77 protein-coding genes and 1 riboswitch (2 of these 78 only partly in view) are annotated in these 115343 nt (G+C 69.9%); of the genes, 40 read left to right on the forward strand and 37 right to left on the reverse strand.

What is annotated here, in order from left to right:
• Window positions 1-245: the 3' portion of a hypothetical protein gene (locus DSM112329_RS23520; protein ID WP_354698995.1), read on the forward strand. Its footprint begins 226 nt before the window's first position; only the last 245 of its 471 coding nucleotides appear in the window; its start codon lies off the left edge, out of view; the stop codon is at window positions 243-245.
• 94 nt (window positions 246-339) lie between these two features.
• Here the strand turns inward: DSM112329_RS23520 and DSM112329_RS23525 are convergent, their stop codons facing one another.
• The 4 genes from DSM112329_RS23525 to DSM112329_RS23540 all read right to left on the reverse strand — a co-directional run bounded on the left by DSM112329_RS23525 (window position 340) and on the right by DSM112329_RS23540 (window position 7969).
• Window positions 340-1092, reverse strand: coding sequence for a glutathione S-transferase N-terminal domain-containing protein (locus DSM112329_RS23525; protein ID WP_354698996.1), 753 nt, complete (start codon window positions 1090-1092; stop codon window positions 340-342).
• 42 nt (window positions 1093-1134) lie between these two features.
• Window positions 1135-5238 carry a hypothetical protein gene (locus DSM112329_RS23530; RefSeq protein ID WP_354698997.1) on the reverse strand — a complete coding sequence of 1368 codons (4104 nt, stop codon included), beginning with the start codon at window positions 5236-5238 and terminating at the stop codon, window positions 1135-1137.
• A gap of 61 nt (window positions 5239-5299) precedes the next feature.
• Window positions 5300-6388: a glycosyltransferase family 2 protein gene (locus tag DSM112329_RS23535; protein ID WP_354698998.1), complete on the reverse strand. Its 1089-nt coding sequence runs from the start codon at window positions 6386-6388 to the stop codon at window positions 5300-5302.
• Between the two features lie 12 nt (window positions 6389-6400).
• Entirely contained in the window at window positions 6401-7969 is a 1569-nt protein-coding gene (locus tag DSM112329_RS23540; RefSeq protein WP_354698999.1) for a hypothetical protein, read from the reverse strand.
• Between the two features lie 189 nt (window positions 7970-8158).
• Here DSM112329_RS23540 and DSM112329_RS23545 point away from each other — a divergent pair, with 189 nt between their 5' ends.
• Window positions 8159-8821 (forward strand): DUF6629 family protein, encoded by a 663-nt coding sequence (locus tag DSM112329_RS23545; RefSeq protein ID WP_354699000.1) that lies wholly within the window; start codon window positions 8159-8161, stop codon window positions 8819-8821.
• Here the strand turns inward: DSM112329_RS23545 and DSM112329_RS23550 are convergent.
• Genes DSM112329_RS23550 through DSM112329_RS23565 form a run of 4 tightly spaced genes read right to left on the reverse strand, consistent with a single transcriptional unit; the run spans window position 8818 to window position 14040 of the window.
• Window positions 8818-9366 (reverse strand): dihydrofolate reductase family protein, encoded by a 549-nt coding sequence (locus tag DSM112329_RS23550; protein WP_354699001.1) that lies wholly within the window; start codon window positions 9364-9366, stop codon window positions 8818-8820. The genes DSM112329_RS23545 and DSM112329_RS23550 overlap by 4 nt on opposite strands.
• Window positions 9367-9376: 10 nt before the next feature.
• Entirely contained in the window at window positions 9377-11725 is a 2349-nt protein-coding gene (locus tag DSM112329_RS23555; protein ID WP_354699002.1) for a molybdopterin oxidoreductase family protein, read from the reverse strand.
• Between the two features lie 9 nt (window positions 11726-11734).
• Window positions 11735-12598 (reverse strand): hypothetical protein, encoded by an 864-nt coding sequence (locus DSM112329_RS23560; RefSeq protein WP_354699003.1) that lies wholly within the window; start codon window positions 12596-12598, stop codon window positions 11735-11737.
• A gap of 35 nt (window positions 12599-12633) precedes the next feature.
• Window positions 12634-14040, reverse strand: a complete 1407-nt coding sequence (locus DSM112329_RS23565; RefSeq protein WP_354699004.1) for a hypothetical protein — start codon at window positions 14038-14040, stop codon at window positions 12634-12636.
• Window positions 14041-14179: 139 nt separating this feature from the next.
• On the opposite strand from DSM112329_RS23565, the gene DSM112329_RS23570 reads away from it, so the two are divergent.
• Entirely contained in the window at window positions 14180-16138 is a 1959-nt protein-coding gene (locus DSM112329_RS23570) for a GMC family oxidoreductase N-terminal domain-containing protein (protein WP_354699005.1), read from the forward strand.
• A 42-nt stretch (window positions 16139-16180) separates the two neighbouring features.
• The gene (locus tag DSM112329_RS23575; RefSeq protein WP_354699006.1) at window positions 16181-16561 is read left to right on the forward strand and encodes a hypothetical protein; all 381 of its coding nucleotides are present in this window, start codon (window positions 16181-16183) and stop codon (window positions 16559-16561) included.
• A gap of 4 nt (window positions 16562-16565) precedes the next feature.
• Here the strand turns inward: DSM112329_RS23575 and DSM112329_RS23580 are convergent, their stop codons facing one another.
• The 3 genes from DSM112329_RS23580 to DSM112329_RS23590 all read right to left on the reverse strand — a co-directional run bounded on the left by DSM112329_RS23580 (window position 16566) and on the right by DSM112329_RS23590 (window position 20497).
• Window positions 16566-19151, reverse strand: a complete 2586-nt coding sequence (locus DSM112329_RS23580) for an MMPL family transporter (RefSeq protein WP_354699007.1) — start codon at window positions 19149-19151, stop codon at window positions 16566-16568.
• Window positions 19152-19202: 51 nt separating this feature from the next.
• Window positions 19203-19799: a TetR/AcrR family transcriptional regulator gene (locus DSM112329_RS23585; RefSeq protein ID WP_354699008.1), complete on the reverse strand. Its 597-nt coding sequence runs from the start codon at window positions 19797-19799 to the stop codon at window positions 19203-19205.
• Between the two features lie 125 nt (window positions 19800-19924).
• The gene (locus tag DSM112329_RS23590) at window positions 19925-20497 is read right to left on the reverse strand and encodes a collagen-like protein (RefSeq protein WP_354699009.1); all 573 of its coding nucleotides are present in this window, start codon (window positions 20495-20497) and stop codon (window positions 19925-19927) included.
• A gap of 216 nt (window positions 20498-20713) precedes the next feature.
• On the opposite strand from DSM112329_RS23590, the gene DSM112329_RS23595 reads away from it, so the two are divergent.
• The 5 genes from DSM112329_RS23595 (at window position 20714) to DSM112329_RS23615 (ending at window position 25812) form a co-directional block, all read left to right on the forward strand.
• Entirely contained in the window at window positions 20714-22243 is a 1530-nt protein-coding gene (locus DSM112329_RS23595; RefSeq protein WP_354699010.1) for an AAA family ATPase, read from the forward strand.
• Between the two features lie 166 nt (window positions 22244-22409).
• Window positions 22410-23399 carry a DUF6569 family protein gene (locus DSM112329_RS23600; protein ID WP_354699011.1) on the forward strand — a complete coding sequence of 330 codons (990 nt, stop codon included), beginning with the start codon at window positions 22410-22412 and terminating at the stop codon, window positions 23397-23399.
• Window positions 23396-24448, forward strand: a complete 1053-nt coding sequence (locus tag DSM112329_RS23605; RefSeq protein ID WP_354699012.1) for an ATP-binding protein — start codon at window positions 23396-23398, stop codon at window positions 24446-24448. Before DSM112329_RS23600 ends, DSM112329_RS23605 begins: the two co-directional genes overlap by 4 nt.
• 81 nt (window positions 24449-24529) lie before the next feature.
• The gene (locus DSM112329_RS23610) at window positions 24530-25162 is read left to right on the forward strand and encodes a helix-turn-helix domain-containing protein (protein ID WP_354699013.1); all 633 of its coding nucleotides are present in this window, start codon (window positions 24530-24532) and stop codon (window positions 25160-25162) included.
• The gene (locus DSM112329_RS23615; protein WP_354699014.1) at window positions 25159-25812 is read left to right on the forward strand and encodes a hypothetical protein; all 654 of its coding nucleotides are present in this window, start codon (window positions 25159-25161) and stop codon (window positions 25810-25812) included. The genes DSM112329_RS23610 and DSM112329_RS23615 overlap by 4 nt, the downstream gene beginning before the upstream one ends.
• Before the next feature lie 19 nt (window positions 25813-25831).
• Here DSM112329_RS23615 and DSM112329_RS23620 read toward each other — a convergent pair whose 3' ends face one another.
• A complete protein-coding gene (locus DSM112329_RS23620) occupies window positions 25832-26551 on the reverse strand; it encodes an ImmA/IrrE family metallo-endopeptidase (RefSeq protein WP_354699015.1) in 720 nt (239 codons plus the stop codon).
• Window positions 26552-26611: 60 nt separating this feature from the next.
• Here DSM112329_RS23620 and DSM112329_RS23625 point away from each other — a divergent pair, with 60 nt between their 5' ends.
• Entirely contained in the window at window positions 26612-27127 is a 516-nt protein-coding gene (locus tag DSM112329_RS23625; RefSeq protein WP_354699016.1) for a hypothetical protein, read from the forward strand.
• A 94-nt stretch (window positions 27128-27221) separates the two neighbouring features.
• On the opposite strand, the gene DSM112329_RS23630 is transcribed toward DSM112329_RS23625, so the two are convergent.
• From DSM112329_RS23630 to DSM112329_RS23670, 9 genes are all read right to left on the reverse strand, one after another.
• Complete coding sequence (locus DSM112329_RS23630) at window positions 27222-28388, reverse strand: tetratricopeptide repeat protein (protein WP_354699017.1); 1167 nt, start codon at window positions 28386-28388, stop codon at window positions 27222-27224.
• A 71-nt stretch (window positions 28389-28459) separates the two neighbouring features.
• The gene (locus DSM112329_RS23635; RefSeq protein ID WP_354699018.1) at window positions 28460-29011 is read right to left on the reverse strand and encodes an ImmA/IrrE family metallo-endopeptidase; all 552 of its coding nucleotides are present in this window, start codon (window positions 29009-29011) and stop codon (window positions 28460-28462) included.
• 12 nt (window positions 29012-29023) lie between these two features.
• The gene (locus tag DSM112329_RS23640; protein WP_354699019.1) at window positions 29024-29212 is read right to left on the reverse strand and encodes a hypothetical protein; all 189 of its coding nucleotides are present in this window, start codon (window positions 29210-29212) and stop codon (window positions 29024-29026) included.
• 101 nt (window positions 29213-29313) lie between these two features.
• Window positions 29314-30024: a hypothetical protein gene (locus tag DSM112329_RS23645; RefSeq protein ID WP_354699020.1), complete on the reverse strand. Its 711-nt coding sequence runs from the start codon at window positions 30022-30024 to the stop codon at window positions 29314-29316.
• Entirely contained in the window at window positions 30021-30668 is a 648-nt protein-coding gene (locus DSM112329_RS23650) for a hypothetical protein (RefSeq protein ID WP_354699021.1), read from the reverse strand. The genes DSM112329_RS23645 and DSM112329_RS23650 overlap by 4 nt, the downstream gene beginning before the upstream one ends.
• A gap of 66 nt (window positions 30669-30734) precedes the next feature.
• Window positions 30735-31226, reverse strand: a complete 492-nt coding sequence (locus tag DSM112329_RS23655) for a hypothetical protein (RefSeq protein WP_354699022.1) — start codon at window positions 31224-31226, stop codon at window positions 30735-30737.
• Window positions 31219-32703: an ADP-ribosylglycohydrolase family protein gene (locus DSM112329_RS23660; protein WP_354699023.1), complete on the reverse strand. Its 1485-nt coding sequence runs from the start codon at window positions 32701-32703 to the stop codon at window positions 31219-31221. The genes DSM112329_RS23655 and DSM112329_RS23660 overlap by 8 nt, the downstream gene beginning before the upstream one ends.
• Before the next feature lie 75 nt (window positions 32704-32778).
• On the reverse strand, window positions 32779-33273 hold the full coding sequence (locus DSM112329_RS23665; RefSeq protein WP_354699024.1) for a hypothetical protein: 495 nt from the start codon (window positions 33271-33273) through the stop codon (window positions 32779-32781).
• 112 nt (window positions 33274-33385) lie between these two features.
• Complete coding sequence (locus DSM112329_RS23670; protein ID WP_354699025.1) at window positions 33386-34294, reverse strand: HD domain-containing protein; 909 nt, start codon at window positions 34292-34294, stop codon at window positions 33386-33388.
• Window positions 34295-34584: 290 nt separating this feature from the next.
• Here DSM112329_RS23670 and DSM112329_RS23675 point away from each other — a divergent pair, with 290 nt between their 5' ends.
• From DSM112329_RS23675 to DSM112329_RS23685, 3 genes are all read left to right on the forward strand, one after another.
• The gene (locus DSM112329_RS23675) at window positions 34585-35028 is read left to right on the forward strand and encodes a hypothetical protein (RefSeq protein WP_354699026.1); all 444 of its coding nucleotides are present in this window, start codon (window positions 34585-34587) and stop codon (window positions 35026-35028) included.
• Window positions 35028-35864, forward strand: a complete 837-nt coding sequence (locus tag DSM112329_RS23680) for a PASTA domain-containing protein (protein WP_354699027.1) — start codon at window positions 35028-35030, stop codon at window positions 35862-35864. The genes DSM112329_RS23675 and DSM112329_RS23680 overlap by 1 nt, the downstream gene beginning before the upstream one ends.
• A gap of 68 nt (window positions 35865-35932) precedes the next feature.
• Window positions 35933-36457: a hypothetical protein gene (locus DSM112329_RS23685; RefSeq protein WP_354699028.1), complete on the forward strand. Its 525-nt coding sequence runs from the start codon at window positions 35933-35935 to the stop codon at window positions 36455-36457.
• 140 nt (window positions 36458-36597) lie between these two features.
• Here DSM112329_RS23685 and DSM112329_RS23690 read toward each other — a convergent pair whose 3' ends face one another.
• Entirely contained in the window at window positions 36598-37650 is a 1053-nt protein-coding gene (locus DSM112329_RS23690) for a tetratricopeptide repeat protein (RefSeq protein WP_354699029.1), read from the reverse strand.
• A 280-nt stretch (window positions 37651-37930) separates the two neighbouring features.
• Window positions 37931-38021: riboswitch (SAM riboswitch) on the forward strand.
• A gap of 635 nt (window positions 38022-38656) precedes the next feature.
• Here DSM112329_RS23690 and DSM112329_RS23695 point away from each other — a divergent pair.
• On the forward strand, window positions 38657-38998 hold the full coding sequence (locus tag DSM112329_RS23695; protein ID WP_354699030.1) for a hypothetical protein: 342 nt from the start codon (window positions 38657-38659) through the stop codon (window positions 38996-38998).
• Here the strand turns inward: DSM112329_RS23695 and DSM112329_RS23700 are convergent.
• The gene (locus tag DSM112329_RS23700; protein ID WP_354699031.1) at window positions 38995-40626 is read right to left on the reverse strand and encodes an NERD domain-containing protein; all 1632 of its coding nucleotides are present in this window, start codon (window positions 40624-40626) and stop codon (window positions 38995-38997) included. The two genes, DSM112329_RS23695 and DSM112329_RS23700, sit on opposite strands and share 4 nt — an antisense overlap.
• A 49-nt stretch (window positions 40627-40675) precedes the next feature.
• Here DSM112329_RS23700 and DSM112329_RS23705 point away from each other — a divergent pair, with 49 nt between their 5' ends.
• Complete coding sequence (locus DSM112329_RS23705; RefSeq protein ID WP_354699032.1) at window positions 40676-40864, forward strand: hypothetical protein; 189 nt, start codon at window positions 40676-40678, stop codon at window positions 40862-40864.
• A 313-nt stretch (window positions 40865-41177) separates the two neighbouring features.
• Here DSM112329_RS23705 and DSM112329_RS23710 read toward each other — a convergent pair whose 3' ends face one another.
• The 4 genes from DSM112329_RS23710 to DSM112329_RS23725 all read right to left on the reverse strand — a co-directional run bounded on the left by DSM112329_RS23710 (window position 41178) and on the right by DSM112329_RS23725 (window position 44329).
• Window positions 41178-41984, reverse strand: a complete 807-nt coding sequence (locus DSM112329_RS23710; protein WP_354699033.1) for a helix-turn-helix domain-containing protein — start codon at window positions 41982-41984, stop codon at window positions 41178-41180.
• Between the two features lie 140 nt (window positions 41985-42124).
• Window positions 42125-43099 carry an HD domain-containing protein gene (locus DSM112329_RS23715; protein WP_354699034.1) on the reverse strand — a complete coding sequence of 325 codons (975 nt, stop codon included), beginning with the start codon at window positions 43097-43099 and terminating at the stop codon, window positions 42125-42127.
• A gap of 40 nt (window positions 43100-43139) precedes the next feature.
• Entirely contained in the window at window positions 43140-43412 is a 273-nt protein-coding gene (locus DSM112329_RS23720; RefSeq protein WP_354699035.1) for a hypothetical protein, read from the reverse strand.
• Window positions 43409-44329: a hypothetical protein gene (locus tag DSM112329_RS23725; protein WP_354699036.1), complete on the reverse strand. Its 921-nt coding sequence runs from the start codon at window positions 44327-44329 to the stop codon at window positions 43409-43411. Before DSM112329_RS23725 ends, DSM112329_RS23720 begins: the two co-directional genes overlap by 4 nt.
• A gap of 181 nt (window positions 44330-44510) precedes the next feature.
• Between DSM112329_RS23725 and DSM112329_RS23730 the strand changes: the two genes are divergently transcribed.
• The 12 genes from DSM112329_RS23730 to DSM112329_RS23785 all read left to right on the forward strand — a co-directional run bounded on the left by DSM112329_RS23730 (window position 44511) and on the right by DSM112329_RS23785 (window position 75921).
• Window positions 44511-47411, forward strand: a complete 2901-nt coding sequence (locus DSM112329_RS23730; protein ID WP_354699037.1) for an AAA domain-containing protein — start codon at window positions 44511-44513, stop codon at window positions 47409-47411.
• Window positions 47412-47481: 70 nt separating this feature from the next.
• On the forward strand, window positions 47482-48222 hold the full coding sequence (locus DSM112329_RS23735) for a hypothetical protein (RefSeq protein WP_354699038.1): 741 nt from the start codon (window positions 47482-47484) through the stop codon (window positions 48220-48222).
• A 127-nt stretch (window positions 48223-48349) separates the two neighbouring features.
• Window positions 48350-51526 (forward strand): PD-(D/E)XK nuclease family protein, encoded by a 3177-nt coding sequence (locus DSM112329_RS23740; RefSeq protein ID WP_354699039.1) that lies wholly within the window; start codon window positions 48350-48352, stop codon window positions 51524-51526.
• Entirely contained in the window at window positions 51523-54849 is a 3327-nt protein-coding gene (locus DSM112329_RS23745; RefSeq protein WP_354699040.1) for a UvrD-helicase domain-containing protein, read from the forward strand. The genes DSM112329_RS23740 and DSM112329_RS23745 overlap by 4 nt, the downstream gene beginning before the upstream one ends.
• Window positions 54840-55826, forward strand: a complete 987-nt coding sequence (locus DSM112329_RS23750) for a hypothetical protein (protein WP_354699041.1) — start codon at window positions 54840-54842, stop codon at window positions 55824-55826. Before DSM112329_RS23745 ends, DSM112329_RS23750 begins: the two co-directional genes overlap by 10 nt.
• Before the next feature lie 169 nt (window positions 55827-55995).
• Window positions 55996-60228 (forward strand): BREX system serine/threonine kinase PglW, encoded by a 4233-nt coding sequence (pglW, locus tag DSM112329_RS23755; protein ID WP_354699042.1) that lies wholly within the window; start codon window positions 55996-55998, stop codon window positions 60226-60228.
• Complete coding sequence (gene pglX / locus DSM112329_RS23760) at window positions 60225-63824, forward strand: BREX-2 system adenine-specific DNA-methyltransferase PglX (protein WP_354699043.1); 3600 nt, start codon at window positions 60225-60227, stop codon at window positions 63822-63824. Before pglW ends, pglX begins: the two co-directional genes overlap by 4 nt.
• A 236-nt stretch (window positions 63825-64060) precedes the next feature.
• Window positions 64061-66052 (forward strand): 3'-5' exonuclease, encoded by a 1992-nt coding sequence (locus tag DSM112329_RS23765; RefSeq protein ID WP_354699044.1) that lies wholly within the window; start codon window positions 64061-64063, stop codon window positions 66050-66052.
• A gap of 167 nt (window positions 66053-66219) precedes the next feature.
• On the forward strand, window positions 66220-69870 hold the full coding sequence (locus tag DSM112329_RS23770) for a phage resistance protein (protein WP_354699045.1): 3651 nt from the start codon (window positions 66220-66222) through the stop codon (window positions 69868-69870).
• Entirely contained in the window at window positions 69840-72494 is a 2655-nt protein-coding gene (pglZ, locus tag DSM112329_RS23775) for a BREX-2 system phosphatase PglZ (RefSeq protein ID WP_354699046.1), read from the forward strand. The genes DSM112329_RS23770 and pglZ overlap by 31 nt, the downstream gene beginning before the upstream one ends.
• Before the next feature lie 8 nt (window positions 72495-72502).
• The gene (brxD, locus tag DSM112329_RS23780; protein WP_354699047.1) at window positions 72503-73819 is read left to right on the forward strand and encodes a BREX system ATP-binding protein BrxD; all 1317 of its coding nucleotides are present in this window, start codon (window positions 72503-72505) and stop codon (window positions 73817-73819) included.
• Window positions 73816-75921 carry a DEAD/DEAH box helicase gene (locus DSM112329_RS23785; protein WP_354699048.1) on the forward strand — a complete coding sequence of 702 codons (2106 nt, stop codon included), beginning with the start codon at window positions 73816-73818 and terminating at the stop codon, window positions 75919-75921. Before brxD ends, DSM112329_RS23785 begins: the two co-directional genes overlap by 4 nt.
• 163 nt (window positions 75922-76084) lie before the next feature.
• Here DSM112329_RS23785 and DSM112329_RS23790 read toward each other — a convergent pair whose 3' ends face one another.
• From DSM112329_RS23790 to DSM112329_RS23805, 4 genes are all read right to left on the reverse strand, one after another.
• A complete protein-coding gene (locus DSM112329_RS23790) occupies window positions 76085-76891 on the reverse strand; it encodes a hypothetical protein (protein WP_354699049.1) in 807 nt (268 codons plus the stop codon).
• A 98-nt stretch (window positions 76892-76989) separates the two neighbouring features.
• Window positions 76990-79383 carry a UvrD-helicase domain-containing protein gene (locus DSM112329_RS23795; RefSeq protein WP_354699050.1) on the reverse strand — a complete coding sequence of 798 codons (2394 nt, stop codon included), beginning with the start codon at window positions 79381-79383 and terminating at the stop codon, window positions 76990-76992.
• Complete coding sequence (locus DSM112329_RS23800; protein WP_354699051.1) at window positions 79380-80114, reverse strand: radical SAM protein; 735 nt, start codon at window positions 80112-80114, stop codon at window positions 79380-79382. Before DSM112329_RS23800 ends, DSM112329_RS23795 begins: the two co-directional genes overlap by 4 nt.
• Window positions 80115-80392: 278 nt before the next feature.
• Window positions 80393-80707 carry a hypothetical protein gene (locus tag DSM112329_RS23805; RefSeq protein WP_354699052.1) on the reverse strand — a complete coding sequence of 105 codons (315 nt, stop codon included), beginning with the start codon at window positions 80705-80707 and terminating at the stop codon, window positions 80393-80395.
• 249 nt (window positions 80708-80956) lie between these two features.
• Between DSM112329_RS23805 and DSM112329_RS23810 the strand changes: the two genes are divergently transcribed.
• From DSM112329_RS23810 to DSM112329_RS23840, 7 genes are all read left to right on the forward strand, one after another.
• On the forward strand, window positions 80957-82177 hold the full coding sequence (locus DSM112329_RS23810) for a DUF6361 family protein (RefSeq protein WP_354699053.1): 1221 nt from the start codon (window positions 80957-80959) through the stop codon (window positions 82175-82177).
• 2 nt (window positions 82178-82179) lie between these two features.
• A complete protein-coding gene (locus tag DSM112329_RS23815; protein ID WP_354699054.1) occupies window positions 82180-83976 on the forward strand; it encodes a phospholipase D family protein in 1797 nt (598 codons plus the stop codon).
• 1 nt (window position 83977) lies between these two features.
• On the forward strand, window positions 83978-87124 hold the full coding sequence (locus DSM112329_RS23820; RefSeq protein ID WP_354699055.1) for a DEAD/DEAH box helicase: 3147 nt from the start codon (window positions 83978-83980) through the stop codon (window positions 87122-87124).
• Between the two features lie 313 nt (window positions 87125-87437).
• Window positions 87438-91112, forward strand: coding sequence for a GTPase (locus tag DSM112329_RS23825; protein ID WP_354699056.1), 3675 nt, complete (start codon window positions 87438-87440; stop codon window positions 91110-91112).
• A complete protein-coding gene (locus DSM112329_RS23830) occupies window positions 91099-92748 on the forward strand; it encodes a GTPase domain-containing protein (RefSeq protein ID WP_354699057.1) in 1650 nt (549 codons plus the stop codon). Before DSM112329_RS23825 ends, DSM112329_RS23830 begins: the two co-directional genes overlap by 14 nt.
• A 568-nt stretch (window positions 92749-93316) precedes the next feature.
• On the forward strand, window positions 93317-93874 hold the full coding sequence (locus tag DSM112329_RS23835; protein WP_354699058.1) for an EcsC family protein: 558 nt from the start codon (window positions 93317-93319) through the stop codon (window positions 93872-93874).
• Window positions 93875-93879: 5 nt separating this feature from the next.
• Window positions 93880-94440, forward strand: coding sequence for an SHOCT domain-containing protein (locus DSM112329_RS23840; RefSeq protein WP_354699059.1), 561 nt, complete (start codon window positions 93880-93882; stop codon window positions 94438-94440).
• A 16-nt stretch (window positions 94441-94456) separates the two neighbouring features.
• Here the strand turns inward: DSM112329_RS23840 and DSM112329_RS23845 are convergent, their stop codons facing one another.
• The gene (locus tag DSM112329_RS23845; protein WP_354699060.1) at window positions 94457-94774 is read right to left on the reverse strand and encodes a hypothetical protein; all 318 of its coding nucleotides are present in this window, start codon (window positions 94772-94774) and stop codon (window positions 94457-94459) included.
• Window positions 94775-94863: 89 nt separating this feature from the next.
• On the opposite strand from DSM112329_RS23845, the gene DSM112329_RS23850 reads away from it, so the two are divergent.
• Window positions 94864-97917 carry a helicase-related protein gene (locus DSM112329_RS23850; RefSeq protein ID WP_354699061.1) on the forward strand — a complete coding sequence of 1018 codons (3054 nt, stop codon included), beginning with the start codon at window positions 94864-94866 and terminating at the stop codon, window positions 97915-97917.
• Here the strand turns inward: DSM112329_RS23850 and DSM112329_RS23855 are convergent.
• From DSM112329_RS23855 to DSM112329_RS23870, 4 genes are all read right to left on the reverse strand, one after another.
• Window positions 97901-100792, reverse strand: a complete 2892-nt coding sequence (locus DSM112329_RS23855; protein ID WP_354699062.1) for an HD domain-containing protein — start codon at window positions 100790-100792, stop codon at window positions 97901-97903. The two genes, DSM112329_RS23850 and DSM112329_RS23855, sit on opposite strands and share 17 nt — an antisense overlap.
• A 170-nt stretch (window positions 100793-100962) precedes the next feature.
• A complete protein-coding gene (locus DSM112329_RS23860; RefSeq protein WP_354699063.1) occupies window positions 100963-101313 on the reverse strand; it encodes a hypothetical protein in 351 nt (116 codons plus the stop codon).
• A gap of 36 nt (window positions 101314-101349) precedes the next feature.
• A complete protein-coding gene (locus DSM112329_RS23865) occupies window positions 101350-101967 on the reverse strand; it encodes a hypothetical protein (protein ID WP_354699064.1) in 618 nt (205 codons plus the stop codon).
• Window positions 101964-102590, reverse strand: coding sequence for a sigma factor-like helix-turn-helix DNA-binding protein (locus DSM112329_RS23870; protein ID WP_354699065.1), 627 nt, complete (start codon window positions 102588-102590; stop codon window positions 101964-101966). Before DSM112329_RS23870 ends, DSM112329_RS23865 begins: the two co-directional genes overlap by 4 nt.
• Window positions 102591-102755: 165 nt before the next feature.
• Here DSM112329_RS23870 and DSM112329_RS23875 point away from each other — a divergent pair, with 165 nt between their 5' ends.
• The 4 genes from DSM112329_RS23875 (at window position 102756) to DSM112329_RS23890 (ending at window position 113139) form a co-directional block, all read left to right on the forward strand.
• Window positions 102756-103334 (forward strand): ImmA/IrrE family metallo-endopeptidase, encoded by a 579-nt coding sequence (locus DSM112329_RS23875; RefSeq protein ID WP_354699066.1) that lies wholly within the window; start codon window positions 102756-102758, stop codon window positions 103332-103334.
• Window positions 103334-104473, forward strand: a complete 1140-nt coding sequence (locus DSM112329_RS23880; RefSeq protein ID WP_354699067.1) for an exonuclease SbcCD subunit D — start codon at window positions 103334-103336, stop codon at window positions 104471-104473. Before DSM112329_RS23875 ends, DSM112329_RS23880 begins: the two co-directional genes overlap by 1 nt.
• Window positions 104470-107010, forward strand: a complete 2541-nt coding sequence (locus DSM112329_RS23885) for an SMC family ATPase (RefSeq protein WP_354702525.1) — start codon at window positions 104470-104472, stop codon at window positions 107008-107010. Before DSM112329_RS23880 ends, DSM112329_RS23885 begins: the two co-directional genes overlap by 4 nt.
• Before the next feature lie 102 nt (window positions 107011-107112).
• Window positions 107113-113139: a DUF3320 domain-containing protein gene (locus DSM112329_RS23890; RefSeq protein WP_354699068.1), complete on the forward strand. Its 6027-nt coding sequence runs from the start codon at window positions 107113-107115 to the stop codon at window positions 113137-113139.
• 126 nt (window positions 113140-113265) lie between these two features.
• Here DSM112329_RS23890 and DSM112329_RS23895 read toward each other — a convergent pair whose 3' ends face one another.
• The gene (locus tag DSM112329_RS23895; protein ID WP_354699069.1) at window positions 113266-113682 is read right to left on the reverse strand and encodes a YbjN domain-containing protein; all 417 of its coding nucleotides are present in this window, start codon (window positions 113680-113682) and stop codon (window positions 113266-113268) included.
• A gap of 1301 nt (window positions 113683-114983) precedes the next feature.
• On the opposite strand from DSM112329_RS23895, the gene DSM112329_RS23900 reads away from it, so the two are divergent.
• On the forward strand, window positions 114984-115343 hold the 5' portion of the coding sequence (locus DSM112329_RS23900) for a cyclic-phosphate processing receiver domain-containing protein (RefSeq protein ID WP_354699070.1). 27 nt of this gene lie beyond the right edge of the window; only the first 360 of its 387 coding nucleotides appear in the window; the start codon lies at window positions 114984-114986; the stop codon falls past the right edge of the window.

Genomic DNA, 115343 nt, shown 5'->3' on the forward strand with positions numbered 1-115343 from the left:
TGGACGCGTGGCTCGCGCTGCTGGAGGACGCGCGCGACGACGTCAGGCGCGGGGTCCTGGGCCTGCTGGACGACTACGACCTGGAACGGTCGTTCTCGCGGGACCGCTTCGACCTCGACTATGACGCGGACGTGATGTCCTGCGCGCGCGTGGTCCACCCCGTCCTGCTGGCGCTCGAGGACGCGATCGACGCGGTGGCCGGCATCCAGGGGCGCTCGCGAGGCGGTCAAGCGGACGAGACCTGAGAGGCGGGGCGTCCTCGCGCCCCGGCGCGCACGGAACGACGAGCGGCAGCGGACCCCACCGTATGCGTGGGTTTTGCTGCCAGAACGCATGTGCTCACGCCGCGGGCAGCCACTCCCGCGGCAGGACCGCCGGCACCGGCCTGGTCGCGTCCGGGCCCGGCGGGAAGTTCGGCACCCGCGCGAGCGCCAGTCGACCGCACCGACGCGCCTCGAGCAGCGGACGCAGGTCCTCGTGCGCCGCGAGCAGGCGCAGCGAGGCGAGGACCTGGCAGTCGGCCGCGTTGACGTCGGGGCCACCGAGGACCCCGTCGGCGATCAGGGCGTCGGCCCGGTCGAGCAGCGCCGGCAGCCCGGCGAGGTCGGCGCGTACGGCCGCCGAGTCGGCGCCGACGATGGACGCGTAGTACGCCATCACCGGCGTGAAGCCGTGTCCCAACACGGAGCCGAGCGGCCAGCCGATGACCTCGGTCGCCATCCACGCGCGGACGCGGTTGTCGGTCGCGCCCGCCCAGCGGAAGACCCGCGTGGCGACGGGCTGGAGCTCGTCGTGCCCCCACCGCTCGGCCGCCTCGACCGCGGCGCGCGCCCCGGGGTCGGCCGGGAACAGCGGCGCGGCCGGGACGACCTCGTCGAGCGCGCGCGAGATGCTCAGCGTCCCCTGCACCATGCGGTCGCCCAGGCGCATCGCGGGCACTGTCCGTCCCGGGAAGCCGGCGGCGCGCACCGCCAGCGGGTGCAGGCCCGGCAGCGCGTCGCGGACGTTGTGCTCGAGGCCCTTGCGCTCGAGCATCAGCCGCGCGGCGAGCACCGGGTGGGAGTGCCACATCCCGTAGAGCGTCACGATCACCCGTGCGACGCTACACGGCGCGGCCGGGCCCGACCCAGGAGATCAGCGGGCGACCCTGCGCAGCGGGCTCGCCGAAACCGTTTTGCCGCCGACGTGGTTGCACACCCGGAAACTCCGCGTTCCGGCGTAGATCGCGCCAGTGGTGGTCGTTGCGCGCAGGCTCACGCGGACCAGGCCCTTCGGGTAGCCGGCCAGCGACATCCTCGTCCGCGTCACCCCACGGCCGAGGGTCCGCCAGCGCTTGCCGTTCACGTGGATGACCGTGCGCACGATCCGCGTGCCCCTGCGCGCATCAAGGGTGAACGCCAGTTGCACGACGCGCCGGCTGCGGCACGCCGGCGGGGCAGGCACTGTGCTCGGCGGGCGCGATACGACCGGGACCACGGACGTCGCCGGCCGGACCGGCTGCACGGGCGCGACCGCGACAGGTCCCGGCTGGACGGGCGCCGGCTCGACCGGGACAGGCTGCGTGGGCGCGGGGGTCGCGGGCGGGTCGGGCGTCGCCGGCGGCGTCGGGGCGGGTGCGGGCGGCGCCGGGTCGACGGCCGGCGGCGCGGGCACGACCGTGCTGGCGTGCGTGTACGACACCGGCGACGAGCACGCCGAGGCGCTGCTGCCACCGGCCGTGGCGGTGGCCGTGTAGGTCGACCGCGCGTCCGCTGCGGCCGGGACGAGCAGCCCCGGGTCGGCAAACGCGGCGGCGGTCCCGGTCGCTACCGGCGCACCGGAGCAGGAGGCGCCCGCGTAGACCTTCACCGTCGTCCCGGCCGGCGCGGCGCCGCGCAGCCGCGGGGTGCGGTCGCTCGACCCCGATGCCGGCGTGGTGCTGATGATGGTCGGGGCGTCGGGCGCGGCCGGGGTCGTCGGCTGGGTGCCCCCACCGGGCGCGGGCGCGGCGACGTTCACGTAGGGCAGGGGCGCCGGCGAGCAGGCCGAGCGGTTCCCGGCAGCGTCCGTGGCGACGGCGGCGAAGCTGGAGCTGCTCAGCGCCGTCACGATCACGCTCAGGCCGGGCGCAGCGAAGGCCGCCGCCGTCCCGCTCGCGGCCACGGCGCCGGAGCAGTCCGTGGTCCCGTAGAGCGTGACGGTGGACCCGGGCTCCGCGGTCCCGATGACCCCGGGCGTGCGGTCGCTCGACGGGGACGCGGGGCTCGTCGAAGTCAGCGTCGGCGCGGCGGGCGCGGTCCGGTCGTTGACGTACGTGAGCGGTGCCGAGCACGCGGAGACGTTGCCCGCGCCGTCGGTCGCGGTGGCGCGGACCGCGGTCGTGCTGTCGGCCGGGACGGTGACCGTCAGTCCCGCGTCGCCGAGCGCGGCGGCCGTGCCGGTCGCCAACGGCGTACCCGTGCAGGTCGCCTCCGTGTACAGCGCCACCGTCGTCCCGGCTGCGGCCGTGCCGATCACCGCCGGCGTCAGGTCGCGTGCGGGGGACGGCGGGTCGGTCGACGTCAGCGACGGCGGTGCCGGCGGGGTGCGGTTGTTGACGTAGGTCAGTGGCGCCGAGCAGGCGGACGCGTTGCCCGCGGCGTCGGTCGCCGTCGCGCGGATGGCGGTCGTGCTGTCGGCGGGCACGGCGATCGGCAGGCCCGCGCCGCCGAACGCGGCCGCGGTGCCGGTGGCCAGCGGCGTTCCCGAGCAGGCGGCGGTGCCGTACAGGCGCACGGTCGCGCCCGGGTCGGCGGCGCCGACCACGGCGGGCGTCAGGGACCGGGACGGCGAGGCGGGGGACGTCGACGCGACGGTCGGGACGCCGGGCGCGGTGCGGTCGTTCACGTAGGTGAGCGGCGCCGAGCAGGCCGACGCGTTGCCGGCGGCGTCGGTCGCGACCGCCCGCAGGACCGTCGTGCTGTCCGCCACGACGGTGACCTGGAGGCCGGGGGCGGCGAGCGACGCCGCTGATCCCGTGGCGAGCGGCGTGCCCGAGCAGTCGCTGCTGTCGTGGACCGCGATCGACGAGCCGGCCTCGGCGCCGCCCAGCAGGCGCGGGGTCAGGTCGCTCCCCGGGGACGCCGGGTCCGTGGCGCTCAGCGACGGCGCGTCCGGGGCGGTGCGGTCGTTCACGTAGGCGAGCGGCGCCGAGCAGGCGGACGCGTTGCCCGCCGCGTCCGTCGCCGTGGCGCGCAGCGTGGTCGCACTGTCGGCGGGGACGCTGATCGTCAGGCCGGCGTCGCCGAGCGCGGCCGCCGTTCCGAGCGCGAGCGGCGTGCCCGAGCAGTCGGCGGTGTCGTGGATCGCGACGATCGAGCCGGCCGCCGCCGTGCCGATCACCGCGGGGGTCAGCGACCGCGCGGGCGAGGCCGGGCTGGTCGCCGTCAGCGACGGCACCGCCGGCGGCGTGCGGTCGTTGACGTAGGTCAGCGGCGCCGAGCAGAGCGACACGTTGCCGGCGGCGTCGGTGGCCGTCGCCGATAGGACGGCACTGGAGTCGGCGTCGACCGTCAGCGTGAGTCCGGGGCTCGCCAGCGCCGCGGCCGTGCCGCTGACGAGCGGCGTGCCCGCGCAGGCAGCACCGGCATAGACCGTCACCGTCGCGCCGGGCTCCGCGTCCCCGACCACCCGCGGCGTCAGGCTGCGGTCCGGCGAGGCGGGCGCCGTGGTCGTGAGCATCGGGGCGTCCGGCGCCGTGGTGTCCGGCGTCGGGTCGACGGGCGCGTCGGCGGTGGCCGCGAACTCCCCGATACCCGCACCCATCGCCCGCAGCGACGGGTCGGCGACGGATCCCAGGATCGTCCCGATGCGCGGCGAGAGCACGCCGGCCGTGGTCGGCGTGATCGTCGGGAGGATCGTGCCGTTCACGAGCGGGTCGAGCAGCACGCCGAGGCTGCCGCTCAGCCGGAGCTGGAGGTTCGTGGACAGCGCGGAGTTGACGTTCGCGAGGAAGGCCGCGCTTCCCCCGGCGGTCAGGGTGGCGGGGTACGGGGCCTCGAACGACAGGATCGACGCCGACGGGGCGGCCCCGATCGCCGACGAACGCGCCTGGACGTTGGCCGCCGCGTCGCTGAGCACGGTGCCGATGATCGGCGCCTGCACCCTGATCGCCAGCGAGCCGACGGTGTCGAAGCTGAGGTCCGTGGCCGGGACGATCGCGCGGCCGCGGTCGAAGAACACCGCGTCGGCGATCCGCCCGAGGTAGACGTCCGCCACCCCCGGGGTGCCCGAGAGCTGGACGCTCTGGGCGACCGCGTCCACGAGGTCCAGCGTCCCCTGACCGGCGGCGACCTCGACGAACAGGCTCAGCCGCTCGATCGTCTGGCTCGCGGTGACGAGACCGAGCCCGCTGAGCACGGCCCGCAGCCCAACCGTGTCCACGGCGGCGTCGACCAGGTCCACGTCGAGCTTCAGGCGCAGCGCCGGCGACTGGAGCAGCGTGCCGGCGGCCCCGCGAGCGTAGCCGGACGGCGCGACGACCAGCGGGCGCAGCTGCACCGAGTTCAGCACGCTGCCGAGCCCGAGTGACGTGCCGGACACGGTGATCGGGTCAGTGCTGAGGTCGGCATCGAAGCTGTACCGCTCGACGACGGCGGTCGCCAGGTCGAGGGCGTTCACGTTGATGTCGGCGAAGATCGGCGAGGACGCGTCGACCGTCAGCACCTCGTCCAGGCGGATCGTCTCGGTCGCGTCGGCCAGGTCGCTCGCAAGGCCGTCGAAGGCAGCGGCCTCGGCCGTGCGCCCGGCCGCGCCGGCCGCTGCCCCGGCGGCGGCGAAGACCTGTCCGGGGGTGGCGTCCGCGGCGAGTGCGGCCGCTGCCGACGCCACGCCGAGGTCCGTCCGCAGGGCCTCGGCGATCGGCTCCAGCTGTGGCCGTGCCGCCGCGAGCGCGTTCCAGTCCACGGCGGACCGCGTGACCGCCGCGCCGGTGAGGCTCGAGTAGACCGCCGTGAGCACCTGCGCACGCGAGGCGTCGATGCCGGCGAGCCGCGCGACGGGGAACACGCCGGCCTGCGCGGTGCCCGCCGACGGACCCGCCGGCTGCGCGTCGGCCGGCACGGCGGCTGCGCCGGTCAGCAGCACCGCCCCCGCGCCCAGCAGCACTCCCCGCCGGACCAGCGCCTTCAGGCGGCGACCGGTCGTCCCGCGCCGCGGAAGCGACGCGTCGTCGGCGGCATGCTCGGGCAGCGGGCGAACGGGAATGAGGTGCGACGGCATGTCGCATGGTTGTCGGCGCCGCGCGACGGAGGCTTGAGGGGGACGGCCCGCGCCGGTTCGATCACGCTCCGGCGCGGAGCTCGGGGCCCAGCAGCTGCCGCACGTCGCCGCTCACGGCCGGCAGGCAGCCGGCGTCCCACAGGGCCGGGACGCTCAGCACCGGGCCGCTGTCCAAGTCCTCCCCGCGGAGCTTCAGCCGGACGCGGTCGCCGGCGCAGTGCAGCAGGCCGTACGTCCACCCGACCGTCGGGCAGCTGAGGTTGCACGGCAGCCCGACGACGCGGACCCCGTCGGCCTGGCGGCGGTCCGACATGACCGGGGACTCGTGCAGCACCACGGTCAGCCCGGTCCGCGCGGCCGGCACGCCGTCCGGGTCACCGACGACCAGCGTCGTGAGCCGGCCCGGTTGGGCCGAGGGCGGCTGCTCGCCCAGGGCCGCCGCGATCCGGCGCTGCGTGATCTGCGTCGCCAGCTCGAGCAGCGGCTGCACGCGCGGCTCCTTCGTACTCTGGCACGCGTGCTGGCGGTACGCGTAGTGCACCCGGTCGATCATGTGCCCCGGGTGACGGCTGGACAGCGGGTAGAACGCGGTCTGGTCCTGCCCGCGCTGCGCCGCCGGGAAGCCGCCGAGCTCCTCCAGCCGCGCGCGGCGGAGCATGACTGGGCCGATCGCGAACGGATGCTGCCGCCCGCCGGACGCCTGGTGGTAGGCCCACGGCGCGCCGGCCGGAACCGGGCCGGGCGGCAGGCTGCGGTCCCAGTCGACGGTGCGCGCGGCGGCATCGAGGGACACGGTCCGCCCCGAGGCCCAGGCCACGTCGGGGTCCGCGAAGCAGGCGATCAGCGCGTGCAGTGCGCCGGCCGCGAGCATGTCGTCGTCGTCCACGAAGCACACGAGCTGCCCGCGGGCGGCGTCCACCGCGGCCTGCCGGGCGATCGCGATGCCGACGGGCCGGCCCGTCGCGATGTGCCGGGCGCGGCCACCGGTGAGCTCCGCGAGGTGGGCCGCGAAGTCGTCCTGCGGCCCGTCCTGGACCACGAGCCACTCGGCGTCGTCGAGCTGATCGCGAAGGCTCGCCCAGGTCTGCGCGAGGTACTCACGCCGCCGGCCCGTGGTGAACGTGAGGACGCTGAGGCGGGGACGGGGCACGAGCCCTCGACCCTACGGACCGTCGTCCCCCGCCGTCGCCGTCGCCGTCGCCGTCGCCGAGCCGTCCCCGTGCGCGCGGGTCCAGGTCCGCGGCCAGGCGTCGAGCCGGTCGACCTCGTCGCCGCCGCAGTGGACGACGTAGCGGGCCTGCATCGGGTAGTCGCCGTCCTCGAGCAGGTAGGACCGGCCGGCGTGCTCGGCGCGGTGGGGCAGGACCGGATCGCCGGTGGGGTGCCACGCGATCGCGGCCACCTGGCGGTCGTGGGACGCGACGCGGCGCAGCGCAGCGACGAGCACGTCGAAGGCGCTGTCGCCGAGCGGCTGAACGCCGCGGCCGCCGCCGGCGATGACGGGCACGAGCGCGTCGGCCGGGACGAGCGCCCCGCTCAGCAGGTCGAGCGCGCTGACGCGGACGGTGCCGTCCGGGGCGGCCACGACCCGCACGGGACGATCGGCGACGGCGTATCCACCGGGGATGGGGTTTCCCCTGGCGGGAGTCGGTCCGCCGGTGCCGGGGGCGGGGGCGGGGGCCGGGGCGGACGCGGGCAGCCGGTCGCGGCGCAGGGCGACGGTGTCGGGGCGCGAGGCGGGGTCCTCCGGTGCGCTCCCGTTGAAGGTCGCGATCACCGTGCAGGCGTGCGTCGCGGCCGGGGGCGCCACCCGATAGGCGACCGGGGTCCCGGCACCACCGGGCAGCACCGGCAGCGCGATCGCCGTCCCGAGCGCCGCGTCGAGTGCGGCGCGGGTGGGCGCGGCGTGACGCGCGAACCGCAGCAGGACGTGGTCGAGCGCGTCCTCGCGCAGGACGAGCGCGGCGCTCTCGACGCCGGCCGGTGGCGGTGCGATGGCGACGCGGCCGGGCCGCTCCGCGGTCCCCGTCAGGTCGAGCGCGGCGAGCGCATCGTCCGGCCCGGCGGGCAGCAGGCGGGCGAGGCGGGTGGCCCACCCCAGGAGCCGGGGCGCGTCGACGGTCACCGCGGGCAGCGGGCTCTCCGCCCGGCGGGCGGCGAAGTCGTCGAGCGACTCGGCCTGCACACGGAGCTGCGGCCTGTCCCCCCGCGCCGCGGCAGCGGCCTCCGCGACCGCCCAGGTCAGCTCAGGCCCGACCCGTGCGGCGAGGACCGGGTCGAGGTCCAGCAGCAGTGCCAGGTCACCGTCGAACCGGACGCGGTCCGCCAGCAGCAACAGGGCTCGGGTCGCCCCGACGCGCAGCTGCGCCACGGGCTCGGTGACCGGCCGGTCGCCCTCCACGCTCAGCGCCCACGCCAGCATCCCGAACGTCGCGTCCCCCTGCCCGAAGCGATCCTCCACCGCCGGGTCCGCCGCCCACGGCACGGCGGCGGGGTCCTGCGCCCAGCCGCTGATGGCCAGCAGACCGTCCCGATCCCCCCACGCCGCGAGCAGCGCGGCCGCGAACGCCTGCCGGCGTCCCGTCCCGGCCCCGATCAGCCCCCGCAGCGCCGGCACCCGCGCGGAGTAGTCGCGCTCGAGCCCGTCGGCGACCAGGTCGTGGAACGGCAGCGGGGTGCCGTCGAGGTCGAGCGTGAGCAGCTCGTCCGGGGTGAGCGGAGCGGGGATCATCGCGGCAGCCCCCGCACGTCGTGCGCCGGCCACGCACCCATCGCCGTGAGGTCGGACGTCGTCCCGGGCATAGGGAAGGTGAGGATCAGCGTGACCGGCATCCGCGCACGGGATCATCGCGGAACCCGGCACGCGGCCGCGTGCGGTGACGACGACGGCGCGCCGTCCCGACTGGGAAGCTGCTGCCCGATGTGCTTCTCCCCGGCCGCCGACTTCGCGATCGCTGCCGCGATCAGCCCGGTCGCCGTGGCCTCGCTGCGGCTCGTCCGGCGCCGTGAGCAGCTGCTCGTCGCAGCGCTGCCCGCCGTCTTCGCGGCGCACCAGTTCGTCGAGGGGTTCGTCTGGCTCGGGCTCGAGGGCCACGTGTCGTCGGGGCTGCAGCACGCCGCGACGCTGATCTACCTGCTCGTCGCGCAGGCACTGCTGCCCGTGCTCGTGCCGGTCGCGCTGCTCCTGGTCGAGCCTGACAGCGTCCGCCGACAGCGATGGCTGTGGCCGCTGGCGGTGCTCGGCCTGGCCGTCGGCGTCCGCATGCTGGTCAACCTGCTGACGCATCCGATCACCGCGTCCGCGTCCGACCACGTCGTCATCTACGAGGCGGACCGCGGCTTCGGCGGGTTCACCGCGGTGGCCTACGTCCTCGCGACGTGCGGCCCGGCCATCTGCTCCTCGCAGCGCATGCTGCGCTGGTTCGGGGTCGCGAATCTCGTCGGCCTGCTGGGCGCCGCGCTGATCCGCGTGGCCGCCGTCACCTCGGTCTGGTGCGCCTACGCGGCCTTCGCGAGCATCCTCGTCCTGGTCTACCTGTACGACTCCCGCAAGGACCGCGGCCGACCTGTCCCTGCGACCTAGACGAGCTCGCGCGGGACGCGGTACCAGAGCGCGGTCGAGCTCGGGACCTCGGTCACGTGCAGCCGCTGCAGGGCGACGTTCGTCCCGCCGGGACGGTCGAACAGCCGCACGCCGTCCCCGAGGAGCGTCGGGACCACGAACACCAGCACCTCGTCCAGGACCCCGGCGGCCAGGCACTGCTCGGCGACGTTCGCGCCCAGGACGTTCACGTACTTCCCGCCGGACGCCGTCTTCGCCGCGGTGACGGCCTCGTCGAGGTCGTCGAGGAACGTCACGTCCGCGCAGTCACTCGCGCGCGGGTGATGGGTGAGGACGAACTGCGGACCGGACCACGCACCGCCGAACGCGCCCTCCTTGTCCGTCCGCGCGTTCGGATCGTCGCCGCCGAACGTCCGATGGCCGACCAGGAGCGCGCCGATCGCGGCGACGAGATCGTCCGCGACCGGGTTCGGGCCCAAGTGCTCCGCCAGCCACGACATGTCGCCGTCCGGACCCGCGATGAAGCCGTCGAGCGACATCGACACCGAGTAGAGCAGCTTGCCCATGACGCGCCGGCTACTCGCCCGCGACCGCGGGGACCGCGTGCGCCGCGGCGACCGCGCCGACCGCCGCCGGCTTCGACCGGACCTCCACCGGAACCCCGTTGAGTGCGCTCGTCCCCGACATGCGGTCGATGAAGCGGTCGTCGGTGATGTCGTTGACGCTGACGCCCGCGTGCGCCTCCGCCGTCGTCCAGCCGGTGCCCTCGCGGTGGTGGCCCCAGCCGTGCGGGATGCTGACGACGCCGGGCATCAGGTCGTCCGTCACCTCGACCGGGACGTCGATCGCGCCGGACCGCGAGGCGACCGTCGCGGTGTCGCCGTCCGCCAGTCCCCGCGCGCTCGCGTCCTCGGGGTGGATCATCAGCGTGCAGCGTGAACGTCCCTTCACGAGCCGCCTGCTGTTGTGCATCCACGAGTTGTTGGACCGCAGGTGGCGACGGCCGATCAGGACCAGGCCGTCGGCCGGCGGCACCGCGCGCAGGCGCTCGAGGTCGGCGGTGTAGAGGTCGTGGACGAGCGGCACGCGCTTGTCCGGCGTGAAGAGGCGCGCGGGCAGGCGCGGCTGCAGCGGCCCGAGGTCGAGGCCGTGCGGATGCGCCTTCAGGACGTCGAGCGTCAGGCCGGTCCGCGGGACGCTGTCCGGCAGCGGCGTGACCGGCGGCGCGGTGAATCGCGCGAGCGGCGAGCGGCCGAGGGACCGCGTCAGCAGGCCCCAGGCGGCACGGGTCGGCCCGGTGCGGCCGAGGGCCTTGTCCAGCAGCGCGACGGCGGCCGCCGGCTGCCCGTACGGACCGGTCCGCAGCGCGAGGTCGAGCATCCCCGTCGCCCCGAGGCGCTCGTACAGCGCGCCGTAGAACCGGCCGGCCGCACGGGCGCGGCGCCCGCCCGGCCCGCGCGCCAGCAGCCGCGTCGTGAGCCCGACGAGGGCCTCCCAGTCGTACCGCGCGCCCTCCGGCTTGTCGAACAGCGCCGGCGAGAAATGCGCGACGTCGCGGACGGTGACGACGTTCAGGACGAGGTCGTACTCCGGGGACTCCAGGGGACCGGTCGGCGGCAGGATGTAGTCGGCGTGGCGCGTCGTCTCGGTGAGGTAGAAGTCGAAGCAGACCATCAGCTCCAGGCCGGGCAGCGCGCGCTCGATCCGCGGCCCGTTCGGCGCCGACAGGACCGGGTTGCCGGCGTGGACCAGGAGCGCGCGCAGCTGCCCCTCCCCGGGCGTCTCCATCTCCTCCGCGAGCACCGTCGACGGCAACTCGCCGGCGAACTCCGGCAGACCGCTGACCCGTGAGCGGAAGGTGTCGAACGTCCCGCCCCACCCGATCGCGTGCGCCAGCGGCAGCGGGTCGACGGCGGGCGTCGTGAACATCACGCCGCCCTCCCGGTCGAGCTTGCCGGTGACGATGTTCAGGACGTACACCAGGTAGGCGGACAGGCCCCCGAACTCCTGGGTGCAGAGCCCGACCCGCCCGTAGGCGACCGCGCGCGGCGTGGTGGCGAACTCGCGGGCGAGGCGGCGGATGTCGTCGGCGGCGATACCGGTCCGCGCGGTCGCGTCCTCGGGCGTGAACGCGGCGACGTGCGCCTGGAGCTCGCCGAGTCCGTCGACGTAGGACCGTGCGCTCCCGAGGTCCTCCAGCCCTTCGGCGAAGATCACGCTCAGCATCGCCAGCAGCAGCCAGGCGTCGCTGCCCGGGCGGATGAAGAGGTGCTCGTCGGCGACGTTCGCGGACTCGGTCCGGCGGGGGTCGACGACGACGAAGCGGCCGCCGCGGGCCTGCAGGTCGCGCACGCGGTGCCGGAAGCCCGGTGCCGACATGACGCTGCCATTGGACGCCAGCGGGTTGCCGCCCAGGCACAGGAACAGGTCGGTGCGGTCGATGTCCGGGACGGGGAACAGCGCGAAGTGGCCAAAGAGCTTCAGCGCGGCGAGCGAGTGCGGCAGCTGGTCCTGCGAGGTCGCGCCGTAGCGGTTGCGCGTCCCGAGAGCGGCCAGCAGCGGGAACAGGGCCAGGCCCGCGCCGAGGTGATGCGCCGACGGATTGCCCGTGTAGAAGCCGACCGCGTCGCGGCCGTGGGCGTGCTGGATCGCGACGAGCCGGTCGGCGATGTCGTCGAGGGCGACGTCCCAGTCGACGGGCTCGAACTCACCCTGCGCGTTCCGCTTCAGCGGCCGGCGGATGCGCTCGGGGTCGGCGTGCAGGTCCTGCAGCGCGTTGCCCTTGGGGCAGATGTGGCCCTTGGAGAAGTGATTGGCGGTGTCGCCGCGGATGCCGACGACCTCACCGCCGGCGTGCTCGACCTCCAGCCCGCACATCGCCTCGCAGAGGATGCAGGCGCGGTAGTGCAGCTCGCTCGTGCTCATCGGTCGAAACTACGGGGCGGCGGGACCGGCAGCAACCTCGGTGCGCTGTCGCAGTGCCGCCACGTGCTGGGGGCGGAGCGGTTCCCAGTCGTCCAGCAGCTGCGCGTAGGTGCGCGCGTGCAGTCGCGGTGCGCCGTCGTCGCCCAGCCGGTCGAGCAGCTCGGCGACCTCTTCGCGGTGGGTGACGACCTCCGGCAGGTCGTCCCCGTCCGTCGGCTCCCAGTACAGGAGGACGAGCTGCGTGGCCGTGCCGTCCGCCGCAGCCGCCTGCAGGGAGAGCGCGTGCTTCACGAGCTGCGCCGCGTTCAGGAAGCGCGGCGTCCAGCGACCCTCCAGCAGCGCGGCGAAGACGGCCGCCCACCCGTCGCGCAGCTCGCTCGCCATCGCGGGCCGCCGGTACGCCTTGGCCCACGCCCGAGCCGGCTGCGGCGCGAGGTGCTCGGTGAGCTTGGCCTCGACGCCGGTGAACGTCCCCGGCCCGGGCAGCGCGACGTCGAGGTTCGGCGTCCCGCCGCCGTGCGGGATCAGCAGCCGCTCCTCCAGGCGCACGTCGGTGAATCCGCCCAGGCCGGCGACGCGCAGCGCCCCCGGGTCGGTCCGCCACGACGCGAACGCCCCGGCCACGAGCGCGGTCGAGGACCACGCGGCGTGCGCCGGGACCGCCCCGGCGCGGGTCGGCCGCAGCTCGCCCTTGGCGCCGCGCGCAAGCTCGCCGTGGACCCACGCCACGTCGGCGGCGGTCAGGGTCGGGACGAGGGCATCGGCCAGGTCGACCGCGTGCTCCCCATCCGCGTGCAGCGCGTCCGGGGGCAGCAGCGACGCCATGCGCGCGGACAGCGCCGTACGGGCACGGCGCTGGAGCGCGGTCGGCATCGCGTTCACGCTAGCGAGGGCTGGTGCCGCGCCGGTCAGCGCTTGACGGTCAGGGTGAGCGTGGCGCCCACCCCCGTGACCCTGAGCACGAGCGACTTCCGGGCCGCGAGCGTGGTCCGCGCCGCCTTGGTGAAGCGGAGCCTCACGGTCGCGCGGCCGCTCGCCGGGACGACGGCCATGCCGGACGCGACCTTGCGGCCGCCGCTGGTGGCGGTGACCGTGCGGCGTCCCTTGGCGGCCCCGGTCAGCCGCAGCGCGATCCCGCCCTTCAGCGCCGCCGCGAGCCGCACCGACTTGCCAAGGGTCAGCTTCGCCTTCACCGCGGGCGGCTTGCCACCGCTCTTGTCCGGACCGCCCGCGTCGGGGCCGCCCGGCCCGCTCGGGCCGCTCGGGCCCCCGGGACCGCCGCCGGGCGGGGGTGTCGTCGTCCCGCCGCCCGTGCCCGGCCGCGGTCCGGGGCTCACGGCGGCCGGCCCCCAGTCGGGCTCGCTCCCGCCCGGGATGACCATGCGCGAGCCGCCGCCGCAGCTGCCGGCGTCGTCCCAGACCTGGATGCCGCCCGCCTCGCGCCAGGCCAGCGACCGCCCGTCCGGCGACCAGGTGGGTCCGGACAGGTCGGCCACGGCGCCGGTGATGCAGCCGCCGTCCAGGGTGGGCAGCGCGAGCGTCCCGGCCGCCCGCGAGCCCGCCGCGACGTCCCCCCGGATCGGCAGCCACATCACGGTGCGGTCGTTGCCGTAGCCGCGGATCGCCGCGACGTAGGTGCCCTGGCGGTTGGCCTCGCCGTCGCTCAGGTCCGTGCTGTTGCCCTGCCCGGCGAGCTCCTGGTCGTCGAACCAGTGCACATCCTCCTGTTGGCCGACGTCGAACGTGTTGACCTGGTGCAGGAAGCCGGCGAACGTCAGCAGACGGCTGTTCGTCACCCACGACGACTGCGACGTGTAGGCGTTGCCGACCGGCGTGAGGCGGTCGGCCGGCGTCACGGCGGTCGCCGGGCGGGCCGCGCACTCCGGGCCGGCGACCGGGCACGTGTAGGTGACGAGCGTGTAGACGATCCGGCTGCCGTCCGGCGAGATCGCGACGTCGACCGGCGCGCCGTCGACGGGGTGGCTCACGGTGTTCTTCAGCGGCGGTGGGTCCATGCGGTTCAGGACCGTGCCGTTCTGCTTCAGGCGGACGATCTCGTTCAGGTGCCCCGCGGCGATCGTGCCGTCGTCCGCCTGCGTGGGCGAGCGGTACGGATGGTCGGACGTCCCGTCGGTGGTCACCTGGTACTGGCCGGACCCGTCGGGCTGGGCCAGCCAGATGTTGCTGTCCTTGATGAAGACGATCGAGTCCGCGTGCGCGGTGGCGGCGGGGCCTGCGAGCGCTGCCGCCAGGGTCGCTGCGGCGACGAGGCGCCGTCGGCGTTCGCGGCGGGGGCGCGTGAGTGAGGAGTGCATGGCCCGGACGGTGCAGCACGCAGCCGTCCCCCACATCGGGCGACTCCCTCGCGCGGGTGTCGTCAGGGACCTCCCCGGCGGCGCGCAAAGGCGTCCCGGACCACCCCCGGTCAGGACGCCGGCCAGGTAGCGTCGCGCCATGACGACGTTCACACCGCGGCAGCGCGCGGCGCTGCGCGCGATCTGCGACACGTTCACGCCGGGGGACGGGAACGGCCTGCCGAGCGCGTCCGCCCTGGGGACGGACGCCACCCTCGCCGAGCTCGCGAGCGGCAACCCGCGCCGCGCCGAGACACGCCAGCTCGCCGCGCTGCTCGACCTCTGGGACGCGCCCGCCTTCGGGGTCGTCCTCGGCCTCGGGCGGCAGCGCTTCAGCAGCGCGTCGCAGGCGGATCGCGAGAGGGCGCTCGTCCGGCTGGCCGACTCACCGGCCCCCGCGGTCCGCGCGCTGTTCCAGGCGCTCAAGGGCGGCGCGACCGTCGCCTACTACGTCACGCCGCAGCCCGACGGTGGCTCGCCGGTCTGGGACGCGATCGGCTACCCGGGGCCGCTCGGCCGGCTCGAGGATGCGGCCCCGCCGGCGCTCTCGCCGCTGCGCATCACCGCCGACACCGAGCTGACGTGCGACGTCGTGGTCGTCGGCTCGGGGGCGGGCGGCGGGACGGCGGCCGGTGTCCTGAGCGCGGCGGGCCTCGACGTCGTCGTCCTCGAGGCGGGCGAGTACTACGACGACGCGGACTTCGACGGCGGCGAGCTCGACGCGATGCGGCGCCTGTACAGCTCCGGGCCCGCGGTGTCCGCCGACGGGCAGATCGGGATCGTCGCCGGCGAGTGCCTCGGCGGCGGCACCGTCGTCAACTACTCGACGAGCTTCCGCACGCCGGACGACGTCCGTGCGGAGTGGGCGCGGCTCGGCACGCCGGCCTTCGCCACCGACGAGTACGGCGTGTCCCTCGATGCCGTCGAGGAGCGCCTGGGCGTCAACCGCGAGCACCACCTCGCAGCGTCCCGCGACGCCGTGATGGAGCGCGGCCTGCGGGAGCTGGGCTGGCACGTCGACGCGATGCCGCGCAACGTCCGCGGCTGCGACATGGGCGTCGACTGCGGCCGCTGCGGGTTCGGCTGCCGGCTGGGCGCGAAGCAGTCGGTCACGAAGACCTGGCTCGCCGATGCCGAGGCCGCCGGGTCGCGGCTGATCGTCGGCGTGCGGGCGCAGCGGATCACGCGCCACTACGGGATCGCCGCGGGCGTCGAGGCGGAATCCACCAGCGGTCATCGGCTCACCGTCAAGGCCCGTGCGGTGGTCGTCGCGTGCGGGGCGATCCAGACGCCGGCGCTGCTCAAGCGGTCCGGGTTCGTCAACCCGAACATCGGCCGGCACCTGCGCCTGCATCCCGTCACCGTCGTGCAGGGCGTGATGGACGAGGAGGTCCGCCCGTGGGAGGGCGGCATGCAGACGCGCTACTCCCGCGAGCACTCCGACCTGGACGGCGACGGCTACGGCGTCATGTACGAGACCGGCCCCGCGAACCCGTCCCTCGTCCTTCCCTTCACCACCTGGCGGTCGGCCGGGCAGCACCTCGATCACCTGCGCAAGCTCGGCCACATCGTCGGCGTGGCGGCGATCGTCCGCGACCGGGACAGCGGTGAGGTCCGGGTCGGCCGGGACGGTCAGCCGGTCGTGCGCTACCGCCTCTCGGAGCGCGACGCGGCGCACGCGCAGCGCGGTGTCGAGGGCGCCGCGCAGCTGCTCGAGGCCGCGGGCGCGCAGGAGGTCCACTCGTCCCACACGCGTCCCGTCATGTACCGGCCGGGCGTCGAGGGGACGCATGCGCAGTTCGCCGCGGCCACCGCCCGCGAGGGCTACGCGCCCGGCCGCTGCGCGTTCGGCGCCCTACACCTGATGGGCAGCGCGCGGATGCACGGCAGCCCCGAGGGCGGGGCGGTCCGCCCGGACGGGACAGCGTGGGACATGCCGAACGTCGTGGTCGCGGACGGGTCGTGCTTCCCGACGGCGACGGGCGTGAACCCGATGATCTCGATCGAGTCGATCGCGCACATGAACGCGCGTGCGCTGGCCGCGCGGCTGCAGGGCTGAAACCCAGCGGCGACGGGCGGCAGTGCAGGTACGCTCGCGGCCATGTCTGACTGGACGAGGAAGAACTTCGACGAGGTCCCCGACCGCAGCCCCGACGACGTCGACATGCAGTGGCGGTTCGCCCGCCGCGACATGGGCTTCGAGCAGGTCGGCGTGAGCCGCTTCAGCTACCCGCCGGGCGTGCGGTTCCCGTTCGGGCATCGGCACCGCGAGCAGGAGGAGGCGTACGTCGTGGTGGCCGGGTCGGGACGGGCCAAGCTCGACGACAAGGTCATCGAGGTCGCGCTCTGGGACGTGTTGCGGGTCGGGCCGACGGTGGCGCGGCAGTTCGAGGCGGGGCCCGACGGGCTGGAGCTCATGTGCATCGGCGGGCCGGTCCCGGAGGGCGGGGACGGTGAGCCGGTGCCGGACTTCTGGGAGTAGGGGTTCAGCCCGCGGCCTGGTCGGCCGTCGTTTCCCGGGCCTCGCCCGCCCGTGGCTCCAGCACGAAGATCGTGGTCTCGGCGTGAGCGATCGTGAACGGCCCATCGCGCACCGTCGCCTCGAGCTTGCGCCAGGGTCCGTCGTGGTCGGCGCACCAGGCCTCGATCTGCACGTCACGGTCGATCCGCAGCGGTGCGCGGTGGCTGATCCGCGTCTCGACGCTGATGGCCTGACCGTCACCGCCGTCCACGGCGAGCTCGCCGAAGATCCGGTCCAGCGCCTGCGGCAGGACCGCGCCGCCGGCCTGGCCGGGCGAGCCCTCGTGCTCCGGGCCGACACGCAGCTGCAGCGTCCGCCGACCGTCGGCGTCCGGTGCTCCGGTGGCGGCGAGGGGCGTTGCAGCGAGGGGCGCCGCGGCAGCGGACGGTGGCGTGGTCAGGGCGGGCGTAGGCCCGGACGGAACGCGTGCGGACCGAGCGTGAGCGGACTCGCCCTCGAGATCGAGCTGGGGCAGGAGCCGGTCGAGCCATCCGGGGAGCCAGAACGCCGCCGGACCGACGAGGCGCAGCGCGGCGGGCAAAGCGACCAGGCAGACCGCCGAGGCGGCCAGCAGGACGGTCGCCACGAGGCCGGCCCCGGTCTGCCGGATCGTCTGCAGGTCGGGGGTCATGAAGGCGAGGAAGACGCCCGCCATGATCGCCGCCGCACCCATGATCACCGGCCCGGTGCGGACGATGCCCGAGCGGATCGCGGCGCCGATGTCCCCGGACAGCAGCCAGTTCTCCCGCAGCCGCGTGAGGATGAACACCTGGTAGTCGAGCGAGAGCCCGAAGATCAGGGACAGGAGCGCCAGCAGCGACAGCGCGTCCGCGAAGCCGGCGCCGCCGAGCAGCGGATCCGCGCCGGTGGACAGCAGGGACAGCACGCCGAACGAGCCTGCGACGACGAGCGCGTTCAGCAGCACGGCGATCAGGGGCAGCAGCAGCGCGCGCAGGACGACGACGAGCGCGACGAAGGCGACGGCGCTCAGGGCGACGACGAGCCACGGCAGGCGCTCGTTGAACGCGCGCCGGTAGTCGGTCAGCTGTGCGGCGACGCCACCGACGCGTGCGTCGGCTCCGGTACTCGCCTGGAGCCGGCGCATGGCCTCGCGGGCGCGGTCGTACAGCGCACCGGTGCGCGGATCGTTCGGACCTGAGCGCGGGACGACGGTCAGCAGCGTCGTGCGGCCGACGGGCCGCGGACCGAGCACGAGCGCGACGTCGCGGTCGGCGACGAGCGTCGCGCGCAGCGCCCCCAGGGCTTTCCGGCCGGCGGGCGTGTCGAGGGTCGCGCGGCGGTCGACGGCGAGCAGCTCCAAGGGCGCGCTCCACCCGGGGCCCAGGGCGCGGACGACCCGCTCGGTGTCGGTGCGGACCGGGGCGTCCGGCGGAAGGACCCGGACGTCGGGCGGGCCGGCGTCGAGCCCGATGCCCGGGACGGCGAGCGCCACGAGCGCCGCGAGGGCCGGGAGCGCGGTGAGCGCCGGTCGCCTGAGCAGCAGGGACGCAAGGCGGTCCCACACTCCGCCGCTGTCGCTCGGCGGCCGGCCGAACCGCCAGCGCTCGAGGTGCCGGCCGACCAGGACGAGCGCCGCCGGAACGGCGGTGAGCGCAGAGAGGACGCCGACGATCGCCGCCGCCGCCGCGCCGACCGCGGCGGACTGCAGGAACGTGCCTGGGGCGAGCAGGATCGCGACGCCCATCGTCACCAGGATCGTGACGCCCGCCACGACGACGGTGCGACCGGCGGTCTGCGCTGCCCGCTCGGCCGCCGTCTGGACGTCCGCCCCCTCGCGACGGGCCTCGCGGAAGCGCGAGACCATCAGCAGCGAGTAGTCGACGCCCAGCGCGAGCCCCATCATCGAGGCGATCGGCGTGCACACGTCGGTGACGTCGCGCGTGCGGGCCACGAGGTCGGCGAGGCCGAGCGCACTCGCGACGGTGGCGCCCCCGAGGACGGCGGGAATGGCAGCGCCGAGCGGCGAGCGGAACACGAGCAGCAGGACGATCAGCAGGATCGGGACGGCGAGCTTCTCCGCCGCGTGCGCCTGCTCGACGGACGCGTCCGAGATCGCGCTCCCGATCGCCGAGAAGCCGGTCACCGAAGAACGGACCGGGGCCTGCACGACCTCGTCGACCACGGGCTGCACCGCTTCGACGACCTCCGGCCCGAACGTCTCGTCGGTCGGCCGCTCCACCAGGATCACCGCGCCACCGGCCGGGCGTAGCTGCGGCGGGGCCCCCCGCTCGAACGCGGACAGCACCGTGTTCTTCGGGTCCGCCCGCAGCCGGTCGACGAGCTGCGCGGCCTGCGTGCGGACGGCGGCCGCCGGTCCCTCGAGCAGGATCGGGGCCTGCCCGCGGTTGCCGATCTCCACGTCGGCCAGATCCTGCGCGGCCTGCGCCCGCGTGCCCGGGACCTCGATCGACGTCGGGGCGATGTGCGACTCCAGCAGCGTCCCGTTGTAGGCGAGCCCGGCGGTCAGCACGAGCCACAGCGCCAGCACGAGCCGTGGCCGACGCAACGCCAATCCGGTGAGCGCCCTCACGCGACCCTCTTCATTCACCAAATGGTGAAGAAAACTCGACGCGGTGTCAACTCACGGTCGTTCGATCAATGCCCGCACCATCTCCTGGGTGGCGGCGATGGCCTCGTCCAGGGCAGGCGTGCGGCCGTCCTCGAGCAGCGCGACCGTGAATCCGTCGATCGAGGCCACGACGAGCATCACCAGCGCCGAGTCCGACAGCGACGAGCGCCAGCCCGCGGCCACCATCGCCAGCAGCCGCGCGCGCACCATCTCGCGGTACCGGGCCCGCACGGCGCCGACGGTCTCGGCCAGGACGGGATCGGTGATCGCCGCCGCGTACAGGCTCAGCCAGACCGCGTGTAGCCGCGGGTCGGCGGTCACGTGGTCCCACATCGTGCCGAAGCCGATCTCGACGACGTCCGCCGGGTCGTCCAGCCCGGCCACCGCGGCCTCGACATCCGCGAGCAGCCGGTCCCCGAGGTGCATCACCGCCGCTGACAGCAGACCGGCCTTGCTCGTGAAGTAGTAGTGCAGCAGCGCCTTGTCGACACCGGCCGCGTCCGCGACACGCTGCATCGTCGTCCCTGCGTGTCCCCGGTCGGCGAGCACCCCGAGCGCGGCGTCGAGGATCTGGCCGCGGGTGCGACCCGGGTTCCGCGGTGCGGGCACCGACCGGATGCTAGGCCAACGTGGACGGGCGAGAAGACACCCGGGCGAGCGCACGACGGCCGGCGTGGCTTGCACCACCGGCCGCCGTGCGCGGGTCGGACGCTCGGTAGGTCACCCGCCTCGCGCTACGGCGCCGCGCAGATGACGTAGACCGTGCCGGTGGCTGCCGCACCGGTCGCCCGCAGGCGGAGGCCGCCCTTCCAGCCGGTCGGGATGCCGCTGGTCACCACCGGCTCGTTCTGGTTCGCGTAGGCCTCGTAGAGGTCGCCCGTGACGCCGCCGCCGGTCGCGCGCTCCCCGACATTGCACGACGCGGTCCCGTTCCCGCCGGTGAAGTACGTGCTCCGGACGACGACCTTCGTGGCGCCCGGGTCGCCCTTGGGCCCCGGGTCGCCCTTCTCGCCCTTCGCCCCGGGCGCGCCGGGCGCTCCCGCGGTGCCGGGCGCTCCAGCCGGCCCGGGCTCGCCGGCCGGCAACTGCCCGGCGGCGAAGTCGCGCTTCAGGAGCGAGCCGTCGGCGACCTTCGTCGAGGTGACGGCGCTCGGCGCGAGGTCGACGGTCTTCACGGTGCCGTCCTTGATGTTCAGGCCGGTGATCAGGCCGCCGGCGGCGTGAGCGCTACCGCCGAGAGCAGCGGACAGGGCGAGCGTGGCGACGACGAGCCCGGCGGACGGGCGACGGACGGGGAGCAGCTTCATGGCGATCGTTCCTTTGGTGAGGTCCGGAGGCTTCCGGTGGTGCCTGCACCGGGGTGGCGCAGGCTGTGTCCTCACTCTCCCGCCGCAGCCGTTTCCCGCCCCCGTCCTTGATCACGTCGCGGACGTGACTTTCGTCACCCCGCGTTCACGCCCCACCGCGGCTGACAATCACTCCGCGCAGAGCCGGAGGTCCGGCCGCGCCGTACCCATCGCAGGATGACCGTCGCCCCCACCGCCAGTTCGACCTTCGCCGAATACGAGCAGGCGATCCTCGCGCGGGACCGTGAGGCCTGCGAGCGCCTGGAGATCGGCGCCGGCGCCCGGATCCGCGGGCAGGCCGGGGTGACGATGGAGCAGGTCGTCTTCCACACCTGCCGCGCGGCACGCCTGCTGCGACTCGACGACGACGCGGAAAGCGCGCGTGACGCCCTTGATCGCGCGCGGAAGATGCTGCGCACCATGGCGCTCACCAAGCGCACCGACTTCCACGTGCGGCTCGACGCGCTGTGGACCGAGACCCTCCTGGCCACCGGTGACTGGGCCGCCGCGCAGGCCGAGGCCGAGGAGCAGCTGGCCGCCGCGCAGGCCGCCCGTGACTGGGGCACCGGGCGCTGGCGGGCGCAGCTCACGGTCGCGCGCTGTGCCCACGCGCAGGGCCAGGCAGAGCTCGCGCTCACCCACGCCACCGGCGCCGCGCAGGGACTGGCCGCGCACTGCAGCGGGGAGCTCGACCTCGTCGACGAGGCGCTCGCCTTTCTTGAGGAGCTCCACCGCGCGGGCGGACGCGGTGCGGAGGCGGACGCCGTCGCCGCCCAGCGCGCCCAGCGCGCGACGGACATCGCCGCCCACGAGCAGGCGACCCGCAACGACGCGCTCGTCCGGGTCCTGATGGAGCTCGACGCGCTCGTCGGCCTGGACGATCTGAAGGCCGCTGTCCGCACCCTCGCGAACTTCCTGCGCGTGCAGGTCCTGCGCGAGCAGGGCGGCCGGCCGCGGGCGCAGCTGGTCCAGCACCTCGTCTTCTCCGGACCGCCCGGCACGGGGAAGACCACCGTCGCCCGGCTCATGGGCCGCATCTACCACGCAGTCGGCCTCCTCGAGAAGGGACACGTGGTGGAGGTCGGCCGCGGCGACCTCGTCGCCGGGTTCGCCGGGCAGACCGCGATCAAGACCGGGCAGGTCATCGACTCCGCCCTCGACGGCATCCTCTTCATCGACGAGGCCTATTCCCTCTTCGAGGGTGCAGCCGGCTCCTCCTATGGGCCCGAGGCCGTCGCGACCCTGATCCGCGCGATGGAAGACCACCGCGACCGCCTCGTCGTCATCATCGCCGGCTACCCCGAACCGCTCGCGGCGCTCCTGCGCTCCAACCCGGGCCTGTCGTCCCGCTTCACCACGCGGATGACGTTCGCGCCCTACTCCGCCGACGAGCTCGCCGAGATCTTCTGCCGCCTCGCCGCCGCCGACCAGTACGACGTCGCCGACGATGCCCGCGCCAACCTCCGCGAGCTGTGCGAAGCCCTGCTCGCGAGCGCCGACGAGCACTTCGGCCACGCCCGCGCGGTCCGCAACGTCTACAAGGACTCGCTCACCCAGCACGCCGATCGCGTGATCGCGCAGGACCGACTGCGGGAGCCGGTGCTCTCGACCCTCACGGTGGACGACCTGCTCTGGGAGGACCGGCCGGTCGGGATGCTCCCGGGCCGGTTCACGCGTCGGCGGACGTTCCCGCCGGCGGGCGGGTAGCCGAAGCCGGCCGGTCGCCGGGACGTTGCCCTTCCGTCACGGGGGGATGGGCGAGCTCGATCAGTTGACGGTGAGCGCGCGGGACGAACGCAATTCGTGATCCGCGGTGTCGCACAGCGTTTCTCGCAGCTGTCAGAGCCACCCGCGCACCCCCGACCCACCGGCCATGAACGCCATCTCGCTCGCCGCCGACATCCGCGTCGGCCCCGCCCAGACCAGCGGTCCGCTGACCGTCTACCCCCTCTTCCGCGGCGGGGAGCCGCGCCTGGAGTACCGCTCGTTCGCGCAGGCCGTCGCCGAGGGGTTCGTCATCCACGAGGTCCCGGGCGGCGCGTCCGTCAACGACCTCATGGTCACGAACCCGCTCGACGTCGCCGTCCTGCTCTACGACGGCGAGGAGGTGCTCGGCGCGCAGCAGAACCGCACGCTCGACTTGACCGTCGTCGTCCCCGCCGGCGCGCGGCTCACCATCCCGGTCAGCTGCGTGGAGGCCGGCCGGTGGGACGGCACGCGCCACGCCGACGGGTTCGTCCCTGCCCCGCAGGCGGCCTACCCGTCGCTGCGCCGGATGAAGGCGCAGCAGAGCACCCTCGCGGGCGCGGCCGGGCTCCAGCCGCGGGCCGACCAGGCCGCGGTCTGGGCGGAGGTCGGCGCCAAGGCCGAGCGCCGCGGCGCGCCCGCTGCGACCGGCGCGACGCACGACGTCTTCGAGAACGACCGGCCGCGCCTGGACGCCATCGCGGCCGGCGTCGCGCGTCAGGACGGGCAGGTCGGCGCGGTCGCCGTGATCGGCGGACAGGCCGCCGTCCTGGACTACGTCAGCCGTTCGGACGTGTGGGCTGCGCTGCACGGCCCGCTCGTGCAGGGTTACGCGCTCGACGCTCTCGACCAGACCGGCGCGCGGGTCGCGATGCACGTCGGCGAGGCGGTCGACCGGGACTGGGTGCAGGGCTGGGCGAACGGCCTGCTGAGCGTGCGCGACGTCCCCACGCGCCGCGGCGTCGGGCTGGGTCAGTCCTTTGCGATCGACGGCTGCGACTCGGCCGCCGCCGGCTGCGTCCACGACGGCGAGCTCATCCAGCTCAGCGCCTTCCCGGCCTACCCCGATCCCGTCGCCGACCCGTCCCGTATCCGCCGTCCCTCGCGCCGGCGATGAGCCGGATCGCGCTCGACCTGGGTCACCTGGGTTGGGCGGACGTGCGCTTCTTCGAGGCCGCCATCACCGACGGCCTCGACCACATCCGCGAGGCGGAGTGGCGCACCTCGCAACGCGAGCCCCCGGCCGGCATGGACATCATCGCTGTCCACGACCGGCTACCGCCGTGGGCCAGCGGCGGCTGTGCGCGTTTCGCGGAAGGCCTGCTCGCGTGGCGGCTGCACCGCGGCCGCGTCTGGCTGCAGCTGGCGGGGGCAGACGCAGCCGCTGTCGGCGCGCTGCTTTGTCGCGGCGCGCGGCTCTTCCCGCAATCTGATGACGGCCCGCACCGCTTGGACCTGCGCCTCTGGTCGTGCGCACGCGATACCGGCGGCGACCGGCGCACCCGCACGGTCTCGGTCCCCGAGTGGCCCGACATCGCCGACAACTACACGGCGTCCGCCCGCGCCCGACTCGACGACCTTCACTCCGCGCGCCTGACCGGCACGGACGGCCGTCTGCTGCTCTGGCACGGCGCCCCCGGGACCGGCAAGACCCACGCGGTCCGCAGCCTCGGCTGGGCCTGGCGCGGGTGGTGTGACCTGCACTACGTCGTCGATCCCGAGCGCCTCCTGGACCGGCCGGACTACCTGTTCGACGTCCTGGGTGACGACGAGGGCGACGAGCTCGATTCACGCTGGTCGTTGCTGGTCCTGGAGGACACCGGGGAGCTGCTCTATGCCGACGCACGCGAGCGCGCCGGCCAGGGCCTGTCCCGGTTCCTGAACGTCCTCGACGGGTTGCTCGGGCAGGGGACTCGGACACTCGTCCTGCTCACGACGAACGAGCCTCTCGGCGCGCTCCACCCGGCAGTCACACGCCCGGGACGGTGCGCAGCCCAGGTCGAGTTCGCAGCGCTGACGACGGAGGAGGCGACGGCGTGGCGGGAGCGGCAAGGGGTCGTTGCGCCGGCTGGCGGCGGCGGCGGGACCCTCGCCGAGCTCTACGCCGACATTCGGGGAAGTCAAGCCCGGTCACGGTCCGCGGCCACCCCGATCGGGTTTCGCTGACATGGGACCGCCGACCGCGCCCACAGCGGAATCCGCGTGTGAGAGTGTCAGACCGTGGCGATCCCCCGCGACCCTCCCCGTGTGGGGAGACACGACGATGAACATCTGCGCCGTTTCGCGGCGGCCAAAGCCGACGGTGACGCCGTCACGATGCGCCTGTGCTGGGAGGAGATCGTGATCTCGATCTTCGACCGCGTCGACGGCATCGTGGCGGCGACGCACAAGCTGCAGCTCGATGACGACGAGCACGAGCTCGCGGTCGAGATGGCGCTCGCGCGCATCTCCACGAACCTCATGCGGACGTTCCGCGGCTCGTCGATGGGGGAGCTCATCAACGCCATCAAGACCCTCTCGTTCGGCATCTGCGTCGATGTGCAGCGCAAGTCGCAGAGCGCGGGCCGCCGGACGAACCGGTCGCTCGACGCCGGGTGGGACGCCGACGCCGAGGACCGTCCCGCCCACACGTGGGAGACCGACGAGGCGCACGCCGTCTACGAGCGCGAGGGCCGCCAGAAGGACATCAACGACTTCCTCGACTGGGCGTACCCCCAGATGGCGGACAACCGCCGCGCGGTCGTCCAGCTCACCCACCACGGCTCCACCATCCCCGAGATCTGCGAGGAGCTCGGGATCCGGCGCGACAACGCCTACCAGCTCCGCAAGCGCGGATTCGCCGACCTTGCCAAGCTCAAGCAGCAGTACGACGCCTCATGATCCCCACGACCGAAACCCTGCTGAACGAGTTCATCGACGCGTGGAACGCCGGCGAACGGCCGAGCGTCCGGACGTACCTGCGGCGCGTCCCGGAGGGCGACGCGCGCGACCGCCTCGCCACCGAGCTCGAGTCGTGGCTGGAGGCCGCGCCGACCCCGCGCTACAGCAACACAGCGCGAGCAGCGATCCGCGCCGAGCCCGTGGTCCAGCGCGTGTTCTCTGCCGCCGGGGAGGATGCCGGGCTCTGGCCCGTCGTGCTGCCCGAGCTCCGCCAGCGCGCGCGCCTGTCGCTGAGCGACGTCGCCGGACGGATCGCCCAGCGCTTCGGCCTCGCCGCGCGCGACGAGGAGCGCGCCGCGACGTATCTCGGTGAGCTCGAGGCCGGCCGCCTGGAGCCGACCCGTGTTTCGCGCCGGCTGCTCGAGACTCTCGCCGACGTCCTCGGTGCAAGCCCCGGGACGCTCGCCGACGCTGCCTCGTTCGGGCGACCGCTGCGCCCCGCCGGCGCCCTCTTCCGCGCCGACGACCTCGAGGACGCCGACTGGGTCGCAGACGATCTGGCGGTCATCGCGCAGGCCGCGATGGCACCGGCGCCCGCGGCCGCCCTCGACGAGGTCGACCGGCTCTTCCTCGGCGGCCCCGAGGGATAGACCCAACGGTGGTGGCGCGTCAGCTCGACGGTGCGAGCAGGCGCGCCAGCGCCACGGCCAGACGCGAGTCAGCGGCCGCGTCACCCCGCACCGCCGCCCCCAGGTGCGTGCTCTCCAGGCGTGGCGAGAGGTACGGCAACTGTGCGATACGGGCGATGCGGTCCGGGTAGCCGGCCAGTCCCAGGCGCTCCCACGCCGCGCCGTGGTCAGCCGCATGGAACGCCGCGCTCGCCGCTTCCGTGATCAGGCCGCACTGGCGCAGGCGGAAGTGGGTCATCACCCCGCTGGTGCCGTACTCCGCGGCGAGCGTGAGCACGTCGTCCGGTGTCGGATCGCCGGCGAAGCGCCCGGTCAGCGCGACCTTCGGGATCAGGAACTCGGCGGCGAACGCGTTCGCCTCGTTCTCGTAGGGCGTCGTCGTCTTCCCGGCGACGGTCTCGATCGTGTCGATCACCATCCCGCCGTCGTGGCCGCACCAGTGGTGCCCGAGCTCGTGCGCGAGCGTGAACCGCTGCCGCACCCGGGGCTCCGTCCCGTTCACGAACAGCAACCGCGTCGGGCCGAGCGGGACGCAGGCACCGGCCAGGCCGTCCAGCAGCGTAGCGATCACCACGGGGAGCCCGACCACGTCCTCGACGACGTCCAGCAAGCACGACAACGGCGCGCCGAGGTCCAGACCCAGCGCGGCCCGCGCCTCCCGCGCTCGTTTCGCGCCCCGGTTGCTGTGCAGGCTCGGCAACCGCTCGAGCATGCCAGAGGTCGCCGTCAGACACGAGCCTCGCCGTTCGACCCAGGGCCTATGAGCATCGACGAGACCCCCATCTGCCGCGCGACCATCCGCGGCGACCGCATCACCCTCAACGGCTGGGACCGCTCGCTGGCCGGCCGCGGCCCGTCCCGGGACGGACTCCGCCACGTCCGCGCTGCGCTGGCTGACCTCTACCGCTCCGGCCAGGAGGACGACGAGCTCATCGTGACGCCGGTGGGCGGCACCCGCTGGAGCGACGACGCCGAAGCTGTCCTCATCGCGTGGGCCACCCGCGTGGGCTTCACGCGGGTCTGGCTCCCGGCCCGCGTCGTGGACCTGGCCGGCGAGCTCGCAGCGTGTGGACACGCGCAGGTCACCTGCCCGACCTGCGGCGCCCGCTGGCGTGACGAGAGCGTCGACTTCTGGGCCGGCGTGCGGCGCCACGGCTGGTTCCCCGGGCGCTGCCTGGCGTGCGGTGGGTCGCTGCCCGAGTGGGACGTCGCCGGCGAGGGCGACGCCGACCGCGCACGGACCGCCGTGCCCCTCAGCCGTCGTCGCGGCCGCTAGCCCTTCGGGGAGTCCCTCAGCCGCCGGGCGTGGTAGATCGCGTCCTCGAGGGTGAGTGGCCCGGGTCCGGGATGTCGAGACCGGGCGCGGCCACTCAGCGCCCCACCGTCGGGTAGGTCGCGGCGTAGTCCGGCGCGGGATCAAGGCCGACGTTGTCCCCGTCGGTCATCTCCCAGAGGTGCCTCGCCTTCGCGACGACGCCGGCCGTCAGGCAGTCGAGCAGCGCCGGCGTCAGAAGGTCGAACGGCAGCGGCACGGTCACGGTCACCCAGAGGTCGCCGGCGTCGTCGATCTCGAAGTTCTCGCCCTCGAGCACCACCTCGTCGCGGAGCTCCGCCTGCGCCACTTCGTCGTCGACGACGCCAGGCGCACGTCCGATCATCGCCCGGACGGTCACGGCGTCGTACCGCGGCTCGACGTCGATCAGCGTGGGCCGGTCCGCGGTGTCGAGCACGATCGTCCCGTCCCCCTCGTGGTCGACGTACGCCCGCGCGCGTAGTCCGGCATAGCCCGCGTTGTCGATGAGCGTCCGGGCCCACAGCGGGCGGTCATCCGCCTCCGGTACCTCCGGCAGCTGCGGGTCGCCCGCCATGAGCGCGTCCAGCAGCTCCTGCGCGTCGGTGGCCTCGTCCTTACCCGCGTCCGTGTCCAGCAGGACCGCGTGCTCGTAGGCGGTGCGCGCCTCGCCGAGTTGGCCGGCGCCGGTGGCGGCCTGCCCGAGGTAGCACCAGGCCCACGCCTCGTCCGGCGCGATCTCGCAGTAGTACCGCAGGTGGCGGTAGGCCTCCGCCCAGCGGCCGAGCCCGAGCAGCGTGTACCCGAGCGCGTAGTGGGCCATGACGTCGCCCGCCTCCAGGCAGCGCCGCCAGCGGACGACCGCGACCTCGTCGTCGCCGGCGATGGCCTGCGAGAAGAGCTTGCGGTTCAGCGTCTGGCGGCCGGTGCCGTACTGGGCGCGGGCGGCGACGACGATCGCGTTCGGCGCGACGTCCGTCAGCCCGAGCTGGGGGACGTCGAAGCGCGGCCCGTCCCAGAGCGGGGCGTGGTCCTCGTCGTCCGGGTCGTAGTGCGCGGGCCGCCTGACGGCGAAGCCGATGCAGCGTCCGTCCGGGACGTCGTGCAGCAGGCCGACCTGGTCGCTGACGCCGACCCAGCGATCGCGCGGCTGGCCGTCGTCGGTCGCGCCGAACTCCAGCGCGGTCAGCCAGTCCAGGCCGTGGTCCTGGCTGAGGTACAGCCGTGGCCGGTTCGTCGCGGGCATCGGGCCCCTCCCTTTCGTCGTTCGTCTCGACTACGGGGTCGCTGCGCGGACATCGGTTCTGACGGTTGCCGCTACTGGCCGAACAGCACCGCGGCCCGCCGGACGGTCGCCGCGTTCGACGTGCCGAACGTGTCGCACAGCTGCGCGATGTCACCGCCGCAGCGGGCGTGCTCGCGGACGAAGAGCCAGCGCGGCATCAGCAGCGCGGCGGCGAACGCGCTGGCCTCCTCCTCGATGTCGCGCGGCGTCTCGGGACGCGGAGGGCCCGAGTCGTGGACGCTCGTGTGCCGGCAGAACAGCGCCTGCTGACCGGGCTCGCGGTGCAGGACCCAGTGCCCGACCTCGTGCCCGATGGTGAAGCGACGACGCGGCGGCCACAGGCGGGCTTCGACTGCATTGACCCAGATCTCGCCGCGTGCCGGCAGCAGCAGGCCGGAAAGCGACTGGCCGTCGTTCGTCTTCGGCGCTCCGGGAGCGGTGCTCAGGTCCTCCACGTCGCGGACCAGGAGCCCGAACACCGAGTCCGCGATGTCCTCGACGGGGACCGGCAGCCGCGCGCCGTCCCACAGATACTCGGGGATCTTCGCGAGGATGCCGTCGGCGCGCTCTTCGATGTCCTCCACTGATCGGTGAGCCTAGATGCCGAGGTGGTCGCGGAGGCGGCGAAGCGTGTCGCGGGCCGCCTGGGACGGTGGTGCCGCGGCGTCCGGATCCCGGGTGTGTGAGCGCCGGAAGACCCGGTGCGCGATGAGCGCGGCGAGGGTGTTGTCACCTGCGCGGACCGCGTCGGCGTAGGCGCGCAGCGGGTCGGGGCGATGGTCCATGACGGTGAAGTCGTCGGGGCACCCACCGACCTGACCGCGACTCGGCGCGAAAGGGGGTCGGACCGGGGGCGCTCGCGGGACGACCAGCGGGACGGCGACGCTTACGACCCGGAACGGCGTCCGGTGAACAGCGCGTCGACGTCGGGCGAGCCGGGGGCAGGCACAGTCCCGGGACTGCGCGGCGGGGCGGGCGTGCTCGCGTCCACCCCTGACTCAGCAGCGGGCGCCGGTGCAGGCGCAGGCGCAGGCGCAGGCGGCATCGCGAAGTCCGCGTCGGGCTCGGCCATGCGGGCGAACGCCTGTCCCGTCGCGCCGCCGGCGGCGGGAAGGATGTTCTCGCCGGCCGTCCGGAGCGCGGCACGCGTCTCCCCCACGATCGCGCCGAGCGCGTCCAGCACGCGGTCGGTGACCCCGTCCGCCGGGAGCGTCCCCTGCTCCATCGCGTGGTAGTAGCCAAGTACCGCCGGCTCCTGTCCGGGGACGCTGAGCCCCTCGGCGAGCTTCTTGACCAGTTGCGCGCGCGACAGCCGCGCGCGGTGACGCAGCCGCGGCAGCAGCGCAGGCCAGGTTCCGGCGGCGCCGTCGAGCGCCTGCAGCAGGTCGTCCGTCAGTGCCTTGGCCGGGGACGCGGCGAAGGCGGCGGCGTCGAACGTGCGGCGCGGGGCGCGGGCCAGGTACTCGTCGAGCAGCGTAATCAGCTCCTCGCGCTCGGCCCCGGTCACCTGCTGTAGGTAGTCGGTCGGGTCGGGCGCCTCGCCGCCCGCGCGGTCGGCGGCGGTGAACTGCCTGAAGAGCTGTTCGACGAGGGTCATGACGCGTCCGGTGGAATATCACGCGCGGCCAGTCGCCGGCGCAGATCGCGCCGGAAGCGGCTGACGATCTGGTAGGCGTTCTCAGTCGTGACAGCGGGGACCTCCGTGACCGCCACGTCCGCCGTCTGGTCGTCGAAGACCATGATCTCGATGATGCGGCGGTGGTCCGGTGAGCGCTCGGCGAGCAGCTCCTCGATGATCGCCTGCACCTCGAGGTAACCGGCGCGGTCGACCTCCCCGTCCGACGCCGGCTCGCGGCCCGCCGCGGTCACGGCGTCCAGGGAGTCGGTGTCGAGCGTCCGCTCGCGGTCCCGGAAGAAGTCCGCGATCCGGCGCTTGGTGATCGTGTTCATCCAGACGACGAACTCGCCCTTGGACGTCCCGTCGAACGCGGACCGCACCGCGCTGGTGATGATCTCACCGGTGACGTCCTCGACATCCTGGGCCGGAATCCGCAGGACGACCCGTCGGCGCACGTTCTCCCAGTGCCCGAACACCAGATGTGCGAGCCCGGTGGCAGCCGCCTCACGGTGCCCGCGCGTCCGCATCGCGCTGACGTACGCGATCAGCTGGTCATCGCTGAGCGACTGCAGCTCGTGGTCGGGAAGGGGGCCTGAGAACGTCAACGGTCTGTGTGTCGCCATGGCCGCTGGGTTCCTGACGCGTCGATCCGCCGACGCTATCCGAGCCGGCTTCCGGCGTGGGCGCGCTCAGCGCGGGAGCGTCTTGGTGAGAACGGCGGCTTGCTCAGGGGTGAGCGGTGTCGTGTACGCGGCGACCGCGTCCGCCGTCGCGAGTCCGATCCCTTTGTCGCGCGCATCGCTGCTGTAGAGCGTGACGTGGTTCGGTGGCAGCGGGACCGGGGTGCCGAGGTCGGCGGACAGCTGCGCGTACACCTCGGCCAGACCGTCGACGTCGCAGAAGGCGACGAGGCTGCGGCGACCGTCGTCCCGCTCGGCCGTCGCCGCCCGCCCGTCGAAGTGGACGCCGCGCGGCTCCGTGAGCGCCGGCTCGTGGCGTTGCCCGAGTGCGATGAGGTCCGCGAGGGGTCGGCCTACTGCGACCGCCAGGTCGGGGGTGAAGGTGGTGACGTGGTGCTCACGGCGGCAGTGCCAGGTCGTGCCGCCGAGCTCGAGGTGCTTGGGGAGGTCGAGCGTGACCGGGAAGATCAACGACTGCCCGTTCTGCGGGCGGTCAGGCACTCCAGGTCTCCACGAACTCCCTCTGGTCCGGCGTCTCGGGGGACGGGCGGTTCGCGCGGTGCGTCCCGGCTCGGAGCGCCCTCAGATGAGCGAGCGTCTCCTCGGCGCCCATCCCACGCTCGCGGAGCAGGCAGCCAAGGACGGTACCGGTCCGCCCGATGCCGCCCCAGCAGTGGACGTAGACGGTCTCCCCCTCGGCGACCGCCATGCCGATCGTGTCGAGGATCGTGCGCATGTGGGCGGGGGTCGTGACGCTGACGTCGGGGATGGCCATGCGGACGTGTCGCGCCGACGTCCCGCGCTCGGTCGCGATCTTGGCGAGCAGGTCGTCGTACGGCTGCAGCGGCGGCCCCTCGCCGGCCTCGGTGAGGTCGAGGAAGCAGGTGACGCCGGCCGCGAGGAACGCGTCGAGCTTCGCCTCCGCCTCGGCTCGCGTAGGCGCGCCGGGGTAGGGACCGGCGAGGACGCTGCCCTCGATGGCCCAGAAGCTGTCGCCCGGCAGTGGCGCCGTCGAGACGGCGGGCCCGTCCAGCGAGATCGTCTGCGAGAGCTCGAAGAGCGCGTCGGCCAGCGCGGTGATCTCGTCGCGCATGACGAGCTTGTCGAGCCACTGCTGCGGGATCCCGTCCGCCCCGTGGATCGCGCCGGCAAGCTGGCCGTAGATCGCGGCGGTGGTGTCCGCGTCGTCCCCGAGGTTCACCGCCGCGAGGACGCCGGCCTCGAACGTGTCGGTCGAGCGCAGCGCCCACAGCGCGGCCTCGAGCGCGTCGACGACGTAGCCCGTCCCCTTGATCGCGGGCGGCTCCTTCGTGAGGAACGAGGCGGCGGCGACCGTGGCCACCTCGGCGTCCAGCGGGTGCGAGGTCCAGATGCCGGGGGACGGCTCGACGGTGCCGGAGTGCAGGAGCTCGCCGACCGGCGCGCCGTTCAGCGCCTTGACGAGCAGCCCGGCGAAGTAGCGGCTGGCGTCGATCGCCTGCGGGGCGCCGTGGGTGGTGCGGGCGCTCTCACCGGCCCGCGCGACCGCGGCTGCCGGGTGCCGCGCGTAGGCGAGCGCGACGGGCGCGAGCTTCATCAGCGGCCCGTTGCCGGCTGCGTCGGTGTCCGCGTCCCCCGGGAACGGCTCACCGGTCCGCTCGAACCGCGTGAGTGCAGCCCGCGTCGCGTTCCCGATGTCGAAGCACGAGCCGGTGCTCGACCAGTACCCCTCGCGGTACCAGCGCACGTAGCGCTGCAGCTGGTCGACGGGGTCGAATCCCTGGCACTCGACGAGGCTCTCCGCGAGGCACAGCGCCATCGAGGTGTCGTCCGTCCACGCGCCGACGGGCAGGCTGAACGGCCCGCCGCCGACCATGTCTGTCACGGGCGGGAACGTCCCCCGCGGCTTGAACTCGACGGTGGTCCCGACGGCGTCGCCGGCGGCCAGGCCGAGGAGGGCGCCGCGGAAGCGGTTGCGTGTCTGGTCGTCGGTGCTCATGGGGACGGAGTCGAGCACGCCCGCTGCGCACTGACAACCTCGGTGGGCAAGCTCCGCAGCGCGACGAGGTCTGCGTTACGTCCCCTCGCGTTGCCAGAGCGTCGACGAGTCGAACGCGTACATCAACTCATCGTTCCACTTCGCACCCCAGACGCTGGTGCCGGCGTCTTGTGCTGAGTGCGTGTGACGCTGGAGGACGTACGGCGTCCCGTCAAGCTCGATGAGCGCGATCTCGAGTGGTCCTAGACCGTCTGTCCGGGGTGCGAACGTCACGCCCGTTCTCTCGGTGATCTCCGCCGGCAGAACTTGAAGAGTGCCCACGATCTTCAAGCTGAGAATGGTGGCTCGAGGCAGCGTGGGCACCTGAATGGGCGTGGCCCGCGTCGTCTCGCGCCTCGGGATCGGGACGCGCGGGAGTGGGCCATACCAATGGGCGGGCGCGTTGCCGGGCGTGTCGAACGCGTACATGATCTGCGGGTCCCACTTCTCGCGGTCGACCATCAACCCCACCGAGTTCGGGTCCGCGTAGACGGAACGCCAGAGGCGGAACACGGTGCCGTCGAGGGACACGATCGCTCTCCACTCCAGACCGAATTCGCCGTCACCCCGCGCGAAGGTCACTGAGTGGTCGACGTCCTCGTAGATGGAGTCGTCAGTGCTGCTCGGTCCTGACGATCGCCTTTCAGTGCCAGGAGTAGTGCGGTCCGGGCGCCGGGAGTGCGTCGTAAAGCTCCTCGAGGACCGGGCGCATCGTGGCCTGGAGCTGGTGGGCCGCGTCCGCACAACTGTGCTGGTGACGTTCCCACGCGCGGTGCACCGCCATCGGCGCTTCCTTGAGGCCGGCGAACGGTGACTGCACGGCCACGTACTTGTCGACGAAGTCCGTCAGCACCATCGCCTCGGTGGACTTCCCCAGGTCCAGCGGTTGCCCGTACTGCCGCAGTTCGATGAGCCGGTCCAGCGGCACGCGAACGGCGGTCACCTCGTCGACCACCAGTCGATCGAGCTCGTCGACCGTCCGCTCGAGTTCACGCAACGCCGCCGCCGCCTGCTGCCCGAGCTCCTTCTCGCGCCGGGCGAACGCGGACGCGAGTGCCCGGTAGTAGCCCGGGACGTCCGCGTCGCGGTTGAACCGCTTCCACAGGGCGAACCCGTGCTCGCGGAAGTCGAAGACGACCGACCGCGCGTTGTGCAGCTTGTCGGCCAGGGAGACCCGGAGCTCGTCGGGACGCTTATGGGCGATCGCGCCGATGTAGTCGAGCTTGCGCTCATACCACGGTGGCTTGGCCTGCAAGTCGGTGTCGCTGTTGGCGACCACGATCCGCGCGACGTCCTCACCGAACAGCTTGCGGATCTCCAGCTCGGCACGCGCGCCGCCGCCGTCCTCGATGACGTCGTGCAGCAACCCGCCGATGGCTTCGTCCTCGGTCCCGCCCATCTCCAGGACGATCGACGCGACGCCGAGCAGGTGCGCCACATACGGCACGGGCGTGCCCTTCCGCAGTTGCGTGCTGTGGTGGCGCGTGGCGTAGACCAGCGCCTGTTCAAACCGCGGGGTCAGCAGCGGGGTCTTCGTGTGGGCGTCGGACATGCTCGCTCCTATCGTTTGGCTCTACTTCTGGGGTCGGGTACGCGCGACCGAACCTGACACAACTGCACCCCACGAAGGCGACCAGGCCACCGGCTCCGAGCCTTCAGGAGGCAGAGTCGTGTCCGCGTGCGCCGGGACCGGGTCGCGGCCAGCGTCTGCTGCCGATCCCTTCCGTGCTGCACGCGTCGCCCCCCGCGGTGACGGTCGGCGTTCGAGGCCGTGTCAGGTCGGCCGTTGCGGGGGCGACTGCTCGCCATGCCCTGTCCCAACCCGACTGACCGAGAGACCCCATGACCCTGCGCATCATCGTCGCCGCGGCGACCAGCGCCCTACTCCTGGCCGCGTGCGGCGAGAGCACCTCCTCCGACACGCAGACCGTCGCCGCCCCGGCGCAGACGGTCACCGTCACGGAGACAACGACCGCCGCCGCGGCGCCGACGCCCGAGCCCGAGACCACGACGTCGGCCGCAGCCGCGGAGCCCGATGAGGCGGACGCCGGCTCGTCAGGCGACTGCATCGTCGTCCCCGACGTCGAGGGCGGTGACCATCAGCTCGCACAGGACACGATGCAGGCCGCGGGCCTGTACTCGCTGGATGAGGAGGACGCGACCGGCCAGGACCGCCTGCTGATCGTGGACCGCAACTGGACCGTCGAGTCGCAGCGCCCGGCCGCCGGCAAGTGCGTGTCCGAGGACACCACGGTTCTGCTGCGCAGCAAGAAGGACGGCGAGTGATGGCGACGTCCGTCCCGCCCCCGTCCGGTCCTGAGGCCGGTGGCGGGGGCGGCTTCCGCGGGCTCGTGCGCCGGCGTCCCGTCGCCTGGCTCGTCGGGACCGCGATCGTCGCGCTGATCGTCGGCGCAGCCGCGGGCCAGGCCGACACGGCGCCCCGCGCCGACCTCGACGAGGCCAAGCAGGCGAACGTCCGCCTCACCAGCGCGAACGCCACGCTGAAGCAGGACGTCGAGGACGCCCGGGCACGCAACGCGACGCTCGAGGAGGCTCGCGACAAGGCGACGCGCGAGGCCGACAACGCGTTGGCCGAGGCCCGCCGCATCACCGCCCGCGGCACCGTGCCGAGCCTGGTCAGCGGTGACGTGGACGAGGCCCGCGACAACTCCGTGGTCGGCGACTTCGAGTGGAAGATCCGGCAGCAGTCGCGTATCTCCGGCGCTACGCCGGGGACGGTCATCGCCCAGCGTCCCCGGCCGGGTGCAACGCTTGCCCGCGGCGCCGGCATCACGGTCGTCGTCGCCAAGAAGGCACCGCCGAAGCCGAAGCAGTGGGTGACGATCTACAGCCTGTCCGGCGGCGGCTCCCGGCGCACCGGCGAGTTCCGCATCCCCGAGGGCGAGAAGGTCCGCGTCCGCTACAGCTACGGCGGCGACACCAACGACACCCTCCAGCTGAAGTCCCCCGACGAGGGCGACGACAGCTTCGGCGACCTGATCGTCAACGAGATCGGCCCGTACTCGGGCGTGTCCCGCCTCTACGGGAAGTCGGGGACGTACTACCTCGACGTCATGGGCGGCAGCTGGGACATCGCGGTGCAGGTGTTCAAGCGCCCGTGAGCCGCCGGCGAGTGGGTGCCAAAGCCGCGACCGACACAGGCGCCGAGATCTGACAAAACCCCCCGCTCGTGAGCGCGGCCCGCCGGGTTCACGTCGCGGCGTTGCTACAAGGAGAAGGTATGGACACCCACCTACACGTCGTCTTCGGGCGTTCCGTCGACGGACTGAGCACCGTCTACATCGAGCGCCCGCTCGCGGATGATCTCGCGCGGACCCGGAGAGTGCTCGATGACGCGACGACCTGGGGTGAGCTCCGGGCCGGCCTGACGGCGGACCGGTACCTCGAGTGCGTCGATCGCGCAGACACGCGAGACGGCCACGAGCCCGACGACAACGACGCGTTCGAGGCACACGAGCTTGCGGGTTTCGCAGACGGCGACTGGCCAGAGTGGCCCGCGACGGAACACCTGCATTGGATGCCGGACGAGGCCAAGCTGCTGGGCAAGCGCGAGCCCACGGTGCTCAACGACGACATCCTGGAGTTCGATCCCGCCAACGACTCGGCCGTGGTCGCCGCGCTGGAGCGCGCCGGCTACGTGGTCACGGAAGACAATGACGCTGTCGCCGCCGCGCTGGGGATGGCGGGCGCGTAGCGCGACGGCCGACCCTTGACCGGTTAGCGAAGCAGCGCGACGCACCAAGCGTCGGGGCGACGACGGGCCTGGTCTGGCACGGGCCGGCCTGGCCCCAGCTCCAGACGCGCTGCCGAACGGATCGCGTGACGCGACCGCCGTCAGGGTCGCCAGCACCGGAGCTCAGTGAGCTCGTCGTACGGCAGCGACGACTCGAGGTCATACCGGTCTGCCACGTCTGCACGCAGTTGCAGCGCAGTCGTGGCGGCGCCGAGGGCCAGCAGCTCGACGAGGTCGGCGGTCAGGTGGTCGACGGGCACAGGCACCTGGGTGACAAACCAGATCTCGGATCCGTCCACCCACAGGTTGCCACGCAGAGCATCGCTGTCGGCGTACACCGGATGCTCGTGCTCGAAGTCGAGGTGCAGCGCCGGTGCACGACCGACCATGGAGCGCACGCGCAGCGGCCAGGTGTGGCCGGGGAAGTCGATCACCACGGGCTCGAGTGGGTGGTCGATGACCAGGCAGCCGGAGTCCTCGTCGCCCCAGACCTCGGTCTCGTACGCGAGGTCCCCGGCCACCTCGAACGCCGCCCGTACCCACTCGGACACGGGTTCCTCCGGCTCGGCTTCCGGGACCTCGATGTCACCCGCGAGGAGCTCCTGCAGCAGCTCCTCGGCCCAGGTGTCGTCGTCCTCACGGTAGATGTCCGGGTCGCGGACCTCGAACATGATCGCCCGCTCGTACGCAGTCCTCGCCTCGGCGAGGTCGCCCAGTGCCGCAGCTGTCCGGCCGAGCCAGCACCAGTTGAACGCGTCCTCCGGAGCGAGCTCGCAGAAGTATCGGAAGTAGCCGTACGCCTCACGGAGGCGGCCGAGCTCGAAGAGCGCCACCCCGAGCGTGTAGTGCGCGCTCATGTTGCCCGTGAGAAGGACCCGGCGCCACCGCACGACGGCAGCCTCGCCACGCGATTGGCGCGCGGCTGCCGCCAACCCGTCGTCGAGCCCGTCGACGGTCCGGTGACGTAGCGCGCAGACAGCGGCGATGATCGCGTTGACCGTGACGTCGCTCAGGCCGAGCGTCGGCGCGTCGAAGCGCGGCCCGTCCCAGCGCGGCGTGCTCGCCGTCGTCGGGGTCGTACGCCGAGAGGTCCTCGACCAGGAAGCCCGTGCAGCGATCGGCCGACGGAGGCTGCAGCAGCGCCACGTGGTCACCGACGACCGTCCAGCACTCGACCCGCTGCCCTTCGTGGGTGTCCCCGAACTCGAGCGCTACGAGGCGGTCGAGCTGGCGGTCCAGCGTGACGCGAAGGCGGGGACGACGAGGACTGACCACATGTCCTGGGTCGTACCGGCGACACGTCGTCTGACACCCGGCACCTCGCCGTCGGGCGGTCGCGCACGGTCGTGTAGCCAAACTGTAGGGAGGTATGGCGAGGCCTGTATAAACCGTCCGGTCGGGTCACCGCAGCCGGTGTACCCGACACCGCAGGACCACCCATCAAGAGTGGCCGAGGGACCCAGCCCTGTGACGCCGCGGCAACCAGCTCAGCACCAGCGGGTGCCAACGCTGGGATCGATGGAGGTGACGCTGGATGACCAAGAAGCGCAGGCGGTCGACGCCGCAGGAGCCGAGTACCCGCCAGTTCACGCGCAGCACCGATCCGCAACCGCAAAGTTCTGCGCTCGCACTCGGCGGACCCAGGAATCGGGACCCAGCCGCACGTCCCAAGCCGGTGCCTCGCACGTCGGATGGCCCCGTCTCACGGTACGCCTTTCGCTTCGAGCCGCGTAGTGGATGGGTGCTTCCCTGCGGGTTCAGCTCCAGCCTGCTGGGCAACGTCATGCCCGGAGAACGCTGCGCGGTCGGCGGCCTCGTCTTCGTCGACGAAAGGCACATCGAGGCGCGCTTTGCGGTCTGCGACGACGCCGTCCGCGTCGACGCCATCGCACGGCTGCGCTGGTGGGCGCATGGGTCTCCGTGGACCCTGAAGGTCGCGGACGGGCTGCACCCGGTGAATCCCTTTCCCGGGACGTGGTACCCGCTCGCCTGCTCCAGCTGCGGCCGGCACGGTGAGGTCTCAGCAACAGCGATGCCGTATGTCCGCTGCGCCGCCTGGGTGCTGCTCCCTTGCCGCTGTGGCGGCGTCTTTCTCCCTACGCGTCGGACTGACGACCCCACGTCCGACTCCCGGACTCCCGACCCGAAAGCACCCTGACCATGTGGATCTTCACGACCTCCGGCTTCCTCTCCGTCGTCACCCCGGCCGACCGCCCCGGTGACCTCCTCGTCCGAGCCCGCGTCCGCGCCGACCTCGAGGCATTCTGCGACGCCACCGGCGCACCCGCACCGATCGAGACGCCCGCCCGCGACTACCGCTGGCGGACGTTCGTCCCGGCGGCGACGTTCGCCACCTACCTCGCCGGCCAGGCGGAGGCGATCGACTACGGCAACTTCAAGAGCGCCGTCGCCGCCCGCCAGGGTCACGACCGCGCCCATCGCTACCACGACGTGTGGAGCGTCATGCACGACCTGCAGCTCGCGGACGCAGACGCGGTCTAGCCGGGGCCGACGATGACCACGTGGTTCCGCGCCCGCGACAGCGCGACGTAGAGCTGCTGGTCGTGCGAGGCGGCGTCAAGGTCCTCGAGCTCGCACAGCACAACCACGGGCGACTCGAGGCCCTTGAAGGCGCGGATCGACGAGAAGTGCACGTGCGACCCGCCGGCTCCGCGCTTGTCGGTGAAGGTGAAGCGCCCGTGCCCCTCGCGGGCGACCGCGCTCTTCGCGCTCGCGTGTGAGGACAGCACCACGATGTCCTGCGGCGGGATCTCGTCGGTGCTGCAGAGCCGCTCCAGCACCGACGCCACCGTCGCCGGCTGGTCCTTCGCCAGCAGCAACTCGGGCGAGCGTCCCTCGGGGCCGCGCGCCTCGGGGACGATCTGACCCTGGTAGAGCTTCATCACCTCACGATGGATCAGCTGCGTGTTGCGGCAGTTGACGGTCAGGTCGAACGGGACGTAGTCGTCCGTGACGTCGAGCGTCGTGTCGTAGATGCGCTGGTTGTCGTCGAGGAACAGCCACAGCGATCCGGCGGCCGGATCGGCGATCGTCGTGTTGAGGGCGTCGAGCCAGTCGGTGTGCAGGTCCTGCGCCTCGTCCACCAACACCGCGTCGAACTGACCGCCGAGCTGCTCCATCGCTTCGATCAACGCGTACGGCAGGTCCTCGCGCCAGTGCTCGGGCGGCGGGGTCGTGCCGCTCGGGTAGTCCTTGAGCGGGATCTTCGCCCGCCGCGCCCAGTACACGCAGACGCTGTGGAAGGTCTGGAACGTCAGGTTGTCCCGCCCCTCGCGGGTGTTGAGATGCTCGCGAAGCCCGCGGTTGAAGCAGACGAACAGGACGCGTTGGCCTTCGTCGGCGAGCCGCTTCGCCCGCTCCACAGCGAGCATGGTCTTCCCGGACCCGGCGCAGCCGTAGACGACCATCCTCCGCGCACGACCGAACCGATTCAGCAGCGCGGACTGCTCGTGGGTGAGGAGGACCAGCTCCTCGGTCTCGTCCAGGAACGTGGTCGCCATCGGGACCTCGATGCGGACACGTGGCGCGAGGAGCTCCCGGAGCATCGCTGCGCCTTCGGCACCGGGCGCGGTCCGCTTGTCGCGCGAGCCCTCGTGGTACGCGAGCGCGCGGTCGATCGCGGCCGTCATGTCCGGCAGATCGGTGCGGCCCATGACGAGATCCGCCGGCGCGTCCGGCGCGAGCACGAGGGAGTGCGCCGAGATGTCCGGGAACGCGAGCGCATGCACCAGGAAGAGCTTGTGCCGCCGGTACCCCTCGACCTCCTCGATCTTCCGCGACAGGTTGTACCGGTGGTCGAGCGCCTGCGTGAACGGGTCCTTGATCCGCTCGGCCGGACCGTCCTTCCGGAGCCGGCGCCACTCGCCGAACTCGCACTCGATCCCGCCGCCCTTGACCTCCAGACAGACGATCCCGCGGTCCGGGTGGCAGAGCACGAAGTCGCACTCGTCGTCCTCGGCCCCGGTCGCGTGGTCGCGGATCACGAGGCTCGCGGAGTGGAAGACCTCCCACTCGTCGTCGAGCTGGTCGCGGAGCGCCTCGAAGACGCGGCCCTCGGCGCGGCTCTTGACCTCGTCCTCCAGCAGCGAGCGCGGGTACATGCGAGCCATCCGCCGCGAGCCTACCCGCCGGCCCCGCGTCGTCGGCGATGATGGGCCGATGCCGGACGACGACGATCCTGGACGCGCCGAGCCGGCCGGGCCGTGGCGCCTGTGGCGTCAGGACGATCACGGCAACGCGGTGCCGATGGCCTCGTTCACCGATCGGGACGAGGCGGACCGCGCGTGCGCGAGGTACAACGCCCAGGGGCATCACCAGCACTACTGGGTGGAGTTAGACCATCGTTGAGCCACGCCTAACTCGAGGTGACCGGGCAGACACGAATGGTCGACCGCGCCGCCGGCCAGTCCATGCTCCTGAACGACCAGCGCGGGGTGGGGCCACTTCAGGCCGTCGCGCTGGGGCCAAGCGAAGCCGTCGCTCTCGTCCGCCGCCAATAGCGCACGAGCTCCGGAACGCACCACGAGACACGCTGTGTGCGTTTGTGGCTTGCAGCACTGGTGTCGTGAGCCCCTCCCCAAATCAGGACGGCTCGACCCGTTCCCCGCTCAACGCCGAGGCCTATTTCGGGCGGGTCCGTAGCGAGGATCTGCGACGTCCGCTACTGCGGCGCCTGCACGCCGTCGGCCGCCGGGGCTAGCCGGAACCGTGCTCGTCCCCCAGCGTCGTCCCTCTCGACCTCGCCACGCTCGACAAGACGTTTGAGTGCCTGATGGGTCGTCGGTTGACTCAGCCCTGTTGCCCGAACGAGCGCGGCCTCCCGCTGCCACTTCCCGGTGCTAAGGGCGTCGATGATGCGCCCGTACGACTCGCCCCTTGCTAGTCGTGCGGGGGAGGGCATGCTGTCATCGGGTTCGCTCCCTCCAGGGGTCTCAACGCTGGCGGCGTCGGCCGCCAGCGAGAGTGCAGACACTTGCAGGGTCAGCGCGTCGAGATCAGCGGCGATCTTCTCCAGTAGCGATCGGCTGGCAAGCGCAGGCTGCCTACCAGCCTGTTTGACCTCGTGAGCGCCACGAATGGTGGCTTGGGCTCGATTCTCGGATGTCTCAGCTGACGGAGCCGCAAAGATCAAGAGCGCTTCAACAGTCGCAACAAGATCGGCGTGATCGAGCGGACCAGCCTGGTCAGGCAGAGTGAACCAGGAAAATCGATCCCACCTCCCGGCGAGTCGGTCGCGTCGGTGATTCGCCAGGCGCCCCGTGATGTCACCCGTCGCCGTACCGACGTAGATCGTCGTCCATGCATGGTGCAGGACGTAGATCCCCGGCTGGCCGGCGACGTCAAAAGTCTTGCTTTCTCCGTCCACCTTGTAGGTGCCGGAGACTTCCTTCTGTCCTCCAGGTCCCTTCCGGCCCCAGTTCACGTAGGCGGGATCCCAGAACCGTCCGTAGAACTCAATGATCGCCATTCATCGCACCCACGTAATCGAAGTCGGAATGGAGGGCATCCCGCCACCCTGGCCAGTAGCGCGTCACGCTATAGCGACGTGGACCCGTGCGCGCACGACGCGCCGGCGGCGATACGACCCAACCTGAGGCAGACGATGCTTCATACCGGCCTCGGGACGAACGCCGCCGCGCCCAGGACGCGTTCGAACCGCGACCACCGCTCGTCACCGGCCTGCTTGGCGAGGCGGTCGTACGCACCCATCTGTCCACTCAGGTTGTCGACGGTGTGGACAAGGGTCGCCTCGCGCGTACTCGGCACGACGGGGCTGCCGTACTCGAGCCGGCCGTGGTGCGAGAGCACGATGTGCAGCAGGCGCTGGGCGATCTCGCCCGGGAAGTCCGGGTCCTGCTCGATGGCCTGGCGCACGCGGTAGTAGCCGAGCGGAATCTCACCGAGGAGCTTGCCGGCATCCGTGAGGTCGATCGCACCGCCCTCCTGCCGGTAGGCCTCGAGCTTGCCGATGTCGTGCAGCAGTGCTCCGCAGACCGCGAGGTCGCGATCGGCTCCGAAGACCGCGCAGAGACGGTCGACACCGTGGGCGACGTCGAGCGCGTGCTCAAGCAGGCCGTGACGGTACGCGTGGTGGTTGAACTTCGCCGCCGGCGCCAGACGGAAGCACCGGCCGGTCGGCGTGCCCGGACCGAGCAGGCGCACCATTAGCGCGGCGAGGTGCGGCTGCGCAATCGATGCGAGCAGCGCGTCGAGCGCGTCGGACAGCTCGCGCACGCAGCGGGCGGGTGCGTCGAGGAGCAGGCTCCAATCGACGTCGTCGCCGGCGACGGAGTCGACGGTCGCCACTGTCAGCTGCCGCCCGTACCGCGGATGCTCCGAGCACCGACCGCCGACTTGCGCGGGGGTGCCGGCCCGCAATCCCTCGACGGCTGCGCCCGGGTCCCACATGACCGCCGGGATGGTGCCGGAGCGGTCCCCCAGCAGCAGACGCAGGAAGGCCGACCCATCGCGCTTCTCCCGACGCTCGACTTCGCGGACGAGCAGCACGGCGTCAACGTCGCACGGGGTCTGCCACTCAGAGAGGCGCGGCGAAGTCGGTAGCTCGGGGACGGCGGTGCTCATGAGCGAGGAGTCGAAACGAGGCGCCCTCGTCTGACACTCGTCACGCGCGCTCGGCCTGCAGCTGCGCCGCCGACAACCCGAGCAGCACACCCAGGAGCACCGCGCCGACGGGCGCGTCGGGCTGCACCTCGTCCAAGCGGCTGGCGAACATGGCACGCGCGTCATCGTCGATCCCGACCGACTCCTGCAGGCACAACACGTCGGCGAGCTCGAGCTCGCGATCACCCGCAGTCTGCACCACGACGAAGTCGGTCAACCGATCGAAGGCTTCACGCAGCGCCTCGGCCAGGGCAGTCGCGGGGACGGGCGTCATCGCCCGCGTCCGTTCAGGAGCGCGACGACCTGCTCCGGATCGACCACGAGCACATCGTCGGCTCGTCCCCGCAGCTCAGCGAGCGAACGAACGGCTCGCAACTTGGCGCTGACGTCGAGCCCGACGCGGGCCGGGTCGTGCAGCTCGAACCACGGCAGCCCGGCCTCAGTGTAAGTCCACGCATCGACCGGCGGCGACGGCAGCGGAAGGCCTGTCACGGCAGCGAACGCCACTGCCTCGACCAGCGCGACGCGGACCGAGGCAGCCGGCTCACGCTCCCACGTGGCGTAGCCGTGGTTGTCCTCGTAGATCTCCTGACGGATGCGTCCACCGGCGGCGAGGCCCAGCGGCGCCGCTGACGGTGAGCAGCAGAGGACGTCATCAACCGCGACGGCGGGCGGCTCGTCGGGGAACTGACCCGGCCGGGCCGCGAACGTCGTGAAACGCAGGCCACCCTCGGGCGCGTCGCCGGACCGCTGCTCTTCCACCGTCGCGCCCGTCCCGAGCGGCGTGGCCACGAACTGCCGCACGCAGCCGTCGCCCGTGGACACGCCATCCAGCCAGGGCTGGTCCTGGACCACGAGGTAGTCCTGCTCCCCTCGGCGCGGAGGGGCGTTCCGGAACTCGCCGCCGGTCACCGCACAGGTGGCCCCGAGGCCGACCTTCAAGACGCTCGGGTGCCAGCTGCGCGCAGCGAAGGACAGCCACAGGGCTTCGCCGTCGCGCAGCGCGACGACGTGATCGGCGTCGCCGATACCGAGCAGGTCACGGGCCGCCGGCGCTAGCTCTGCGGCGGGCAGCGTCGGCATCGCACCTAGCGAAGGTGGGAGCGGGTGGTCCCCGCCGTCGTCGGGAATCCGCAGCGTCCGCTGCAGGGTCACAGTGACGCCGTCGCCTACGTCGATCGAGGCACTCATGGAGGGAGGGTCGAACCCCCGCGCACTGTTCTGACAGTGCGGGCCAGAACTCGGACGAGTCTCACCGCTCACGAACTGATTACGGCTGACGATAAGCAACCAGCGGAGCGGGGCGTCAGGTCTCGAGCCGTGGCAGCGACTAGCCTGACACACGACCGCGATCGAGGAGCAAAGAGCCGTCATGACGAGCAGCGAGGCATCTGACCGGGTCGCGTCGACCCGACCGGACCCGAATGCCGCCCGCGCCGCGATGCGCAGACCGCTCACGTCCCCGGTCCCAGGTTTCGTTGCTGCGCTCCGATCCGAGTGGGCGGCGACACGCAACCGCGCGGAGGCACAGATCGAGCTCCGAGATGGTCGTCGTGCCGGATCGCCGTCGAGCGGCCGGTACGTCTTTGCCGCGGTCACTGAACTGCGCGGCCTACGAGACGACACCGACGCGGTTCTGCTCGTCGGTCATGATGAGATCGACGCGCGCGTCATCGGATCGGATGGGCAGCAGATCCTCATCCGTTTGGACCGTGACCTCGGCGAGCACGTGCCGAGCGCACGTCTACGGCCCGATGCCGCGTTCCTCATCGATCGACTCATCGAACGCCTCGAGCAGCTCGACGGCCGGGTGGATGAACTCGGCGACCTCGTCCTCGGGCGGATCGAACCCAGCGGATCACCGGTAGACGCGCCGTGCGGCGACCTGAACCCAGAGCAGCACGCAGCTCTGAGTAGCGCGCTCGGCCGCGACCTTACGGTGATCTGGGGCCCGCCCGGCACGGGCAAGACCCGGACGATCGGGACGATCGCAGCGCAGGCAGCCATGGCTGGCCAGCGGGTGCTCATCGTCAGCCACACCAACATCGCAGTCGACGGCGCAGTGCTTTCGACCGTCGATGCACTCGCCGCGCAAGGTCACCACAACGCCGTCCTACGGGTTGGGGCACCACGCGATCACCGTCTCTCGTCCCAGCCGGAACTGCTCAGCGACGTGCTCGTCGCGCGCGCCGTCGAGGGATTCGAGAGAGAGCGGTCTGCGGCCATCGCTGACTGCGCAGAGGCCAGGGCAGCGCTCAACGATGCTCAGGCAGCTCACTCGGTGGCGTCGTGGCTCACGAGTAGCGGGCGGGCCGCTCGTGACCTGCAACGCCGTATGGACAATGAGCTCCCGTTGTACGAGCGCCGCGCCACGGAGCGCAGGGCGGCGGCTCGCACCGCTGGGCTTCAAGAACGCACGCGCCTCGAGCAGGCAGCAGAGGACGCCGAGCGCGATCACCGGCAGGCGCTGAGAGAGATCGTCGACGAGCTCAAGCAGCATCTTCACCTCCCGCGACTCCTTGGGCTGAGCACTGAAGCGGACGAGGACAGTGCTGAGGGTCTGCTCGACGAGCTCCACGTTGCCAGCGCGAACGCGAAGGCGCACCTGATCAGCAGTCCTCCCGATTCGCGTACTCGCGACAACATCGAGCGCTCGGTGCAACTCGCCGAGGAGCGCCTCCGGTCCGTCGAGCGGCGGATCCGCGAAGTCGAGGTGCGGATACTCGAGTCGAGGAAGGTCGTTGGCGCGACGCTTACGGCGGCCTACGTGCGCAAGTCGCTCCTCCTCCAGTCTTTCGACCTCGTCGTCATCGACGAAGCTTCGATTGCCAGCATCCCCGCGGTGTGGGCCGCAACAGCGCTCGCGCGCCGAGCAGTCGTGGTCGGCGACTATCACCAGCTGCCTCCGATCTGCCTCTCCGATGCTCCAATCGCTCGGAAGTGGCTCGGCCGTGACCTCTTCGACGTGGCTGGGTGGCGTGCCGCGGCCGAAGCGCGCCAGGCTCCCGAGCACTTTGTGACCCTCGTCGAACAACGACGTATGGCGCCCCGGATTCGAGCGATCCCGAACCTGCTCGCTTATCGGGGGCTCCTCAAGGATGCCCCCGGGATGGATGACGACAGTGAGTTGCACCCGTTCGCCACCGACGCGCTCCTGAAGCGTGACTCGGTCGAGCTCTGGGACGTCTCGTCGGTGCACCCGTGGGCTGCTAACCCGGCTCGTGCCTTTCGTTCGAGCCGCGCGAATCCCGTCAGTGCCGCGACGTCGCTCCTCCTCGCGACGAATGCACTGAGGCCCGATCGTCAACCGCACGAACCGGGGTCCGGGCCACGAGTCCTGATCGTGACGCCGTACCGTGCGCAAGCCGAGTTGTTGCAGCGGCTCATAGCCGCTCAGGGGCTGACGCACGAGGTTGTCGGGGGCACGGCGCATGCGTTCCAGGGAAGCGAAGCGCCCATCGTCATCCTTGACTTGGCGATCGCACCGCCTCACCACCGCGCCGCGCTCTTCAGCAAGGACCACGCCGACGTGACCGGCCGCCTGCTGAACGTCGCCGCCAGCCGTGCTCGCCGCCGGCTCATGGTCGTAACAACACACGACTGGAGCATGCGTCAGGCCAACACGCGATCACCGCTCAGGAAGCTCCTCGAGCATCTGGCGGCGAACACCTCGCAGCGTCGTGCGGTTGCCGCATGGACCACGGCCGCGGCTCATGAGCAGCCCGGCTGGCTAACGACTGACCTGACTCATCTGTCCGACGCGATCGAGAGCGCGACCGATCGCATCGTCATCGCGACGCCGGCAATCTCGTCGGGCGGAACCGCGTCGATACGGGACGCGGCAGCCCGCGCCGTGGCACGCGGGGTGACGGTCCTCGTTCTGACTGCGCCCGAGCGCGATGGGGCGAAAGTCGTACCTGCGGCTGTTCAAGACCTCCGCAGCGTCGGCGCTGTCGTGATGCGCAAGCGCGCCTTGCACGAGCACATCGTGGCCATCGACGATCGCGAGCTGTGGCTCTCGGCCATGTCGCCGCTGGCGCGCAGTGGCCCCGGTCCCGTCGCACGGCTAACAGGACGAGCGGCTGTCGACGAGGTCGCGTCGCTGCTTTGCTTGGACGACCTCGTCCGTGACCTCGATGCGAACGGTGCCCGCTGCCGAACGTGCGGCACCGAGCGCGAGCTGGCCGAAGGCGACCACAAGATGAATGGACGCTACTGGCGATGCCCGACGTGCGCACCCGAGCAGCGTGCTCGCCATCGGAGGGCACCGTGACGTTCCGAGACACCGTCCCGCATCTCCTCGCTAGGGATGCTCAACTTGCCCCGTGCGGGTCAGTCACCTGATGGCCCGGCCGAAGCGGCAGGTTCAGTTCTGGCGGAGCGCCGCCCGTCAGCCACCCGCCTTTCAGGCGGTGCAAATGCCCTGGACGGGTACCGTCATCGCGCAGTGGCCCCCTGACCAGCGCAGACGGTTTCTGGTCGCGTTTCGTCGCTACGTCCGGGAAGTCCCCTCACCTACCGAGGCAGAACGCGTCGCGTTTGTGGCGCAATGGGTCGCCGACAGTAGGCGTCGAGGCACACGTCTGCAGATGCCGTCTCAGCATGAACTCAGCTCTTTCATCGCGAGATCGTCGACCAGCAGCAAGACGGCTTCACCAGCTCGGGCATCAGCACCGATACGCAAACTGACCGCTCAAGAGAAGGCTGACGCGATCCATCGTGCCCGCTACCCCGATAGCCCGACTCGTGGCATCGCGGAGCCCAGTCCGGTGGTGGAAACGACCTCTAGCCCGCTGGCACTCCGCGACCTATCTGTCGACGACGTCGCCGTGACCGCACGCTGGCACGGTCGCGATGTCGTCGTCGAGTACTGCGGCCCGGCCGGACTCTCAGCGGTGTACTTCGAGCTGCAGCCAGCGGCGAGGCATCGCCGGTGTCCGCGCAAGCGCGCTGCGGGGTCCCAGGGCGGTCACGTCTTCAAGAAGGCTGATCCAGGGGCCACATGCGTCGTGCTCACGCTCGTTAGCAAGGGCTTCGCTGGATCGTTCGAGATTCCGGTGCTGGGCGCAGCACCGGAAGGATGACCGCGAGGCGCGTCCGCCTGACGGCCCCCTGGCGAGGAGACCGCCCGGACCGGCTGTCAGACACCGCCTGATGGCATCGACTACTCACGCGTATCGCACCCGCCCGGTACGGTCGCGCTTTCCCCACATGCCCACCCCCACGACCATCACCGCCCACCCCGCCGCGCTCGAGGTCGCCCTGGCCGACGCGATAAAGGCCGCCAAACGTGATGACCCCCTCGCCCCGGTCACCGTGCTCGTCGGAAGCACGTTGCTGCGGCCGTACCTCCAACGCCGGCTCGCGACGCTCCTCGGCGGGCACGCCAACGTCGCCTTCGTCACCGCCGGTGAGCTCGCGCTGAAGCTCGGGGAGCCTGCGCTCATCGCCGCCGGCCGCACCCCGATGCCGCCGCTGGCCGCCCGCATCCTCGCGGGCGAGGTCGCGCGGGACACCACCGGCTACTTCGCCCCCGTTGCCCACACCACGGGCTTCACGAGCGCGCTGCATCGACTGATCCGGGAGCTCACCCAGGCCGGGATCTCCGGCGGCGCGTTCGCCACCGTCGCACCGAACCTGCCCGGGACAACCGCGAAGCATCAGTCACTGGCCGAACTTGTCATGGCCTACGAGAGCAAGCGGGAAGGCTGGTACGGCGTCGACGATTGCCTCCTCGCGGCCGATCCAAAGCAGCTCGACGTACGGCTGCTCGTGCTCCACGGCGTCTGGGACCTCACCGGCGGCATGCAACGCGCGCTCGCCGTGATCGCCGAGACGACGCCCACGCTGGTCCTGTTGCCGACCGCGGCCTCCGATGCCGCGGCAACCGGCCTGACGAACATTCGCGGATGGTGCGAGTCCATCGGGGCGCAGCCGGCAGCCGCCCCGACCGACGACAAGCCCACGTCGGCTCTGCGCCACGTCCAAGACACGCTATTCGTCACTCCGCTGGACCCGACTCCCCCCGACCCAGATGGCACCGTCCGCATCGTGTCGGCGCCCGACCCCACCCGCGAGGTCCGGGCCGCCGCCCGCGCCTGCCTGGAGTGGGCCGCCGCCGGCATCCCGTTCCACCGCATGGCGATCGCCTCGCGGCACGCCGACACCTACCGGCCGCTCGTGGACGCGATCTTTCGCGAGGCCGGCATCCCCGCCTACCTGCACGAGGGCACGCCGCTCGGTGAGCTGCCACTCGGTCGCCGGGTCCTCGCCATCCTCGACCTGCTCGAGACCGACGTCGAGCGGCGCGCGATCATCGACGTCCTCAGCGACGCGGACCTCCCGAAAGAGACCCGCGAGCGCTACCCCGGCTACAGCGCTACCCGCTGGGACACGATCTCCCGCGCGGCCGGCATCGTCGGCGGCCGACCGCAGTGGCGAGAGCGCCTTGCACAGCAGGCCCATGACGCCCAGGTCCGCGCCGACGAGGACACGGAGGGGCGCAAGCCCTGGCTGAAGGACGACGTGGAGCGCATCCAATCGCTCGCCCGTTTCGTCGAGGACTTCGCGACCGCGTCCGACGAGCTCCCGAAGCAAGCGTCGTTCGCGGAGCACCTTGACGCGACGGAGGCGCTGCTCACCACCTACGTCGCGCGCGTCGAGCCGGTCATCACGGCGCTGCGCAGCCTCGCCCGTCTCGACGGCATCACTCCGACCCTGTCGTTCGAGCGCTTCCGCGACATCGTCCGCTCCGCGATCGAGGGCATGCGCAGCGACGACGTCCTCGACCGGCGCGTCGGCGCCTTCGGCCGCCGCGGCGTCAACGTCCTGGACGTCAACTCCCTCCGTCACCTGCAGTTCGACGGCGTCGTGCTGCTCGGGCTCGTCGAGCGCTCCTGGCCGTCACCGGTCCGGCAGGACCCGCTGCTGCTCGATCGCGAACGGGCTGCCCTCTCGGACCCTCTCGGCTTGCCGCTCCCACTGCGCACGCTGGGCGGCGACCCAGAGGCGCTGCAGTTCGTTCTCGCCGTGCAATCGGCGACGACCCACCTCCAGGTCAGCTATCCGCGCGCCGATCGGGCCGGCGGCCGCTCGCAGCTTCCGTCGAGCTTCCTTCGCGCGGTCGCCAGCGCCGCGACCGGTGCGCAGGTCTCAGCGGAAGGCCTCGATCATCTCGGCGCGCCGCTCGTCCGCCGTGAGCGCGCCGCGCAGGCCGGCGCCCCGGACGGCCAGCAGCCGATGTCCAGCGCCGAGCGCCGCCGGACCCTGCTCGAGAATCCCGACACCGCAGACGTCGGTCGCGCGCTCCTTCAGCAGGACGCGCGCTTCACCCGCGCCGCCGAGCTCGACCGCGCCCGCGCCTCCCGCGAGCTCACGACCTTCGACGGGTGCCTCGGCGAGGAGGGCGTCGCCGCCCTCGCGGAGCACTGGTCGCTGACCCGACCGATGCCGCCCACCGCGCTCGAGAAGTACGCCGGCTGCGGCATGCAGTTCTTCCTCAGCCGCGTGCTCGGCGTCCGCACCGACGACGAGCCTGAGGCCCTGCTGACCGTCGACGCGCTCACCAAGGGTTCGCTCGTGCACACCACGCTCGAGCGCTTCCTCGTCGAGCTCGGCGACCACGACTACCCTCGGACCGCCAAGCGCGCCGAGCACCTGCAGCGGCTGCTCGCCATCTGCACCGAGGAGTGCGACGCGATCGAAGGTCGCGGCCTGACCGGCTACCCGATGCTCTGGGAGCAGGAGCGCCGCCGCATCGCCGAGGACGTCGAGCGCTGGTACGACGCCGAAGTCCAGCGGGGTCGCGACCTCCCCCGCCGGTCCTACGAGCTCCGCGTCGGCCCGAAGCGTCGCGACGAGGACGACAAGAACCCGGCTTCTACCGATGAGCCGCTGACCATCGCAGTCGATGGCCACGAGCTCCGCTTTCAGGGCCGCATCGACCGCGTCGAGTGGGACCCGACCAGCGGCCGCTTTCGCGTCATCGACTACAAGACCGGCCGCGTCTGGAAGCGCAACGGCGATATCGAAGGCGGCGAGGCGCTGCAGCTCCCGCTTTACGTCCGGGCGGCCGCGCATGCGCTCGACCTCGACCCAGCCGACGGTGACGGCGAGTACTTCTACGTCACGCGCGACGGGGGCTTCGTCCGCATCACGTTCACCCAGGACGACCTCGCCGAGCAGCAGGAGTGGGTCGACGACGTCCTCGGCACGCTGATCGGCTCCGTCAGCGCCGGCGTCTTCCCCGCGCGACCGAGGGAACTACGTAACTGCGACCGCTGCACGTTCGACTCGCTGTGCGACGCCGGCCGCATGCACCAGAAGAAGCGCAAAGCCGATGACCCGCGCGCCGTCGCCCTCGACCGCCTCCGCGAGAAACGCTCGTGAGCGCGCACATCGTTCCCGTCGACCAGGCGGCCCGCGATCAGATCGTCACACGCCTCGATCGCAACGCATGCGTCGAGGCCGGCGCCGGTACCGGCAAGACGACCGTCCTCGTCGACCGCATTGTCGAGTTGCTGCGCACCGGCACCGCCGGCATCGACGAGATCGCGGTCATCACCTTCACCGAGAAGGCCGCCGCGGAGCTCAGCGTCCGCGTCCGGCAGCGACTAGAAAAGGCACTCCTCGACGCCGCTCCCGGGTCGAGCGACGAGGCCGTCCTGCGCGCAGCCCTCGGTGGCCTGCATCGCGCCCGCATCGAGACGATTCACGCCTTCTGCGGTGGCCTCCTCCGCGAGCGGCCTGTCGAGGCCGGCCTTGACCCGCAGTTCGAGGTCGTTGATCAGCTCGGCAGTCAGCTCGACTTCGACGTTGCCTATGACCGCTGGTTCACCGAGCTGCTCGACGGGGACGATCGGCGGGTCGCGCAGGCGCTGAATAGAACGATGTGGCCCGAGCACCTCCGCGAGCTCGCCGAGATCCTGACCGAGCACCGTGCGGTCCTGCCGCTCGCACCGGTCAGGGTGGATGATGCGGACCTCGCCGGTTACCTGTCGGTCATCGACGGTGTGGTCGACGACATCGCCCGACTGCACGAGGAGTTCGATCTTCCCGAAGCAGACGCTGGGATCCAGCAGCTGCCGGAGATCGAGCGGTGGCTTGACCGGGTCGCGGAGGCGCGCGGGGCGACTGCGGACCTCGAGCGTCTCCTCGCGCGTGCGCCGTCGTACACCGCCAGGGGCGCGCAGAAGCACTGGGACGACGCCGAAGGCTGCAAGATCCTGAAGGCGGCCGTCAATCGCCTGACGACCGCGAACGTCGAGGCATGCGCCGCGCTGCGCACCCGCGCCATCGCGGACGTCCTCCCGCTCGTCAGCAGCTTCGTCATGGATTTCGCGGAGGAGCGCCGCCGGACCGCACGGCTCTCCTTCGACGACCTGCTGCTGTGGTCGCGGGACCTCGTCGCTCAGCACCCGGACGTCCGCGAGGACTTCCGCCGCCAGTTCAAAGCGATCCTCGTCGACGAGTTCCAGGACACCGATCCCGTCCAGGCCGAGCTCGTCCTGCATCTCACGAGCGACGGGCCGGAGACCGACCCCCAGAAGCTCGTGCCCGCTCCCGGCCGGCTCGTCGTCGTTGGCGATCCAAAGCAGTCGATCTACCGCTTCCGCCGGGCCGACATCGCGATCTACGACGCGATCAAGCGCGGGCCGCTCGCCGACGACCTGCTGCAGATCAGCCAGAACTTCCGCTCGGCTGACGGCATTCTCGCGTGGGCCAACGATGTCTTCGACCGGGCGTTCAAGGAGGAGGCCGGGAAGCAGCCGGGGAACGTCCCTCTGCAGCCGTCGGGCCTCGGCGTGACGTCCGACCGGTCGCCCGTGGTCGTGATCCACGGCGCGACCGAGATGCAGGACGTCGGCGAGACGAAGCTCGCGCGACGCACGCAGGAGGCACGGCTGCTCGCGGCGACGTTCACGCGCGCCCGCGAGGAGGGCTGGCTGATCCGCGACCCGGACACCGGCGAGGAGCGGCCAGCGAAGTGGCGCGACATGGCCGTTCTCGTCCCCGCCCGGACCGAAGTCAACCTCTACGAAGAGGCGTTCGCCGCCGCCGGCGTGCCGCTGCGGCACGAAGGCGGCAAGACGTTCTTCCGTCGGCAGGAGGTTCGCGAGCTCGTGAGCATCCTGCACGCGATCGACGACCCCACCGACCGCGTGGCGCTCATCGCGTCCCTCCGGTCCCCGACGTTCGGGTGCTCCGACGAGGAGCTCTTCCTGTGGACCGCCGCGGGCGGGAAGTGGAGCTACTTCTCGAGACTCGACAGCGACGATCAACAAGGCCCCATGCGCGTGCGGGAAGGCCTGCTCCTGCTGCGCGAGCTACACCGAGCCCGCTCCGGTCTGTCCCTGCCCGAGCTCGTGCGCCGCGCACTGGACGACACCGGCGCGATCGAGCACGCCCTGACCCGGCCCGACGGCCGCGAGACGGCCGCGAATCTGCTCAAGCTCGTCGACCAGGCGCGTGACTTCAGCGCCTCCGGTGGCGGCGGCCTCCGGGCGTTCACCCGCTGGCTCGCGCGCAACCGCGACGAAGACAGCGAGGAGACCGACGCCGGCATCTCCGAGGACACGGACGACGTCGTCCGCCTCATCACGATCCACGCGGCGAAGGGCCTCGAGTTCCCGATCGTCGCGCTGGCGAACCTGTTCACCAGGGGCAGCTCGGCGCTGCGCCCGATCCCGGACGCGGCGAACCACCGCATCCACCTTCGCCTGGGGACGCAGAAGAAGTCCGGCTGGTTCACGACGCCGGACCTCGACGCCGCGCACGAGGCGGAGAAGTCGTTCATCGCGGCCGAGCGGCTGCGGCTGCTCTACGTCGCGGTCACGCGTGCGCGCGACGTACTGGTCGTGCCGTGGGTCGGCGAGAAGGCCGAGGGCATGCTGGAGACGCTGTCGCATTCGCTGCCCTCGTCGGCTGAGGACGCCGCCGGGGCAGAAGCACTCGGTGTTTCCATCCTGCATTGGACGTCGCTGTCGCTGCCGCCGGCAGACGCGGGCAGCGACAGCGGCGCTATCCCTGACACCCTCCCGGAATCCGAGGTGCAGGACGCGGCAACCGCGGCCGCACGCTGGGAGTCCGAGCACATCGACGGCATCGCCCGCGCGAGCGTCGAGCTGCCCGTCACGACCGCGACCGGGATGACCAAACCCTGGCGCCCCGTCGTGGCGAGCGCCGAGTCCGTGGACGCCTCCCTCATCCTTGGCGAGGGCCCGCCGCTTGCACTCGGTGACGCGCTTCACCTCGTGATGGAGCGCGTCGACTTCCCGGACGCCTCGAACCTCGAGTCCGTCTCCCACGCGATCTGCGTGGAGGCCGAGATCCCCGACCACGTGGACGAGGTCATCAAGCTCGCACGCCGGTGCCTCGCGAGCCCGGGCGTCATTGCCGCGTCGACGGCTGACCAGGTCGTGCGTGAGCTCCCGTTCACGGTCCCAGGCCCTGGCGGCGCCGGCTTCGTAACCGGCCGTGCCGACCTCGTCTACCGCGTTGGTGACGAGTGGACCGTCGTCGACTACAAGACAGACGGTGTCCCAGACCGAGACCTCGCGGCAGCAGCGGCCCATCACGAGGCCCAGGCGAGCGCGTACATGGAGGCGGTGCGGTCGGTTGTAGGTGTCGTGCCTAGGATCGTCCTGGTCTTCGCACGGGCGGGCGCCGAGGCAAGTTTCGAACCGACATCGGAGACAAGCCCGTGCGCGTGAACCCCCTCAGCAAGCCGGAGTACGCCTACCCCTACCTGCTCGACGCCGCAGCACTGCAGATGGCAGCTTCGGTTGCTGACCACCACAAGCTCCCATGGAAACGTGCCGCGCGTCATAAGGCAGTACTTGTTGAGTCCGACCTGACCTATAAGACGTGGCCGCGCACGCTCTGGCGACGTCCGCAACGCACCGTTTCTGGATTGAAGGGGGTGCGCTGGCCAGGGCAACTAGATGAGCGCACGCGGGTGTCGCTCATCGTCGATGCATCGTTCGTTGAGTTGTACGGGAGCGCGGGAATATCCGTGAAAGCGGACGAGCGTCGCGACGCTCTTCTCCAGCTCGCCGTCTTCCATAAAGTCGACCCGTCGTGGGTAGACCGCGCACTCGAGGTCAGCGAGGACGCGCGCCGGTCGCACCGATCGCTCGGTGACTACCTGTCGCCGAAGGGCAGTGTGCTGTCCCCGGCTCAGGGCGCCGTGGCGACCGTGACCCCCGGCATGAAGCTGCCCCATCTGGTCGGCGCCCGCGCTGGGTTCAACGGCGTAGCAGCCAGTCGCTACGGCCTCGTCTGGCTGGGCTACGGCTCATCGGTAGCTGGTGATCAGTGCACGACAAACGGACACTGGCTGCTCCGAAGCCCGCACAACGTCGGCGACATGACAGCGGATAGTGCGGTCACGGGCGCAACTGCGGGCCTGGCCCGCGGGACGGTCTTAGCCGGGATAGGTGTCGGCCGCGCGGTCAGCGAGCTCATTCGAATGCAGACGCTTGCCGCCGTTGTTGATCACGAGGCCCTCGGCAACTCGCTGGCCGGCACCGCGGCTACTGATCAGCTCGCCGAGGTCCGTGCCGAAGTCCAGCACGAGGTCGCGACCCTGCGCGACGTGCGACCTCCGAAAGAGCGCGAGTCAAGAGAAGCGGAGCTCGTTGCTAGGCACCTGGACAACGCCATCGACTGGCTCCACGCCCTGCGATGACCCTGATCGACGACAGTGCCCTGCATGACAGGATCCTCCCAGGTTCCCGGCCCCGAGTCGGACTAGGATCAGATCGTCGTCCTATGTCCGTGTCTCCAACTCCTCACGTGTTCAAGCTCGCGAGCGGTCGACACTCCCCCGCTACGAGCCTTCCTCGCGACGTGCCCCGATGAACGCGCGCTGGATCCAGGTCACCCCGTCCGAGTTCCCGTGGGAACGCGACGCGCTTGCCTTCCTCAAGCAGCGTCTGCCCGACCACGAGCCTTATCGGGCGTGGGCCAACTTCGAGTTCCTGCAGGACGGCGCCATCGGCGAGGTCGACGTGCTCGTCGTCGCCCCCAAGGGCGTCTTCCTTATCGAGATCAAGAGCTGGCCGGGACGGCTCGAAGGTGACGCGGGGACGTGGCGCAACACCCGGCCGGGCGAGGCGCGGGCACGCAGCCTGGACAACCCTCTACTCGTAACGAACCGTAAGGCCAAGCGGCTGAAGTCCCTGCTCGGTCGCCAGCGCGCCTTCCGGGGCGAGCGTGTCCCGTTCGTCTCGCCACTGATCTTCCTCTCGCACGAGGAGCTCGACTGCCGCCTGCCCGCCGAGGGGAAGGCTGGCGTCCACGGCCTGGACGACAGCGAGACGCAGCACGGCCTGACTGGTGTCGTCGCCGCGCTCAGCACGATGACCCCGGAAGAGCATCAGCGACTAGGCAACCGGCGAATCGACAAGCCGATGGCCAAGCGGATCACCGAAGCGCTCGAGCAGGCCGGAATCCGCCCATCGCAGCAGCGCCGCCACGTCGGCGATCTGGAGCTCGGGGAGCTCATCGACGAGGGGCCCTCTTACCAGGACTTCGCGGCGTCGCACCCGCGGTTCTCGAACTCCCCGCGACGCGTCCGCATCTACGGCACGCCGGACATGGCGACCGCTGCCCAACGGGAGCAAGCGGCCCGGGCGGCCCAGCGCGAGTTCGAACTGCTCGAGCCGCTTGGGCACCCGGGCATCGTCAGTGCGCTCGCGTTCCATGAGCACGAACTCGGGCCTGCGATCGTCTTCGCCCGCGACCTGTCCGAGATCCGGCTCGATCACTACCTCGACCAGTACGGCAGCACCCTCACCCTCTTCGACCGCCTCGGTCTCGTCCGCCAGCTCGCCGAGACCGTCTTGTTCGCCCACCGGCGGCGGGTCTTCCACCGCGCGCTGTCGCCGCGCAGCGTCATGGTCGCCCGGCCGGGGACGAAGGAACAGCGGTTCAGCATCATCAACTGGCAGACCGGCGAGCGCACATCCGGTGAGACACTGGCGGCGACGGTCGTGGGTACCCGCCACGTCGAGCAGCTCGTCGACGACGACGCCGCCGCCTATCTGGCGCCCGAGGCGCTGACGCAGGCCGCGGCGGACGCACAGCTTCTCGATGTCTTCTCCCTCGGCGCCATCGCCTTCCACGTGTTCACGGGCAAGCCGCCGGCGACCTCGCTCGCCCAGCTGATCGAAACCCTGCAGCGCGACGGTGCACTGGAAGTCGCCTCGGTCCTTGACGGTGCCGGAGCCAACCTCGCCGCGCTAGTGCGCGAGTCGACCGAGGCGGACACAGCAAGCCGCATCGCGTCCGTCGCCGACTTCCTGGTCTACCTCGACGCGGTCGAAGAAGAGGTCACCGCCCCTCTCATCGACGTGCCCGACCCGGAGAAGGAGGTCAACCTCGAGGAGGTCCCCAAGGGTGAGCTCCTCGCCGGCTTCAAGGTCCAGCGCAGACTGGGCCGCGGCTCGACAGCGATCGCCTTCCTCGTCACCGACGCCGACGAGCAGCTGCGCGTCCTGAAAGTCGCCGCGGACCCGGACCGCAACGAGCGCGTCCGCGACGAGGGCGAGGTCCTGACGAAGCTGCGGGACCGCACGATCGTTGCGGCGTTCGGCGACCCCGTCGACGTCGCCGGCCACACCGCCATCGTTCTTGCGTATGCCTCAGAGGGCACGCTTGCCCAGCGGCTCCGGACCGAGGGCCGGCTGCTGCTCGACAACCTCGACCGCTGGGGCCAGGACCTGCTGTCTGCGGTCAGTTACCTCGAGCAAGTCGGTATCCCGCATCGCGACATCAAGCCGGAGAACCTCGGGATCATGGAGCTCGGTCCGCGCAAACTGCGCCAGCTCGTCCTGATGGACTTCTCCCTCGCTCGCGCGCCGGTGGAGAACATCCGCGCCGGCACGCCGCCCTACCTCGATCCGTTCCTCGGCACAACGAGCCGCGCGCGCTGGGATCTCGCCGCCGACCGGTTCGCAGCAGCCATGACCCTGCATGAGATGGCTGCCGGCTCGCTGCCCACCTGGGGTGACGGCCGCGGCGATCCGAAGTTCGCGGCCGGCGAGGCACACATCGAGCGGGACGCGTTCCCACGGGAGGCCGCGTCCGGCCTCGGCGACTTCTTCGAACGCGCGCTGCGGCGCGACGCCAGTGACCGCCACGACACTGCCGAGGAGATGCTCCGCGCGTGGCGCGCGATCTTCGAGAGCCTCGATCAGCAGGCCACGAATCCCACCCACGATCCGACGGACATCGAGCGTGCCCGCCAGGCGGCGACATTCGAGACGCCCCTCGCCGCCATCGGCCTCAGTGCCCGCGCAACGAACGCACTCGAGCGGGTTAGCGCTCTTGCCGTCGGTGATCTCCTCGCGATCCCCCCGTTCGAGTTCAATCGCCTCCGCGGCGTCGGACTGCAAACCCGCAACGAGCTGGTCGAGGTGCACCGCGAGCTGCGCGGTCGGCTCGGCACACCCTCGCGTCCGTCGCCGCTGCCACCGACGCAGGGGCCGGTCGACGTGCCCGACGTCCAGCCGCTGGACGAGCTCGTGAACCAGCTCATCCCGGCCCGGACCGGCCGCAACGCGACCGAGGTCGACGCCTTGCGGCTGGTGCTTGGTCTCGACGCGCTGGACAGCGCGGGCGATTGGCCGAGTCAGAGCGAGGTCGCCCAGGCCATCAACGTGACCTCCGGGCGGGTCGGTCAGATCGTGCCGAAGGCCCGCAAGCGCTGGCAGCGACTGCCCTCGGTGATGCGGCTGCGTGACGAGCTGGTCACACAGCTCGAACGCCTTGGCGGCATTGCCGGTTCGGGTGAGCTCGAGCGCCTCGTGGCCGGTGAGCGCGGGACCGGCGACACCGACCGGGACCGTGCCCTCGCCACCGCCGCAGTCCGCGCCGCGGTCGAGAGCGAGGCCTCGCACGGCGACGCTCGCCTCACGACCCGGCGTGCGGGTCAACGGGTCATCCTCAGTGCAGGCGGCGGCAGCGTCGCCGACCGTCAGGCGGCAGCAGAGTATGCGGTCCGCCTCGGCACCGCTGCCGACGAGCTCGCAGCGCTGCCCACACTCCCGGCCCCGACCGAGGTCGCACAGCGGCTGAGGGCGGTCCGCGTCGCCGCCGACGTGTCGCTAACCCAGGAGCGGCTGGTCCAGGTTGCCGCCTCATCGTCGCAACACACGGCAGTTTCCGCGCGCCTCGAGCTCTACCCGCGGAACCTGCCGGCGGTCCGGGCGCTTGCGCTCGGCGGCGCTGCACTCCTCGGCGCGCCGGCGATCGAACCCGCCGAGGTCCGCCGCCGCATCGCCGCACGCTTCCCCGACGCCGAGCCGCTGCCAGACAGGCCGGCACTGGACGGGTTGCTGCGTGACGCAGCGATCGATCTGCACTTCGATCGTTCCGCGGGTGAAAGCGGCGCTTATGTCGCGCAGTCAGCGAGCTCCGACCTCACCGGGATGACGAGCTATGCGTCGTCGCTCAACCGCCAGGCCACCGCGCACGTCATGCGCCCCCCGCGGCGGGTAGTCGATCCCGCGGTGACGGAGGCGCAAGCGTTCGAGACACGGCTCGAGACCACGCTCGCCGGAGGTGGACTGTTGACGCTGATGGTCGAGCCAAGTCACCTCGGGGCCGCCGCGCGCGAGCTGCAGCGCTTCGCGGTGACGCCGGTCGACCTCGACGCGCTCGTGCTCGACAAGCTTCACGCCGCCGCCGCCGCGGCAAACGTCCGCTGGGATCTCGTCCTCGGCGCGGACGGCGCCGAACGGGCAAGTCAGGACTGGGGTCGCCTGACGACCCTTGTGTCGCGAGCCATGCCTACCGTTGAACAGGACCTGATCACCATGCCCGGCACCATCGTCCTCGAGCACGCCGGCCTGCTGGCCAGGTACGGGCAGCTCTCGCTCGTCGACCGACTGCGCGCCGCCATGATGCGCGACGAGCCGCTGCGCGGATGCTGGCTGCTCGTGCCCGCCGACGGCCAGGCCGATCTGCCGCTCGTCGACGGCGAACCCATCCCGGTGATCGGCCCGAACGAGTGGACCCGTATCCCGGGGCCGTGGCTCGAGAACCGTCATCGCTCCGGTGATGACGCGCAGGAGGATGCGGCATGATCGCTCGAGGACGACTGCTGGGGGACCTGAAGTTGGCGGTGACGGCGCTTGAGGACGACATCCGTGCGCGTGTCGCACAGGAGGACGACCTCGCCGAGCACTTGCGCGCCGAGCATGCCGCCGCCGCGGCAGCCGAGCGCACGGCGATGGCGCTCTCCGAGTGGCAGGAAGGCGAGATCACGCAGGCCGCGGTCGCGTGGGTGCTCGCCTGTGTCTTCGTTCGGTTTCTCGAGGACAACGGCCTGATCGATGCGCCGATGCTCTCCGGCCCAGACGATCGCCGCACTGCAGCACTCGGCTACTACGAGGCGTGGGTCTCAGCGCATCCGACCGAAGGTGACCGCGAGTTCCTCGAGCACGTCTTCACGACCGCGGCCCGGTTCCCCGCCGTCGCGCCGCTCTACGACGCCCGCCACAACCCGCTCTGGCGGCTGGGACCTACGCACGACGGGGCAAAGGCGCTGCGCGAGCAGTGGGCCGCGATCGACCCCGACACCGGCCACTTGCTGCACGACTTCACCGATCCCGGGCTCGACACGCGCTTCCTCGGCGACCTCTACCAAGACCTCTCCGAAGCCGCCAAGAAGCGCTACGCCCTGCTGCAGACGCCGGTCTTCGTCGAGCAGTTCATCCTCGACCGCACCCTGGACCCTGCGCTCGCCGAGTTCGGCCTCGATCAAGTCCGGATGATCGACCCGACCTGCGGCTCCGGTCACTTCCTCATCGGCGCCTTCCAACGCCTCTTCGCCCAGTGGCAAGACCGCGAACCCGGCACACCCACGCCAGTCCTCGCGCAAAAGGCGCTCGACGCCGTCTACGGCGTGGACCTCAACCCCTACGCGACCGCCATCGCACGCTTTCGCCTGCTTATCACCGCGCTCGCCGCATGCGGTGTGCATCGCCTGGCCGAAGCGCCCGCGTTCACGCTGAACCTCGCCACCGGCGACAGCCTCCTCCACGGCGCCGCACCCGGCCAGCTGTTTGGCGGAGCCGCCGCTCACCGCGAGGGGATTAAGCACGTTTTCGAGACTGAGGACAGCCCTGAACTCCAACGCATCTTCAGTCAGGGCTACCACGTCGTCGTCGGGAACCCCCCCTACATCGCAGTCCAGGACTCAGCGCTACGCGATCAATACCGCGAGCGATACGCGAGCTGCCACGGTGCCTACGTTCTGACAGTTCCGTTCATGGAGCGCTTTTTTGAGCTCGCGCGCGTCGACCGCGGCGTTGGCTACGGCGAGCTTCACGGTTTTGTCGGGAAGATAACGGGCAACAATTTCATGAAGCGCGAGTTCGGAGTGCCGCTCGTGGAGCGGTATCTGAAGTCGGTAGATCTGCAGACCGTCATCGACACGAGCGGCGCCCATATCCCTGGCCACGGCACGCCGACAGTGATGCTATTTGGTCGAAGTCGCCCCCCTGTCGGGCCGGTACTACGTGTGCTTGACGGCATACGGGGGGAGCCGAAGCAGCCTGATGACCCGGCCTCGGGTCTGGTTTGGGCAGAGATCAAGGCGCTTGTGGACACGCCAGGCACGGGAGGACGATTCATCCGATCTAGCGAAGTCGCACGTACCGAGCTGTCCACCCACCCCATGACCTTGGGTATCGGTCGCAGTCTCAAGCTGGTGCTTGAGTCGGCGGCCACCCGGCGCCTGTCGGTAGTCGTGCATGACATGGGCTTTGCCGCGGTGACGCGCGAGGATGAAGTGTTCGATCGGACGCAGGCGACGCTGACTCGCCTCGCGGTGCCTGACGCATATCGCAAGGCTCTCGTGCCTGGCGAACACGTAAGGGACTGGTCGATCTCAACGACGCGAGCTTCGCTGTGGCCATACGACCCCGTTGAGCTGGTTGGAACGATCGATGCGGTCACCGAAAGAATGCTCTGGCCGTACCGGTTGACGCTGAGCGATCGCGTAGCTTACGGACGAACCCAACTGGAACGCGGCCTTAAGTGGTTCGAGTACTCGATGTTCTTCGAGAAGCGATTTTTGGGGTCGACAATCACCTGGGGAGAGGTTGCCACCCATAACCACTTCGTGTTGGACCGCGGTGGGAAAGTGTTCAAGCAGACCGCCCCGGTCATCAAACTCCCCGAGGGCACGGACGAGGACCAACACCTGGCGCTACTTGGAGTCTTGAACAGCTCGGTCGCGTGTTTCTGGCTGAAACAAGTTTGCCACGGCAAGGGCGGCGGCGGTATCGGCGGGGGAATTGCTGAAGAGGGGTGGGAGCAGTTCTTCCAACTAAACTCCACAAAAGTTAGAGAGCTGCCGCTCCCGCACCATTTTTCTTTGGAACTGGCACGGTCCCTCGACCAGCTCGCCTCGGAGCGAGCGAGCCTCCTCGGTCACCTCAGCGCGTCTCCTTTACGTGAACATCTTGCGACCCTCCGCGCTCGCGAGGACGACCTACTTGCGCGGATGATCAGCCTGCAGGAGGAGCTCGACTGGCAGATGCTCGCAGCCTACGACCTCGTGTCAGCTGACCTGGCGGGGCCCGACAACGGCGCACCGCCGATTCTGCTGGGACAGCGGGCGTTCGAGATCGTCCTCGCCCGCCAGGTCGCCGCCGGGGAGACCGAAACCACGTGGTTTGAGCGACACGGGTCGACGCCGATCACCGAAGTCCCCAATGAGTGGCCTGCCGAGTACCGCAACCTGGTGCAGCAACGCGTCGCGCTGATCGAGGCCGATGCCGACATCGCGCTCATCGAGCGACCAGAGAACAAACGACGATGGGCCGGCCGGGCCTGGGCGGACCGACAGACTGATGCCCTCCGCACGCTGGTGCTCGATGCGCTTGAGGCACCCGAGGTCTGGGACGCCGGCGAGCTGCGGTCGGCCTCCCAGCTCGCCGACACACTCCGCGCACACCCGCAGTACGTCGAAGCACTCGAGATCCTCGCGACCGACCGCGAAACCGACATCGGCGCGACGGTGACGCGGCTCGTCACCGAGGCCGCCGTCCCGCACCTCGCCGCACTCCGGCTGAAGGACTCGGGCCTACGCAAACGCGCAACGTGGGAGAGCGTGTGGGACATGCAACGGGCCGAGGACACCATTGACGCACGCTGTGCCCTGCCCGAAGGCGACCCCCAACGGCTCACCAAGCACCAGGCCGACGCGCTGAGGGCCGAGGAAGTCGGCCCGATCCCGGTCCCGCCACGCTACGGCCAGCCAGACTTCCGCAGCGCCACCGCCTGGAAGCACCGCGGCAAGCTCGACGTCCCGAAAGAGCGCTTCGTCTTCTACCCCGACGCGGGCCGCGGCGCGGACACGTCACCTGTCGTCGGCTGGGCCGGCTGGGATGAGCTCGCCCGTGCCCGTGCCCTCGCAGCACGCATCATCGAGCTCCGGGAAAGCGAAGCCGCCGACGCCAGTCACCTCACCCCACTGCTCGCCGGCCTCGCCGAGCTGCTGCCGTGGATTCACCAATGGCACCCTGACGTCGACCCCGCATACGGCGGCACCCCCGGCGCGTTCTTTGACGCCTGGCTCAACCAGCAGCTCGCAGAGCTCAGCCTCACCCATGAGGTGCTGCGCGCCTGGCGGCCACCGCCCCCGACCCGCGGACGCCGGCGCACAACATGAGCGGCGGGACAGGCCCGCCATCGCCCCCGCGCCCCGCGGAGCCCAAAGGCCGGGTCCTCGTCCACCGCAAGGCGGTCCGCCTCAAGTCGTCGCGGTCGAAGGACGTCCCCCGGCAGTTCGCTCGTCACCTGCACTTCGTCGCCGACGAGCTCGCCGCCGGCCGGGTCCCGCCCAACTGGGAGGTGCTGCACGCTCGCCCTCCGTATCGCAAAGTGAAGCTCCCGCCACTGCGCGCAATGGCGCGCCATGTCGACGGATCCCTCGTGGTCTTCCTGATTCGTGAGCGCGACGACTTCTACAAGCGGATCGGGCGCGTGCGGCCGACGTTCGACGCCCGCGACTTCACCGAGCTCACGGTCGATCGCCAGCGCACGCAGCTCGTCGAAGCCCGGGCCGATCCACCAACGACGGCGCCTTCAGTCCCCGCCTCGGGGGCGTGTTGGAAGACCTTCAGCGACGACGAGCTGCGGGCGATCTTTCCGGCGGACGACGCGCTCATCACCAGACTCGGTCAGGCGGCCCGGCCCGCCGAGGCGTTCGAGGATGACGTGGTTGGGGTCATCGGCGAACCCCACGCGATGCTGCTGCTCGACCTGGCTGAACGCCCCGACCGCTACCGACGGATCCTGGACAGCGGCCGTATCCCCGCGCCGATCGACGTCGAGGACAGCGATGAGGAGCTGGCTGCCTCCGTCGCCGCGGGTCTGGCTACGGGGGACCTGGTCGCCCTCGAGGAGGCGTCCGAGCTCGAGCGGCTCCTCGATGGCGAGCTGGAGGAGTGGATGGTCTTCCTGCTCCCCAAACAGCGGAGCATGGTCGACGCGCGGTACAACGGGCCCGCTCGACTCAGCGGCGGGCCGGGGACCGGCAAGAGCGTGGTCGCACTGCACCGCGCGATCGAGCTCGCGCGCCGCGCCGGGCCGCGCGAGAAGGTCCTACTCACCACGTTCGTCAAGACCCTTCCCGTCTATTGGCGATCGTTACTCCGGCGGATCGACCCTGCAGCGGCGGCGCGCGTCGACGTGAAGGCGGTTGACGCGCTCGCACACTGGTGGCTCCCGCCGGACGTCCAGCGCCTCGACATCCCGAAGCCGCCAGAACGCGTGGCTTGGGCAAAGCACGCGCTGGGTCGAGACCTGCGCCTTATCGGCGCCTTCGGCAACGACCCCGCTGCGCTCGTGGACGAGTTCGACCACGTGCTATCGGCCGCGGTCGTCCCCGGCGTGGCCGGCGCCAATCCGCACCCGCTTTCTAGCGGCGAGGACTACGGACGGCTCGAGCCAAAGTTCCGCCGCGCGCGAACCCGGGAAGAGGTCGAGTCGGTCTGGGCCTGCTTTGAGCGTTACCGAGAGGACCTCGCCGCCCAGGGCATGACGGACTTCGCGCAGCGGCGGCTCGTCGCGCTCGAGCGCGCATCACCGACCTACGCCGGCGTCGTCGTGGACGAGGCACAGGATCTCAGCTCGGTGGCCCTGCGATTCCTCTGGAAGCTCGACGCGAGCGTCGACCACAGCGGATTCCTCGTCGTTGCCGACGGGCAGCAAGCGGTCTACCCCGGCGGCTACAGTCTCCGCGCGCTCGGCATCGAAACGCGTGGCCGTGCACGCAATCTGACCGAGAACTGGCGGACCACCCAGTGCATCCAGGCTGCCGCAGACTCGGTCATCGCGGACCTCGACATCGACGACCGCGACGGCACGGCCCGTCGTGGGGCTGACGACGAGTCGATCCCTCTCCGCGCAGGTATCCGGCCCGAGGTCCACGCATGCCGGCATCGCCACGCTGAGACCACGCTGGTCGCCGACATCGTCCTCGACCGCATCACGGCGGGACGCGTCCCCCGGGACATCGCCGTCCTCGTCTCGACGAACAAGCAGGTCGGTGAGGTCCTTCGTGCACTTGCAAACGCTCCGCTACCTGTCCCGGCCAGAGACTTGAAGGACTTCAAGCCCGAGCAGCATGACTACGTCGTGGTCGGCACTTTCCACCGCGCGAAGGGCCTTGAGTTCGTCGAGGTTGTCGTTGCCGGGCTCGGCGACGGGACGTGGCCGCCCAGCCACGGCGCTCAGACGCAAGCCGACCGGGACGAGCGCAGCCGGCACTGCCGCGCGCTCTTCGTCGCCATGACCCGCGCGAGGGATCACCTGATCATGACCGGCGTGGCCCCGCTCGCGCCTGAGGTCGCCGCGTTGTCGCCCATCTGTGCAGATCTCGTGACCCATGCGTGAGATCCGGGCCGAGTCATCGCGACGCGGGACGGGGCACCGCTCGTCGTCAGATCGAGCGACGCACGGGCGACAACGCCGTGGCATCCCGGTCGGCGCTGACACACAACGCTGCACCCACCGTCCCAAACTCGAACCATCACCGACGCTTCTGCGAGGCTAACCCACTCGTGCCCACGCTCCTTCGCGAACTCATCAACATCCCCGAGTCGGTCCAGCGCGGCGACTTCGTCATGAGCCTGGCCAGCGGGGTGAACGACAAGGCCGGCACGCTCAACAGCTACGTCGTCACGCCCCAACTAGAGGACGCTTTCGAACACGCGCTGACCTTCATCGCCTCCTCGGTGCGCGACGGCCGCTGCCGGGCGGCGTACCTCGACGGCAGCTTCGGCTCGGGCAAGAGCCATTTCATGGCCGTGCTGCACCTGCTGCTACAGCGGGACCCCGATGCGCGGGCTATCCCGGAACTCGCGCGGGCGGTCTCGAAGCCGGACAAGGTCCTCGAGGGGAAGAAGTTTGCGCTGGTGCCGCTCCACCTCATCGGGGCGGACTCGATGGAGCAGGGCATTCTTGGTGGGTACGTCGAGCATCTGCACCGGATCGCGCCCACCGCGCCGCCTCCCGGGGTGTACAGCGACGGCCCGATCTTCGAGCAGGCCGACTCCGTTCGGGCTGACATCGGCGACGAGAAGTTCTTCGCGCGGCTCAATCCGTCCGGAGCGGGCGCCGATGGCGACGACGGCTGGGGCGACCTTGCGGCCGCCTGGACTGCTGAGACCTACGACGCGGCGCGGAACGCACCGGCGGGTGACCCGGGCCGTTCACGCCTGAGCGGGGAGCTCGTGTCGACCATCGTCCCGGCGTTCAGGGACGCGATGCGCGGACGATCGACCGGTTACGTCGACCTCGAGGCTGGGCTGCAGGAACTCGCGCGCCACGCGAAGTCACGCGGCGCCGACGCTCTAATTCTCTTCCTGGACGAGCTGATCCTGTGGCTCGGGACACGCATCGGCGACCCGGCGTTCGTTGCGCGCGAAGGACAGAAGCTCATCAAGCTCATCGAGTACACGGGCACCCGCGAGATCCCCGTCATCTCGTTCGTCGCGCGCCAGCGCGACCTCCGGGAGTTCATCGGGGATCAGATCCCCGGGTCCGAGAAGCTCTCGTTCACGGACACGCTGAAGCACTGGGAGGGACGCTTCGACAGCGTCAAACTGAACGATCGCAACCTGCCGAAGATCGCCCAGCGCCGGCTCCTTGCGCCCAACAGCGAAGCGTCGAAGCAGCAGCTCGAGGAGGCGTTCGCCGACTCCCAGCGGACCCGCCCTGACGTTCTCGACGTCCTGATGACGGAGGACGGCGACCGCGACCTCTTCCGCGCGACCTACCCGTTCAGCCCGGCCTTTATGAAGGCGCTCGTGGCCGCATCCTCAGCGCTCCAGCGCGAACGGACAGCGCTGAAGGTGATGCTGCAGCTCCTGGTCGACCGTCGTGATGACCTCAAGGTCGGCGACCTAGTGAGTGTCGGCGACCTATTCGACGTGCTCGCCAACGGCGACGAACCCTTCTCGCAGGACATGAAGCGCCACTTCGACCATGCGAAGGAGCTCTATCAGCAGCAGCTCGAACCGCTGCTGCTCGCAGAGACCCCTGGCGCTAGCCGGCCCTCTGCGGCTGACGAGCGACTGGTCAAGACGCTCCTGCTCGCCGCGCTCGTCCCGAACGCCGGCCCACTCCGGAACCTTGACGTCGCGAAGCTCACCGCCCTGAACCACGGATCCATCGCGTCGCCAATCCCAGGCCAGGAGAAGGCGATTGTCCTGCAGAAGCTGCGCAAGTGGTCCTCCCAGGTCGGTGCCCTCAAGGTCGGCGAAGACACGCAGAATCCGACGGTCGCCATCCGCCTCACCGGCGTGGACGTCGACGCGATCATCGAACGCGCGAGCGGCACCGATAACGAGGGCGTCCGGCGCCAGCTCATCAAGGAGCTCGTGCTTAGCCAGCTCGGGATCGACGCAGACACGCGGCTGTTCGCCGAGCACACCGTGCTCTGGCGCGGGACCCGCCGCCCCATCGACGTCGTCTTCGGGAACATCCGCGACAGCGAGCTCCTTCCGGACGATGCGCTGCGGGCCAGCGGGGATCACTGGAAGCTCGTGATCGACTATCCGTTCGACCAGGGCCACACGCCACTCGATGACGTCCAGCGTCTGGATCGATGGCGCGAAGTCAACGGTGCGAGCCAGACGGTCTGCTGGGTTCCCGCGTTCTTCTCCGCCGCTTTGCAGCGTGACCTCAAGCGACTCGGCATCGTTCGCTACGTCCTGAAGGACGAGCGGCTCAGCCAGTTCACTCAGGACATGAGCCCCCAGGACCGTCAGCAAGCGGCCGGGATCCTGAGCGACCTGCGGTCGGCGCTCGAGCAGCGGGTCGCTGCTGCGATCCGCCAGGCCTACGGCGTAGAAACAGTCGCCCCGGACACGATCGACACCTCGCACGGGGTCGAGGACCGACTGCAGTCCCTTACCGCGGGCTTCAGGCCGCAGGTTCCGGTCGGCGCGCAGCTGTCGGACGCGCTCACTGGGCTGGTCGATCAGATGCTCAGCGTTCAGTACCCGGCGCATCCGAAGTTCGAGGACGAGGTGCGGATGCCCCACCTGCGCGTCGTGCTTGAGGAGGTACAGCGGGCAGCCCAGACGACGGACGGCCGGATCGAGGTCCCGACCGACCGCCGCAAGGTCATGCGCAAGGTCGCCGCTCCGTTGAAGCTAGGTATGCAGTACGAGGCGCCCTTCGTTCTCGGCAGCCACTGGAAGGACACGCTCGAGCGGGCGGCCGCTATCGCGCGTACCCAGGGCGCAGAGCGTATGACGGTCAAGGACGTCCGCGCTTGGATCGCTGCTGCCGAGCCGATGGGTCTGCCGCGAGATGTCGAGTCGCTCGTCATTCTCTGCTTCGCTGCCCAGACCGGGCGCGTCTTCCAGCTGCATGGAGGCCCAGCGACGCCGCCCATCGACCGGCTCGACGACGCACTCGAGCTTGTCGTCACGGAGCTCCCGAGCGTTGAGGCTTGGGATACCGCGGTCGAGAGGGCCGCGTCGATCCTTGGCGTCACCAGCGTGAACCGAGCGCGAAACCCAAGCTCGTACGAAGCCTTGGTCGGCAAGCTTCGCGATAAGGCGCGGCTGCTGGCGCCTGACGCGGAGGCGCTCGTGCCGGTGCTGGGAGAGCGGCTCGGATTGCTGGGTGTGGATCTCGGTAGTGCTCCCCGCATGCGCTCGGCCCGTGCCGCTGCGTCGATCGTCTCGGGGCTTGCGACGGCGTCGGATCCGGGCACCGTCATCGCCGTGCTGGCTGAGGCGGACATCCCGACGTCGGCACCGGCCCTCGCACGAAGCATGAGCTCGGCGGGCGCGGTCCGCGACGTCCTTCAGGACTCGAACTGGAACGTCATCGGGCTTACGGCCGAGCGAGCGACCGCTGGCGACCCCAACTTCCAGCGGATCGCTACGGCCCTGGTCCGCACGCTCGAGCGTGACGAGCACGCGGAGCCGCTGGGCCCCGCTGTGCAGACCGCTGCCAGCGACGCCATCGCGCTCTTGGCGCCGCCGCCCACGGGTCCGCCTCCCGGGCCCCCGCCGCCGGAGCCTCCTGTTGCGCCTCCGCCAACGCCTCCGAAGTCCGGGGTGACGGTCGAGCAGGGCGAGCAGATCAGCGTCGATGTCGCCAGCGCGCAGCGCGAGCTTGACCGACTAGCGACGTTGCCCGGCGAGGTACTCGTCACGCTCCATTGGACGATTACGACGAACGACGAACGGTGAGCGGCACCGTCACCCCCGAACGGCTATGGCCGCAGCTGGAGGCGTGGCTCGCCGGTGACCCGAGCCGGCCGATCTTCGCCGTGTACCACGAGGGTGACTGGTCTGGCAGCGACGTGCTCATGGTCGGCGACCGATACGTAGACGTGCGCGTCTGCCGATCAGAACTCGCCGTGCGCGAAGTGCTCAGCGCGCCGCGCGAGGCCGGCCGGGGCCTGGTGCTCCTAACGTCGATCGATCAGCTCGGCGCTGACGTGCTTGCTCGGCTTGCACGGCCGCGGGTGCATCGGCTGCACTCGTCGGATGCGCTGCTGCCACTCTTTGGCGTCAGGGCGATCGACCCCGCGCTCGCACGGCAACGGTGGCTCATCGACGCGCTCGTCGACTCCGCCCCGCGCGCCGGGTACGAGTCCGCCGGCGCCCTGCAGCTCGACCTCGCGCGCGCGTGGCGCGCGCTCCTCGTGCACCGTTACGGGATCGACCCAGACGGAGGACTTGGTGGGCTGCTGGCGTGGGCCGCATCGCCGGGTACGGCGTTCGTCGAGGCTGAGGCGGCGGAGCGCAAGGCTCTCACTGCACGGCTCGTTGGGACGATGCCGGGTGCCGAGGCCGTGCTGGCGGTGCTGGACGCGGGCGACGGGGACGACGTCGTCGCGCTCGGGCTGGTGATGCGAGTCCTGCTCAACGCCCCCGACGGTGCAGCACGTGTGGCAGCACGGACCCGGCTGGAGGTCCGCCTGAAGGGCTGGGCGTTCGACGCCGGGTCGGCGGCCGCCTGGTCACTGGCGGCCGAAGCCACGCTCGATGCGCTGCCGTCGCACCTCCAAGCAACGGTTCAACACCGTGCGGATCGGCTCATCGAAATTCTTCAGGCCGAAAGCCTCGTGGCCGCCAGCGACCATCTAACGTCAGGACTCCGCGCACGGATGGCGGCGTTCGGGGGCACGCTCGCCGCGTGGACCGCGGGCAAGCGATCCATCGCGGCTGTCGCCGCCGACGCCGACCGGATCGCGCAGCATCGACTCGCTGACAGCTTGCCCGACGCGCCGCATCGGCTCGCTCTCGCGCTCGCGCGGTGGCTCGACCTCGATGCAGCGTCGCCGCCTGACCTTCGCGCCGCCGCTCTGCTTCACGCGACCGACGGGAGTTACGCCGACTGGGCCCGCTCGACGCTCCGCAACGGAGCCGGGGAGCCGACGTTCGACGCAGCAGTTCGCAAGCTCGTCGCGAAAGCCGACGCCCGCCGGGAAAGTGAGGAAGAGCACTTCGCCCAGACGCTCGCCTCCTGGAGCGCGCACTCCACGACCGACGACGCGCTCCTCGGAGTCGAACACATTCTCGAGCGCGTCGTCGGACCCCTCGCAGTGGCCCGGCCACTGCTGTTCATCGTCATGGACGGGATGGGGCATCGCGTGGCGAACGAGCTGCTCGACGACCTCAGCCACGCAGGCTGGACCGAACTGCGGCGCACAGCACATTCTGAGCGAGCGCTCGCGGTTTCGGTGTTGCCCAGCGTCACAGCGGTGTCCCGCACGAGCCTGCTCACGGGCAGTCTGCGCAGGGGCACGATGAGCGACGAGCAAGCCGCCTTTCCCACGCATACAGCGCTCGTCTCGGCGAGTGCCGGCGGCGAGCCACCACGGCTTTTCCACAAAGGAGCGATCACGGACCGCCACGGAGGCCTCACCGCCGAGCTCAGTGCCGAGGTCGCCGGCGACCGCCGCGTAGTAGGTGCCGTGATCAACGCGATCGACGATCACCTCGCTCGGAGCGAGCAGCTCCGGACCTCGTGGGGCGCGCGGGACATCTTGCCGCTGTGGTGGCTTCTGGAGGCGGCACGCGAGGCTGGTCGCATCGTCGTCCTGGCCAGCGATCATGGTCACGTTTTGGAACATGGAAGCACCCTGAATCGTGGCAGTGGCGACGGCGGTGAGCGTTGGCAGCGTGCGACCGGACGGTCACTCGAGACGGGCGAGGTCGTTGTGCAGGGAACGCGCGTGCTCGTCCCCGAAGGTGCTTGCGTTCTGGCGTGGAGTGAGAAGGTGCGCTACGCCGTCAAGAAGAATGGCTACCACGGTGGAGCCAGCGCTCAGGAGGTGTTGACGCCGCTCCTCGTCCTGGCGCCGGGACTCGTCGACACTCCGGACGGCTGGAGCGAAGCACCCTACGACCCGCCCGCCTGGTGGCTCGGCGATCCCGCGAGCGACGTCGTCGCTCCGGGCACCGGCGTGCCAGACGCCCCACCTGCCGAGCCCCGCCCTGGGGAGCAGATGACGCTCGCGCCCGACGGGCCGCCTGCTGACGTCAGCGCGACTGGATGGATCACTGAGCTCCTTGCGAGTGACGTGTTTGCGGAACGGCGCGCCTCGGCGGGCCGCACTCCCGTACCCGACGAGCGCACCATCCGGATCCTGGCAGCGCTCGACGCGCACGGCGGGCAGCTCCTCAAGGACGCCCTTGCGCGGGCGTGCGGTATCCCGGTGATGCGACTCACGGGGATGCTCGCGGCCTTGAGACAGATGCTGAACATCGACGGCTACCAGACCCTCACGGTCGATCCAGCGACCGGGGACGTGAAGCTTGACCGGGTCTTGCTCGCACAGCAGTTCGGGTTGTCTGGTCCATGATCAGCGCAATGCCAAGCCCGCAGCGTCGACGCGAGATCATCGACGCGCTGCGTCGCGGGACGGTCCCCCAGCGCGGCCTAGACGCTTTTGCAGTCGGTCTTGACCACTTCACCCCAACCGTCTCCGAAGAGCTGCGGAGCGTTGCTACGGGCGTCGCCCAGTTCAAGGCCGTGCGAGGCGAATACGGCAGCGGCAAGACGTTCTTCGCACGCTGGGTTACCGAGCACGCGAAGACGCAGGGCTTCGCGACGGCCGAGGTCCAGATCTCTGAGGGCGAGACGCCGCTCCACCGCTTGGAAACGGTGTACCGGCGGCTCATCGAACGGCTCGCCACGACGGACGCACCGCAGGGTGCACTGGGCCTCGTCCTGGAGCGTTGGGGCTTCGCTCTAGAAGAGGATGTGCTCGCCACGGGGCAGGTCGACGAGCAGGACGAGGTCGAGCTCGGGCGCCGCGTTCAGGACCTGATGGAAGCGCGGCTGGCCGAGGTGAGCAGGAGCGCGCCGCCGTTTGCGACGGCAGTCCGCGCGCACCGCACGGCGCTGGCAGCCGGGGACCGTGTCCTGGCCGATGGCATTCTCGCCTGGGTCGGAGGACAGCCGAACGTCCCTGCGGCGGTGAAGCGTGCTGCCGGCGTCAAGGGCGAGATCGATCACTTCGGGGCGCTGAGCTTCCTGCAAGGACTGCTCGTCGTCCTGCGGGACAGTGGGCACGCCGGCCTCTTCGTGGTGCTCGATGAGGTCGAGACGCTTCAGCGCGTTCGCAGCGACGTGCGCGAGAAGGGGCTCAACGCGATGCGCCAGCTGATCGACGAGATCGACGGCGGACGGTTTCCGGGGCTGTATCTGAGCATCACGGGTACGCCTGCGTTCTTTGACGGCTCGCAGGGCGCCCAGCGACTGCCGCCTCTTGCCCAGCGCCTTCATACAGACTTTGGTTCCGACGCCCGCTTCGACAACCCGCGCGCCGTGCAGCTGCGTCTGCCGGCGTTCGACTTCACCCGGTTGGTCGCCGTCGGCACGCGCATCCGCGACATCTACGCCGAAGGCAGCGACCACGCCGACCGCCTCCAGGCGCGAGTGGACGACAAGTACGTCGAGGACCTCGCACGAGCCGTCGCCGGCAACCTGGGTGGCGCAGTCGGTATCGCGCCGCGGGTGTTCCTCAAGAAGCTCGTCGGCGACGTCCTCGATCGCGTCGACCAGTTCCCCGACTTCGACCCGCGAGAGCACTACGCCCTCACGGTCACCGACCAGGAGCTCACCGCGGAGGAGCGCGAGGCGCGCGGTGCGCCGACCGCCGACGACGTCGCCCTCGACCTGTGAGCACCCCATTCGAGGCGCTGCACCCGGCGGTGCAGCACCACGTCGTCAACTCGCTCGGGTGGCGATCGCTCCGTCCCCTCCAAGAACAGAGCATCCTGCCGATCCTGGAGGGTCGCGACGTGCTCCTCGGCGCGCCCACCGCCGGCGGCAAGACCGAGGCCGCCATCTTGCCGCTCCTCTCTCGCATGGTCAGCGAAGAATGGGCGGGCCTCAGCGTGTTGTACGTCTGTCCGCTTCGGGCCTTGCTCAACAACCTTCACCCGCGGATCTCCGGGTACGCGGAGCTCGTGGGCCGCACCGCGGGGCTATGGCACGGCGACGTCGGTGACGGGCCACGCAAGCGCATGCTTCGCGATCCCCCCGACATGCTGCTGACGACGCCGGAGTCGCTTGAGGCCATGTTCCTGTCTCGCCGGGTCGATGCCGCCCAGCTCCTCGGCGGTGTACGCGCCGTCGTCGTTGACGAGATCCATGCTTTCGCGGGTGACGACCGCGGGTGGCACATGCTGGCGGTCCTTGACCGGATTGATGCGCTGTCGCCCGGGCGGGCACAGCGGCTAGGCCTGACTGCGACTGTGGGCAACCCGGACCACCTCTTGGGATGGCTCTCCCGCCGCCCGGTCGATGACCGCGAGACGGTGATGGTGCACGACGGTGCGGTCGCGCCGGAGCTCACCGTCGATTGGGTGGCCAGTGTGGACAACGCCGCGCGGGTGATCGCCGGCCTTCACCATGGCGAGAAGCGGCTCGTCTTCTGCGACAGTCGCGCCCGCGTGGAGGAGCTCGCGACCGCGCTGCGGCGGCTGGAGGTGACGACGTTCGTGTCGCATTCGTCTCTCAGCCGGGACGAGCGTCGACAGGCCGAGCAGGCCTTCGCGGAAGCGTCGAACTGCGTAATCGTGTCGACGAGCACCCTCGAGCTCGGGATTGATGTCGGCGACCTCGACCGCGTGATCCAGATCGACTCGCCGGCGCGGGTGTCGTCAGTGCTGCAGCGGATGGGTCGAACGGGCCGGCGCGCCGGGACGAAGCGCAACTGCCTCTTTCTCTGCACCAATGAGTTGGCCTTGCTGCAGTCGATCGCTGTCTGCGAGCTCATCCACCAAGGGTGGGTCGAACCGGTCGTCGGACCACCGCGGCCGCTTCACCTCGTGGTGCAGCAGCTCCTCGCCCGCGTGCTGGCAGATGGGCGCGTCGGTGATACAGCGTGGCCGGGGGAGTTGACGGACGTCGCGCGACTGGCTGAGCTGACACCCGCTGAAGTTCTCGAAGTTCGCACCGAGCTTGAGCGGATCGATGTCCTCCTCCGCGACGGCGGGTTTGTTCAGATCGGCCAGGTCGGTGAGGAGCGCTACGGCCGACGCCACTTCATGGACGTCACGTCGCTGTTCCTGACGGAGCCGCTGCTCAAGGTGCGATGGGGCACGCGCGAGCTCGGGCAGGTTGATCCATCGGTCCTGACCACTCGCGACGGACGGAAAGCGACCATCCTTCTCGGAGGTCGCGCGTGGGACGTCGAGGACGTCGACTGGCGTCGCGGGATCGGATGGGTCAAGCCGAGCGAGGAGGCAGGCCGATCGCGCTGGTCGGGCAGCGGGGTTGCCCTGTCAGCCGTTGTCTGTCGCGCGATCCGGGCGGTCCTCGCTACCTCCGTCGAGCCGGAGGGCGCTGTGCTGACCGCCCGAGCCCGGGCGCAGCTAGCTGCGCTTCGAGGCGACTTCGACGGTGTGCGCGACGGGCGAACAATGCTTGTTCGCGATGGCGGTCGCAATCGCGAGACGTGGTGGACGTTCGCCGGCGGGAACGCGAACGCTGCCCTCGCCGCCGGATTGGCCGCGGCGAACATCGGCGTCATGGGGAGCGACGACCTTTCGATCAGCATGCGTGGACCGGTCGGATACGAGCGCCTCCGCCAGCTCCTGGTCGACCTCCGCGCAGCGCCTCCGAGGGCAGCACCCGACGAGCGCCGGATCGAGGCGCTGAAGTTCGGCGAGTCCCTCCCGGTTGACCTCGCGTTGTCGGTACTGGCGGCACGGATGGCAGATGAAGCCGCGGTCGTGTCCGCGCTCGATGAACCCCTTCTCTCCGTAACTGAGGTATGACGTCATCGGCCGACCGGACTCGTGTGCAAGCGCAGGCCAGGTCGACCAATATCTATGCACGCACGCGAGATCCTCGTGCCTACCTCGACGCCGACGGGTCCACAGGTGACCAACTTCGTTCTCCCCAGAGGGGCAGAACCCGGTCCCCCACTCGGGTCGGCCGCTATCGGACCGCAAGCGCGATCTTCGTGCGCGCCTGCTGACTCAGCTGTTGCGCAATGAACGCGTCCAGCCGACCAGGATCGGGCTCCACCCGGACCGCAACCTCCCGCTGCTCCCAGGTCGCGTAATCACCCGGGTCGCCGGCGGTGATCAGTCCGACTTGGTGCCCACGCGCGACGTCGGCGATCTCGGCGATCACAGGTTCGAGCTCCGCACTTCGGTCGTCAGGAACGTGCAAGAGCACGTACGCGTGCGTAGCTGCTCGGCGATGCGCTAGCGCCTCATAGACGGCCTGCACATTGATTGAATCAGCAGGCTTGACCTCGAAAGTGAGTACCTCGAGATACCGGCCGGGAACATGGGTGAACGTCTGAACCTCTACGCAGACGATGTCGGGGCGTGCCCACACGCCGGTTGCCTTGCTCCCTCCGTGCGCAGTCACCTCCACGGCGACCGGCGTCACGCGCTGATCCTTTGCCCAGTCGGAGGCGATGACCTCCCGCATGGGCTCGTAAAGCTGGCTCTCGCGCGTCAGAGCTGCCGTAACCTCTGGCTGGTCTACAACAGCAGCCGTAGCATCGGCGTCTTCGTCGACGTCGACGATGCGCCGAACGGTACCTCCGCGGCCTTTCCAGCGCGTGATAACGCCAGCATCCTCCGCCGCGTTGCGGGCAGCGAAGTAGCGGTCCTCATCGGCGTCAGAATCCCACCCGAGCAACTTCCGGAGGTTCGGATTGGTGATCAGCCCGCCACCCTCCGGCACGGCTGCAATGAGTGCGTCTCTGTCCAACGTCGGTTCGGCGGGCATCGTGTTCAACCCTAGACCGCGTGCGCTCCACGCGCAGGATCGCGACCGAACGGTGTCAGCGGACGCAGTCGGCTTCAGGGCTAGCGCCGGGAAGCCCCTCACCTAGCCCTGGTGTAAGCGGCGAACCGGCCCGCTGGAGTCAGCGCGGCGAACCGCTGCTGCGCCTCCTCTGTCCAAAACAGCAGTCGGTCGACCGGTGAATGGCCGAGAAAGCGCGACACGGCGTGGACCGCGTTCCCGTCACGCGCAAGCGCGATGATCAGGACACGCGTCGATCGAGTCAGGACGGTGAACGCATGCTGCTCGAGCGTTTCGATGAGGTCGAGGTCCGCATCGTCAACAGGGCGGTGCCCCGACCACGCGTCGGTCATGACGACGACCGGCCACTCGCAACCTTTGTACTTGAGCATCGATCCCGCTTCGACGTTCCATGTCGGCGCAGCGCGCTTCGTTTCCGTCGTGACCCACGGCCGCGCGTCGCCGACCAGCAGGCGCTTGTCATCGACCGCCGCATCGTACGTGCCCAAGATGGCCGGCAACTCGTGGCGCAGGTCCTCCGCCAAGACCACGATCGGCCGGACGCCAAGCAGGCTTGCTTTCCGGGGGCCTAGCAGGACCGCGTCTGTCTCGGCGGAGCTCGTCGGCGTGCGCCGGGCAACCAGTCGCTCCGCTTGCGGCCTGAGTGCCTCGCAGATGCGAAGCGGCAATCGATGCGACCCCTCGAGCTGGCGAAGTCGCCACCGGACCCCCTCGAAGGTCGGGCGCACGTACGAGGGACCAAGGTGAATCGACTGCGACACATCGCCTGCGATGCAGAGCCGATCGACGCTCGCTGCGCTGCGTGCGAGCTGGCGGAGCTCAGCCTCCCCGAAGTCCTGACATTCGTCGACGAAGACGTGGGTGAACGGGCGCGGCGGCGAGCGAGACGCAGACCGAAGGCGCTGCGAGCCGTGTGACGGAATCGGCGGGTCCATGACGAGCTTCCAGATCGTCTCCCGCTGGCGCTCACCCAGAGCACGGCCGCTACCCGCTCGCGGTGCGCGTACATAGGCGTGGACATCAGGGTGGCCCTTCGCAACGATGAAGCGCTCGAACTCGGTTTCCAGCGCGGCGACGTCGAAGTCCTTGAGTCGATCCACCTCATCCGGAGTTAGCTGCCCGCGGCGACGGACAACCTCGCGCGTCCAGCCGCCGTGCTCAATTCTCACCGGCGAGCATCCGAAAACGCGAGTCGGCAGCTTGTCGCGGTTATAGAAGCTGAGGTCTACTTGCCTGCCATCGCGGTGGATCGTCCACCTGTGTCCTTCGTCATCGACCTGCGTCATGGCGACGCCGCGTACGTTGAGCGCGTCGGCGACTCGTTCTATGAGCAGCGCGACAACCGCCTTGTTGAACGCTGTCACGAGGATGTGCAACCGCGGGTCAGCCTGTGGATCGGTGACCGTCAGCGCGACGCGCTCCGCGAGGACGAGGGTCTTCCCCGATCCTGCGGGTCCCACGATTGCGGTGGGCCCGCCCGTGGGCACAGCTGCTTCGCGTTGGGCATCGTCGAGCTCGAGTCCGGTCGGCGTCGAATCGAAGAGTCGTCCGCCGACAGGCCCCGCCGACCGCTGAAGCGCCAACGCGACTGGGTTCGCTTTGTGCCACTCGGGCCGACGGTCGAGATACCCGCTGGGTTCGCGCGTGACCCCCGCGTCGCGATACCACCTCGCACGGAGCTGGCCGACCTTCTCGAGCCCTCGGCCCGCAACGGGTCCGGACATTGGTACGTCGGCAGGCTGCCACTCGCGGCGACGCATTGCCTCGCCGACTTGCTCAAGCAGGCGTCGTTTGGCACCGACGGTGGTCACGACAACCTCTTCAGCGTCAAGGCGAAGCGCAAGCACCTCGAGCCGCTCAGAGATCTCATCCGCATGCGCGCCATCGGAGTGGTCAAGGAGATAGCCCGCCGTGATCACCGTGCGAGCAGGAGACGGCTCGAGCTCCTCCCACCGTGCCGCGACGAAACTCGCCCGCACCTCGGGGGCAGAGACTCGACCAAGCAGAGACGCCTGAACACGCTGCGCCATGTCGGTCATGAAGCTGCTTTGATCGACGCCGAGCACCACGACCTGCCGCGGCGGCGTCTTTCCTGCGCGCCGCATGGCAGCGACGATCAACGCGGCCGCAGAGGCCGTAGCTCCGGTGCCGCAGCCCAGGTCAACCAGACATATCTCCTCCTGACCGTGCCGCTCCATCACCGGCAGCAGCATGCGGATGGCGTCGTGCGTACGGGACCCGTGGTGCCACAGGGCATATGCGACCCCGATACTCGGCCTGTCGTAGCAGCAATCTCCGTTGCTCAGAAGTGCAATATCGCGAAGTGACTGATCGATCTCCCACCTAGACCACCCAGGGCGGTCTACGCCGACCGTAAGTGGGACGCAGGCGGCGGTGATCGCTTCGTCGATGAGCCGACTCGCGTCTGCCAGCGCGGTAAGCACGTCGTTCATTGGGGTGCGAATCCTTCTCGGCCCTCATCGAGCGAGGGCAGTTCACGACGCAGTATCTCGACCGTCGTCCGGTACTTGGCTGCGTCCCAGTCCATGTCACGAAGCAAGGCCAACGCAGGCTCGCGGGTGCCGGCTACGAACCGACCCCGATCGACATGGAAGGGCTGCACCACGAACCGCCTCACGCCGGTTGCCCGCAGCGCAGCGGCGAACGCCACCGGGTCGACTACCGGTAGAAGCGGCGTCATCGTCACCGAGGTCTCGATGCCGGCGGCTTGAACCTCCGCGATGGCCTGAAGTCGGAATCGATTTCCCGGACAGCTCGGCTCGAAGGCCTTGCGAACGGCGTCCGAGTCGGTCGTCACCGTCATGTTCACACGTACGTGCTCAAACTTCGTGAGGAGATCGATGTCCCGCGTGACGAGCGGACTTCGAGTCTGCACCACCAGCCGGGGCTGCTGCTTGACCAGCTCCTCAAGGAGGCCCCGCACCAGACCGAGCTTCTTCTCGACCGGTTGGTACGGGTCGGTCACGCTGCTCATGTAGATCGACCGGCCCTGCAGCGGAGTGCGCATCCGCCGCAGGCGGTCAAGCGCGTTCGCTTTCACTTCGACCCACTGACCCCAGGTGTTCTGGCGCTCCTGGTCGCGGCTGAAGAACGCCGCATAACAGTAGGAGCACCCGAATCCACAGCCTGAATAGGGATTGAGGGTGAAGTCGTAGTCGGCCATGAACCCGGACGCTCGAGTAAGGATGCTCGCAGCGTCCCGGTACGTAATCGCGGTCGCTCCGACCTGCTCCGGTCTGGCCGGTGCCACGGTCGCCTCGAAGAGGCTGTCCTGATCAGCGGTCACGAGCGACCTGTTGAGCGGGGAGCGCGTCTGCGGCTCGACGACAGCGGCGCGCTTCAACGCGAGCGTTGTTGCGACCGGCCGGAGAGCGGACGCCAAGCGCAGCGGCGATGGCACGAGTCCGGAGCCGCCCACCCCCGTAGACGGGTGTCCCGTGCCTACTCAAGATGACTGTTGACCTTGAATCCGGCGTAAAGCCAATCGCGAGCTGCAGGTCGGTAGCGTTCTGCCTCCGCGACGTCGAACCCGCCGTACTCAACGACGCCCAGGCCGCCCACCGACAGCAAAGCGTCCGGTCGCGCACGCAGTTCGAGCCGGGTGACGAGTTCGCAGAGCTCGTGACTGCTGAGCTGATGTGTCAGGTGGTGCAGGAGGTCGGGCTGGAACCGCGCCTGTTTCGGCCACGTGCCATAGACGCGCCGATACATCGCGCACGCGTACTCGAGTCGGATAAGCACCCCGCCGTAGTCCATGCCACGACTCTATGTTGGACGACGACGGAGCGTTTGCAAGCGATGCCCGTGCGACCCGGCGCGGTTCGCTGGGTGCCGAAGCGCACCTACTGGTGACGTTGCTATTCGAGACCAGGCGCGCGAGTCTGAGGGCTACCGCGGCCGAGCCGGTCAGATTCCGGGCACTTCGAGCGACCTCAGGCGAGAGGTGCTTCAGATTCAGCGACGACGAGCCGACACCTCACAGCGTTCCCTATCACGAGGCGGGCAGTGACCTCTTCTAGCTTCAGCTGGCTCGACTTCGATGAGCCGGCACGCCAGCGCATGCGCGAGATCGTCGAGCTCCTCCGTGAGGAGGGCAGTATCGACGAACTCGGACTCGGCCGTATCCGTGATGCGTTCTCGGACCGCCTCTTCCCGGGCACCTCGGTGCTGTGGCGGCGCGCGCGGTATCTGCTCTTCGTGACGTGGATCTACGAGTCGATCGAGCGCGAGGGCTTCCGCCAGAACGATGCCGAGCGCGCCGCTCGTGCCCTCCAGCGCAAGCTGCGTGACGCGATCCTGTCGAGCGACGACCACACTGGCCTGATCGGCCTGCGCCGTGCCGATCCGGCGGCGCCGCCGGACGTCATCCTCTGGGCGGCACTCCGCCAGTGGGGACTCCGGGGTGCCGGCGCCGGCACACTGCGCCAATACCGCTCATCGCTGAGTCGCCGACCACGCCATGCGGTCGAAGGAGACCCGCAGATTGCGTCCGTATGGAATCCTCAGGTGCCGAAGGCACCTCGTGAGTTCCCGGAAGATGCAAGCTTTGCCCTGACCCAGCCCGAGGCACGATTCCTGCACGACCTCGTAGTCTCGGAAGACGCGGACCCAGACAGTGACGGCGACGACGCGCGGCGGCGAGACTCGATGCTCGCTGACCTGTTGCGCGTGGAGGACCTCGACGACGTCAACGCACCGTGGCAACATCAGTTGTCGGACAGCGCCAGCGACGAGCTCCGGGAGGCGCTTTGGATGTCCGGCTGCTTCTCCGACACAATGCACGGTGCCACGCTGCTGTACGCCCGGCGGCTCGCGGAGCTGCGGGAGGACGACGAACAGCTCGAGGCAGCTGACGCAGAGATCGTTGGGTGGGCTAATCGCGCGACAGATGCTGGCCGCCTACAAGAACTTGCTCGCTGGGCCACTGATCTCCCGGCGTTCTTCGCGGTCGTCGAGACCCGGCGACGTACGTCGCCAGCCGAGCGCGCGTTCGTCAAGAACTGGAGCACCCTCGCGCTCCGCGACCCGACGGCCGTCGCTCGGTCTAGGGACGCAGTGCGCCTCGTCGAGGACCGCGAGGCACACAGCAAGCAGGGCAAGGCCCGTCTCACCGCGCCGCGCGATCGTGACCGCGGTGATGGCGGTGCGATCCCAGGCCCGCTGACGTATCGCTGGGGCAATGCGCTGCAGCTGGTAAAGGACATCCGCACCGGACTCGAGGCCTGACGATGCTTGCACCGAACAGCCGCGAGCTTCTGCTAGACGCGCTGCGCCCCGACCCCGGCTTCGTGCTGGAGTGCGCTGTGGGGACGACGTTCTCACTCGACCTCGACGCCCTCCTGCTCGCGCCGCTGGCGTTCGCGCTCTTTGACGTCGACGCAGGCAGTGCCGACGCCGACCCCATCGCGCTCCTGGCCGCCATCACCTCTTACGCGCGGAAGATGGCGATCTACACCGACGCCGCACACATCTGCGTCCCATCGAAGGAGCGGCCGCTGATGCAGCTGCTCGAGTCGACGATCCGGCCGATCGAGATGCCTGATGGTGCGTTTCATCCGAAGGTCTGGGCCCTCCGCTACGTGACCCCAGACGGCGAGCGTCGCCATCGCGTTTTGGTGCTTTCGCGGAACCTGACGTTCGATCGCTCGTGGGACACCGTTCTGCGCCTCGACGAAGACCCCGACGCCACCGGCGACCTCAACGGACGCGAGCTCGAGACGTTCCTCGACTATCTCCGTACGCGTAAGCCGTCGTCCGTCGTCGACGATCTCCTCACCACGATCGGACGCGTCTCGTTCGCGCCGCCACCGCTGTTCGACGAGCTGCGCTTCTGGCCGATGCTGGCCAACGGCGCGGATCCGATGCGTGATGTTGGTGCGTCTTCCGTCCTCGTGGTCTCCCCGTTCGCCACGAGCGGTCGGTTGGCGCAGCTTGCGCCGGACGCTAAGCGACGGGCGCTGGTAACGAGATCAGACACGCTGACGGAGCTCGGCGGGCACACGCTTGCCCCGTGGCACGAAGTCTTCGTGCTCCGAGGCGAGGCAATCGACGACGACCCAGAACACGACGAAGCGATCGCAACGCTCTCCGGCCTGCATGCGAAGCTCTACGTCTTCGACGACGGGCGTAAGCGACGGATCTTCACCGGCTCGGCCAACGCGACGACCGCCTCACTCGCGCGGAACATCGAGCTGGTCGTCGAGCTCAGCTCCCACGATGCGTCGACGCGCGTCGACCGGTTGCTCGGCGAGACCGATGGCACCCCGACCCTCCGTGCACTGCTGACTCCCCGGCGGCCCGAGTCCGACGAGCCGGTGCCGAAGACCGCACGGGAGGTCGAAGCTGATCGCCTCGAGGCACTAGCGCGAGCGCTCGCGGCGGGGCGTCCCGTGGCGAAGGCGCAGTCCGACGCCGCGGGCCGGTGGAGCGTCGCATTTACCCTGCCGCTCGGCGGGGTCGAGCTCGCCCCCCACGACAAGCTGCGCGCGCGGCTTGTCACGACGACCGGTGTATGGCAACAGCTCAGCGGCAACAGCTCTGAGATGCGGGGCGACCTACCCGCCGGCGCGGCGTCACGGGTGAGCAGCCTGGTTGCGGTTGAGCTCGCAGGTGACCCTCACCTCGGGGTCGCGCCCGAACGCTTCGTCGTCATCGCTGAACTCATCGATGCGCCAGAGAATCGTGAAGATCAGCTGCTGCTCGACCTGCTGCCCGACGCCGAGAAACTCATGCGCCTGCTGTTCATGTTGCTCGCGGACGGCCGGGACGGTGCCGACGCCGCCGGCGAAGTCCGGCGCATCCTTGCCGGCCACGGGAGTGGCGACTCGACACCCTGGTCCCCTCAGCTCCCGCTGTTCGAGAACCTCGTCCGCACGTTCGCCCGTGAGCCCGAGCGGCTGCAGACGATCCGGGGCGTCATCGACAAGATGCGTACCGCTCCTGACGGACTCGACCGCTTTCCCCCCGGGTTCCTCGAGCTCTGGTCGACTTTTGAACGCGTGCTGCCCAAGAAAGCTGGAGCCTGAGGTGTTCGATGCCACGCCGTACCTTGACCGCCTGAAGCCGTTTCAGATGGCGACAGTCGAGCACATCTTCGCGCGGATGTTCGATGCCGATGACCCGGTCAACCGATACCTCTGCGCCGATGAAGTGGGCCTCGGCAAGACGATGATCGCGCGCGGGCTCATCGCGAAGATGATCGAGCACTACTCGGTGACCGAGCCGACGCGACGCATCGACGTTCTTTACGTCTGCTCGAACCAGGCCATCGCGAAGCAGAACTTCTCGAAGCTCGCGATCGTCGGTAACTCGCAGCGCGCGGTCACGGACCGCATCACGAAGCTGCCGCTCCACCTTGGCGACCTCGAGAGGGAGCTGCCCGAACTTGGCATCGCGGTCAACTTCATCCCGATCACGCCGACGACGTCGCTCGACTTGCGCTCCAACGTCGGCCGCGTCGATGAGCGCGCGCTGTTGTGGACCATGCTCGGGGACGAGCGATTGATCGGCCGGCGCGGCATGCGCCGTGTTGGCGCAGAGCGGCTGCTCAGGCAGAAGCAAGTCGGCGACTGGTCCTGGCAGTACGAGAAGCGTCGCATCGGGCCGGGTGACATCGACTCGACGATCTTGGACGCGTTCGTAGCAGACATCCGCTCCGGATCGCCGTCTCTTCTCGAGCGGTTCGCGGAGACCGCCGAGCTGTTCACGTCCAAGCGCGCCTGGGACGACAACCGGAACGGATCGAAGCGCACCTCGATCGTCGGCGACCTCCGTCGGCAGCTGGCCGAGACGTGCATCCGAGCGCTGTCGCCCGACCTCATCATCCTCGACGAGTTCCAGCGTTTCCCGAAGCTGCTTGATCCCGACGAGACCGTCGGTGCGCTTGCCGACTTGCTGTTCCAGCAGCACGAGGCGAAGACGCTGCTGCTATCGGCGACGCCTTACAGGATGCTCACCCGAAGCACCGAGCTTGACGAAAACCATCACGACGATTTCCTGAAGACGACGAAGTTCCTGCTCGAGCACGACACGGCCGGCGTCGAGAAGATGGCCGGCGCCCTCGTCGCCTACCGCGAGGGCCTCCGCGACCTAGGACGCGGCGGGTCGGCGACCAGCGCGGTTGTCGAAGCGCGCGACGTCGTCTCGCACGAGCTGCGTCGCGTCATGTGCCGGACTGAGCGTCTCGCAGCGACAGCTGATCGCAACGGCATGCTCGCAGCGAACCCAGCCGAGGCAATCGGTCCCCGGCTGGAGCCGGCGGATCTGCTTCAGTTCCGCGAACTCGACCGCATCTCGGACGCGATCAAAAGCCAAGACGTCGTCGAGTATTGGAAGAGCTGTCCGTATCCGCTGAACTTCATGGACGGGTACAAGTTTGCTGAGCGCTTTGAAGGTGCCTTGAAGTCCGGCGACGTCAAAACCTTCGCCCACGGGCTCGACGTCGACGCGGTCCGCGCTACGAAACCCATCGACCTCGGGAACGCCCGCCTGCGCGGGCTAGTCGACCAACTCGAAGCGGAGCGTGCCTGGTCGCTGCTGTGGCTCCCTCCGAGCCTGCCTTACTACACCCCGGGACAGCCCTTTCAGCGAGCGTCCGTCAAGACCAAGCGACTCATCTTCTCGTCGTGGACCGTGGTGCCGAAGGCGATTGCCGCGCTGACGAGTTACGAGGCCGAACGGCACTTGTTCGCTGCGCTCGACAGCGGCGCTCGTACCGAGGTACAGGGTCTGCAGTGGCGCCCAGACGGCCCTATGACCGAACTGGTGATGAGCATGCCCTCCCTAACGATGGCCGAACTCGGCGATCCGCTCATCGTAAGCCGCAAATTTGGTGGAGCCGACAGCCCAGCGAGCCGCCCCGCGGTCCTCCAGTCGGTGCGCCGCGCGGTCAAGGATGCGCTCGCGCAGCTCGAGGTTCCGACCACCGACGCCGGTCGCGGAGACCCAAGGTGGTACATCATGGCGCCGCTGCTCCTCGACGATCAAGGGTCGCCCGGCTCGGCGGCCGCTCTCCTCGACGCAGCTGAGGTGCTCGAGGTCGATGCGGCTGCGTGGCGGTCACATCTGCGGGAGCTCCGCCGACTCCTGGCAGACCCGTCGGACCTCGGCAAGCATCCGAGCGACCTCATCGAGGTTCTAGCGAAGAACGCGATCGCCGGACCGGGAACAGCAGCGCTGCGCTCGCTCTCGCGGTCGGCAGGGCAGGACATGGTCAGCAACCTGGGGAACGCGCTCACGCTCGGTCTTGCGTTCCGTGCGCTGTTCAACCTCCCCGAGTCATACGCCATCGTGCGCGCGCTCACCGAGACAGCCTCCGGCGACGACGTCTTCTGGAAGGCTGCGATCGACTACTGCCTCGCGGGGAACCTGCAGGCCGTCCTGGACGAGTACGTCCACGCGCTCACCGACTGGGTGGAGGACCGGCCGGCCGACCAAGGGGGCAAGGTCGGCGCCATTGTCGCGACGGCCGCCGAGTCCCTCGGCATCAAGACGACCGACCTGACGGTCCGCACCGTCGAGGACGGGAAGCTTGGCAAAGCGCTGACCATGCGCACGCGGTTTGCCCTTCGCCTGAGCGACGGTCGGTCATCCGAGGACGCGAAGTCGGTCAACCGTGTCGACACCGTCAGAAAAGCCTTCAACTCTCCGTTCTGGCCCTTTGTCCTGGCGACAACCTCGATCGGTCAGGAGGGGCTGGACTTCCATCACTACAGCCACGCGGTGGTCCACTGGAATCTTCCGAGTAACCCCGTCGACCTCGAACAGCGCGAAGGCCGGGTGCACCGGTTCAAGAGCCACGCGGTCCGGCGCAACATCGCCGCGAGCTACCGCGCAGAGGGGGTAGCGGCGACTGACCCGTGGGGCGCGATGTTCGCGGCCGCGCCCCCGAAGGATGATGGCCTACAGCCGTACTGGGTGTTCGAAGGCACGCAGGAGGCCTCGTTGCGGGCAAAGATCGAACGCCATGCGCTGACGATGCCGATGAGCCGCGACGCTGAACGCCTGAAGGACCTTGTGCAGCTGCTCGGCATCTACCGGCTCGCGTTCGGGCAGCCACGGCAGGACGAGCTGCTCGCCGCGCTTCGGATCGCACCCGATCTGGAGGCGAAGGCGCACGAGCTGCTCATCGACCTCCAGCCCTTGGCGCCCGCTACCGCCGTTTTGACCACTTGACACCCAGACAAGGAAGGGAAGCCGTGTCGATTCCGATGAACAAGTACGACAACCGAGCGCTCTCGGAGATCCGTGTGTAGTGCCCCGCGACCGGTTCGTCTTCGTTAGCCCGCACGCAACTGCCAGCGGCGTCCGCCGGGAGGCTCGCGCCCCTCTCGCGTCGTCACGAGCTCGACCACTACCAGCGCAAGTACCGCTGGGAAAGGAAACAGGCCGGCGAGTTTGTCGATGACCTAGTCGCCAAGTTCCAAGAAGCGCGCGACGCGTTCGAGGATAACGTCAGGTCCCCGCACCAGATGCCGACAAGGACTCCATGAATCCGTCCTGGGAAGGCATCGTCGCTGAGGCGATCCGCCAAAGTAGCGAAGCGGCTGCCGTCCAGCTCGACGCCATCCACAAGCGAGCAGCCGACTGGACCGGTCGCCTTTCATTGCTCGAGACCGAGCACGGATCACACGCCGATGCTCATCAGGCTGCTCCGACGCTTGCTCAAGCCGTCACTGAAAGCGTTGATCACTCGCTTGAGGGGCTGCGGCGGCGGCAGCACTATCTCGGCTCGTTGCATCTTGTGCTGTTCGGTCGCACTGGCGCGGGGAAGAGCTCTTTCGTCGAGGCACTGACGCGCGGCACCGGGCAGCGGATCTCCCCCGAAGGCCGGCTTGACTTCACAACCACTGTGGACGAAGTCGCCTGGGGCTCGGTGGTCGTCGTCGACACCCCCGGGATCGAAGGCTGGGCCGACGACGGACAGCGCGACGTCATCGAGGCAGAAGCCCATGCGGCAGTGCAGCGCGCCGACGTCGTGATCCTCGTCTTCGACGACTACAACCAGAAGGTTCGCGAGTTCCAACAGATCGCGGAGTGGGTCGCGCTGTTCGGCAAGGTGGCGATCGCGATCCTCAACGTCCGAGATGACGAGTGGCGCTACGACGCTCGCCTTTACGACCCCGATGACCGCGAGCCGGCCGTGCAGCAGATCCGCGAACATGCGGGCCACATCGATCGCATGCTTCGAAGCGTCGGACTCGAAGACGTGCCGATCATCGCGGCGAACCTCGCGTGGGCGTTCGGCGCTCGCGCATCGGAGATCGGCCGCCATCCAGCGGCGGCCGAGCTAGAGCGCGCACGCGACGAGCTCACCCCGATCGGCCTTGAGCGCGTCTCGAACTTTGATGCGTTTGAAGACCTGATGACCGCGCTCCTGAGCGGAGACCCGGCGAGCCTGCGCCTCGGAGGTCTTGAGCGCGAACGCGTCACTGCGCTGCACGAGATCCAAGCGCTGCTGCGCCGTGAGGAACGCGCCGCCGCGCTCCTCGCCGACCAACGCGAGCTCGCCGTCCGCACCGTTCTCGGGCGAACCGGAGCGCCCCGTCTGCAAGATCTTGAGGAGATCGAGCCGGGCGCGGATCAGGACAGCGTCAGTGAGCTGGTGTCGCTTCTCGCGGACGACCGGTACGCGGACGTGCGCGACGAGCGTGGAGAAGTGGCGCGGTTAATGACTACGCACCTGGACGGCCCGATCACGGCCGCACGGAGCAATGGGCTCACCGCAGCCCGCGCCGAGCTGCAACAACATGATGGACGCTTTGCTTCGGTCAGCGCTCAGCGGCTTCAGACCGTCGCCCTCAAAGCAGCAGCATTTGACGACGTAGCGGCCCGGCACAGCGCGTCCGCACTCATGCGCCTCGCGAAGGACATCGCGGCGGATGCCGAGAGCCTGCGGGCAGATTTCGTGTGGGAGGTCCGCGATTTTGAGACCGGCTTTGACGCCGACACCGGCCGTGGCCGCCGCAGCGCAGGCAAAGTGCTCGGCTTCGGAAGCGCCGGCGGCGCCGCCGTCGCCGCGGTGCTGGCGGCGAGTAATCCACTCGGATGGGCCTTGGGAATCGGTTTCGTTGGCGGAGCGCTGGCCCGAAAGCTCCGGCGGTCAGGTCATCGCAAGCGAACCGAGGAACGTCTACGAGTCGAACGCGAACTCGGAACGTGGTTGCACGGCGTCGCACAAGACGTCCAGGGGGCTGCCCGTACCGCCGGCGAACGTCAGGCGCTGATCCTGGCCGGTCGCGCGGCAACCGCTGATGCGCGGCAGGCTGCTCGACACCGCGCCGACGAAGCGCTACTCCGCGAAGTGCGCCGAGACGTGCAGGCAGCCAAGAAAGAGGCGTCAGCCGCCGCCGCGCCCTCCGAGCTCATCGAGCACGCCGTAGCGACGGTCGAAGTCGCGCGCTACCCGGACGACCCCGACGCCGGCCCGAAGGTGTGGCTCGGCGAGGACTGGCTCGACACGCCGTCCGAGACCGCAACCCGCGAGCGCCCCCGCCTGGACCGGCCCCGTCTCGGCGACATGATCGTCATCCGGACCGTTCCGGCGACAACATCCGAGCGGTTCTGGCTAGCAGCCGAGCGACTCGCCGCAACGGGCCCAGAGCTCAGCGCGGCGGTCAACGCCGGCCGTGCTGTCTTGGCGGCCGACCCAGTGGTCGGCTTCGTAGGCGACTTCTCGTCCGGTAAGACCAGTCTGATCCGTCGCCTTGCGACGACTTGGGGCGTCGAGCTCAGCGAGCACGAGTTCGCCGTCGGGGCCGCACCAACCACAGAATCGATCATCGAGATGCGCGCTGGCGGCCTGATCGTTCGGGACACCCCGGGGCTCGGTTCTGGCGACGCCGAGCATGACCGGATAGCGCTGGCCGCAGTCGCGTCTGCCTCCCTCCTCGTCGTAACGCACACACCGGTAGGAGGGCGGCTTGACGACATCGTCGATCTTCTCAGCCCGGATGGGAGAGCACTCCGCACGGTGCACGTCCTGGGCCGGATCGACGCGCTCAGCGCGCGTCCTCACACTGACCCTGAAGGCTTCATGTCGCTGTTGGAGGTGAAGCGGTCTGAACTGGCTCGAAAGCTGGAGGCATCGGGGCTTCCACCGCACGCTGATCTGCCGCTTCCGGTTGCCGCTGATCCGGGCCGACGGCACTCCGGGGGCCGACCCTGGCAGCTCAAAGACTTCCTCCCCTTCAATGGGTGGGACGGTATCGATGATCTGTCCCGAGTTCTTTTCCGCGAGGCTCAGCGCGGGCGTGCTTCGGCTGCGATCGACTGCACCCGCGACGCCGCGCTTAGGACTTGCGCACGTCTAGCCGCGGACCTTGACGGCATGGATCTCCGGTCGAACGAGATCCAGCGCGTCATCGACATCTACCGGCGCGCAGCAGATGCACACGGTCGCGCCGAGCAGCGTGCCGCCCATGCGCTGCACGCTGTCATGAGTGACGCCGTCGCTGAGCGTTTGGAGGATCTCGCGGACATGGACACCACACGACTGAGAGCCGTGCAGCAGACCCCTGACTCGTGGCTCGTCACCGAACGCCTCGAGGGGGACTTCGCCGATTGGCGAGACGGCGTTCTCGGCGACCTCGAGCAGGTCTACGCAGAGCTTGAGCAAGCCGTAGAAGCCCGCGTCGGCTCCCGCGCTTTCGCCGCAGCTTTCGGAGACGGCGCAGGAGCAACGTTCGACGACTTCACCAAGGTCCTCCTGGAGGGTCTCAAAGCCGCCGCGGGTAAGGGCGCAGGAGCTGGCGAGAAGTTCGTCGCCGGCCTCGCCGCGAAGATCCCCGCGTTGGCCGGATTCGCCGAGCAGTTGGGGAAGGCGGCGGCACGAGGCGCAGCGGCAGCGGCGGGGCTCGTTCTCGAAGCAGGCGCTCAAGCCCTCGAGGACCGGGCTGAGAGACGCCGCGCCGACACCATGGAAGATGCCAAGAAAGCAATCCACGAGGCCGCCGACGCTTGGGTCACCGAAACGCTCGAAGGAACCGATACGACCGCCAGCGTACTGAGCGAGGTGGTTGCGTTCGCCGAGCAGATGATCCATTCTCCGCTCGCCTCGATGACGCAAGCACATGACGATGTGGCCAACGGACGCGCTGCGACGACCGCGACCGTCGCAGCTGCGGAAAATCTAATCCTGGAGGCAAACCGTGCACTCAACTGACAGGCCGTCGGCCGAACAGTGGCTGGCGGAATCAATTCAATCGGTGTCGTCCATCGACGAAGGTCTCGGTCGCAAGCTCCGCGAGCTAAGCAACACCGAACATCGTGTCCCCGTGCTCGCACTTGCTGGGCCGTATAACGCGGGCAAGTCCACCCTGCTCAAACGGTTGTGCGTGGACGACGGCGCCGAAGTTCCCGAGCGGCTCCTGATCCAAAGTGAGCCTTCAACCACGCGCGTCGAGCAGGCACGCATCGGTCCGTGGGAAATCCACGACACTCCTGGCCTCGACGCTGAAGACCCCGAGCATGCCGCGACTGCCATGGCCGCAGCTGCCGCGAGCGACCACGTGCTCATTCTCATGACGCACGACCTGTTCAGCGAGGAGTCCTCAACGGCAGAGCTCCTGCGCTCGCTGCCACCCGGAGCTGTTGACCTGGTTCTCAGCCGGATCGATAAGGCAGTGGTCGGCGGGGACCCGGCAGCCATCCACGCATATGTCGCCACCAAGGCCGACGATGCCCGTGAACGCGCGGCACGCGTCGGTCATCCCGATGTGCGCGTCTTTGCCGTGGCAGCAGACGTGAAGGGACGCATTGGAAATCGTCCGGCCGATCGAACGCGATACGACCGTGGCCGAGAGTGGGACGGCGTCGCTGACCTTCGGCAGTTCCTTGAGAACCCGCCGAGCCAATCTGCGATCGAAGCGGCAGCGAGAAGACGGGTCACGTCGGTGCTTGATCAAGCGTCCAAAACCGCCGCCGGCCTACTGAGCTCCGCGGAGGACGAGTTGCGCGAACTCTCGCTCGACGATGCCAAAGACGACTCACTCATCGACGAGCTTCGTCGGCAGGAGCGTGATGCACGCGACATGCTCAGCTCGACCCTTCGCGAAGTCGCCCAGCGTCGACCGGCCGCAAGTGCACGCTCTCGCATGTGGGTCGCCGCCGACACCCAGCTCACCAACGCAAGGCGTGCCCTCGAGGACTTCGCACGCGACGCCGGCCTTGAGACGCCCTCGTGGACTGTCGACCTTGACATCATCAAGGAGGTCCCCGCGATGGTCGCCGATCAGGAGGCCGGAACTGATCCGGTCGATCTCGCCAACGCGGAGGCGTTCATCCGAGATCAGGCGAAGGGCCTTGCTGGCGACACCGATCGGATCAAGGAACTCGAGAAAGCTCTCGACGCCCGTAACGCGGCGAAGCGCGAACAAGGCGTGCGCGACTGGTACCAGCGCAAGGACACGCCGTTCGACGGCGTCAGAGATGCCCGGCAGGCCGAAGCCGAGCTTCAGCGACTCAAGCGTCAGGCCGCCGGCCTTCAGCTCGGCATGGCGATGCTGGATGCCTTCAAGGAGGAGCGGCTGATCGCCGCCCAGCTGCGGGACCGTGAGCTCGCCGAGCAGGCGGCGCGAGACAACGCGGTCGCTCTGGCGTCGCGCGTCGCGGCTCTCCTTCACGACGGGGTGGACGACGGTGGCTGCGTTCGGGCAGCTTTCCGAGGAACGGAGGCCCAGTTGCGTGACCGTGAGGCAGAACGTGCCGAACACAGACGGCAGGCTGCAAACGCGCATGCTCGTTGGCTGACGGCGCGTACGCAGATCGGCGATCTACGAAAGCGCGCGCCGGACGTCTGACCCCTCCCGCAAGGCTTCCGCGAGGGCTGGCGGGCTACGAGCTGTGGTCCCGCTTCAACAGAGACACCGACGCCCTGTAGTAGCGCGCTGACCGACGTTCCAGGCGCCGCGTAGCTCCCGCATCGATCCGACCTGATGAAAGAGGCTCAGCTCATGCAAGACACCGCCTACGAGCACCTCGTCGAAAGACTCACCGCTGGTGACAGCCTCGACAAGCCGCTCGAGGCCTGCCTGCTGGGCCGCCGGCGACGGGCCGGAAGCACTAGCTGCGCACCCCGCCGGAATCGCCGCGCGCTATCGCGCCGGCGGCCGTAGTTCAACCGGCCCGCGTCTATCTCAGCGACATCGCTGTCACCGGATTCCGCGGCATCGCCGACGGTGATGTCTTGTTCCTGACAGCGTCGCGGCCTGGCGGTCAGTTTTCTCATCGAGCTGACGACAAGAACCTCGACCACTCATCGAGCTCGAGAAATTCATGCCTAACGCAACCACAGAGTCATCGCCAAACGTCGCCCTTCAGCTCGTCGAGAAGGTCATGGACCTCGGTATCGAGGGCAAGGCACCGGGGATGAAGACCTCGATCGAGGTGGCGGAGGATTTCCTCGCCGACCCTCGGTTCTCTAACAATGATGCCCGGATCAAGTCGCTGATCCGTTGGCACGTGACGCGGAGCGGCGCCACCGGGTTCGCCACGGGTCTTGGCGGATTCGCCACCATGCCGATCACCCTGCCGACCGGACTCGTTGCAGTTTGGGTCGTGCAGGCGCGGATGGTCGGCGCGATCGCGCACATCCGCGGTTACGACTTAGAGGACGAGCGCGTGCGGACCCTGGCGATGGCGTCGCTCGCCGGCGACGCACTGGTGACTGAAGTCATGAAGGAGCTCGGTGGCACCATCGCGGTGAAGATGGGCGCCGCGGCCGTGCGGAAGGTACCTGGCCAGGTGATCTTCGAGATCAACAAGAAGGTGGGCTTCCGCCTCCTCACGAAGGCGGGCACCAAAGGCTCGATCAACCTGACCAAGGTCGTGCCGGTCCTTGGCGGCGTCGTAGGCGGCTCCGTCGATGCCGCCTCCACGCGAACCGTCGGCGCCGTAGCCAAGCGCGCGTTCCCGGAGACCCGGTAACTGTTATGCGTGCGGCCTCCGCGATCCCGGTAGTTCAGAACCATCCGCTCTTTGTCCTGCTAGACGAGGCGCGTCTAAACGCGATTTCCAACCTGAAATCCGCAGCGACGGATATCGATCGGCTCGAGCAACTGCTCATCTTGAACAACTGCTGGACGTGGCAGATCGACGAGTTGCGGGAGATCATGGAAGACCTCGATCCCGGGGATCCGGCCTCTCGGGTCGCTAGCGATTGGATCTCCGCCTGGACCTCAGAGGCGAAGCAAATCTCAGCCTACGGCGATCAGCAGAACGCGCTGGTGGCCCGTGTCGGCCGTGGCGAAGCGCAACTCCTCGCTGACGGTCACGTGCGACCACTGCTCGAGAGCGTCAAGCAGCAGGCCCGAGGCCGCTTGCAGGCTCGACTCGAGGAGCTTAAGCAGCGGCATGATGAGATGCAAAGCCAGGCTGCAGGCTCCCCACACTCATTCGCCGATGAGCTCTTGAAGCTCGTGAGCCTACGCGACGCCGGTGCGCTCACCGATGACGAGTTCGCGGTCCTGAAGGCTCGCCTGATGGCTGGCTGAGCCGCGCGAACGCCCTCTACGGCATCGCGACGTCGATCGAGTCCACGGCGGTTCTGATTGCTTCGACGTCGTACTTCATGCTCATCGCGTTAAGGTCGATGGTCGCGACATCTCCTTGCACGCTGGATACTTCCGACCGCACCTCCTCGAGCAGGTCAGCGATGCGCTCTCCGATCGAGATCAGCTGGTCGAGCTTGTCGGCTACTTCATCGGACACGGCGGCTCCAGTCGTTGAGTTGAGTTCGGGGGCGATCTTTCCCAACCACCAGTCGCACCCAAACGACGCAAAGTCGCCGACGCCGATCCCGCGGCGGTTAGGCTCGCCCGAGTGCACGAACCGCGCAGGGCAGTCGGCTGAGCTTCAGCTTCGTCAAGGGCGACGAGGTCGCACTGCGGGCTCGTCCGGACTCCGGCACCGGAGTGGTGACCGACGTGCTGCGGACCGGGTCCGAGCCGCAGTACAAGGTGCGCTTTCCCGCCGGCGCGCAGGTGTACAGCGCGCGGCACCTGGAGCTCGTGGTCGACCAAGTGGCCACGAGCGCGGACCCGGCCCAGCTGCTGCAGCGAGGCGAGTTCGCGGACGCCGACGCGTTCCGCGCGTTCATGTCGCTCGCCAAGCTCGAGACGCCGCTGGCCGACAACCTTTACTCGTTCGCCGCTTCACGGACCGAGCGGCTGCCGCACCAGTTCAAGGCAGTGCTCAAGCTGCTCGCGAACCCCTACGGGCGGTTGCTGATCGCGGACGAAGTCGGGCTCGGTAAGACGATCGAGGCCGGGATCATCCTCACCGAGCTCGGAGCGCGCGGGCACCTGGACCACATCCTTGTTGCTTGCCCGTCGCCGCTCACCGAGAAGTGGCGGCGCGAAATGCGCGACCGTTTCCTGTTCGACTTCGAGGTCGTCGACGGGCAGGGCTTCCGCGACTTCGTCGCGATGGACGCCGATGGACCCAGCCCGGAGCCGCGTCGGATCATCGCGTCGCTGGAGCTCATGCGGCGGGCCGAGAACCTCGAGGCGCTGGGGACGTACGCGCCGGCGCTCGACGTGCTGATCGTCGACGAGGCGCACCACATGCGCAATATCGGGACGGCGACGAACGAGCTCGGCGAGGTGCTGACCGGGCTAGCCGAGACCGCTGTCTTTCTCACCGCCACGCCGCTGAACTTGGGTCGCGACGACTTCTTTCAGCTCATGCGGCTGCTCGTCCCCGACGAGTTCCCCCAGTTCGACACCTTCACCGCGCTGATCGAGCCAAACCGGCATCTGAACCTCGCGCTGCGTCTGCTGCGGGCGAGCGATCCGCCGGACTTCGCCGCGGCGCTGAGCGCGCTCAGCGAGGTGGAGCAGACGTCGTTGTACGGACGCTTTCAGCGCAGCGGTCGTTACCAGGGGACGCGCATGATTCTCGAACGGGGAGCGCGCGGGCACCAGGTCGAGCGGGCGGAGGTCGTTCGCTGCCAGCGCGACCTGATCGAGCTCAACACGCTCTCGCACGTCTTCACACGCACCCGCAAGCGCGAGGTGCAGGATCTCTTCCCTACACGTCGCTCAAGCACAGTGGCCGTGACGTTCACCCCAGCGGAGCGTGACTTCTACGACGCTGTCACCAACTGGGCACTCGCGACTTACGAGGAACAGGTCGCGCACTTGGTCGCTGCGACGTTCCAGCGACTCGCCGCCAGCTGCCTGCCGGCACTCGGCCGCCGGCTCGTGGACGTCGCTCGCACACGCACGCTTGAGCTCGGCGCTGACGAACTGACGGAGCTCGCTGACACCGACCTCGCCGGCGACACCAGCGCCTTCGACGATGCGCTCGCGGCCGACGGCCTCAGCCTCGACGTCGAACCGTCCGCACTGCAGCAGCTCCAAACGACGTGGCAGGCCTACCGCGGGCGCACCGACTCCAAGTACGACCGGTTTGCTGAGGCCTTGGTCGGGTCGTTCGAGGAGGGGGCCGACCGGGTCCTCGTGTTCTCCTACTTCACCGGGACGATTGACTACTTGGCCGAGCGTCTCGCCGGGGTCATGGTCGGCGGCGAGCGTCTGCGCGTCCTCAAGCTGTACGGACCGATGAGCTCGGAGCAGCGCGACGCAGCCGTCACGAGCTTCCAGAGTTCAGCGGGCCCAATCGTCTTGCTGTCCAGCGAGGTGGGCTCCGAGGGCCTCGACTTCCAGTTCTGCTCGCGAATGTTCAACTACGACCTGCCCTGGAACCCGATGCGGGTCGAGCAGCGCATCGGTCGTCTGGATCGTTACGGGCAGAGCAGCGAGCTGATCCACATCCTCAACATGATCGTGGCGGACACGATCGAGGAGCGGATCTTCTACCGGCTCTACGACCGGATCAAGATCTTCGAGTCGTCGATCGGTGACCTCGAGGCGATCCTCGGGGATGTCGAGAATGACCTCGGCCGCCTCCAACGCGACGCGCTCTCCGGCCGCCTGACCGACGCGGAGCTCGACCGCCGCCGCAACCTGATCGCCGACGTCATCCTGCGCCGCCAACAGGACAACGAAGTGTTCGAAGCCGAGAGCCGCCGCTTCCTTTCGAATGACGACGTCTTCCTCGAGCTGTTCAACGACATCGAGCGCAGTCGGAAGTACGTGACCCCTGAGGAGCTAGAGCTCCTCACCCGCCGGTACCTCGAGGTCTGCGGCTGTGACGTTCAGCTGCGCGGGGTGTCAGGTCGCCCCGGCGTACACCGCCTAAGCGGTGACCTGAACCCGTTCCGCATCCAGCTCATGCGCACGCTGGCCCGCAGCCAAGGCGGCGCGAAGGCCGCTCGCGCGTTCATCGCACGCCTCGCCGACGACGGCATCACGCTCACCTTCGACCCGAAGATCGCGACAGCAAGCCGGCAGCTCGAGTTCGTGTCGCTGCACCACCCGATCATCCGCGCGCTGTGCGACTCGCCGGACCTACGGGCCGAGCTTGCCGCCTGCAGCGCACTGGAACTCGACCTGGGCCTCGCAGCCGCCGCACCACACGCGTTCTTCGTCTTCGAGCTCCGCGCCCACGGTCTCAAGGACGAGCTCGAGTTCGTTCCGGTGGTCGTGGACGACTTCGGCGAGGTCGTCCCCGGCGCCGGCGACCTGCTCCTCGCTGGCCTTGGCGACGCCCGGACAAGCACGGCGTCGGCACCGTTCACGAGCGACCAAGTCGACGGTCTGTACCAGTCGGTACTCGGGTGGGTCGCCGACACCGTCGCCGCCCGTGAGCGCGAGCTACAGGCGCGCAACGACGAGACCATCTCCGCGCAGGTGGAGAGCTTGCGCTTGTCGACCGACCGTCGACGCCTGTGGCTGAACGAGCAGATCCAGGCGGGACGGTCGAACCCGATTGTCCGGATGCGGCGCGCTCAGCTGGGTCGTCTGGAGACCGAGCACGCCGCCCGCCACGCTGAGCTCGACCGACGCCGCGGGGTCAGCGTCGGTTACCGCCTCGTCGCGGCCGGCGTCGTCACCCCTCCGGCGTAGGCGTCGCGCCGGCGAGCTCGGCGTCAGGCGTCGAGGCGAGGTCGAGGAGTCGCGCGACGGTGTCGCCGAGCTCGGACGCCATGTCGCCGGGGCGCTCGGTCGTGAACAGATCGGCGAGGGCGGCGAAGTACCAAAGGAGATCCTCCGAGTCGACCTCCATCCGCTCCCACAGGCGCTCGCCGCTGCGGCGGTACTCACGCACGAGCGCCCGCGCGTTGTCGAGCTTCTCCGCGAGAGCGATGCGGCGCACGAGCGGACCGGCGGACTCGAGGTCCCGCAAGTGGATCATCTTGAGCTCACGCCAGGTCTGGTCCTCTTCCGGTGCGGGATCGGTGCAGCCGGCAACGATGACCGCGACCTGCGAGCCAAACTGGTGCGCGATCCGCTCGAGCACGTCGCCGCCGTAGTCCTCCACGGAATCGTGAAGGAGCGCGGCGATGGCCTCGTCCTCGCTGCCGCCGTCCTCGAGGACCAGGGCAGAGACCGCCTGCAAGTGCGCGAAGTAGGGGATGTTCGTGCCGCGACGCCGCTGAGCGGAGTGGATGAACTTCGCCTGCATCAGCGCCTCGGAGAAGCGCGGTCCGAGGGCGGGCGCCGACGGGGCGACGGTGAACGCCTCCTCATCGTGGTTCACTGCGTCCGGGCTATCGCCGGAACCCGCGGGCTCGTCCTGCACCTCCGGCTCGGGATCGAGCTCGAACGGCTGCCGCGTCGCGTGGACGAGCGTCAGCGTGCGGGTGGCGCGGGTGAGCGCAACGTAGAGGAACGCCCACTCACCGGCAGGTCCCGCGATTCCAGCTGGGTCGACGACCACGACGTGGTCGAACTCGAGGCCCTTTGCCTCCTCGGAGGACAGCAGCGTGATCTGCCGGGACAGGCCGTCCGTGCGGATGTCACCGGCTTGGACGCCAGCCTCATTGAACGCGACCCTGGCGTCGTCCATGCGATCGACGGGGACGATGACCCCGACTGTGCGTTCACCCTCGATGCGCCGGACCGCCTCCGCAGCGGCGCTCGAAAGCAGCGACGCCTCAACAACTTGCACGAAGCGCGGCGCCTCGTCACCGTCGCGCACCGCAGTCGGCACGGTCAGGTTCGGGGCGATTCGGGGCAGGAACGAAGACGCCAGGTCCATGATCTGCGCCGGGACGCGGTAGCTGATCGCCAGCTCAGCAATGCGCAGGTCGACGAAGGCAGCCGGCTCGTCGATCGCACCGACTAGCTCGGTCCAGTCGGGGAAACGCCAGGGCCCTGTCGACTGGGCGATGTCGCCTACAAGCGTCGCGCGCCCACCGGTCGCCCGCCGCATCACCATGCGCAGCTGCATCGGCGTGAGGTCCTGCGCCTCGTCGGCGAGCACGTATCCGTACCGCCGCTGCAGTCCCCGAATGGCAAGGTCCGCTTCGTCCAACAGCGGCATATCTGCTGCTGTCCATGGCTCGTCGCGGAGCAGACGCCCGCGTTCGCGGTAGAGGAGGGCCTGCTCCTCGACGGTCAGCTCGGCTCCCGCCACTGCCTTGATGCGCTGTCGGCTCCCCAGCAGGTCGCGCAGCACCTCGGGCGCGGTCAGCGTGGGCCAGATGCGGTCGACGATGCCATCGCGACCCGCGACGGCGACGTTGAGGTCGCTCTCGAACGTACCCCGTGGTAGCCGTGTCGAGATCGCCGCCATCTGCTCTCGGACGAGTTCGAACATGCGTCGCCGGAACCCGTCGCGGCCGGCTAGGTAACTCCGTCCCTCACGCCGAGCGCGCTCAACCACCTTCGCCAGATCTTCCGGCTGGATAACGACACGGGTGCGACCGACATGGACCTCGGTCGGATCCTTCGGGACCCGGACGCGCGCTTCCACGGCCCGACCGACGAAGGCGGCCATGCGCGGGTCGCCCTTGAGGACGGCGACGTCCTGTGCTTCGGTGGCACGGACGCGGACCTCATCGAGGTCGGGCAGCCGGTCGATCGCTGTCTGATTCACCGCCGTCTCGCCGAGGCTCGGCAGCACCTTGGCGACGTACTCCATGAACGCCCGGTTGGGCCCAACGACCAGCACGCCGGTGCGCTCGAGCTGCTCTTTGTGATTGAAGAGCAGCCACGCCGCGCGGTGAAGAGCGATGGCCGTCTTGCCGGAGCCGGGGCCGCCCTGGATGACGAGCATGCCGTCGATGCCGTCGCTGATGAGCTCGTACTGCCGTGCCTCGATCGTCGCGACGATGTCGCGCATTTCCGTCCCGCGGGCGCGGTCCATGTCGGCGAGAATCGCATCGACGATCTCCTGGCCCGGCGGCGAAACCTCCGTCTCGACGGGCTCGGGCACGACTGGTTCGGGCTCGGGCTCGCGGGCCGCTGGGGTCGGGACAGGCGCGGGCGGCGCGACAGGCGTCGGCGGCGTCGGTGGGGCGGCGCGCGGTTTCGGGGCGGGCTTGACCGGGGCGGGCGCCGGCGGGGCTGCCGGCTTCGGCCCGAACGGCTCGTCGACGATCGACAGCAGACGCAGGTGCTCCGTCTGGAAGCGTCGACGGAGGAGCAGACCGTGGGGATCGTTCTTGCTCGCGGTGTAGAACGGCTCCGCGGCAGGCACACGCCAGTTGATGACGAGCAGGCCCTGCTCGCCACGGATGGACTCGCGCCCGAGGTACCAGCTCTTCCCGTCCTTCTCGAGGTCGATGCGGCCGAAGCACAGCGCGTCCTGGTCGACCGGCTGCTGCAGTCGCTGCACCGCTAGTCGCTTCATCTCGCGCGCAGTCACCTTGTCGCCGGCGCTCTCTGCAGAGCGCTCGAGCCGCTCGCGGCGCTCCTGGTCGGCGCGGTGAACCAGTTCGATGTACGCCTGCTCGGCGCGATGATCGGGATGAGCAGTACCGGCGGGAGGGACCATGATCGTGAGGCCTCGGGGTCGATGGCAGGTGGCTGAACGGCGGAGGTCGCAGGACCGGTCGCAGCTGCGCCCGCCCATCTGACACCAGAACCTGAGGTGTCGCGCTAGGCACCTATCGGCGCGCCCGCCGGATTTTTGACTGGCGTGGTGTCCGAGCGAGAACAGCGACGTCAGCGAACGCGCGACCGACGGGTCGCCGCGGCGTCCTGCTTGCGCGCCGTACGGTGGCGCCGCGCGTCCTGTGAGAACGAGCCCCGCGGGATGCACGTGGTCGCCACGAGGACGTCGGGCTCCGTCCAGTGCGGACGGAGCGGGAGCAGGACGTCGGCGACTTCGAGGTAGAAGGGCGCGAGCTCCATGCAGTTGTTGACGTGCCACGGGGGCGGCACCTTGGTGACCTTGCCCGCAAGAGCAACGCGCCCGAGCTCCTCGCCAGCAGCCTCGGGGCTCAGCGCAGGCCGGACCCGCTCGTTGAAGCGTTCGACGGCGTGATTGGTGATGTGGATCGTGTAGGTCGGCATGGCGAGAGGGACGCATCCCGTCTCACCGATCTGACATCACTCGAAGAACGCCGCATCCACGACGGCGTCGCGCCCGCCATCGGAAGCGCCAGCTAGCGCGCCTCCCACCACCGGCACCGCCTGACTTCCGAACCCGGTCCCCGGCTCCATACGCGCGAATGCCGCGACGCCGCCCCGTCCGCCGGCCGAGCCAGCGAACGCCGCGTCGGCCGCGCTCCGCACCCGATCGACGGTGGCCCCGAGCGACTCGGACAGCGCCTCCCACACCGACTGCTTCACGCGCGCCGGATCGACAGTCCCAGTCTCGATGTCGTGGTACCGCGCGCGCACCGCGTCCTGGTGATCACCGAGTCCCAAGCGGGCCGCCAGCGCGTTCGCAACCGTGCGCTTGGACGTCCCTGCTCGCAGCTCCTTCAGGGTCACGGTCGACAGCGCGTCGTCCACGAGCTGCTGGCGCGCGGGGTCGGCCCGGAAGCGAGCGAAAGCCTCGCTGTCGAACGTACGAACGGGGACCGTCTCGAGAAAGCGGTCGATGCGTGCGGCCAGTTCGGCGCGATCGAGGCCGCCGACCTTCGCGAGGAACGGACGCGGGTCGGCGTCACCCTCGGCGCGATGGGTCGCCACGAAGGCGCTGTACTGCTCGTCGACGCTCATGCTTGCCACACCCCTCGCGCGACGAGCTCTGCTCGTAGCGCTTCCTTGAACCGCTTCTTGATCTGGTCGACGTTGGCCACCGTCTCACCGAACTCGGCCGCCACGTCCTTGCTTGCGCGATCTTCGATGTACGCGGCGTGCACGACCCGTCGGTGTTGCTCGCTGAGTCCGGCCAACGCGGCGTCGGTTGCCGCCCCGTAGTCCATGCCCGCGGCGAGGTCGTCGATGTTGAAGTCGACGCTGAGCGGTTTGCCTGTAGTCCGGCCGTCCGCGTCGACGTGCTCGCCTGGAAGCTGGCGCTCGAGCTCAAGCGCTTTGCCCTGGGCCGAGCGGAAGAACGAGATCGTCTGCCGCTTGACGACGGTCTTGCACCAGTTGACCCACTCGCCGGCGTGCTCGCCCTTGAGCGGGAGCTTCAGTGCCGAGTGAAGCACCTGCTTCAGGACCCAGTCCTCGACCGCCGGGCTGAGGTGCTGCAGGTGCTCGGGCAGCCCGGCGCGGACCCAGCCCCGCATCCGCGGCTCGTGTCGCCACAGCAGCATGTGTGCGGCAAGCGTCCCGTGGTCCGTTGCGCCAGCGCGCTTCGCCGACGCCATGTAGGCAACGAGGTCCTCGTCATCCATCGCCACGAGCGCGGCTTCAGAGCGAGCGAAGAACGGGCGAGGCGGCGATGGCGGGCGCAGAGCGGACATGGCAGGCGGGGCTGGACCCCACGCTACCCGCGCAGCCGGCGACGTGGCAACGGCGCCGCGAGGTCGATCAATGACGGTCATGCCCATCGCGTCGCAGTGAACGGCAAGAATCTGAGGATGTCACCCGAAGACGCAGCCGCGGAGCTGCTGGAGACCCTCGGTCTGAGCGACCTCGCTGCCCCGCCGGTGGATGTGCTCGACATCGCTGAGGAGCACCTCGGGCTCGACGTCCAGGACCACGCGGACCTCTTTGCGCTGCCCGGCGCACCGGAGAAGGTAGGCGACGCCTCGTTGTCGGGGCTGCTCTTTCCTAGTCAGCAGCGCATCTACGTGAACGCGGTCGAGGCGCAACGCAGCCCTGGCCGACGGATGTTCACGATCGCTCACGAGCTCGGCCATTGGCAGATGCATCGCTCGGACGGCGAGGCGGTGCACACACGCTTCTGTGCCAAGGAGGACGTCAGCGGGGAGGCCCGGAGCCCATCGTCCCGCCAGATCGAATGGGAGGCCAACCGCTTCGCCGCGGCGCTGCTCATGCCCGAGGCGTTGCTCCGTCGGGAAGCCGCGGAGCTGCAGCTCAACGTCCGCCTCCTCGCGCAGCGGTTTGGCGTGTCAGCTCCGGCGATGCAGGTGCGACTCAGCACGCTGCAGCTCCTCCCGGACTACATGCGCTGATGAAGATCATCCACCTCGCTGACACCCACCTTGGCTTCCGCCAGTTCGCTGGCAAGCTCGACCCTGAGCGCCAGCTCAACCAGCGCGAGTGCGACGTCTACGACGCGTGGCACCGTGCGATCGACGTCGCAATCGAACGCGACGTCGATGCCGTCATTCACGCGGGTGACCTCTTCGACTCCCCTCGCCCGACGCATCGTGCGCTGTCCGAGGCGCTCGACGGACTCAGCCGTCTACGCGACGCCGGAATCCCGATGGTCGCCATCGCCGGCAATCACTCCACCCGGCGCTATCGCTCTGGCGGCAGCGTCTTCGAGATCCTCGAGCGCTTCGGGCTGCTGGCCGCCTGGCGCGAGCCGCAGACCTTCCGCGTCGGCGATGTCGCGTTCCACGCGGTCCCCCACGACGCGGACGCGGACGCGATGAAGGCCGACATCGCGGGCGTTGTGCCGGACTCCGGCGCCGCCGCGAACGTCCTGATGCTGCACGTCGGTCTGGAAGCCGTTCCGACTTCAACGTATGGCGAGGTGAACGCCGTCGCTCTGAGCCAGGAGCTGATCGCGCGGGCGCCGTTCGACTACATCGCCCTCGGCCACCTGCACCGCTTCCAGGCGCCGCAGCTGAACGCGATCTACCCCGGGTCGCTGGACCGCTTGGACTTCGCCGACCTCGAGGGCGAGAAGGCGGTCCTCGAGGTCGACCTGGGAGCTGGCGCTGGCGCGCCCGGCTTCGTCACCCGCCACCCCCTCGAGACGCGTGCGGTGATCGACGTAGCGGTGGCGTGCGCCGGCTGTGGCCCGGCTGAAGTGGCAGCCGGTGTCGTCGCCGCGGTCGACGGCACGGCGCTGGAGGGCGCGGTGGTTCGCGTGCGGCTCGAGGAGCTCCAGCGCGACGTCTGGGGCGCCCTGGACTTCGGCCGCTTCGGTGAGCTCTTCGCGCCCTGCCTGCACCATGCGATCCACGTCGGCAGCAGCGGGCTGCACGCCGGCCCGGATCCGGTGGCGGCTGCCGCTGAGCTGAAGTTCGACGCTTGGGCCCGCGAGCGCGTGCCCGCTGGGCTCAACCCGGAGGCGGTCATCGCCATCGCGCAGAACTACTTGAAGGACGCCGCCATGTCCGAGGCCGAGGTGGACGAATGAAGCTCCAGACCATCGAGCTACGGGAATGGCGCTCGTTCCAGTCCTGTGACCTCGAGTTCCCCGACGGGCTGATCGGCGTCCGTGGAGCAAACGGATCCGGTAAGACGACGATCGCCGAGGCTGTCGCCTGGGCGTTGTTCGGCAAGATGCGGCCGGGGGCGCGTGTCGCCGACCTCAAGCGCCAAGGCGCAGACGGTCCGTCGTCGGTGGAGCTCACGTTCCGCGTCGGGCCTACCGTGTACCGCGTCAAGCGCGTCGTCGGCGGCGCGGCGACCTTCTGGATTGGCGACGGCACGGAGCCAGAGTCCACGCAGTCCACCCACACCAACCGAGCGATCGTCCGTGAGCTCGGCATCGGGTACGACTCGTTCCAGCGCACGGTCTTTGCGCGGCAGAAGGACGTCGCTGCCCTGGACCCGACAGCCTCGAAACAGGCTCGAACGCAGCACGTTGAGCGCTTGCTTGGGTTGCAGCGCTATCGCGACGCGGCGACCGCCGCGAAGGCGAAGGCCAGGGAGCTCGGCGTCCAACTCGCGGCCCTGCGCGAAGATGCACCGGATTTGGAGGAGCTGCGCTCGCGCCTCGCGCACGCGCAACAGGCCGCCGCCGACGGTGACCCTGCGGTCGCGGTCGCTGAGGCGGCGCTCGCGTCGTCCCGCACGACGCAGGCCGCCGCGCAGGCGGCGGTCGAAAGCGAGCGCGCACGGGTGAGCGAACACGAGCGCCTAGTCGGGCTGCGCGCCAACGAGGCGATGATGCTCGCCGAGCTTGAGACGGACCTCGCCCAGCTGCGCGAGGCTGCCGAAGCGCGTGCTGGAAAGCAGCAGCGTCGGGATGCACTGGCGGGAGTGCACCTGGACGTGACCGCCGCGCGACGCCGCGCTGCGTGCCTTCAAGCGCTCGAAGCGAGTGAGGCTGCGCTGCAGGCGTCTCCTGACCCGGACGCCTTCGGGCACGACGAACCCGCCGCGCGCGCGAACGCCGTACGGCTGCCGGCGCTGCGGCAGGAGCTCGATGACCTCGTCGCCGCGACCCTGCCGGACGTCGGCGGGCTACAGCGCCGAGTCGCGGCGCTCGAGTACGCCGCTGACCTCCCGACGACCGAGTTTGCGTCGGCGGCCGTCAAGGCTACGGAGGCTGCCCGCGATGCCGCCCGGGATCGCGCTTCCACGCTCCGGGCGCGGATGGAGAGCGACGAGGCGCACCTCGCAGCGCTCGTCGAGCAAGGCTCTGATGCCCCCTGCCCCGTATGCCTCCGTCCCCTCGGCGCCACCGACGTCGAGCAGGTCCGCCTGACACATGAGCAGCAGCTCGAGGCGACTCGTACCGCGTTGGCGAACGCGGAGCTCGAGTGCACGGCGCTCGAGGCTGAGCGCCGTCAGCAGGTCGAGGTGCTCGACCGCGCGCGAGACGCCCGCGCCCGGTTGGAAGCTGCGCCGGGGCTCGAAGGCCTCGTTGAAGCCCGTGCCGCGCACTCCTTGGCGGAGTCGGGCGCGCGTCTCCGGGCCACCGAGATCGTCCGTCTACGCGGCGAGCTGACGAGTCTGAGCCGTGCGGTCGACGGCGATGGCGCCCTGGAACGGCGCGTCTCCGGAGCACGTGCGGTCCGTGACGCGGCGCAGGCCAGGCGAGACCACGATGCCGCCGCAGCGGGTGTTCCGACCTTCGACCCTGACGAGCTGGCGCAGGCCTCAGCTCATCTGGCCGCGCAGCTCAAGGTTGAATCCGAGCTCCGTGAACTCGACGTCGAGCTCGCCGCGACATCGGGCATCGCAGTTCAGATCTCAACGTTCGAGCAACGGCGGGGGACGCGCGCGCGGTCGCTCACCAACGTGGCTGCTGCACTCGCCACCATCGCTCTGGACTCAGGCCAGCTGGCCGCGCTGCGCGCCGCATGCAGGGAAGCCGAGCAACACGTCGAGACGACGTCGCACACGCTGCACGAGGCGAAGCTCAAGGCGCAGACGTCCGACTACGACGTCCGTGAGCTTCAGACGCGTGTTGCGGAAGCCGAGGACGCTCACGCGAAGATCAACGCGCGCGCGTTGGAACATCGCGAGTACGACACGGCTGCCGGGCTGCTCGCAGACTTCCGCTCCGCGCAGTCCGCGCGCGCGTGGCCGAACCTCGAGCAGGGCGCTTCCCGGCTGCTGTCGGACACCACCGATGGGCGCTACGCCGACGTTCGGATGAGCGAGGACTTCCGCCTGGAGATCATCGACCGCGGTGAGCGCTTCGGCCTCGACCGCTACTCAGGCGGCGAGCAGGATCTTGCGAACCTCTGCCTGCGCCTATCGATCGCGGACTGGGTCGCGCGTGAACGCGACACCGAGCTTGGGTTCGTCGTGCTCGACGAGGTCTTCGGCAGCCAGGACGAAGATCGCCGGCAGCGGCTCCTGGAGGCGCTGCGATCCTTCGAACGGCGCTTCCACCAGCTCCTCGTGATCACACACGTCCCAGAAGTCGCAGACCTTTGCGATCACCAGCTCGTGGTCCGACTCCTCGAGCCGGGTCGCAGCACGGCGGCGTTCGAGTGACGAGACGGTCGGTGCGGGCACGCCGCTGTCGCCGCGGCCGGGACCTGCCGATAGCGTCGGAGCCAAGCCCGCCATGACACCGACTTCACCACCTCCCAGCCGATGACCGAGCCGCCCGACCTGTCCAACGCGAAGACGAGAGCCCAGGTCGAGCAGTGGCGCGATGACCTCCTTGACCTCTCCGGACGCAATCGACTCCTCCGTTTCCGGCACAACAAGGTCTCGTCGCTGGAGGTCCGCACCCCCAGCGCGCAGTCAGTCCTGGACCGCCTCATCACAGGACGCGCTGGCGGCTGGCGCATCTTCATCCCAGACGATCACGTCGAGACGCCCGACGTCGACCCGACGGTGGCGGTGATTGGCGTCGGCGGGCCGCGCTCGCGGCCGGGCGAACCGTCCGCGATCGGCGCGACGGTCCGCTCCCTTGCCGGTGATGCCGACGCTGGTGCGCATAACGCAAGCCTCCCCGTCCACCTCACGCTCGGTGCGATTCAATGGCGCGACTACGACGTCACGCGCGCGGCGACGGTCCTGCACGTCGGTGCGCGGATCCGCCGCCAGGGATCGGGCTGGCGGTTGATCCTCGAGGACCGCGAGCTGCGCATGAACGTCGCCCTGCTCGCACACTTCGAGCGCGAGTACGGCGTGACGTTGGGGTCTGAGCGCGGGCGACTGGAGAGCGCGGGGATCGCGGACTTCTTGCAGAGCCTTCGCACCGGGCTCGCCGCTGTCCACGCCCGGGTCGACGACCGTGTCGGCCTCATCGATCAGGCCGAGCACGACTGGCTGCTCGCCGGCGAGCTCGACCTCACGCCACGGGTGCTCATTACCACCGGGCCTCGCGACGGCATTCTGGGCGGGCTCGTGGCGGCCGGGGAAGGTGGCCTTCCGTTGATCGCAACTAACCGGGTGCTGCAGGCCAGCGGCCCTCCGCCACGGACGCCGAACGAGAACGAGCTCGAAACCACGAAGCGCCTCGCGAAGGACGTGCGCGCAGCCGCCGCCGCGCTCGACCGTCGCGCCACGCAGGAGTTCATGGACAAGGGCCTTTGGGTCCTCTACCTCGGCGTCGGCATGCTGCACTGGTCCGATCCGGCCGACGGCCGCGCGGAGTTCCAAGACAGCCCGCTGCTCCTCGTCCCGGTGCGCCTCAGTTCGCTCAACCGCGGCGCCGGCTGGAAGCTCGAGGCGACTGAGGACGAGCCGCTCGTCAACCCCGCCCTCTGGCTGAAGCTCGAGAACGAGCTCGAGATCGAGCTGCCGCCCATCGACGAAGGGGAGCCGATCGACGTCGCCGAGCTGCTCGGCCACGTGCGTGAAGCAACCGGCGGTCACCCCGAGTGGACCGTTGAGGAACGCGTCGTCCTCTCGACGTTCTCCTTTCACAAGGAGGTCATGTATCGCGACCTCCGCGACAACCTGGAGACCATCGTTGAGCACCCGGTCGTCGCGTCGCTCGCCCGTGACCCGGCGACCGGCCCCGGACCGGTGAGCTTCGACTTCGAGCCGGTCGCGGAGGACGCCGTCGACACCGACGCGCCGCCCGAGCGCGTCACGACCATCCTCGATGCCGACGCGAGTCAGCGGCAGTGCATCCTGGCGGCCCGCGCCGGTCACTCGTTCGTGATGGACGGCCCTCCGGGCACCGGGAAGAGCCAGACGATCGCAAACATGATCGCCGAGCTCATCGCGGACGGGAAGACCGTCCTTTTCGTCAGCGAGAAGGCGGCAGCGCTGGACGTCGTCCACAACCGCCTCTCGCTGGTCGGCTTGGACGAGTACGTCCTGGAGCTGCACAGCCACAAGACGACGCGGCCGGTCGTTGCGAAGGCGCTCGGCGCGTCGCTGATGCGCAAACCGCGCCCGATGCCAAAGCTCAGTGACGGCGATCTGCGGCGGGCCGGCGAACGGCGCGAGGGGCTCACCGCGTATACCCGCTGGCTCAACACCCCTCTGCCTGAGTTCGACGGACAGAGTCTGCACAGCCTGCTCGGCCAGATCGCAGAGCTGCAGCACCTTCCGCAGGCCCCGATCGCGCGCGAGCGCCTGTCGTCGGCCGACGAGGTCGCGACGGTCCGTGAGGCGGCCAAGCAGCTCCGGGCCAATTGGTCCGTCGTCGAGCGCGGCGCGAACTTTGAGTGGCGCGAGACCACGATTGCGGCGTGGGGCGCCGGAGTCGAGCAGCGCGTTCTGGCCAGCCTCGAAGAGTTGGAGGCCGCGCTTGCCGGGCTCGCCGAGGCCAGCGCAGACGCGACCTCGGACCTGGCCCTCGACCCGGTGGAGCGTGCAGGCGGTATCGAGGGCCTCATCAGGCTGCTCGTCACCGTGGGAGCACGTCCGGGGCATATCGAACCGCGCTGGCTCGGGCGGGAGTCGCTGGCGCAGCTGGCGATGGTGAGCAACGAGGTCGCCGATCGGGCGGGGCGGCGCATGGAGACGGTCGCCCGACTGCACGCCCAGGTGGGTGCGGCGTGGCCGCGGTTCTCGCCGCCGACGGAGGCGCCGTCGATCGACGGGCTGCCGCTCATTCACGTGGAGCTCAACGCGGCTGGGCTACGCCGTCTGGCGCAGCAGGCGCAGGACGCTGGCGCGGCGCTTGACATCCTTATTCCACTCGCCCGGGATGCCGCCGCCCAGTTCGGCCTGCAGACCAGCGCCGTCGACCTGAATATGGCGGCTCGCCTCGTCGAGCTTCACGCGATCGCGGCCTCAGCTGCCCGCCCGAATGCTGCGTGGCTCGCCGATGCCACGTCTCAGGAGCGCGCTCGCGAGGCTGTCCGGGAGCTCCGCCCGAAGCTCGAGCTGCTCCGTGAGGTCCGCGCCGGCGCGCAGGACTTTGAAGAGTCCGTGCTCGAGCTCGATCTAGTCGAGCTCAAGCGCCGCTTCACCGAAGAGCACACGGGCTTCAGCAAGCTCGGCGCGGCATACCGCACCGACCGTGACCTCCTGGCGGCAACCGCACCTGGCCTCAAGCCCAAGGAGGCGATCGCCCGCCTCGACCATGCGCTTGCCTGGCGGGCCGCCCATCGCGAGCTGGCCGCGAGCACCGCGGCGATCGACGCGCTCGTGGACGCGTGGTCGGGCATCGAGACCGACCTCGACCGACTCGAGCTGAGCACGTCGAACGCTGCACGAGCGCTGGAACTCGCGGGTAGTGACATCGCCGATCCACGGCGATTCGCGAGCGTCGTCGGTGGCGGCGCCGGCATTCACGATCTCCAGGCCCGGCGGCGCAGTCTTGATGACGCGCTCGCTCCAGCCCTCGCGGAAACGGCCGGTGCAGCGCCGGAGTTACAAGCAACGGAGCTGCGCGAGCTCCGGGCTGGGCTGACGGAGACAGCTGTGCGGCTGGTCCCGCTCCAGGCGCTAGTCGAGCACGCCGATATCGTGCGCGGTTCTGCGGGCACGCTCGCGTCGGCCGTCGAGGCGGTCGCCGCCCGCGGCGCGCTCGACGCCGTCGAGCATGAGCACGCGGAACGACACGACACGGTGATCGACGTTCTTGGCGAACGCTGGAGCACTATCGAGCCCGACGTGCCGGAGTTGCTCACCGCGGTCGAGTGGGCGCGGTCCGTCCGCAGCGCGCTTGACGGCCCGGCGCGTCCGCGTACCGCTGAACTCCTTGCCACCGCGACCGTCGGCGTCGACGCACTCGAAACGGCGTGGCGTCGCTACCTCGCAGCGGAGCAGTCGCTGCTGACGGAGTTCGAGGATGGCCGCCGCGCCGACCTTCGCGATGACCTGCGCGGCGACCACGACGACGCCCTCGCCTTGATGAGGCGCTTGCGCGACGAGCGGGGCGACATCGAGGTCTGGATCGGCTTCGCCCGGGCCAAGGCTGCCATCGACGCGCGAGGTTTGGCTGAGGCCGTCGCGTTCTGCGAGCGGCGCCCCGTGAGCGCTTCCGACCTCGTCGACGTGTTGCTGCGAGCGGCGCTGGAGAGCGTCGCCGACGACGTGCTCGGGCGGACGCAGTATGTGCTGACCTCCTCCGAGCGCGACCGGCTCGTCCGTGAGTTCGCCGAGGACGACCGGCGCGTGATCGCCGATGCCAACCATCGCGTGATGGCCGCCGCCAACGCCCGGCGGCCGAACACGATCCTCGGGGTCGCCGCGGTCATCCAGAGTGAAGCGGCGAAGAAGCGCCGGCACATGCCCGTCGCGGAACTCCTGAAGCGAACGGCCCTGGTCGCCCAGGCCCTCAAGCCCTGCTTCATGATGAGCCCGCTGTCGGTGAGCCAGTTCCTGTCTCCGGAGATGCGGTTCGACGTCGTCATCTTTGACGAGGCTTCCCAGGTGACGCCGTCCGACGCGGTCAACGCGCTCTACCGGGGCCGCGCGATGATCGTCGCCGGGGACCAGAAGCAGCTGCCGCCGACGAACTTCTTCCAGCAGACCACCGACGAGTCCGACGAATGGACCGACGAGAGCCTGAAGGACTTCGACAGCGTGCTCGACCTTGCGAAGGGCGCGGGCGCGTATCGGTCCCTCTCATTGCGCTGGCACTACCGCTCCCGGCACGAGCATCTCATCGCGTTCTCGAACCACCGCTTCTACGGCGGTGAGCTCGTGACCTTCCCTGGCCCCGTCGAGGAGAGCGACGCCCTCGGCGTCGCTCTCGTACCAGTCGAGGGCGTGTATCGACGCGGCACCTCGCGGGACAATCCTGTCGAGGCGGCGGCGATTGTCGACCGGATCTTCTTCCACGCCGATGCTGGCTCGCGGTCGATCGGCGTCGTGGCCTTCTCTGAGGCGCAGGCGTCGTACATCGAGGAGCTCCTCCGGCGGGACGCTCGACGCGAGGATGAAGGCTACGCCTGGATGTTTGCGGAGGATCGCCTCGGCGGCCTGTTCGTCAAGAACCTCGAGAACGTCCAGGGCGATGAACGTGACGTCATCCTCTTCTCCGTCGGCTACGGCCCGGACGAGAACGGCAAGCTCACAAACACCTTCGGCCCGCTCAACCGCGACGGCGGCTGGCGCCGGCTCAACGTCGCCGTGACCCGTGCGCGGCGCCGCGTCGAGATCGTGTGCTCGTTCAGCCCTGAGCTCATGCCCCCGTCGACCAATCGCGGCGTCACCGAGCTCGCGCGGTACCTCGACTACGCGGCGCGGGGGCCGGTTGCCCTAGCAATCGACGTGCCCGAAGGCGAGGCAGCCGAGGTGGAGAGTCCGTTCGAGGACGCCGTGCTCCGCGTCGTGCGCGGTTGGGGCTACGACGTGGTACCGCAGGTTGGTACGGCAGGTTTCCGTGTCGACCTCGGTGTCCGGTCCCAGACGAATGCCCGAGCTTTCAGTCTCGGCATCGAGTGCGACGGCGCGATGTACCACTCGTCGCGCACCGCTCGCGATCGCGACCGGCTGCGACAGGAGATCCTCGAAGGCCTCGGTTGGTCGCTGCATCGCATCTGGGGACCAAGCTGGTATCGGGATCGTCCAGGCGAGGAGGCGCGGCTCAAGCGAGCGATCGAGCGGGCCCAACGGGGATCCTTCGCGCCGTCCGCGGTGGAGGTCGACCTCGAGCGCCGCCGACCGGACCTCGTTTACGACGAGCTCGACCTCGACGCTCCGCCTGTCTGGTCCACGCCCTACCGGGTCGCCGCGCTCCCGTTCCCCCAGTCGGTCGATGTCACTCCGAGCGCTGCCTCCGACATTCGCCGGTTCGTGATGCTCATCGTCGAGGACGAGGGTCCGATCACGGACGACCTCCTGATCCGGCGCACCGTCGGCGCGTGGGACGTCTCGGTCACTGAGCGCCGACGTCGCACGGTCGATTCGATCGTCAACACCCTTGTGGGGGCAAAGGCCCTCGTTCGCGAGCCCGGCTACTTGCGGCTGCCCGAGCAGACGAGCGTGCCGGTCCGCGTGCCGAGCCCGATGGACGACAGGACGCGGCGTGACGTGAAGCACGTCCCGATCGTGGAGTTGGCTGAAGCACTCGTGCTGTTGGCGACCGAGGCGGGAGCGGTCGACCTCGATGACCTCCAGGCGAAGGCCGCCCGCATCTACGGCTGGGCGCGTCGCGGGCCGGCGATCCAGAACGCGCTTGAGCGTGCGATCGATGCGTTGATTCGCGAAGACCGACTGGTTCGCGCAAGCGACGGCACTGTAGGCCTTCCAACGATCTGATCATCGAAGAGCTCGTCCTTACATGGCCGAGAATCGAGGTATAACGCGTGAACGAGCGAAGCCGCTACGGCATCACGGCTCGAGCTTGAGGCAGCAAGACCGCACTCGCCGTGAGCTGCGTGCAGGTCACTCAGGGTCCCACTCAGCGTAAGTCGTACCTGCCATCAGCTGCGCCATATTCACATCGTCCGGCGTCGAGAAGCGCAGCGACGTCAGGGCATTCATGAACTCCGTTCTCTGAAGATCGTCGCCGAGCAGATTGACTTGTGCCATCAGCTCGTCGTCGTCGTCGACGTAATACGTCACGAAGGGACTCGAGTAGTTGAGGCGGTTTACCTCGGCCAGAACGCGCAGCCGTTGCATGTCAGTGGTTATTTGGGCCTCGAGCACGAGCCGCGCTCGCATGATCACCATGCTGCTCGAACCCTCGCTGAAAACCAGGACCGCGACCGAAATGGTCACCTCCTCAAGCGGAACGAACAGAACGTCACCCGAAGAGCCCTCGGAGAAATCAATTCCCTCGCGGGCCAGCATGCCTGCCATCCGGTCTAGGAGGTCTTCTTTCGTGGGTGACATTGCGATCCTTTCGGGGAACTTGGACGAGCGACCACTCCGCACGCCAACAACTTACCGGCGGGCCGACCGCGACTGCCAACGACGTCAGGACCCGCCGGGTCACCCCGCATTGGTGCGCCTTTCCGCTCTCTGCAACCGACGCGCGATCAGTAAATCGACCGTGTCAACTCCACGATGGGCCGAGCGACGGCGGACCTCGGCTGCGTCGTTGCGCGCGCCATGATGAGATCTGCTTGTCAGGTTGGGGTCGGCTTCGACGACCTTCATGCCGATGAGATTTGGACCATGCTGAAGTCGTCGACCCGTCCCGCGTAATGCCGAAGCCCAGAGGGTCCGTCGGGTTCTGGCGAGGGGACCCCTCCGCCAGGGTCGAGCTGCAGCGTCCACCCGATCGCTGGACCGGCACCTTGGTCGACAACTGGTCGCCGGCGACTATCGCCGGCCTCCGGCGCGAGCTGATATCCCAGCGTCGTCAGAAGCCCAAGATCTCTGACGGAGCGCTTTCCAGCATCGCAAACGACTGGCTGCGGGACCGCGAGCAGCTGAGCCACGCGCGCGGCACTGGGACCAAGCGCAAGAAGCCTGCGAAGGCTAGGAGCGTCAGCCCGCGCGTAACCGCCGAGCACGTCAAGCTGCTGCTTCACCCTCCGGCGCAACCGAAACGGCGGAAGGGAGCCTCCAGAGCGCAGCCGAAGGCGCCCCAATCGGCTCCCCGCCCAACATCGCTTTCGGGCGATGAGATGGCCCGCATCGTCGCCGGCAGCGCCGGCACTGTCCGGGGCACGACCAACAAGGGCACTGAATCGTCACCGGCACGGCCCGCCGGCGCACGCGTCAAAGTCCGCATTCACGCAGGCATCGGGACGTACGGGGCGGTCGTTGCCTGGAACTTCATCCGCCACGCACGTTCTGTGCACCTAGTCATATGCGACCGCGACGGGGCTCGATTGCACGAGTTCGAGCGGGCTATTGACGAGCGACACGTTCGGTTCCCGCCTCCTCCAGGTGGTGAGTTCACTGTGAGAGCGATGTTCCTGGGCGAGTCTGGCCAACGGCTGGCCAACGCGACGGCCCGTCACCCCCGGCGCAACGCGACCCGCAAGAGCACCAAGAAGACGCGGCCTCAGCGGAACACGAGTCGACCCACCGCTAATTAAGTAGGTGGTGGGACCGCTTATGCCGACTCTGCTGCTTCCGATCAAGGGCAACTGCGGCCTTGGCGTGCGGGACGTCGACGAGCTGATGGCCTTCGCCGCCAAGGTGACGGGATGACCAGCGAGATCCGCGTCTGGCTCGACGACGACCTCGTCGACCGTCCCGCGCCGGCCGGCTGGACCCACGCCGTCACCGCGTGGGAGGCGATCGAGCTGCTCGACACCGGGACGGTCGTCGAGCTCTCGCTGGACCACGACCTCGGTGACGACGACCGCTGCGGCACCGGCAACACTGTCGTCAACTGGCTCGCGGAACAACAGGGCGTTTACGACCGCGTCCCCTGGCCGCGGGACGGCATCACGCTGCACACGGCAAACGCCTCCGGGCGCGCGCGCATGGCAGCCGGAATCCGACACGAGGCCGGGCGTCGGCTGCGTGTGCGCGAGTCGTGCACCCCAGGCGGTAAGCCCGTG

The sequence above is a fragment of the Paraconexibacter sp. AEG42_29 genome, from assembly GCF_040581415.1.
Classification (GTDB): Bacteria; Actinomycetota; Thermoleophilia; order Solirubrobacterales; family Solirubrobacteraceae; genus Paraconexibacter.

Bases quoted from the DNA above. Each gene is read 5' to 3' on its own strand.
- DSM112329_RS23565 (WP_354699004.1), bottom strand. From the start codon at position 14,040: ATGCACTCCTCACTCACGCGCCCCCGCCGCGAACGCCGACGGCGCCTC.
- DSM112329_RS23740 (WP_354699039.1), top strand. From the start codon at position 48,350: ATGCCCACCCCCACGACCATCACCGCCCACCCCGCCGCGCTCGAGGTC.
- DSM112329_RS23700 (WP_354699031.1), bottom strand. From the start codon at position 40,626: ATGGCTCGCATGTACCCGCGCTCGCTGCTGGAGGACGAGGTCAAGAGC.
- DSM112329_RS23645 (WP_354699020.1), bottom strand. From the start codon at position 30,024: ATGACCCTCGTCGAACAGCTCTTCAGGCAGTTCACCGCCGCCGACCGC.
- DSM112329_RS23680 (WP_354699027.1), top strand. From the start codon at position 35,028: ATGGCGACGTCCGTCCCGCCCCCGTCCGGTCCTGAGGCCGGTGGCGGG.
- DSM112329_RS23835 (WP_354699058.1), top strand. From the start codon at position 93,317: ATGAAGACCTCGATCGAGGTGGCGGAGGATTTCCTCGCCGACCCTCGG.
- DSM112329_RS23715 (WP_354699034.1), bottom strand. From the start codon at position 43,099: ATGAGCACCGCCGTCCCCGAGCTACCGACTTCGCCGCGCCTCTCTGAG.
- DSM112329_RS23605 (WP_354699012.1), top strand. From the start codon at position 23,396: ATGAGCCGGATCGCGCTCGACCTGGGTCACCTGGGTTGGGCGGACGTG.
- DSM112329_RS23670 (WP_354699025.1), bottom strand. From the start codon at position 34,294: ATGTCCGACGCCCACACGAAGACCCCGCTGCTGACCCCGCGGTTTGAA.
- DSM112329_RS23710 (WP_354699033.1), bottom strand. From the start codon at position 41,984: ATGGCGATCATTGAGTTCTACGGACGGTTCTGGGATCCCGCCTACGTG.
- DSM112329_RS23600 (WP_354699011.1), top strand. From the start codon at position 22,410: ATGAACGCCATCTCGCTCGCCGCCGACATCCGCGTCGGCCCCGCCCAG.
- DSM112329_RS23675 (WP_354699026.1), top strand. From the start codon at position 34,585: ATGACCCTGCGCATCATCGTCGCCGCGGCGACCAGCGCCCTACTCCTG.
- DSM112329_RS23860 (WP_354699063.1), bottom strand. From the start codon at position 101,313: ATGCCGACCTACACGATCCACATCACCAATCACGCCGTCGAACGCTTC.
- DSM112329_RS23805 (WP_354699052.1), bottom strand. From the start codon at position 80,707: ATGGACTACGGCGGGGTGCTTATCCGACTCGAGTACGCGTGCGCGATG.
- DSM112329_RS23560 (WP_354699003.1), bottom strand. From the start codon at position 12,598: ATGCCGACCGCGCTCCAGCGCCGTGCCCGTACGGCGCTGTCCGCGCGC.
- DSM112329_RS23795 (WP_354699050.1), bottom strand. From the start codon at position 79,383: ATGAACGACGTGCTTACCGCGCTGGCAGACGCGAGTCGGCTCATCGAC.
- DSM112329_RS23800 (WP_354699051.1), bottom strand. From the start codon at position 80,114: ATGGCCGACTACGACTTCACCCTCAATCCCTATTCAGGCTGTGGATTC.
- DSM112329_RS23615 (WP_354699014.1), top strand. From the start codon at position 25,159: ATGATCCCCACGACCGAAACCCTGCTGAACGAGTTCATCGACGCGTGG.
- DSM112329_RS23705 (WP_354699032.1), top strand. From the start codon at position 40,676: ATGCCGGACGACGACGATCCTGGACGCGCCGAGCCGGCCGGGCCGTGG.
- pglW (WP_354699042.1), top strand. From the start codon at position 55,996: ATGAACGCGCGCTGGATCCAGGTCACCCCGTCCGAGTTCCCGTGGGAA.
- brxD (WP_354699047.1), top strand. From the start codon at position 72,503: ATGCCAAGCCCGCAGCGTCGACGCGAGATCATCGACGCGCTGCGTCGC.
- DSM112329_RS23590 (WP_354699009.1), bottom strand. From the start codon at position 20,497: ATGAAGCTGCTCCCCGTCCGTCGCCCGTCCGCCGGGCTCGTCGTCGCC.
- DSM112329_RS23825 (WP_354699056.1), top strand. From the start codon at position 87,438: ATGAATCCGTCCTGGGAAGGCATCGTCGCTGAGGCGATCCGCCAAAGT.
- DSM112329_RS23730 (WP_354699037.1), top strand. From the start codon at position 44,511: ATGACGAGCAGCGAGGCATCTGACCGGGTCGCGTCGACCCGACCGGAC.
- DSM112329_RS23890 (WP_354699068.1), top strand. From the start codon at position 107,113: ATGACCGAGCCGCCCGACCTGTCCAACGCGAAGACGAGAGCCCAGGTC.
- DSM112329_RS23570 (WP_354699005.1), top strand. From the start codon at position 14,180: ATGACGACGTTCACACCGCGGCAGCGCGCGGCGCTGCGCGCGATCTGC.
- DSM112329_RS23735 (WP_354699038.1), top strand. From the start codon at position 47,482: ATGGCCCGGCCGAAGCGGCAGGTTCAGTTCTGGCGGAGCGCCGCCCGT.
- DSM112329_RS23640 (WP_354699019.1), bottom strand. From the start codon at position 29,212: ATGGACCATCGCCCCGACCCGCTGCGCGCCTACGCCGACGCGGTCCGC.
- DSM112329_RS23880 (WP_354699067.1), top strand. From the start codon at position 103,334: ATGAAGATCATCCACCTCGCTGACACCCACCTTGGCTTCCGCCAGTTC.
- DSM112329_RS23695 (WP_354699030.1), top strand. From the start codon at position 38,657: ATGTGGATCTTCACGACCTCCGGCTTCCTCTCCGTCGTCACCCCGGCC.
- DSM112329_RS23725 (WP_354699036.1), bottom strand. From the start codon at position 44,329: ATGAGTGCCTCGATCGACGTAGGCGACGGCGTCACTGTGACCCTGCAG.
- DSM112329_RS23545 (WP_354699000.1), top strand. From the start codon at position 8,159: ATGTGCTTCTCCCCGGCCGCCGACTTCGCGATCGCTGCCGCGATCAGC.
- DSM112329_RS23660 (WP_354699023.1), bottom strand. From the start codon at position 32,703: ATGAGCACCGACGACCAGACACGCAACCGCTTCCGCGGCGCCCTCCTC.
- DSM112329_RS23720 (WP_354699035.1), bottom strand. From the start codon at position 43,412: ATGACGCCCGTCCCCGCGACTGCCCTGGCCGAGGCGCTGCGTGAAGCC.
- DSM112329_RS23895 (WP_354699069.1), bottom strand. From the start codon at position 113,682: ATGGCAGGCATGCTGGCCCGCGAGGGAATTGATTTCTCCGAGGGCTCT.
- DSM112329_RS23765 (WP_354699044.1), top strand. From the start codon at position 64,061: ATGGCGCGCCATGTCGACGGATCCCTCGTGGTCTTCCTGATTCGTGAG.
- DSM112329_RS23815 (WP_354699054.1), top strand. From the start codon at position 82,180: ATGCTTGCACCGAACAGCCGCGAGCTTCTGCTAGACGCGCTGCGCCCC.
- DSM112329_RS23550 (WP_354699001.1), bottom strand. From the start codon at position 9,366: ATGGGCAAGCTGCTCTACTCGGTGTCGATGTCGCTCGACGGCTTCATC.
- DSM112329_RS23865 (WP_354699064.1), bottom strand. From the start codon at position 101,967: ATGAGCGTCGACGAGCAGTACAGCGCCTTCGTGGCGACCCATCGCGCC.
- DSM112329_RS23870 (WP_354699065.1), bottom strand. From the start codon at position 102,590: ATGGATGACGAGGACCTCGTTGCCTACATGGCGTCGGCGAAGCGCGCT.
- DSM112329_RS23790 (WP_354699049.1), bottom strand. From the start codon at position 76,891: ATGCCCGCCGAACCGACGTTGGACAGAGACGCACTCATTGCAGCCGTG.
- DSM112329_RS23840 (WP_354699059.1), top strand. From the start codon at position 93,880: ATGCGTGCGGCCTCCGCGATCCCGGTAGTTCAGAACCATCCGCTCTTT.
- DSM112329_RS23650 (WP_354699021.1), bottom strand. From the start codon at position 30,668: ATGGCGACACACAGACCGTTGACGTTCTCAGGCCCCCTTCCCGACCAC.
- DSM112329_RS23575 (WP_354699006.1), top strand. From the start codon at position 16,181: ATGTCTGACTGGACGAGGAAGAACTTCGACGAGGTCCCCGACCGCAGC.
- DSM112329_RS23885 (WP_354702525.1), top strand. From the start codon at position 104,470: ATGAAGCTCCAGACCATCGAGCTACGGGAATGGCGCTCGTTCCAGTCC.
- DSM112329_RS23625 (WP_354699016.1), top strand. From the start codon at position 26,612: ATGAGCATCGACGAGACCCCCATCTGCCGCGCGACCATCCGCGGCGAC.
- DSM112329_RS23630 (WP_354699017.1), bottom strand. From the start codon at position 28,388: ATGCCCGCGACGAACCGGCCACGGCTGTACCTCAGCCAGGACCACGGC.
- DSM112329_RS23855 (WP_354699062.1), bottom strand. From the start codon at position 100,792: ATGGTCCCTCCCGCCGGTACTGCTCATCCCGATCATCGCGCCGAGCAG.
- DSM112329_RS23595 (WP_354699010.1), top strand. From the start codon at position 20,714: ATGACCGTCGCCCCCACCGCCAGTTCGACCTTCGCCGAATACGAGCAG.
- DSM112329_RS23530 (WP_354698997.1), bottom strand. From the start codon at position 5,238: ATGCCGTCGCACCTCATTCCCGTTCGCCCGCTGCCCGAGCATGCCGCC.
- DSM112329_RS23540 (WP_354698999.1), bottom strand. From the start codon at position 7,969: ATGATCCCCGCTCCGCTCACCCCGGACGAGCTGCTCACGCTCGACCTC.
- pglX (WP_354699043.1), top strand. From the start codon at position 60,225: ATGATCGCTCGAGGACGACTGCTGGGGGACCTGAAGTTGGCGGTGACG.
- DSM112329_RS23555 (WP_354699002.1), bottom strand. From the start codon at position 11,725: ATGAGCACGAGCGAGCTGCACTACCGCGCCTGCATCCTCTGCGAGGCG.